Below are 115,343 nucleotides of genomic sequence, written 5' to 3'. Positions count from 1 at the left end.
TCTTACTTCGGCAGTAAGGATGGACTGTTCGACCAAGTCTTCAACGAGCTTGCCGCGACGCTCATGGGCACGGTGCCCTTCAACGCCGACGACCTACCGGGTTATGCGGCAAGGCTCTACGACACCTGTCTTGAGACACCCGAGATCGTGCGCCTTGCTACCTGGGCGCGCTTAGAGCGCGTACAAGTCGGTGAATTCTCGGAAGCGATGCGCGGTGACACGAAGCGGAAGGTCGACCAGATTGCAGAGGCCCAACGGAAGGGCGTTGTCAATCCAACATTCGACCCCTGCGACGTGCTCGCTATGGCGATGGCCATGGCGTTGGCGTGGTCTCCCGCCAGTCTGTTCTACACTGCAACTTCTAGCGATCCAGATGAGGACAACGCCCGGCGAAGACGCGCGCTTATCGACATGGTGCGAAATGCGTTGACTGACTCGCGGCACCACGAGGATCAATGACGGGGCCTTACGCACAAATCCCGGTTTTCGAGCGTCGCCGTCTCGCCCAGCACTGGCCTGAAACACCGCACCGCTCTGCTTTCGCCGGTTGGATGCCAAAGGCGCTGGCGACTCCTCGCCGACATCTCGAATTCGTCGACCAGCGCTGCTCGGACGTCGGCCACCGTAGGTGCCGTGGGATCGCTGATGGATCTTGGTGATCGTATCGGCCACAATGAGTCGGCGGATCTCGCGATCGGGCACCGTCCGCCGACGGTGATATTGCAGATTGGGTCGGGCCAATCCCCTTGTCCGGCAAGCTGATCGGGCTCAATGTCCTCGCGCGATCAGTCCTTCAACGATCGCGCGTCGGTGTTTTGGAAGCACCACCGCCTCAGCGTCGAACAACTCACACGCGTCGCGCGTCAGCGCCGGCTCCGCCTCAAGCTGGGCGATACGCTTGCGGGCTGCCGCAAGTTCATCAGCCTTCATACTAGGGATACCTTCGACCACTCACGCATCGATCAGCGCTTGGCGTTTCCATCGCAACAGAGTGGACAGCGGAATGCTCGCTTCAGCCGCGATGGCGACGACCGGCTCGTCCGATCGCAGACGCTGAGCGATTTGCCGGCGAACCGTCACCGGATACCTGAGGGGCATGTGACTTCCTGCTGATCACTGTCCCCCCAACTTTCATAACCATGGACCCAAGACACGGGTACAAAATGACCGTAACAGAACCCGGCCCGGCGCCAATAACCAACGCCCACACCACGCCGGCCACATACAACTCGCCCACCACACCGGGCGGCAGCGGCCGCAGGCACTCGTCGAGCACGAACAACGCCAAACCCGGCGCCGGCGAACCGATCGGTGCGGCAAGTGATTTCAAGGACGACACGGCCTGCAGGGGCGCGCTCAACGCCACATAGATCGCGGTCTTCGTCGGGCCGTGGCGTTGACCATGACCCGCCCGGGCGCCCACCGTTCCACCACCTCGGGCGGACAGGCCTCCCCACCCATCACCAACGACACCGACTCCAAGCCCTCACTGGGCAACAGGCCTATGGCAGAGGGGGTTTGGGTCAGGACATTGACGTGCTGATCGACCAGCGTCGTGGAATTCCGTCGATGAAGCGGCCACCGGCTCATCGACCCCTTCGTCGCGGTACGCACGGCAATCACGCGTTCCCCGGAGTTCGAGCGCTGGGTGCAGAGCTCCGCGGCGGGTTACGACATGCTGCTCAACGAGCCCGCCGTGGACTTCGTCGCGTCATTGGGCACGCCCACGCTCTTCGTCTGCGGGCTGGCCGACCAGACCTACGCCGGCGCGAAATACACTGCGCCGCAAGACCAAGCGGCCAAAGGGCACATCGCGGCACTGTCCCAGGCGTGCGCGGACCGGATGCCCAAGGCCCGCTTTGTGGGGGTGCCGAACACCGGCCACGTACCGCATCTGGAGTCACCGGACGCGTTTGTGTCTGCTGTGCTCGCGTTTCTGCGGTGACGCGGTTACTTGGCCAGGAATGCGGCCGTGTCGTAATAGGTGCGGAACGAGGTGATGGCGTCGTCGGTGCCTTCCAACACGCTGACTCCGTCGTAGTGAAACTCGTTACCGTTGCTCAGCGTGCCCTGTGAGGTCCACTCCAGGAAGGACGTCGAGTCGCTGGTGGTGACCTGACGAAATTCGGCGCCGATCGAGTCGAACCCGTCGCGATACTGTTCCCAGAAGGCACGCGCGCCGTCCTTGCCGCTTTTCGTTTGGGGTACGCCGACCTTGCTCAACGTCGCGTCGGCGGCGAACAGGTCGACGAGTGGACCCGCATCCCGGTTGCGATGCAATTCGTTGAGTGCGGTCACGAATTGTTCGGTGATCGTGTGCATGCTTTCGTCCTCCTCGCCGTTGTGCGGCCAGTGGGCGACCGCCTCGACCTTCTTGAATACGTTGCCTGAGGTGGCCGCCAGTGGCTCACGGGCGAAGCTTCCCACCCTCATCAGCGGACCCACCAGCACATCGAAAACCCTTGGCAGCGTGCGGTATGCGATCAGCATCGGCCAGTTCGCCGGCCCGACTTGGCGCTCTGCGGTACGTCCAGAGTCGGTTGCCTTCACGATGCGACGCGCCACTTTGGCCGGTGAATCGTTGACCGGCAGCACGTGGGCTCGTTGACCGAAGAAGTTGGCCGCACGGGCATAGATCGGGGTGTCCACCGCACTGGGATAGATGCCGTGCACCTTCACCCCGGGGAGCCGACGATGTTCCTGGCGCAACACCCGCACCAGGGCTGTGACCGCGAACTTGCCGATGACGTACACCCCCAGGTAGGGCACCGCCACTTGCCCCAGTGACGAACCGACGATGACCAATTGACCTTGGCCGCGCTCATTGAAGTGCTGTAACGCCGATCTGGCGACATTGGCAGCACCTAGGACGTTGACTCGGATGACAGCGTCGAAGACTTCGGCGGGCACGTCGACGAAGCGTCCGAACGCGGCCAACGCGGCGTTCTGAACCACGATGTCGACCTGACCGAACCGGCGTATCGCGACGTCGAACAACTGATGTACCTGGTCAGGATCACCGATGTCGGTGGGCTGCGTCAGCACCTCTGCGGCACCGGCTTCCCGGCATTGGCCGGCGACGTCCTCCAGGTCGACGGCGCCCCGCGCGGCCAGAACGAGCCGGCAGCCACGCCCGGCATAGGCCAATGCCGTTTCTAACCCGACACCGCTGGACGCGCCGGTGACGAGGACGGTAGTGGCGGCCTGTGTTTTCGACATCCGCCGCTGGTACCCGGCCGGTCCGGGGTCAAACGTTCCCGGAGGGTGCGGGTCAGATGTTCAGGCTGGAAAACATGATCCGGCTCGGGTCGTACTTCTGCCGCACTGCGCTCAGCCGAGCCATGTTGGAGCCGAAATACCGGGAAGCCGGTTGGTTGGCCTCGATGTAGTTCACATAGCCGCCGACGGAATACGGTTGCACCGCCTGGTGGGCCGTATTGAGCCAACCGGTGGCCGCCGCCGGGTCACCGGTTTCGACGTACCACTGCACCAACGCGCCCTGTCGGCGCCATGGGAAGGCAGTGGCCGTCGGCGCCACGGTGGCCAGCGCGCCGTCGAGCGCGTGCATGATGGCCAACATCCGGCCCGCGCCGCGCGGGAACGCGTCGACCGCCGCGGCGATGCCTTTGGCCGCGGCCGGAGTGACCGTGGCGAAAACGTCGGAACCGCCCACATAGCCGAGCGGTGCGGGGTTGAGGTTGCCGACGGCCAGATAGTTGACCAGGTCCAGGTAGTTGAAGCTGTGGTTTTCGACCCCGGCCGGTTGCATCCCCACCGCTGCGGTGATGGCGTTTGCCACGCTGCCCCCCTGCCCGGCCGGGCAGGTCGCCAGAATGCGGCAGTGGGTGCCGGTGGCTTCCGTGGTGCTGTCGGCCAGTGCCCAGCTGTTCTTGTCGGCGGTGCGCAGCCAGTTCTGCCAGCCGACCAGTACCTGCGCGAATGCTTGCTGCGGGTAGTTGAGGTTCACGACGTCGTACTGGGTGGTGGGGAACGTCGCGAAGGTCAGCGAGGTGGTGACGCCGAAGTTGCCCCCTCCGCCGCCGCGCAAGGCCCAGAACAGGTCGGGGTTGCTGGCGTTGGACGCGGTGACGGCCTGGCCGTTGGGCAGTACGACCGACGCCGACGTCAGTTGGTCACACAGCAGGCCCGCGTGCCGGGAGTGGGCGCCCAGCCCACCGCCCAGGGCGTGGCCTCCGGCACCCACGCTGGGACAGGTGCCGGTGGGGATCCCGCGGCCCGCCGCGGCCAGGGTTTGATGCATTGCATACAGGCTGGTGGCAGGTGTGACGGTGATCTGCCCGGAGCCCGCGTCGTATTTGGCGTCGCCCGGCAGCTGACGCAGGTCGAGCACCATCATGCCCTCGGCCGTGGATGCTCCCACGTAGGAATGGCCGCCGCTGCGGGGAGCGACCTTCAGGTTGTGGGCGGCGGCGAAAGACATCGCCTTCTGCACGTCTGCCACCGAGGTGGGAACGACGACCGCCGCCGGCGTCGAGCCATTGTAGTTGGTGTTGAAAACCTGCTTGGCCGAGGCGAATCCGCCCTCCCCCGGGGTCAGCACCTGCCCGCTGATGGCACCGGACAACCCGCTCCACCCCGAGGTGGCCGGGTCGGCGGTGGCGCGTGCCTTGCCCAGTAGTGCGCCGGCAGCCAATGCCCCGGCGGCAGCCCGCAGAAACGTCTGCCGCGACATCCCATGCGTCGGCTGCGGCGGTACCGTCATGACCGCAGTGTGGTCGACTCGGGCGTCGGGAACCGGCCCGGCGCCCCATGTGTCGCAAGACGTTAGGCGACCGTGACCAACTTGGTAGCAATCGGACTTCAGGAGTTGCTCAGTCCGACAATCAGATTGATTGTCACCGCCAGTATCACGGCCCCGAAGAAGTAGGACAGCAGCGCCTGGCACAGCGCGATGACGCGGAGTCGGCCGGTCTGCAGGTTGGTATCGGAGACTTGGTAGGTCATGCCGATGGTGAAAGCCAGGTAGAAGAAGTCGACGAACCGGGGATTCTCGGTTCCGTTGAAGCTGATGCCGCGGGCGGCGTTGGAGTAATAGACGTCGGCATAGCGCACGCCGAAGACGGTGTGCACCACGCACCACGCGGCGAGGATGCTCACCACGCCGATAGCGGCCGCGAGGTTCTTGTCCGCGCCGGTTCTCTGGCCCGCGATGAGCAGCTGCGCCACACCGGCCAGGCTCGCGATGCTGGCGGTGAGGATGATGACGTCGGTCAACCAACCCCGCGGCGGGTCTTCGGGCTGCACGTGATCGCGGGTTTGGTCGGCGTCCATCGGCAGGACGACCGACCACGTCCACCCCAAATAGACGCAGGCCGCAGCGATCCAGCCGGCGCTTGGTGCATACGTCCAGTCCTTGGTTACGCCGAGTGAGACCGCAGCTAGGAGACCGGCGAGCAGCGCCACGATGAGCCGGGGGACGACATGCCCCCGCCAGCGAGCTTGGTGGTCCATATCCGCAAGCTAAACACCTGGCGCCTACCCGCGCCGATGAGTTCGTGGGCGTGGCGCAGTCAGAACTTGTAGTGACTTTGAGGAGGATGGGCGTGCAAGTACAGCATCTCTTGGCGGTGATTCCCGTGTCGGACATCCACGCGGCGGCGCAGTGGTACGAGCGGTTTGTGGGTGCCGCGCCGACCAACAATCCGATGCCGTCGCTGTTTGAGTGGCGAGTGACGAGTACGGGGTGGATTCAAGTATTCGCCGATGCCGAGAAGGCTGGCAGCACCATGGTCAACTTCGCGGTCGAGGACTTGGAGGGTGCGATCGAGGAGCTTGGCGGTCGAGGGTTGACGCCGGGCGAGATTCAGGATGCTGACAAGGGGGTGCGGTTGTCGAGGCTCGTGGACCCGGACGGGAACACGATCAGGTTGATCGGGGGGTTTCGGGAGATGTACTAGTTGGCGCGAGGATTCGCAGCCCGACGTAGGGCGCTTAGGCTCGCCGCGGGCACGAGAAATCTGTCGGTGCTCCGGGTTACCTTGAGGCGATGCGCTGGTATGGCCGACCCGACAACACTGCCCATCAGCTCAGGCTTTCGCCCCGATTGGCGTCCTGGGAAAAGACCGGCCACCCGGATCAAGTGCGGCTGCGGGCATATCTCGACGACACCAAAGCGCTGCTCGCCGAGTCGAGGGTTGACGGACCATGGGCGCTTCGGCTCGATGTCGGCCTGCCGGTCGGCCGGAATCTGCTCGAGATGGCGGATCTCGACAACTACGCCTATCCGCTTGCATATCACTTGAGGGATTGCGGACTGGTTTCGGTGTGGTGCACAAAGCAGCACGATGAAAGATCATTCGTGCGGATCGAAGCCGCCCGGGAAGTTTCCTCACCGTCGACAGACGTGCTTATTGCGAAGACAACCGCTTCGGCGTCGTCTCTCGCCTATAAGGAGCAAGTTAACGCCGCCGTTGCGGAAGCCGCAGAACTTGCTTCTGGGCCCGTCCGGCTTGAGCTGTCCTTCGTCGTCGGTCCACGCCGAAATTGGCTGAATCTGTGGAAGCAGACCATCGACTCACTCGACCCAATCTTGGGACGTACCCAGCCGAACCGCCCTTGGCATCCGCGCGACGGCCGAATTACTGAACTGGGCATGCACGTCGGTATCGACCCAAGCGCCCGTGACGAGGTTGTGGTGGGCATCGCCGCCACATCGCTGCCCGAACGTCTTGTGGAGTGATGACAACGCCAAAGCGCAAGGTGGCCTAGCAGATACACGTCCCAATAAATCCGCAACGGCGCGCCTTATTGCTGTTGCAGGTCCCTCACTGCCCCGACGAGGTGACGAATTTCAGCGAGCGACGGCTGCAACTCGTAGGCGTGCCGATGTACCGCCAGACTCAACCCATGCCACACCCGCTTGGCCTGCTCTCCGAGATCAGTGCCGCGAAGTGCGCCCAGCGCAACGAGTTTCGACCTTGTCGTGGGAAAGCCATACGCCTGCTTTGTCCACGATGCGCTCTGTTCGTCGAGCCAGTCCTCGAGCGCCGAGCGCGCCAGCAGGGCCGCGATAAGCGGCCCGCGACCGCCCAACCCGTACTCTCCCTCGAGCAGTCGATCAGCGTGGTCGAGTGCGGCGGTGCGGTCATTCATGTGGCGAGCCGTCCGAGGTCCTCAACGGCCAAACGGGCCTGCTTGACGGCCTCACGGTAGTCCCGGATCCCGGCATGTATCCCCTTGGTCGCCACGGCCATCGTCGCGCGACGCGCCAAACCACCGTCCAACCATTTGTCGATTGCCGCTTTGTTGGTCGCGTCCACTGCCAGCGCGGCGCGCTGCCGCGTCGTCGTCGCGTCGCTCCACATGTCCTCGAGTTCGGCGCGCGAGTTGCCCGCGGTGAACTGGCGCGAGGAGAAGACGTCCCACGCCGTGACCTCCAACGCCTCGCGGCACAGCAGCGGCACGGCCTTCTTCTTTATGTCGTCGGGGACGGCCTCGTCGACCGCGATCGCGAACGCGTCTTCGAGCAGGCGGTCTGCGGGTCGAGTTGACTCCGTCACGGTGACAACGGAGTTCGCACCGCGAACAAGTTCCACGATCCGCGCCGGCGATCGTGACAGTCTGATGGCCGACGGGAGTCGGTCGTCGTGGGTGAAGACGATGACTTGGCGGTTCTCGGCGAGCCGGGTGAGCACTTGGAGGAAGCCGTCGATTTTCGACGGGTCCATCGCCTGAATGGGGTCGTCGAGCACGAGGAAGCGAAACGGGCTCGCCGGCGATGTGGCACGCGGGATGAAGATTGCCAGCGACAGGGCCTGCAGCTCGCCCTGGCTCATCACACCGAACGCGTCGGTGTCCGACCCATCGACGTCGGCCTTCAAAACCACTCGGCGCGTGGTCTTTTGGCCCTCAAGCCGGATCTCGCCCAGATCGACGTTGCTTTCTTGCCGCAATGCCGCCCAGATACCCTTCGCTTGGCCGGCCAGCGGAGCGATGCGTTCATTGCGCAGTACCCCGGCGTTCTTCTGCAGCCACTTGAGAGCCTCGTCGGCAATAGCGAGCCGCGGCTCGGCTTCGGCGACCTTCTCGGCCTTGCCGATCCATCCTGCAAGCTCCATAGCCACGGGTTGCCATGCGTCAGCGCGTGATTGGATCAACGTGGCGGCCTGCTGGCGCAGATTGGCATAGGCCTGGCGCAGTGGTTCGAGGGTCTCGGTCACATGGTCGGCGAGAGCGCTGTCGTCATCCACCGGCAGCTTCACGAAGGCGTCGTAGGTGGCGCGGGCAGCATCCAGCTGCGTGAGGTGGGGGTCGACCGTCGGCGGGGCGGGAATCTCACGGATGGCCGCCATCACTGCGGAGCGGGCTTGGGCAGTCGCCGCGCGCAGCGGTTAGCGCCTGGGCCGCCTGCTGTTCCTGTTCCAGGGCGGCGCGAGCAGCGACCGCCCAGTTCGCATCTAAAGTTCCGTTTCCGCACACCGGGCACTTCTGGTCACCGAAGTGCTCGTGGAAGTCCAGCCCCATCTCCAGCAGCTGGCCGCGGTCGGCGGCGAGCGCGTCAGAGCGCTCCGTCTCCTGGCGCTGGCTGTCGGCGGCAGAGCGTAGAGCCGCGCACTTGAGCGCTATGTCCGCGGGCTCGGGCGTGGTCAGCCGCTCGGCGCGCAGCCATGCTTGCGGGACGGCGGCATTGGTGCCGTCGGTGATCAACGGTCGCACCGCGACAAGGTTCGGCTTGGTCTTGCGGACCTGCGCCAGAGCGGTTGCCGCCCTGGGGTCTTCGTGTGACTCCAACGTCGGCTTTAGCGCATCGCGGGCCTTGCGCAGGTCGGCTGCGGGTTGGCGCAGTTGCTTGACCTCGGCGTCGAGGCGCGCCATCGCGTCGGTGAGCTGTTCGAGGCCGAGCAGCTTGTAGAGCTGGTCGTAGAAGGCGCTGGGACTGCCTTCTAGAATTCCGCTCAATTCGTCGTAGCTCATCAGTGGGCGATACATCTCGAGGGCACCGTCCCAGCCGAGCACCGAGATGTCTTCTTGCTTCTTGCCTTTGCGTTGCACCCATCGCTTGGAGTCGTCGACAGCGACGTCGTCACCGGGTGGCCAGTCGACTCCGATCGTCGTGGTGCCCGCGCCTTCCTCGGCGAGGCCGACCCGGATCTCTGACTTCTTGCCGGCATGGAGGTTGCGCCAGTCCTGCGACCAGATTACGGGTTTGTTCTTCCAGCGGGAGTTGGTGCCGGTGAGCGCGAGCTCCAAACCTTCGGCAAGGGTCGACTTGCCGGAGCCGTTGCGGCCGGCAACGACGGTCAGGCCGGGTCCGGGCTTCAGCGGCAGCGTCACTTTCGGGCCGATGCCGCGGAAGCCTTCGACGGTGACCTCGGTGAGGTAGGCACCGGTCGGTTCGCTGGGCTCCTCAATCGGTGCCGTGAGGGAGTCGACGAGTTCGCGGCGGGTAGTGCCCCCTCCGAGGACTTCGGACAGGTCGTCGGAGGATTCCAGTGCCGCGAGGACGACGAGGCGCGCCTGATCGCTGAGGCCGGCGTCTTCGTCGGCGCGGGCCAGTACGTCGTTCTTTAGCCGCTCGTCCGACACGCGTTCACCTCCCGGTCTGAGTCAAGGCTGCGGGTCAACGTCGTCTAGCCATAGCCGCAGATCGAAGCCTCCCCGCTCGTCGCGCTTGACTCGTGCGATCTGGACGATGGTAGCGAGAGCGGCCCCGTGCTCGAGGGCGATCGCGGTGAGCACTTCGAGGACATCGGCCGCTTCCTCGAGGAGTGACTCGGTCGTTTGGGCTGCGGCGAGCTCGTCCACCTCCTCCCGCAGCTTGTCGATCAGGGCGCGACGATAGGCAGGCGCGGAGAGGCTAGACACACGCGAGCTGCGTCCGGATTCGCGAATGAGGTCGGGGACTTTGTCCCGTACGAGTTTGCCCACGGCGGTGCTCCCCACGCGATAATGCTGTGGTGCTGTTGTACCGCGTGCCGGTGACATCGAGGGCCGACCGTGCCAGATGAAGTGGTTGATCCGCTGCTGCTCGGGCAGCGGGTGGTGGCAATTCTGGAAACGGGACTCCGCACAGCGACGTACAAATTGGCGACGCTGATGGCGCTGGTGGAGCACTGCATCGAGAATCTGCCCGACCACCCTGGCGACACATTAGTGGTGCGGCTGCCCGAGCTGGCCCGCCGCGTGCTGGACATCTACTGGCAGCAGGTTAGGCCCTTCGACGGGCACGAGTTACGGCAATCCACGCAGCCGCGAGCACGAATGCTGATCGCGACCAATGACTTACGCACAGCTGCGGGCCGGTTCACCTGGTCGGTCGATGTTGCGGCGATGCGCGCTCCAGCGGCGTATGAGCGGGCTATCAACGAAATCACGGTATGCCTGGCGCAGCAGCCCTTGCACCGGCTTCAGAAGCTACCCGGTTCATCGGCGAGCGACCCGTTCCTCTACGACGATTCGTTTTTGCACGACCAAGTGTCGCGGTCGACGCTGCGCGCTCACGGCGACGCGATCGCACTTAAACCCGGTGTTGGGTACGGGCTCGCTCGACTTGCAGGTCTACTCAAGCCCGCGCTGGAGACCATGTGGGTCGAAGACGTGCGTCGAATGAACAAATTTCTCGATGCCGAGGTCCCAGATGTGGCCGGCCATCTGTTCGGTCGGGAGCGGACGGCTCTGACGCCAATACGGGAGCCGTTCAAAGAGGCGTTCGGGCCGCATTGCTTCTACTGCCGCACTCATCTGCCGGCGAATAATCCGATTGACCATGTGCTGCCGTGGTCGCTGGTGGGTATCGACGGGCTTTCCAATCTTGTCCTAGCGTGTGCGCGATGCAATAGCGACAAGAGTGGCGCGTTGCCTGCGGTGGGCATCGTTGATCAAGTGCTGCAACGTGATCGAAGTATCTTGGAGCAGCTAGCCGACACCTTGCAGTGGCCGACGCAGCATGAACGCGTCGCCGCCGCGGCTCGCGGGATCTACCGCGGTCAGCCTTCGGGTGTGCCGACGTGGTCGGGCTATAAACGAACTGAAAGGCTCGACGTCAGCTTTCCGCCGTCCTGGTTTAGTTCGTGATCGCGCGTCGCAGCTCCTTGAGCCGCGCACGGACGGGTGTCGTAGCCATACCCTGCAAATTCAGTGGTGGGTCAAGGTGTGTCAATACATTGCGTTCGAGTCGGCCCAGCCGATCCCTGTCGTCGTAGGGAACGGCGATGAGTCGTAAGTGGGAATACATCCATAGCGTCAGCGCATTTTCGTCGATACGCGTCACCCCGTCCGCGTGAGCCAGCATCGCGCCGAGTGTGCGTCGGAACGTGGAGAATTCGTGATTACCGCCGAGGTGCATGGTCATGATTCGCAACCACAGTGTGTTGTTTGAGCGCATGCCACTCGGCCACCTAGTCGCGCCGGCCAGACCCGCATAGATGAGTCCCGGGTTAAATGCGATCCCGAGACCGCGGCTGAGAATCTCGGCACCATCCGCATCGACCCACCAGCTGTACCGTCGCGTCGCTGAGGACTCCCTAATACATCCGCCGCGATTGTTGAAGTATCTTTCCGACGCGCGATGAACAGCAGTGTGAGGTCGCGGTCGTGCACATCGCGCACACGACGCCGGTAATCCAGAGCTGCGATGACGGTCTCACCCGTTCCGGCAGGTCGCGGCGACGACGAGGTTTCGATGTCGATCGTGAATTGTGCGCTCGGCATCGAGCTGCAAGAGCACCTCCGCCCGCAGTGCGGGCATTATTGATTCAGAACTGAACCACCCAGCAAAGGCAGCCAAGCTCGGCGCTGGCGCCGAATTCACCGCAGCCTCCATGCATGCCTGTCGAACGGTTCTACCATGTCAGACGCTGGACGGAACCCATCTCTGAGTCAGCTGATCCGCACAGGCTGTGGGTGCCCAGCAGCGCATGCACAAATTACTGCGGCATGTCCGTTCCCGGATCTACACTCGCACGGTCACGGTGTCCTTCCCAGGAATTTAAGGGGATTTCAAGTGGTCGAAGAGCCGCCGAACGGACTAGTCGCTGACTTTCCGAGTCATCATGATGCGCACGAAATTGGCCAGGTCGTCGGCACGGAGGACGCGACGCCGTTGGTTTTCCATGTCGCTATCTACCCTGATGCATATCTGCAGCTCGACGACGTCGTTGCGACTTCTCGGAACGTTCCCGGCCGGGGCGAAGTATTGACATCGGGAATAGTGACAGACGTCCGGTCCCGTCATGAAGGCGCGTCGTTTGGCAGCGACGTCTTCCTCATATCTGATGGCGTCATGCCGGCTCGCGTACAAGAGGTCGCCGAAGTCACGACGACAAGAGTCGAGCCTGAGTGCTATGTCCCTCCTCGGCCCGGTTCGATTGCCCGTCGAGCAACCGGTGCGGAACGAGCTGAAGCGCTCTACTTCGACCAGATGGATCGCCGCCTGCCGGTCGGTGTCGGGCGCGACGGTGAAACGGTCTACGTGGACCTTGACTTCATCGACGGCACCCGAGGGGCCCACATTTCGATCAGCGGCATCTCCGGCGTAGCTACCAAAACCTCGTTCGCGCTATTCCTTCTTCACGCCCTCTTCAATGGCGGCGTATTGAGAAACGCGCACAACGCGAAAGCGCTGATCTTCTCAGTCAAAGGTGAAGACCTCCTCTTCCTAGATAAGCCGAACGCGCGACTGAGCGGTGAGAGCGGCGACGACTTGCGCCACGCTTACGCCGAGTTGGGCCTAGCGGCCTCCCCCTTCCAATCCGTAGGGTTCTTCGCGCCTCCCATCCCCGGCGATAACAATGCGCGGCCTCACGTCGCGGGCCGCACCGAAGGCGTTGAAGCGTTCTGGTGGACCATCACAGAGTTCTGCGACGGCGGCCTTCTCCCATACGTTTTCGCCGATGTCGAAGACGAACGCCAGCAATACACGCTCGTCGTACACCAAGTCACATCGAAGCTTCGGCGCGAAACCACCCCCGCAGGCTCCGACGGTGCCGCACTGATTGACGGCCAGCACTGCCGCACCTACTCGGACCTAGTCGATCTCATATGCGACCGGGTAACTGATCCCGGGACAATGCCCGATTGGGCTGGCCCAGCGATCACCGCAGGCACCGCAAACGCGTTCGTCCGCCGCCTGCGGTCAAGCCAGCGAGCGCTGTCCGATCTCATCCGCGGTGATATTCCGCATCGTCCGGGTCGACAAGTCACAACAGAGAACCGCCAAGTGACCGTCGTGGATCTCCACAACCTGATGGATCGGGCACAGCGCTTCGTCACCGGCGTTGTATTGGCACGCGAGACCGAGCGTAAGGAAGCATCTGGACCAGGAAGCTTGCTCTTCACCATGCTCGATGAACTCAACAAGTACGCCCCGCGTGCAGGCGCCAGCCCTATCAAAGACGTCCTCCTTGACATCGCGGAGCGCGGCCGATCGCTCGGGATCATTCTAATAGGCGCTCAACAAACGGCGAGTGAGGTCGAGCGCCGAATCATCAGCAACAGCGCGATCAAAGTAGTAGGCCGGCTCGACTCCGCCGAAGCCTCGCGCCCCGAATACGGATTCCTTCCATCTGGGCAGCGCAGCCGCGCGACCATCGCAAAACCCGGAACAATGTTCGTCAGTCAGCCTGCCATTCCTGTTCCTCTTGCGGTGGAGTTTCCGTTCCCTGCCTGGGCGACAAGGCTTTCCGAAGTCCAGCCGACCACGACGGTGCAAACTGGAGGCGCGCCTACTGTCGACCATGCCTTCCCGGTGCGAGTGCCCACGCCCGACGACGCACCCTTCTAACGCGTTCAGGACGACCGGTGAAGTTCCTCCACACATCCGACTGGCACATCGGCAAGACGCTGAAGGGCCGAAGCCGCCTCGAAGAACAAAAGGACGTCCTCAAGGAGATCGTCGACATTGCGTCCCGAGAGGCCGTCGACGCGGTCCTGATCGCCGGTGACCTGTACGAAACCTCTTCGCCCTCAGCGCCAGCGCAGCAGCTCGTCGTTCACGCGCTGATCGAGCTGCGCAAGACAGGCGCCGAAGTAATCGCGATGGCAGGAAATCATGATCACGCAATTACTTTCGACGCCTACCGACCGCTAATGGCGGCAGCAGGTATTCACCTCCTTGGTCAGGCGCGCCCCGCGAAGAGCGGCGGCGTCGTGTCCTTCGCTGCGAGGAGCACGGGTGAGACAGTCAACGTTGCAGTGCTGCCGTTCCTGACGACGCGGTATGCCGTACGTGCCGCCGAACTCCTGTTGAACACTCCCGCAGAACATGCCGCTGCATACGACCAACAGGTTCGCGAAATGATCGAGCACTTGAAGACGGGATTCTCCGACGGCGCGGTAAACATCATGATGGCGCACCTGACGATCATCGACGGAAAGATGGGCGGTGGCGAGCGTGCCGCTCAAACCATCTTCGACTACTACGTGCCGGCCACAGCTTTTGGTGCCGACCCCCACTATGTAGCGCTCGGCCACCTTCACCGCCGTCAGCAAATGCCCGCGCCGTGTCCCGTGCACTACAGCGGTTCTCCCATTGCCGTCGACTTCGGTGAGGAAGAAAACGACTCCGTAGTGCTACTCGTCGAGGCGTCGCCGAATACACCCGCGACGATCACCGAGATCCCGATCACCAAGGGCCGACGTCTTCGTACGATCCACGGCACCGTGGCAAGCTTGGCCGCCAATGCCGACTCGTACGGCGACGACTATCTGCGCGTAGTAGTCGAGGAGCCGACGCGGGCGGGTCTACGCGATGAGGTGGTTGACTTGCTGCCGAACGCTCTAGAGGTCCGCGTCGATCCAAGTTTCGCCGCGCAAACCGCCGCTCCCGTCATCCCCGACCGCTCGAACCAGTCACCGATTGAGTTGTTCAGCGAGTTCTGTAAGGAACGTCAGATCTCCGATCCACGCCTCGAAACGTTGTTCGCTCAACTGCTCGACGCGCTGACCTCGTCGGATTCAGGATCATCCTGACATGCGGCCGGTGATCCTCGAGCTTGACGGCTTCTGCTCCTACCGCACCAAAGCCCGGATTGACTTTCGCGACGCCGAGTTCTTCGTTCTCGTCGGCCCGACGGGATCGGGCAAGAGCACGGTGATCGACGCGATGGTGTTCGCCCTCTACGGCACAGTTCCGCGATGGGACGACAGAGCCGCCGTCGCTTCGGCGCTGGCGCCCACAGCCACCCGCGCGATTGTGCGACTGGTCTTCGACGTCGGAGGTAAACGCTACGTTGCACTGCGCGACGTGCGTCGCGGCGGAGGAAAGACTCAGGCCATCTCCGTCAGAGAGGCGCGACTTGAGCAGTTCGTTCAGGCATCCGCGCTAGGCGACGCCGAAGACGAAACGGTACCGATCGCGAGCGGTCGAGACGTCAGTCGTGCCGTCGAGAACCTTCTGGGTTTGAACTTCGACCAATTCACGCAGTCTGTCGCGCTGCCGCAAGGCGAGTTCGCGCGCTTCCTACACGCGAAAAATGCTGATCGCCAAGATATCTTGGAGAATCTTCTCGGATACAAGATCTATGGCGCGATCCAGAGCGCGGCATACGGCCGCTCGGCGGAAGCAAAGGCGAAGGCCGCCACACTCGATGACCAACTATCGGAATTCGCCGATGCTACAGACGAGCACGTTGTCGAAATGGCGACGGTCGTGTCCACGCTGCGTGAGTTCCAACAGCACGTCACGACGGTGGAGGTTCCGGCGGTAAAGCTGGCGTCCGAGGCAGTAGTTCTTGCCCAAAGCAATCTGGAGTCCCTCTCGGCGGAGCATTCGTTGCTTGCGGCGGTTGCCAAACCAGCCGGTGTGGACGAACTCGAAAACGAGCGTCAAAAGCGGGCTACCGAACTGCAATCTGCAGAGGAGGCTCAGTGTGCGGCCGAGCGCCGAGAACAAGAGTTTCGCGAGAGTCTCCAGACCGCTGCTCCTCGACATGAGTTGGAGCGAAGACTTGAATACTGGCTCGAAGCCGATCAGCTGAAAGAGCGGCTGCCAGAGTTAGAACTGGCAGCCACCGAAGCAGAACGCCTGCTTGGGGAGGCAAAGAATACCCGCATGATGGCGGAGGCAGACGCGGACGCTGCGCGCAATGCAGCGGCCAGCGCAGCTCAAGCCGCGACCGACGCCGACGCGGCGGTAGCGGCTACAGCGGCTGAATTGGCGAAGCTACGCGATATCAAGGAGCCCCAAGGTATTGAGGCACTGGGCGCGAAAACTGCTGAGGCCACAGCGGCTCTGAGCGAAGCTGAAGAAACCTTGGCAGTGAGGGAAGGCGAGCAGAAGAACATTGCTGCCGCGATTGCTACGTTACCGGCAGCAGAGATCCTCGCTGCGGCGAGATCGGCTGTCGACGACCTTATCTCGACCATTGCCGAAGAGCTCGAAGAGTATGCAACGCGGGATGCGATACGTGAATCGGTTCGAGAGGCTCAAACCGTAGCTGATGCGGCGTCGACCGCATTGGCAGGTGCCGAACGCTCTCTACGCGAAGCCGAGCATGCCAATCAGGCCGCGGCGCTTAGAACGGGCCTGAGTGTGGGTGACGAATGCCCGGTGTGTGGTCACGAGATAGTCGCGGTCTTGGCCGATGCGAATGATGTTGATTTGCAGCGCTTTCAGGAGGCGGTAACTACTGCGCGGGCAGATTATGATCGCGCCGCAGCCTCGTTGACTGAGTTGCGAGCCTCTCAACGGAGCGCTGAGGCAGCGCACGTTCGACGCATAGAGCGGTGCGAAGCGCTAAGGCTGGCTCTCAAAGAGAAGCTCCCTGCGCTTGACATGACAGCAAGTCCTGCAATAGCACAAGGTCTATCGACGTCTAAGAACGAACGACTAAGCGACGTACGTGATGCGGCGAACGAAGTTCGTGCTAGTGTCGCGGCCAAGATCGAGGAGCGCGCGTCAACTGAGCAGCGGCGCCAGAATGCGGATGTAGCAGTCGCCGACGCACGAGATGCCGTTCGGTCGGCCGCCGAAGACGTCAAGGGATGCAATGCCGCGTCACGCGAAGCGCTCACGGCTCTGAACTTGGTCCGCGACGGTGTTATCTCTCTCGCACCGCCGACGATTGATGACACGGCCGTCGCTGCATCCTGGAGGAAATTAACGAACTGGGCAGACGAAATGTCCCAGACTGTCGCCGAACAACTGGCGGCACTCCAGGCTACGGCGAAGGAAGCCAATGACCTTGCAGCACATACGAAAGCTGCAAAGGATGAAGCAGAGCAGGCCGCGAGGGCTTCCAACGAACAGCTTACTGCTGCTTCGCTCGACCTCCAGCGAACAAGTGGTGCGCTTAAAACCGCCTGCGAACGACTCGCCGAGCTCAATCAGATACTGACGGCCGGCTTGGCCAGGGACGAGACAAGTGCCGAATTAGCACGCGTGAAAGCACTCGAAGCGCAACTTGCCGGAGCCACCAAGGCGATCGGCACGGCCCGCGAATCGACCTCCACCGCGCGTGACGCCCTCGCAGTGGCCGAGAGCGCGATCGCGACGAGTCGACAGCAAATGCAACGCCTACGCGATCCGCTGTCCCAATACGGCGCACCCGAGATTGTTGGGACAGATCTTGCGACCGACTGGGACTTGTTCGTCAAATGGGCTGATGCAGAAGCGGCAGCAAGAACAACTCAAATCTCCGCACAGCAAGAGGTCATTGCTGAAGCAGAGAAACGATTGGGTGATGCGGCGACAAGATTGTCGCAGGACATGGTGCAACATGGCGTCGAGGTCGATGAGGACCTATCGCCCGTCGCACTCGCCGACCGCGCCACCGCCGCGGTAGCCGCCGCACTAGCAACCGCAGAGGCTGCGTTCAAACACGCCAAAGAGCGGCGCTCTCAAGCCATGAAGATGCGTGCTGAGATGCAAGCAGCCGAAGAGACTGCCAGCGTTGCGCAGATGTTGTCACAATTAATGCGTGCTAACGGCTTTCCACGATGGCTGATCGCGAGCGCCCTCGATGCGCTGTTGCGCGATGCTTCGGCAATTCTGCTCGAGCTGTCGAGTGGGCAATTCGAACTCACGCGCAACGAGCAAGATCTTCTCGTCATCGATCACAACGACGCGGACATGTGTCGTCTCGTGAAGACCCTTTCGGGTGGCGAAACGTTCCAAGCATCACTGGCGTTAGCGTTGGCGCTCTCCGAGCAGGTCACGTCTCTGTCCGCTGCCGGCGCGAACAAGCTCGAGTCGATCTTCTTGGACGAGGGATTCGGCACGCTTGACGAGGCGACACTTGACATTGTCGCCGGCACTTTGGAAAACCTAGCGTCGTCCGGCTCCCGGATGGTGGGAGTTATCACGCACGTGGGCGCACTGGCGGAGCGGATCCCGGTCCGATTTGAGGTAAGTCGCGACAACGCGGGTTCGCATATCGAGCGCCTGGCGGTCTAGTCGTGCGATTTAGCGTTGACGGGTGGGACCCGAGTTACGGTACGGCCATTGATATTCAGGAGCTTGCCGAGACTTCGTCGAAGGTTGATGCAACTCCGGAAGTCGGCGGCTCCGGGTGGGCACCGATCGCACCGGACACCGCGACTCCCGTACCTCAAAGCGTGCTCTTTGTAGATGGGGTACGCAGAATAGATGCACGCGCGTGGATCGACGATCTTGACGCCCCTAACGGTGAGGGCAACCGCGCTGTACCGGGTCTCTGCGCGAGTTACGCGGCAGGAGTCGTTCGAGCATCCGCGGCTGGCGCGGACGTCATCGCCTCCGAAGTTCGACGAGGTCTTTTCTCTGAAGCGGCGACAGCAGAAACTATCGACGCCGGCTTCGAACCCTACGTATTTCATCGAACGGTTTCCGACGAAGAAGCCCCACCCGGTGCCTCGCTGACGAACGCGTTGCAGCGCGTGCTGGCTGACTTAGAGCTGACGGTGGCGGTTGAGGCGCGAAATCGGCCCGGCCCGAATCCATCGGAGGAGAACGACCTGTTAGTCGTAGACGGCCCGCTACGCGGAAAGGCGCACCTGTCGCGAGCGCTCGGTTACGTCAAGACGCATGGCGTGCAATATCTTCCGCCTGGCCTCAACGCGGTTGTTAGCGAACTGCGGACGGCCGATCGCTCACCTATCTTCGTGATCGCTTCAGGATGGGACAGGTATTCGTGGTATTTGCGTCTACCGTGTCTGCCGGGAAGCCCGTGGGCTGGCATTGTGCGGCTCGAGGCTGCGGCCGACCGCAGCCTCAAAGATGTCATCGCAACGGCGAACATGACGCAAGTGTTGTTCCCCAGGTTCGCCTCTGTGGAATACAAAGAGCCACGCGCACCGCAGAATCTTGTACCGATCGCCGGACTCGAGAAGTGGCTTCGGCACCAGCTGGGCGATGCGACGTTGCTTTATCGGAGTCTTCGGATGGCCGCGCACAAGCTCGGGACCACTGAGTGAGCTATGCCTAGACGGTGGGTCAATGGCGCTTTGGCAGCGTGCCACTCACTAGCAGCGACGTCGTTTAGCTACATGCGAAGGGAGGATGACCGTGACTGGCCATCTCTTCATCATCAATGGTGATCTCACGAAGCTCGCATGCGACGCCATCCTGATACCGACCGATGCGGCTTTCCACATCACCGTGTCGTGGAAGAAGTTGCTTCGCGGCAAGACGATCCCCAGGTCGTGGAACAACGCCGACGTCGTTCAGCTTGACTCGTCGGCGAAGGAGCCGCATATCTGGCTGGGAAACGCGGGACAGGTGGGCGACGACTCCGACTTCACGGTCTTCGCGCCAATCATTAACGAGTTCGTCGAGCAGGCGACCGCCGCGCTACAAAGGCGACGGGACGACGACCGAATCTATGCATGGCCCAAGTACCGGCTCGCTGTAAATGTCATCGGGTCCGGACATGGAGGTGCACGTAATAGGAAGGGAGAACTCGTTCACGGCCTTCTCTTGGCGCTTGACCGCATTGCGCGGAATCACGATGTCGACATGATCCTTGTGGCATTCGGGGACAAACAATACGCAGCATGCCAGCGCGCTAGGCGCCAGGTCATCTCAACTAGACCGCTCGCCGAGACGTGGCTCTTCAACGAGCAGGCGAATCCTAATCTCCGGTCATGCGCGCGAAGACTCGCTGAAGCAGCGATTGACAGCCAGCTCGTTCTGTTTATCGGCGCGGGCGTGAGCGCCGGCGCGGGCTTACCTACATGGGCTGACCTACTTCGCAAAGTTGCGCTCAACAGTGGAGTAGAGCCGGGCATCGTAAACCTTCTGAGGGACAAGGACTATCGCGACCAAGCGACTCTCCTCGAGCGCTGGCTAGGCAAAGGTGTAAGTGGACTGAAGAAGAAGGTTGCCTCGGAGCTCGGAACAGCGCAAAAGTACTCACTCCTACACGGGCTACTCGCCTCCCTACCGAGTAGGGAAGCGGTAACGACGAACTTCGACCAACTCTTCGAGGCTGCCGCCACGACCGGCGATCGTGAACTAGCCGTGCTTCCGACCAATCCGTCGAATACCGAGGGCCGATGGCTTCTGAAGCTGCACGGATCAGTCAACGACCACGATCACCTCATCCTCACCCGCTCGGACTTCCTGAGCATGCCGCGGCAGTACGGGGCCCTGCTGGGGCTCGTTCAAGGGCTACTCCTGATGCGGCACATGCTTTTTGTCGGATATTCTTTACAGGACGAGGATTTCCACGAGCTCATGTACGAAGTGCGTGCCGCACGGGGAGACGTTGAGATCGGATCGTCGAATGCCACAGTGTTGACGCTCGCCGATGATCCGCTAGAGCGGCAGTTATGGGAGAACGACCTCGCCATCGTGCCGATGGTCGCCGGCCCAGCTGAAGACGTGGATAAGAGTGTCGCAGCTCGCCAGCTTGAGATCTTTCTCGACCTAGTCGGCTATCTGTCAACGACCTCTGCTTCATTCTTCCTCGACCCTACTTATAGCAGCCTCTCGGAAGATGAACGGCCACTTCGGAGTTCACTGATCGATTTGGCTGCAGCCACGAGGGAAGCACAACCAGGTACGGTTGGCTACATCATAAGGCGATTTCTACGCCAACTAGGCGATGCGTCGCCATAGGTGGGGTGCACGAAGTCTATCCTCGTCATTTGAACGCCGTTCCGGGACTTGAGTCCGATGGTTCTTCCTGAGCCGTCGCGTCACCATGCGCGATACCGAACGATGCGGGCCTGGGCAGTCTCCGCAGCACCGCGTAGATCAGCTAGCCGCTCGCCAACCGTCCTGGCCGCGAGATCCGGCGGCAGCGCTACTGAGAACTTGAGCCCTGAGACAGCTTCCTCGTCAACGCGCGGAACGGCATCGAGGTCCGCAGCCTTGACGTCGTCTGCGGAAATGCCTTCTGGGAGGAGGACACTTTCGTTCTCCACGCCGTTCGCATCAATGCCCACCCCAGCGAGAACTGTTGCGTTCGCCTTCAGCCCGGCCCAGGTCCACAGCCGCGTACCTCCCGTACCGGGCGGATGCAGCACGAGGCCGTTGTTGTCGACTTCCGTGGCGCGTTCTTCACGGAGTTGCTTCAGTGCTGCTGGAACACGTTTGGACAACTCGACGTTAGGTTCTTCCCCAAGCAGCACCTCTCTCTTGGCTTGGCACAACTCGAACGATTGCGTGACGGCACCGGACGGCCACTTCACGTCACCCTTGGTTGGAATTTCCTCGACCCATACAGTGAAGCGCTCCCAGTCGACGTGTTGCACTAACCAACCTCGACCCGCCAGAATGAGGGGGCGCTGCTCGCGATCCGGCCGGGCCGGGAGTGCGAGCGGCGAGACGAATCCGATCTCCTTGATGCCCGCCACAACGCGCAACTCCAGGTCGGCAACAAACGTCGAGAGAAGGTCCATGAAGTGTCGCTTGCCGAACTCCTTCTCCGCGCGCGGACCGATCATCAACGACCCTGAATCTTCAACGAGGAACTCTTGCTCGCGCAGGTAAGCCAGCACCTCCGCGCCATCCGCCATGAGCGGAAGGTCACCCCACCACCGCGACCAGTCCGAGGCGCCAAACGATCCCTCTTGGAGCGCCAGCGCAAGAAGTTGTTGAGCAGCGAGGTGGCGGGGATGCGGTGGAGCAACGACTTTCTCGACGAATCCGCGCTTCCACAGCAGTAGCACGGCGGCGGCGTCAAGTAGTCCGTCGAGGCTGGTCGCGAGAAACAGAGTGTTGCGGCTCGTGCCCAGTCGCCTGCCAGTACGGCCCAGTCTTTGCAGGAACGACGAAACCGTGCGCGGGGCGTCGATCTGAATGACCCGATCGAGGTCGCCAATGTCGATGCCAAGCTCAAGGGTCGACGTCGCGACGATGACCGTGTCTTTGGCTTCGGCGAAAGCAAGTTCGCTCTGCCGCCTCTCGTCGACGGAGAGCGACGAGTGAGACACAAACGTCTGGACGTCACGCTCGCGTAAGAGAAAGGCGAGTTCCTCTGCGGAACGGCGTGATTCGGCGAACACCAGCCGCTTGTCACCCCGGTGAAGCCGAGAAATGACGGTGGCGGCGTTGTCCATGCTCCCGACGTAATCGAGGGTGATCTCTGGGTTCACCGTCGGCGATGACCTCTCGCGCACCACGGTGACCGGGTTGCGCCCCTCGGTCGAACCCTGCATCCACGTGCCAACCGCTTCTGGGTTGCCAATGGTCGCGGAAAGCCCCACTCGCTGAATCTTGTGTCGAGCTATTCGTTCCACTCGCTCCAGCACGGCGAGTAGGTGCCAACCGCGGTCAGACCCAGCGAACGCATGCAGCTCGTCGACCACGACGGCTCGAACGGACCCCAAGAACCGCTCATGATCGACTCGTCGCGAGACGAGCATGGCCTCAATGGATTCCGGGGTCGTCAGCAAGATGTCTGGCCTGTCGGCAAGCATGCGTCGACGCTCCGACTGCCCAATGTCGCCGTGCCATAACCCCGCCGTCCTGCCGAGCCAGGAGCAGTAGGCGGTCACACGAGAGTGAATGTTGTTCAGAAGCGCACGAAGTGGCGTCACATAGAGGATGGTCGTACCCGTCCAGTTGCCTTCGACCATCTCGGAGAGCAGTGGAAAAAGAGCGGCCTCGGTCTTGCCACCAGCAGTGGGTGCAACGAGAACACAATCCGTACCTGACCGCACTGGCTCAACCGAGGCTGCCTGGAGAGGTCTTAGTGAAGGCCATCCCAGCGAGTTAACGATGTGATACTCGATAGCCGCGTCGAAGCCTGTTGAAGCCATCGGCTAGAGATCCAGCTCAATTTCGTCGACGCTGCCGGCCGGGGCACGATTGGTCCGCGCGTGCACCTCCCGCTCCGCCGGCGTCAGCTCGTCGGCGCTCACTGTGAGGTGGTAGTCGCGGCGCGGGTTGAAGTCCTCGAAGAGGTCCACCCGGTCGAGGACGTCGGAGACCAACTTCTTGAGGAAGAGTCGTGGCGCGATTCCGGTTCGCCCACCCAACTCGCCGCCGACCGCGGCTGCAAGGTCTCGCAAGTAAACGTCATCGACGACGGTCCTCACACGCTCCGGGTCTTTGGCTCCGGTCGCGTAGATGTCACGAACGCGGCTGCCCAGCTCCAAGAGCGACTCGGGCGTAAATCCGGTGAGGCGGACCTGTGTTGCGCGCGGGTTGTCGAAGCGTGCATCCGTGGTGAAGTCGGTCTGAAGTCGTTGGGCCAGTGGTGGAAGACGCTGCACGCCTTGCTGCCCATCGAAGAACGCGGGTGTCCCAGTGAGGAGCAGATACAACCCAGGAAACCGTCCACCGTCGATCTCGTCCATGAGCTGACGAAGAGCGTTCAGCGACTTCTCTCGGACGTCGCTTCGCATACGTTGCAAAGTCTCGACTTCATCGAAGACGACGACAAGGCCCGCGTAGTCGGAATCGCGAAGAACGGTGAGCAGCCCCTGGAGGAACCCAAGTGCGCCGTAGTGGTCGAGGTCGCCACGCACACCGGCGGCCCGCTTCACCGAGGTCGCTACATGAGGCTGACCACCAAGCCACGCCAACAGTCCATCGGCCTCGGCAGAGTTACCCGCCGTCTGCGCCAACCGGTACTGCCTCAGCACAGCGGCGAAGGCCGGCGCCTCCTTCGAGACATCCGACAGTCGACGTTGGAGTAAGTCGAGTGATGCTTCTGAACCTGCCGATTTTGCGGCTCCATCCTTGACGTCGTGGTCGAGGATGTAGAACCAGCCGTCGATGACGTCGCGCAGCGCACCCGACTGGGTGGTCGAAGTGGAAAGGTTCTCGGTGATGCGCCGGTACACGGTCTCCAGCTTGTGCAGAGGCGTCTCTGTCTCGCTGATCTGCACCTCGGTGGTCGCGAACCTTGCGCGCTTGGCCCGCTCGGTGAGCCAGCGGGAGAAAATAGTCTTACCGGAACCGTATTCACCACGGACAGCTTTGAATACGGCGCCTCCGCCGGAGACAGTCTGGAGTTCTTCGTCGATGGCATCCTCGAAGCGAGCCAAGCCGACGGCGAGGACGTCAAGGCCCTGATGTGGCACGGTGCCCCGCCGCAGCGCGTCGATGATGTCCTTGCGCCGACGGGGGCTGATGCTGCCCGAAACCTCGGTCATCGCGCGCTTCCGACGTTGAACTGCTCACGCAGGAGCTGCTCGTCGAGTCGCAGCGTGACGCCATCGGTGTCGAGTTCGATGACGCCGTATCCGTCTACGTTGAACAACCGACGCACTGCCGCAAAGACTTGTCCTACGTTGGCGATTGGGATTCCGACAGCAGCGGCCACCGTGTCTTGGTGCGCGCGGCCACCACGATCCACGAGTGCGCGCAACACCGCTTCTGCGGTCCTGTCGTCGAGAGCCCGCCGGCCAGCCATCCGTCTTTGTTCCGCGTACGTCGTCGATGCGAGCACCGCTTCGACCAGTCCGGCGGGAATTGCTGGCGGCTTCGGAAGCTCGTCGAGCTCAAATAACCCCTCGCCCTGACCCTGTGCTTCCGCCTTCTTCGGCTTCTTGAGGCCTTCGGGGAATGCCCTTGTCTTGGCTGACGAATCGCTACCGATCGGGTCGTTCCACCACAAGGGGATCTGCGGTGCGGCCTGCTCCCAGCCAGCTGCCCCCGTCGCGACGGTGGCGGCTTGAAACACGAGTACCGGGATTGTCAGCTCCGCGAGGCTGGCGCCACCGTGATAGCCCGCGTGTCGAGGCCCATAGTGCGCATCGTCGCGCCAGAGCAGCACCGCTTCGCCGCCCGGCACGACCACTCGCGGACCAGACACGAGCACTTCGCCATCGACGGAAGCACCGGTCGAGGTTGGCCGCCAACGAGACTCGGCACCGCTGACACTGAGGGCCTCGGTGTTGCGTTCGACAACGTGGCCGTGATCGGACGTCAAGATAATCGCCCGCCGAGCGGAGATTGCAGTCTCCAGGAGTGCTCGCAGCGGATCTAGCGAACGCAAATCCCAATCCCACGATGACATGTCGTTCTTGTGGGTCGCGTCGTCGATCGCGTTGATCACCACTCCGACCACAGGCACCGCGGCATCACGGATTGCGGCCAGTACAACGTCGGGTAGCGAAGCACCACCTGCTGATCGCAGATCTTTCTTATGAAAGAGCTTGGCGCCGGGGAATGCTGTTGCCAGCCCGCGCTTCTCGTCCTCACCCGTACCCGAGCAGACCTCACCGCAGAACAGTGAAGTACGAGAGATGTTGGTCAGCGACGGCAACGCCGCGACGACCGACTGCCGTGCGTGGGTTGACGCGGGAACCCACTCCACGAGACCCAACCGGGCGACCTCGGAAGCGAGTGCCGTGGCTATTGCACTACTCATTCCATCCAGCACAACGAGGAGCGCACCACCTTGGCGGCGCCACGGGTCGACGATCTGGGCCAGCAGTCGCTCTACGCCAACCGCTCCTTGGTCGCCTGCTGCGTTGACTTGGCCCAGTCTCAATGCCGCAGCGTGGTCACGCTGCTTCCGGCGAACGTGCACCTTGTCGAGCAGCTGTTGGTATGCCTCCGTGACAACCAGATCATTCGAGCCGTTCCACACGGCACCTACGGCGGCGTCGACCCAAGCACCGTCATTCATCTGCCGTTGCAGATCGCCGCCGAGGGATATCGAGGCATCCTCGGTGGTGGCGAGCCACCGGTGCAGACGGACTGCCATGATCGGCGCCTGCGAGGTATTTCCGTCGCGGTGCTCTAGCACACGAGCGAGGGCGTTCTCGACCTCCTCACCGGAGGTCAGTGCCTCTGCGAGGGAACGGACGCGAGCCAGGTATCCGGGACGTAGGACAGCCGACTGCTCGGCGCCCTCGGGCCAGCCAAGGTCGCCGAGGAGTGCTTCTGCTTGTTGTAAGGCCACACCGAGCTCCGGAGAGCTGTCGACTTCCAGTCGCAGCACTGCCGCTTTCGCCAGTCTCGCAACGTCTTTCGCGATGTCGACGGGTACCGCCTTTCCGTCGACGAAGGTCTCGACCCGCACCCGCGCGGAAACCTGTGTCTCCGTGGGCGGAGTGCCATCCTCGGGCCACAAGACGTCCAAGGCGAGGCCGACTGCAAGGGGGGTGACATGCTCATTGCGCTGAGCGATCTGCAAGGCGGAAGCAGCCGGATCGCCTAATTCGGCCCCAGCCCAGTCAATAAGATGCCGCCTCAACTGAGCATCAACTGCGACCCAAGCAGCACGCACATTGCGTCTTCCGAGAGCCGTTAAGAGCAGAACGCCGTCAAGCTGAGCGTCAGCACCAAGTCCGAGGACATGAGCGAGGAGAGAGCCGATGGCATGGCGAGCGGTCAACGCAGGTTCCACCGACCGCGGCCATCCACCGGGCGGCTGGTGATCAAGCAATGCTGTTGCCGCCCAGTCCAGACGCCGGAGATCGCGGCCGACTTCGATTGCCCCCGGGAACAGCCGAGGCACAGCCTGCCACTCGTCTGGAAGTTCGATCCCATACTTGTAGGCGCGCGAAAGTACTGCGTCCCCGAGGTCCTCCTCAGGCCGGTCGGTTAGGACAATGGCGCGCTCATCGGTTGACAGCGTGGCAAGGATGTCGAGGACGGCAAGCTGCGATACCGCGGGCAGGACCCGGACGACTTCGTCTCCGACCTTGATGTCTCCTCGGCTCCACTCAGGGCGAGCACGAAGCAGAAGAATCTGGGCGTCCGACTTGACCAGGTCTACCGCTCGCTGCTGCACCATCGCCGGAGAGACGCTGACGGTGCGGAGCTGCCGCTCGCTCAAAACCATCGCCAGTCGACCCTTAGCTTCTTGCCCTCGACCGGACGGCTGAGTTCTTTGGTCAGATCCTTGAGCAGGGCCTCGAGCTGCGACACACCCTCTACCTCGACCGTGTGCTCCTGGCTCGCGCGTGTTTCAGCGTCGCGTTGCGCCTCCTCTTGCCGACGGCGGAACTCTTCCTCCTGTTCGCGCAAACGACGCTCGCGGTCGGCGGCCTCCTGCTCGCGCCGCTTGAGTTCCTCTTCCTGCTCGCGTCGACGTCGGTCCTCTTGCTCACGACGCACCCGTTCCTGCTGGGCCACGGAATCGCCGCCGAATCCGTCTTCCTTGCCGCGTCGCTCGACGAGAATCCGAGTGACCTCCTGAGCTGCTGCGATAAGAGCAGGAGCCAGGTCGACATGCATCTGGTCAGCTTCGGCGGCGCTCCGCAACGCGGTAAGCGCGTTGGCTGCCCGCTCGCCCAAGGTCGGAAGTTGGTTCAGGAGCTGCCAATTCGCACCTTGAAGAGCCGCCGCAACGTCTGCCGCTGTGGCGAGTGACCGCGCGAGTGGTTGCAGCTCATTAGGAAGGTCGAAGTCGGCGAGCACCCGAATCCGGTCAACATGGTCAGCGGCATCGCGCAGTGCCACGATGAGATCCCGGGCGCGACGGCCAGTGCCAAGACGCGGACTGACGTCGCTCAGTCCGAGCACGTCACTGTGGGCTTCCAGCGCGCTGACAAGGTCGGTCGCACCACGATCAAGGTGGCGCATCGTCGTCGCCAACTCGTCCCCGACGCGCTGTACTGCACTGCTAGAGAGATGGTGCTCACCGGCTCCGATGCCGAACACCGCCTTGGCCCGATTAAGGGCGTTGGTCCAATCCTCTTGGCTCGGAAGGACTGGCTCGCGAAGAGTGATGTCATTGTATAACCCGCCGATTCCGGGCGACCCGACTGGCGACCCGTGGCGGAGGAGTTGCCTATCGGTGAGTGCCACCCACGCCAGAATCAATAGGTCCTGTGCATCGGCGGTCATGCCGGTGGGCGCAAGCGCCGCTCGAAGGGTGCCGACGATTGGGTCGCCGCTGGCGAGTGCCCTCGTAAAGTCGTCATGCCACGCGAAGTGCACCGTATCCAGAACGTACGTTACTTCGCGCAAGGTGCCGACCCCGTAAGCGTCGATCACCCTCCGCACCCTGCTAGCAGTATTCCGATCAACCGTATCGATGCGACCGCCCTTGGTCATCGCCTCGCGCGCCAGGTCGAGCACGGCGTTGAACTCAGCCCTGCGGACCTCGTCAGTACCCCGATCGACGTCGGGGTGCCTCGGGAATCGCGCATCAAGGCCGCCGCCCAGCACGGCTACGGCCGCATCGGAGAAAGAAGGGGACGACGGTTTCTGCGGGTCGTAGTCAGGCGCGAGGGTGACGAAAGTGTTGCCTTCGGGCACACGCTCGCCGAGATGGTCGTCAGTGGCTGCGTCAATGCCGTAGGCCTGACGCAAAGCCAGCACGATCTGATCGCTCAGGGACTCTCGTTGGTTGGCGAGTTGCCTACGCGCGGGCTCTCGGTCGTTGACCGGCAGCGATGTCGAATATTGGTCGAACCGCGCGCCCGTCAGCAGGTAGTCGAGCACGACGAGCTTGCCGATGTCATCCATGCGCGAGGCGGTTAGGAAGTGGGGCAGCCAAGCGATCGTGTCGCTCTCCCGGCCATCCTGCTTGAGCTGCACAAGCCGCCATACGTCATCCGACGGCGGGTGGCCCGCGTCATCAAACGGGAAGTCAATGACCAACTTCCAACGTCCGTCGGTCGCCATGAGAGCGGCATCAGGAAGCGTTCGGGTGTCGCGAACGTTGCCGAAGACGACGTCGACTTCTCGCTTCTGACCGCGCCACACGTGCGTCAGCGAATACTCGCTACCCAACGCACCAGTCAAAGAGGCGCCGATCTGCCCCGCGAGTAACTGCCGCAACAGGCGGCGCCGGTTCTCGTGGGTGTCCTCGTTCTGGACGTGGACGAGGACCGAGTCGTAGTCGACACCGGACAGTTGCAATGTGATCACTGGATCAGCCGTCTGCGTTCCGACGGTGACTTCACCGAACTCCTTCGCCCAGTCACGGGCAAGAGCGACGACCTGGACTGCTTCCTGGCCGGGGATCATCGATACCACGGTGCCGAAGTTAAGCGCCGCCAACTTCGATGCAGTCAGGTCCTTCAACGAGGCCGCACCCGGGGCGATGGCAGCAACCAAAAGAGTCTTGGCGAGACGGTCGTCTCGACGGAAAGCATGGTTGCGCGCCAGCCCTTTCGCTTCCTCCTCGGTGAGGCTGTGCCGGTTTAATAGGTAAGGCCGCATCTTGCGGGTGTAGAAAGCGCGCGCCGCTCGGAACAGGTTCTTCATGTCGTCGGTCAGCGGTTCAGCATCGCCCAGGACGACCACGTCGAAGAGGTCACCGACAGGGATGACGTCACCGACTGTCAATTCGTCACGACCCCGCGTCAGCAATTCGCTCATGATCTTTAGCGCCGTGCGCTCTCGCTGCATGATCGATGAAAGGGCGACCATAGCGTCAACCAACGCGGGCGAGAACGGATAAACCTGCTCGAAATCTACTGCGGCAGAACCGGCTTCGTCGATGAGTAGGTGTTTGAAGGCCACCGGGTTCGCGCGTACGCGAGCCACGGCGGCGGCCAGGGCATCCCGCCCAGCATCGGATGTCGGCTCAAGAAGTCGCTTGTTGACGATCTGAGGAAGGTTGGCCGCAGCTAGAGTGATCTTCTCGAACCGGCCCTCCCACCACTGGAAGGAGTCGTCCAGCGCGACCTGCTCGGCACCGACTGCACCACCGCCAAGGAAGTCCTTGAGGTTGCGCTGACGAGCGACGAAGGACGCCAACGGGATTGGGAGTGCGCCGATTCCCGTCTCGACAAGCTTGGCGACCTTTGATGTTTCGGACTGAATAAACGCGGTGTCGCGCAGATGATTTGCCAGCCACAGCACAAGTTCGTCGAGGAAGAGCACGACCCCCTCGTAACCGAGACCCTTCGCGTGCTCGGTCATCGCGTGGAGGCCGTCGGTCATGTCGAGCCAGGTGCCCGTGTTTTCGAAGGCCGGGAAGTAGGTACTTACAAGGTCACCAACAACTCTTTGACGGTCGGCGTCGCCTGCTGGTTTCGTCCGCGCAGCGTCGTACAACTCGGGAGTCAACGTGGTGGCGAACGTGCCCCAGCCAGAGGAGCCGGAGGCGCTTGCCTCGAACCGAGAGAAGAATTGCTCGTCTCCAAGCTGGGAGCGCAATTGGTCGGCGTTCTCGAACAGCGCGTCCGAACGGTGCAACACGGGCACGGGTTCGCCCGGATGCCGCTTCTTTATGGTCGCGAGGTAGCCACCAAAGAGTGCGGACTCGAATGACTCTGCTCCGATCAAGTGGTAGTCGATCGCAAGCAGTTTTCGGCTGAGCAGGCCCTCGTGCTTGGCGACTTGAGCCTGAAGTCCTTGGAGTGCTCTGGCCTGTGTGTTGCCGGCAAGCAGCAGATGCATGACGGCCATGTAGTGCGACTTACCGGAACCGAAGGAGCCGTGGATGAATGCGCCTTTTGACGATCCGCTCGACAGTGTCGCCTCGACCAGGGTCAGACCCTTCTCGAATGACTCCGCGATCGACTCAGTCACCACATAGTCGGAAAGTGTCTGACTGGCGGCCTCTTGCGCGCGATGGATCTGCAGGACGAAGTCGTCGTCGTGGACGGCGAGCGGGATGTCGATGGCGTCCCGCAACGGCAAAGACAGATCGGTCATCGCGATGCCCTCCGTCCTCGGGTTGGGGCCGGTGGCATCCACTCCGTCACTTGCACGCGCGTCTTCTCCATGCGGGCAAGGTACTGGTCAACAACGCCTGTGATGACCGAGGCCGGGCTTGCACCGAATTGGGGCTCGATCTCCGAATGCCACTGCGCGAGCCAGGGTTCCAATTCCACCAGCCCCGCCACCAGCGGCTCCAGGGCGGCGTCATCGGCACCCAGCGCCTGTTGGACAGGAATCTCGCGGGCAAGAGCAAGCGCCTGATCTCGGTGGGACCACCCGGCCCATCCGAGCACAGGCGTCGGGTCGCCTTCGCGCGTCACGCCGGGATACGCGATAAACCGCTCCTTGGGTACGTCGAGCTTGCCACGCGCTTTCCAATACGTCGTCTTTCGAAAGTCGACCTGGGCATACTTGGGCGGCACCGGGATCGTGACTTTTTCGCCGGCGTCCTCGCGACGCTGCAAAGCCCACACCTCCTGCCACGCCCGGTACTTCTCAACTCCAGCAGGTTTGTAACGGTAGGCGGCCAGGAATGGCACCGCCTCATCCGAGATCAGACCTCCAATCAAGGCAGCAAGATCTGGCTCAGCGGTGCCGGTGAGTGCACGAGCGAGTTCCTTCAGCACCGTGTCTGCACGGAGTAGATCCGCGAGCTCGGCCACCGACCTCGTGGTTGGGCCTTGCGCGTCCTGCCATAGCGTCGGGCCCTCAAGGCGGTCGAGGACTGCTTGTTGCAGCGCCCCCTTTCGCTGAGTCGACCAATCAGTGATGGCCCAGCGGCGCTTGAACTCTGGCTGCTCCAACAGACGGATGTTGCGGTCTGACTCGATCAGTTCGAGCCGACGCTGAACAAGGGATTTGTAGTCGTCGGGCCAGGATGCGGGCAGCTCCGTGACCGCAGTCGAATTGTGACGTTCGAACCACGCCGTCTCCTCGGCGCCTTCTTCGACACGTCGGGCAAGGTTAATCTCAAACGCCCGCTGCCCGAGGACAATTCCTTCGATAGCGGAGCCCCAGTACGTGAGGTCGGCGTCGATCAGGCCGTACAACCGGTAGACCTCCCAGTCCAGCTCCTCTTGTTCGAAGATCATTCGTCCCCGAACCCGTTGCCACTCGGCTTCTGCCATCGAGAGCGCGTCAGCAAGACCCCCCGTCGACTCGGCAAGCCGGGTCTCGACCACGGTTTCCGGTGTGACGGTGCCTAGACGGTATGGAGGCTGACTCGAGGCCGAAGGCCTCGGGCTGCAATCGGACGTGGGTTGCCGGTGTCGGGTGAACACTCGCACGGGTAGAGCCACAGTTGCAGATCAGGAGGCCTCAGGTGAGTTTCAACGGTACGAGTGTCGGGTTGGACGTGCACGCGCTTTCGGTGGTTGCTCATGCCGTCGATGAACAGACGGGTCGAGTCGAACGGGCGCGGTTGTGTCCTGATCACGGTGAGATCTTGGATTGGTTGCACCGGTTGCGAGGCCCGGTGCGAGTGGCCTATGAGGCCGGGCCAGGTCAAGTCCAGGGACGTGGTGTACGACGTCGTCGTGTGATTCTTCGAGGTAATAGTTCAGGCGGTCAGTGCCGCCGGGCTGCCCTCCTGTTCTGCTGATGGCGTGTGGTCGGCGCGGGATTTGCTGAGGAGCTCTAGGCCGAGGTAGCGGCGCGATTCGGCCCATTCGTCGTGTTGTTCGGCCAGGACAGCACCGACCAGGCGGATGAGGGCGTTGCGGTCGGGAAAGATGCCGACGACGTCGGTGCGGCGGCGGATCTCTTTGTTGAGTCTATCCGTTAACCGGCTCTCCGGGGACACGGTTCGGGCTGCAGCGTGAGGTTCACGCACAAGCGCTGAGCACGGATGGATGCTGTCTGCATCTCGGTGGGGGAAGGCGGAGCGGCGATGCGGGTACTCAAGAGCGACAGCGGATATGTCCTGGAGGGCGACTGGGACGGGCAGGACGCGGTGAACGCGTTTCTCAACCATTTGGCGGGACGGGGGTTCAGCGCGGCCACGGTGCGGGCCTACGCATTCGACGTCGCCAATTTGAGCCGGTTCCTCGTCCAGCAAGCGGTCGGGCTCGCCGCGGTCGATGCGCCGTTGGTGTTCGACTGGATCGACTGGCAAGGCGTCCGCCGAACGGACCAGCCCACCGGCGGTCACCGCTCGTCGACCCCGCCGGCAGCTTCGACGGTGAACCGCCGGGTCGCGGCAGTGCGCGCGTTATTCGAGTATCTGGTGATGACCGGTGTCTGCACCGACAATCCGGTGCCGTCGCCGCGGCGGGGACAGGGGCTGCGCCAGTCGCAGCGGGGGTTGCTCGGTCATCTGGGTCCCGGGCGTGCACGCAGTGGCGGTAGGTTGGTGCGTCAGCCGCAGCGTCTTCCGGAATCGTTGTCCACCAACGATGTCGACGCGTTCCTGGCGACACTGGCAACGCACCGGGACCGGGCGATGGTGCTGGTGATGCTACTCGGAGGGCTGCGTTCGGCCGAGGCGCGTGGCCTGCTGCTCGCCGACGTCGATATGGGCCGGCGCCGGCTTCGGGTGATCGGCAAGGGCGGCAAGGAACGTCATGTCCCGGTCGATGCGGCGTTCTTCACCGAGCTCGCCGCCTACCTGCGATGGGAGCGGCCGCCGGGGTTGGCGACGCCGCAGTGCTTCGTAGTGCTGCGCGGCCCGACGACCGGTGCACCGGTCAGCGAGGCCGGGCTGCGCAGCCTGTTCCGTCGGCACCGGGAGACCTCTGGCGCCACAAGAGTCCGCCCGCACCGTTTACGGCATACCTACGGCACCGAATTGTCGGCGGCCGGAATCGATCTGCTGGCGTTGCGGGCGTTGATGGGGCATGTCTCGCCGGAGACCACGGCCCGCTACGTGCATTTGTCGATCGAGCAGCTCGCCGCCGAATACGGTGCTGCTCGTGCGACGTTGGCCGGAGCCCGGCAGTGACCACGGTGTTGGTCGGCCAACCCGTAGGCGCCGACGAGGTGGTGGCGGATTATCTCGACCACGTCGCCACCCTGGGTTTGAGCGGGCGGGCGGTACGCGACCGGATTCGGATCGCTCGCGACTTCACCGCACGCCACCGCGACCTGCACGCCTGGATGACGCTGCCGGCAGCCGAGCGGATCGCCGAGATACGGGACACCGGGGCGTGGCCGCTGATCTGTCACACGATCGGCACCGGCCGGTTACGGCTGGACGTCGAGCTGGCCGCGGTCAAACAGTTGACCGGGCTGGGCCGCGCAGTGGAGGACCGGGATCCGAGCGGATTCGCCGCGTTGCGGAATGCGGGAATTCGGTTGGGCTGGAGGAGTTCCTGGGTCGAGACGGTCCTCGGCGAATGTCTGGCGGTAGTGCTGGCACACCACGGCGGAATGGTCGCCGACCTGACCGGCGACGCGCTCGACGACTTCGACGCCGCGCTGTCACGTACCGTGGTGCCGCCATCGTCGCGGCGGGCATACAGGGGGCGGCTGGCCAGCCTGCGGCAGCTGTTGTTCGAGACCGCGGTCATCGACACCGCGCCGAAACGCCGGCGGTGGGCCCGTAGCCTCGAGCAGCGCTTCACCGAGGTGGAGATGCCCGACCCGATCCGTCAGACGTTGCTGCGCTACATCGGCGTGCGCGCGGCGGTGCTGCGGCCCAAATCGGTCGAGTCGCTGATCAACGACCTGCTGCCCTTCGCCGAATACCTCACCGCTCACCATCCCGACGTCATCAGCCTGCGTGAACTCGACCGGAGCTGCATCGAGGGCTACCTGAAATGGAATCGCACCCGGGGCTGGCGTGGTCAGCGCGCCGCCGCGGGCGCCGGGCGCACCGTCTCGGCCGCGGTGGCCCAGTCGGCAGTGCTCAGTCTGCGCAACCTGCTCGACGACATCACCGCCTGGGGCTGGGCGCAGGCCCCACCACGGCGGTTGGTATTCGCCGCCGACGTCCCCAAACTCGACCAGCCGTTGCCACGCGCGCTAGCACCCGATGTGGACGCGGCAGTGATGAACGCCGTTGCCCACCTGCAGGATCCGTTCGCCCGCATCGGCCTGACCGTGCTGCGTGGTGCCGGCCTGCGGGCGGGGGAACTGCTCGACCTCGAACTGGGCAGCATCATCGACTACGGACCGGCCGGAACCTGGCTGAAGGTGCCACTGGGCAAGCTCGCCACCGAACGCATGGTCCCGCTCTCCGCCGCGACCCTCGCCGCGCTCGACGAGTGGGTCGCCCTCCGCGGCACGCACCGGCCGCTGCCGCACCCACGCACCGGCGTGCTCACCGACTTTCTGTTCACCCGGCACGGACGCCGCCTGGGCTACACCCGGCTGCGCAACGGGCTGCTCACCGCCGCTGAATCCGCCGGGTTGCACCGTCCCGACGGCGGCGTCCTGATGGTCACTCCACATCAGTTGCGCCACACCTGGGCCACCGAACTCGCCAACGCCGGGATGAGTCTGCAGGCCTTGATGTCCTTACTCGGGCACGTCACTCCACAAATGACGATCCGCTACGCCACCCTGGCCTCGCCCACCCTGCGCGCGGCCTACGACGAAGCGATGGGCAAGATGCGCCGCCAGTTCACCCTCACCCCGGTCGGCAAACCGATCCTGCCCGACAAGGTCGGCTGGCTGCACAGTGAAATGCTGAAAACCCGCGTTGCACACGGATACTGCGCTCGCCACGAATCCGCGGGCGCGTGCCCTTATGCCAACATCTGCGAAACCTGCGACAACTACGTCACCGCCCCCGAATTCCGCGACACGCTCACCGACCAACTCGCCGACGTCCAGGCCCTCAGAACCGACGCCGAGTGCCGCGGCTGGACCGACGAAGCCGCCCGCCACGACCGCGTCGCCCACGCCCTTACCGACCACCTCCAGCGCCTCGATCGATGAACATCCCACCCCGACGGGTTGACCCGCCCCCGAGGGCCGGATAAGTTCCTGGGGATTGTTCGACCAGATCTGGCGCCAGATCTGTTTGGGGAAGGCGGTGAACGCCAACAGGTCCGCGCGGGCGTCCTCCAAGTGCGCGGCAACCTTGGGCATCTTGTCGGCCAGTGCGTCAATAACCCGATCATATTGCGCGGCAACGGAATCAGCGTCAGGCTGATCGAACACCGAGTGCACCAGGGTGCGCACCCACGGCCAGGAGCTCTTCGGGGTGACGGCCATCAGATTGGTCGTGTAATGGGTGCGACACCGCTGCCACGACGCTCCTGGCAAAGTGGCGCCGATCGCATTGACGAGCCCGGCATGAGCATCCGAGGTGACCAGTGCGACCCCGCACAGACCGCGGGCGGTCAGCGAGCGCAGGAACGTCAACCAGCCGGCCCCGTCCTCAGCGGTGGTGACGTCTATACCCAGGATTTCGCGGTAGCCCTCGGCGTTGACCCCGGTAGCGATCAGCGCGTGCACGTTGACCACCCGGCCAGCCTCGCGCACTTTAAGGACCAGGGCGTCAGCAGCCATGAACGTGTACGGGCCGGCGTCCAGCGGTCGGGTCCGGAAGGCTTCCACCGCGGCGTCGAGTTCTTTGGCCATCACCGACACCTGAGACTTCGACAGCGACGTAATACCGAGGGTCTCGACGAGTTTGTCCATCCGTCGCGTCGACACGCCCAATAGATAGCAAGTGGCCACCACCGTGGTCAGTGCCCTCTCGGCGCGTTTGCGGCGTTCCAGCAGCCAGTCCGGGAAGTACGAGCCCTGACGCAGCTTGGGGATCGCCAGATCCAATGTGCCTGCCCGGGTGTCGAACTGGCGCTGCCGATAGCCGTTTCGCTGATTGGACCGCTCGGCGCTGCGCTCCCGGTATCCGGCACCGCACAGAGCATCGGCTTCAGCACCCATCAGGGTATGGATGAATGTGGCCAATAACTCGCGCAGCACGTCGGGGTGGCAGGTGGTGAGTCGTTCGGCCAACACGGTCGGTAGGTCGATATCGTGGGCAGTGGTCATCGCGTTGATTCCTTTGCTCGAGTGACTCTGGACGGTCTCTCGAAGAATCACGCGATGACCTTCATTCACTCGGCTACGACACGCCGGTACCGCTGATCAGCTCCGACTCGTACACCACTCTGCTGGACGCAACCCCGGGCCAACGGGGTTTGGTCTGGCACGAGCTCTAGCGGATGCCCAGATCGACTGCGTGGTCGCCGCGCCATCGAAGCTGATCCGCCCGGCCGGGGATCGGGTCAAGACCGATGCTCGTGATGCTGCGCATCTGACCAGGTTGCTGCGGTTGGATGAGATCACTGCGGTTACGGTGCCCGACGTTGAGGTCGAGGCGGTGCGAGATTTGGTTCGTGCTCGCGAGGACGCCCGTGCGGATCTGATGCGTGTTCGGCACCGGTTGTCGAAGCTGTTGCTGCGCCAAGGCCGGGTCTACTCAGGTGGTCAGGCCTGGACCGGAGTGCACGAAACGTGGCTTAGGCGCCAACGATTCGACGATGTCCACACCGCGGCGGCGTTTGATCATCACTTTGACGCGGTGCTCACCGCTACCGCGGCCAGGAACCGTCTCGACGAGCAGATCGTCATGGTCGCGGCCTCACCGCGCTGGGCCGATCCGGTCAACCGGCTGGGCTGCCTACGCGGGATCTCGGCGTTGACTGGTCTGGCCTTAGCCGTAGAAATCGGGGACTGGACCCGATTCACCGGTGCCTCGATCGGCGCCTACGTCGGTCTGGTGCCCACCGAGTACTCCTCGGGGACTTCACGGGTCCAGGGTTCGATCACCAAGGCTGGCAACGCCCACGTCCGCAGACTGCTGATCGAATCGGCCTGGCACCACCGCGCCGGCTACCGCACCCCCGGTCCGACGATGCGGGCCCGATGGGCCAAGGTCGACCCAGCGCTCAAGGACCGCGGGCACGCCGGAAACCGCCGTTTACATCAGCAGTGGTGCCGGTTCAATGAGCGCAAGAAGCCCCACGTCGTGGCCAACGTCGCGGTCGCTCGTCAACTGGCCGGTTGGTGTTGGTCGCTGGCCACGCTGACATAAGCGCAGCCGCCCGAAGCTTGATCGGAGTCAGCCGGTCGGCGGTGAGGTAGGCGAACTGGACCTGCGTTACAGCTATGAGCAACAACAGCATTCGACCAATGCTGATGTGACGCCCGCCCCTAGAAAGCAGCCACCGTTCGCGCCGAACCATCGTCTTGCGGTACCCAACCCGCGTATATCAGTCTGACACCACCGTCGTTGACCAACGACCGCCGCGACGCCCGACTGACCCCGATCAAACGAAAGCCGCCCCGGCCCATACCGGGGCGGCTTTCACCTGCCTATTGACAAACAGTGCCTACATATCAGTTGTCGAGCCAGCGTGTCGAGAGTGCGGGGGCGGCATAGCGGTAGCGTCGAGGGCTGCGGAACGCGTCCGACATTCGTACTGTTGAACGCGTAGGTCCGGAGCCAAGGGGTGTCGGCGTCACCGCCCTTTTTCTGAGCAACCTGCTTCAGCCAGAAGCATACTGTGGAGGAATTCAGCACCCCCAGTAGCTCCAAGTACTCGTCCTCGGTTGCCCCCTCAGCGAGCTTAATGACAGGAGCGGTTTGCTTGAACACCTCTCCCAGCCGATCCAGCACGAAATGGTTGTGCGTAGCAACTTCGGCGAATGCGATGGAGAGTGGCGTTTGGAGCTTATCTCGATACAGTTCCTGCCATTCCCACCACGTCAGACCTCGGTCGACCATCGGCGTCCCGAAGCGGCGACGGCGGTCGATCGCCGATCGGAATGCTCGGAACAGCTTGCGACTACCGAGATCGAGATCGGCGAGTTGGATCACTTCAAGCTGGTCGTCATACGGCCAGATCGCACTCTCGTTCGCCGCGATGCAAAAGTCTCGAATAGTGTCTCCCTCGATGAGCGGACGCCATCGAGTCACGCCCAATCTCTCGGGCGCACCGCTCGTCCCCAACAAATACAACCCGTCCTCACCGGTGACCGCGGTGATCCCCAGGTGTGCAGCCACCGTATCCACGGTCTTGTTGGCGGCGGCTTCGACCAATTCCTTTAGCTCCCCGGCACCGCCACCGCTCAGCGACCACGGGTGGCGCGTCAAAATTGAACGGTCAAGGTCGGCAACGCTTATGAAGTTTCCGTCGAATCCCGGTTCGTCAATGCGGCCGCTGAGCTCGGTCCATACCGGGCCCATTGCCGGGTCAGCGAGCTTCCCCGCATCGTCCCGTTTCCCAAGGACTGCTCGTACGAATTCAGAAACCGGCCTGCGACGACGGCCGAAGAGGATGACCGTCGGAGTGCCGTCAAAGTTGTGTCCCGGCATCCAGGCACCCGAACTATCGATGACGGCGGTGAGGTCAATCGGGTTTCCGATGTCATGGCCGGCGAAGAGGTACTCGATGAGCTTCTTACCGAACTCACGTTTCATGAATGAGTTTGAGGTGATTTGTCCGACGTACCCGGCACCTTGTCCTCGTTCACCTCGAATCGCGAGCCGGAACAGGAGTTCCATGAATGGTGCGGACAGCGCGTACTTACCGGTAGCGGATACGTACGCGATCCTGTAAAGCGCGCGAAGGGCTTTGTCCTTCGGCGTGATGTAGGGCGGGTTACCGACGACGACGTGATACTGGCCTGGCTGCAGGATGCCGAAATATTCGTTGAGGTCCTCGGTGTCGTAGTTGAACCCAGCGGCGCCTTCGTCGTCGAAGTCGAAGGTCTGGTCGAGGCCGCCCCGGACACCAAGAAGCGAATCGCCGATGGCGAGACGAAACCCCATCGCAGAAACCCCGACGAGCGAGCGCTCCCCGGTCGCCTTCAAACCGGCGACGGTAAGGCGAAATCGTGCGATCGCCACCGCGAACGGGTTGATGTCCACGCCGTGAATCGACGCCATCACGCGACGCACACGCTCCTTAGCGTCGAGCCCAGGAGCAGCTTCGAGCCACGCTCGATTGAGTCGCTCGAACGCGCCAAGCAGGAAATGGCCTGAGCCACAAGCAGGGTCGATCAGCTTTAGCCCGTCGAGGCCGAACTCCGCGACAGCCGGGGTCAGTGTCTGGTCAAGGATGAACTCCTCTACGAACACCGGCGTCTGCAACAGCGCATACGTCTTCTTGGCGTGTTCCGAGAGGTCTTGGTAGAGATCGCCCAGGAACCGGGTCTCGAGGTTCGGATCGGTGAAGTCGTGAATGAGGGTGCCGCCGGGATTCGTGCGGCGCCAGAATGCAATCAGCGTCGTCGCGGACTCCGGGCTGATCTCTGCCCTCCACACCGGATTGTGCTTGGGGTCGACCAATGCCTCTCCAGCGGGCTGCGCAGCGAGGACACCGAATCCCTGTTGAAGCCAATGACGGCGGTTGTGGGTCGGGTTGTCCCGAAAGTATGCGGTGAGGTTCTCCTCAGCACGCTGCACGCGATCGCCGGGGCCAGCGATCCAGCCAACAGCGGTCGGCAGTCCGTCGACCTTCGCGCCGGCGAGCAGGTCGTTGTCCTCACAGAAACGCAGGAACGTCGTCGACACGATCCACGCAACCGCAGCCTGGTCGACCTCGTTGTCACGCCAATCCACCCAGGACCAACCCGTCCGCTCGCGGCGGAACGCTTCGGCGTACTCGTCCTTCAACCGCGCGCCCCAAGAATTCGACGGGTCCCCTGCGCGCTGCTTCAAGTCAGCTTGGAGAAGCTTCAGCTGACCCCTGAGGTCGGCGAGCAAAGCGGACGAGTCGATCACTTTCGGGCTCCTGAAGTACTGCGGGTGGTTGTGGACTCCGTGAGGAGTGAGAGATCTGCGGGCAGCTCAACCCAGCCGCTTGGGCCAAGCGGTACCGGCTTGCCCTCCAACAACGGGACAGCCTGGCTGCCCTGCTTGGCGACAAGCAGCCAACGAGCGGCCGGACGCCGCGTGCCAACGTCAAGAAGAGTGGAGAGAAGCCCCGCCATGCCGTATCGCACCAACGGGCCGGCATTGACGATGAGCAATGGCTTGTTGTTTGCGAGCCGCTCCTCCCAGTTCGGTACCAGCGCCTGCTGCACAAGACCGACGAGTCTCGACCAGTCCTCGCTGCCCTTCGACTTGGCATCTGCGCCGAGAACGACCTCCCAGCTTGCCCCGCCCTGGTCGGCGAGTGCGCGCGCCGCATTCACAACAAGTGACGCGACATCGAGCACATCGACGCCGTACCGCTCTGGGAGTTCACGTGCCGCCTTCATGTATCGCTTCGGTGGTGTGGTCAGGGTGAGCGCACCATTCCGCGACAGCGACTCTTCGAGTTTCACCGCCGCCTCAGCGACTGCGACCGGCGCGAAGACAGTAAGGCCGCTGGCGGTATGCGTGGCCGAGCGTGCCTCCGACGCCAACTCGTAGACGCCGTCGTGGTTCACGATCCCAGGCAGGACAGCTGAGACGAGAGCATCGAGTCGATGCGACGCTGTCGGGAGTTCGACTTGTGGGAATCGGGCTGTGACGCTGCGCCGGACGGCGGCCTCGCTGATGCGCCGGCCAGGCTTGCCGCGCAGTGCGCGCTCCACCGCCTGCAGGGGGTCAAGGTCTACCGGATACAGCTCGTCGAACCCTGAGACAGCCGCCTTCGTCGAGACAGAAGCAGCCAAGGTCAGGAGTCCACGGCCAGTCAAGGCGACGACCGTTGAAGCACCGGCCTCGCTCGCAACTTCATGCAGGGCAACATTCGCTGTCGCGAACGGGACGACTCCGGCCGCGACGAGTTCATCGGCCCGCCGTCCCAATTCGAAAGCCGTCTCGGTCAGGATGTCGGCCGGCGGGAACTCCTGCCCTGACTCATCAGGATCCGCGGTTTCGCGCAGGGCGATGACATTGGCACGTTTCCCAATGCCTCGCCGCAATTCCAATGTTGGCTCCGGCATGCGCGCGTCGAACTCATAGGCCGCACGCAGCAGGGCGGCTCCTTGCCGGAGGCGCTCCTCCCCGTCGAGCAGAGATCCGCGCTGGGCGACCAACGCGTTCGCAAGAGACGAGACCTCCATCACTCGACCATTGCGAGCGAGGAGTGTGTCTACTTCAGTGAGCACGCCGTCGATCGCAGAACCGATCTTCTTGCCCCACAACGTGACTGCCTGATCCACGGCATGGGTGACCCGATCACGGGTCATGCCCAACGATTGGGCGGTGTCTCCCGTGGCCGGCCATTCACCTGCCGCCACATCACCAGACAAGCCAAGAAGGCGCTCGATTACTGTCTGCTCGGCGCCCTTGAGTTGGCCCAAGAGCAAGGAGACGAGGCGCTCCGTGCCCATGGGCTGATCCGTGGCGACCTCTCCCGCACCGCTGAGCCGCGATCGCCAGCCGCGAATCCTCGCCTGGATCTCTTTGCGGTAATTCTCGCCGAGGCCGCGTATCGAGTTGATTCGGGTGGGGTGCACACCTAGCAGTTGACCGACCGTCGCCACATCGAGGCGCGATACAGCGGACAACGCCCGAGCGGACAGGCCCGCACGCTCCAACGGAGTGTCCAGCGTGGCAGCATCGGCGAATTCGTCGCTTCCGCTCGCACCGTCCTCGTCCGTGTCGAGAGGGGCGAATACACCCTGCCACGCGACCGCCAACTCGTCGGCACTGCTGAACCTGGCTCCTGCATCTGGCGCGAGCGCGCGCTGGAACAGAGCAGTCAGTTGAGTCGCGACGGCTGGCTCGAAGCTCGTGGGCTCGATGACCGGTGGATCGCTGGGATCGGTCGGCCGTCCCGCGCCTTCTCCCCACCACGGAAGCTGGCCAGTCGCCATTTCGAAGAGCGTGGTCGACACAGCCCATAACTCGGCTGCGCGGTCGTACTTCTGGCGTCGGCCGCGGCCCAGGTAGGGGTCGAGATAGCTCGGTGTACCAGACGCGATGTTGTCGACACTCTCGCTTGCGAGCGAGAAGTCGAACAAAACCAGCGACGGCCTCCTCGTGCCGGGGTCGGGGGTTATACCCAGGTTCGACGGCTTGATGTCTCGGTGGAATACGCCTCGGGATTCCAGGTAGATCATCGCTTCGAGCAACTGGCTGCCGTACTGCTCAAGCTGGCCCACCGTTGCCCGCCCCTCTTTCGAGAGCCGCGTGGCGAGCGTTTCCTTGCCAGCATCGCTAAGCAGAAGCGCACGTCGGTCCCCGACGTCCAGCGGCCCTGCGATGAGTCGCACAACCCGGCGGTGGTCGAGTGCCCGCAGCACGTCGGCTTCGAGCGAGAGCCTGCGCCCTGCTGATTCGGTACGAGCGACCTTGAGGACGAGCTCGCGGTCGGGATCCTCCGAGTCGGTGTCGTGGACTGCGAGTGCGACACCGCTGGAACCCTCTCCGCGCCGACTGGTGACGAGGAAGCGATCGGCGACGATGTCGTCCTTCTGCGCGTCGACTGGGTCGTCGACCGGTGTCGGCTCCTCGACATGGTCGCCTCGCCGGAGGTCGTCGCTCGCGAGCCGAAGAAGTTCCAGCACTTCCTCGATGGTCGAGGGGCGCTCAGACTCGACAGCGCGGGTCGCCATCGCGATCACCTCGGCGACGCTGTCAGGCATGCCTGGGGACGCTGCGCGCGGGTCGAGTTCGCCGGCCTCGGACAGGCGCTGCTCCAACTCGACGAAAGTCTCGGCGGGAGGCTTCCCTGTAAGGATCAGATACGCCAGGACGCCGAAACCGTAGACGTCGAGCGGAATCGGCGGAAGTCCTTCGACCGAGTGGCGAGCCTCGGGCGCGAGCCAGATCCAGTCGTCCTGGTCGGCCAGTCCCATGAGGTCGTCGACTCCAGCACTGATGGCGGTCAGGCGCGAGACATTCCTGGTCGAGCTCTCGCGCTGAGCGAAGTACCAATCACGGATCGTGAGGTTCGGTAGGGCGTCCTTGACGGGGGTTGCCCACACACGACGTGGTGACAGCGCCCGGTGCCGTAGATGGACGTTGTGGGCGAACCGCAGAATTTCGCCCAGCCGGATGGCCAAAGCGATGCGCTGGTCGAGATCTAACTCGTTGCCCTCTGCCGCGATGTAGGCGTCGAGCGGGAGTTCCTTGGCGTCGTGCTCGAACACCAACGCCGGCCCGTCATCGGTTCGCTTGAAGTCGATCGGTACCGCGATGCCGCCGTGGCGCAACCCCTGGGTGAGCTGAAACTCGCGCTGGGCGAGCTGCTCGATGTGCTGGCGGTCGGCCGGCGACGCTGTCGCAGGCACGTCATACAGGCGGAGTCGACGCTTGACGTCGGGCAACGCAGGGAGGTTGACGAGCACGTCCTGCCAGTCTCGTCCCTGCGCTATCGGCTCGTCGTCGGCAACGACGAAATCACCAACCATCCGCACCTTGGGTGTCGGCGTGAATCCGACGGCGTCACAAAGCGAGCGGACCTGCCTTGCCCGCTGGTGGTCGATCGCCTGGCGGAAGTCGTGCGGAGGCTGAGTAAGGAAGTCCGAGAGCTTCATAAGGCGGGGCTTGGAGTTGATGTGGTAGCCGTCGAGAGTCAGCACTCCGATGTCACCCGGAGGCGCAATCTCGACACTGCTGCCTTCTCCGTGCATGACGACGACGGCATGGATGCGCGGTACCTGGCCTCTGGCTGCTTGGTTGGGAGCCCGGTCCTGGAGGAGGCCTTTGAGCCACTTCGCCTTGCGGTCGGCGAGGAGTCGTGGGTTGTCCACATTGCGCTGGTTTTTGTGCCAGCGCTGCGCGTTGCCTCGGATCGTCCCGTGCCAGCCCTTGAGCTCGACCAGGTACATCCCCTGAGTTGTGAGCAGCAATACGTCGACTTCGGCTGTTCGGCCTTGGTCGTTGATGAAGGTTAGGTTCGCCCAAGCAGTGGTGATGCCATCGTCTGGGAGAAGCTCGCGGAAGGCGTCGAGCGCGGCGGCCTCAGCAGGACTCGCCGGCTCACCCATCACCTTCCACAATGGAGAGTCATGCTTCATCGCACCCCTCTTTAGGTACGCGGGGGCGCGATCTAAGCACAGGTGGCAACCACAACCGCTTCACCTCTAAACTTTCGACGAGGCAATACTCACCTCAGGCCCAGCTGCGCCCATTCAGTAACCACCTGAATGTTCTCGCCGTATTCGGTGATGTCTGACCAATCAGCGTAGTCGCCGAAAGGCAGGTCGCCCTCCGCGTCGTCGCAAATGGTGGTGTACCACAAGCCGTCGTGGTCGCCGTCCTTGCTTATGTTGACAGCCGCTATGTACAGGCCGCCGACGGTAAACCGCACGACTGCGAGGTGCTGGCGAACTCGCAAATCACCGCGCGGATCAACCTGGGACCACGCTCTTGCGATGCCGAAATCACCCATGCGAGGAGCAAGTTCGTGCCATTTCATTCGCTCGTTGATCGATCCCCAGTAGCCGGTGGCGGTGGTTTCCCAGTACCGTCCGCGGCGCACCGCTGCATAGCAGTATCGGCCGCCGCCCTTCGTGAACCGCACGACCGATCCATCGGGTGGCTCGTCCGGCACCGCCGGCACCACCGGCTGTACCAGCGGGAGCGGCTCGAGGACCGCCGCCATCGCTGTCAAGTCATATTGCGACGGATCTGACAGCTCAGGTACCAACGGCGGGAGGGTCATTGGCGGCCCGTCCAACACCTCTTGTGTCGCTTCGTTGGCTTTGATACCACTGATGCGCACCTCGGCCGCAACCTTCGAGCCTGTGATCTCTCCTCGACAGGCAGTCAGCAACCCGCGGTCGCGCATGTGTCTGATCAGCGGCAGATACCGCTGGCTGGTCTGCGGTGTGAGTTGTCCGATCTGTTCGTCGTCGATTCGCACCTCTACATATGCCTTGCCTCGGCCCTGCGGTTGCTGCTCGTGGAGAGTGACGAACAGCACGCCATGGCCACCGGCGGGTACGTACCTAGCGAGGACATCGAAGTGCTCGTCCTCCTTGGTGACTTGGACGAGAGACGATTGGGGAAGGATGGTGTACGGCGACGACGGCGGATCGTTGATTGGAAGCGCTTCAGCGGGACTACCCAATGCGATTCGCACGTTGGGCCGGAACTCGACGTCGTCCCAGCCCTCAAACTCATAGCCATAGATCCGGCATGAGGTAGTGGGTATGAACCCGGAAGCGACGATGCGGCGAAGTACGCCCGCCCACTCCAGCGCAACGTCGGCGGCGAGGTAACCGATCGTTCGGCCTTCAGCGCGCACTGACACCGCCCACGCTCCACGGGGTCCGCCGGGTTCGGGAATGAGTTGGACTACCGGCAACACCTCTTGGCCGCCGTCTGGCCAGACTTCTGGGAACAAGCTGCGTATCGCCGGAACGAACTCCGTTTCGACCGCGAGTTCGTAGTCCCCCCAAGAACGCTGCGTCCATAATTGGTACGTTTGGGTGATATCGCCGTGACTGGAAGTGTCCGCTCGCGTTCGATCGCTAGTTGGCTGAGACATAACCCGCGCCCCTCCTAATCAACCTTCCCGTCCGTTCTGCCTTCGAGATGCACATCTCCAGCCGATCGCCAGATTGCTTCGTAAGCCTCGTCTGATCGAAGTACGCCAAGGTGTCCCGCATGAGTTGCTCTTGGTCGTAGACGCCATTGCGAGCCGCATGAACGAGGGCATTGACGATCTCCTCGGCTGCAATCTCATCAAGCGGACGGAAGAAGCCGGATGGTGTCGTTCTGAACCCGGTCCACTCGCTGCGATCCATGTCGCTCGGCCAGACGAAAGAGCCGAATTCGTCTTCGTGGATTAGATCGTCCGGAATAAGTTGGCGGACGACCTGCTGACGTTTCGCTGCGGCCCGATCGAACCCGAAGCGGTGAACGACATTGCGAATCAACCTGTTTAACGCAATCGGCCCCTCGATTTCGATCGACTCCCGAATTGCATCCTGGATCCGCGCTCTTACGCTGTGCCACTGCGGGTGATCCAGCTCATCCCGACTACCGACCAGCGAGGTCGGTGCTGCGACATACGGCACTCTTAGCCCACGACCGGCGCTTGGGGGTGCCGCTGTAACCAATGCCGCAACATGGGCCACGGGCGTGACGACGTCGGCCTGAGCGGAGTATTCCTGCTCCGTGGGCTTCTCTTCGGGCAGCAGCGGTTGATTGTCTCTTTCGAAGGCTTCGACAGCCCTCGTATCAATTAGATCGACCGTCGGTTCGACTGCCGGCGACCGAGCCTCTTCCTCAGCCCGTCTCGCGTCATCGGCTTTGGCCTTCTCGACAGCTACCATGATGCGTTGCACCACGGAGTCACGATTCTTGATCCACTCGGGCAACCAGACCCGTTCACATGAGGACCAACCCATCAGTGTGTCGAGAAGCGCGGGCGTCAACTCCCGGTCAGCAACTGTGGCCCGTGATGCCCATCGCGGACCGTCCAGCATGACCGCCACCTGCCAATGTTCTGACTCTGAATCGCGCACCGCGATGTCGACGACGAACTCGGAAAGGCCGTAATCGAGTGCAACTTCCAGCCCGTTGTCCTGAAGTGCAGAGGCGATTGCTTCTTGAATCTTCTCCGGTTGCCTGCGGACTGTTGTGGACGAGGTGGCCACATCATGGAATGACGCTGCAGCGGCAGCCTCGAGATACGCCTTCAAGTGCGCCATGCCAATGCTTCGCGTGCGTGAAAGGTCAATATCGGTGGGGTCGAACGAGGTGAAGACGATGACCTTCGATCGCGCCCGCGTCACTGCAACATTCAGTCGCTTCTCGCCACCGAACCGCGTCAACGGCCCGAAGTTCAACGGCATATTCTGTTCGCCGGGTCGCTTCGAGAACGCCGTGCTAAAGAGGATTACATCCCGCTCGTCGCCCTGAACATTCTCCAGGTTCTTGACGAAGATGCCGTTCTCAGTATCGGGCTTTAGCAGATGAAGGATTCTTGCGTCGCCTGTCGCCTCTAGCAAATCCAGTATCAGCTCTTGCTGCTGACGATTGAAGGTGACGACCCCAATACTTTGCTGTGAGTCGTTGTCCGAGTTAACCATTGATCGAATCTCAGCGACAATCGCGTCAGCTTCCACCCGGTTAGTTCGGAAGTCCTTCTTGCGGTCCTCGCGATTGAAATGACCGTTTACTCGACGAAGCACCAGACCCGTCGACGACTGCCCACCGGGTGCGGGGAGGCTTGCCAACCGTCCTTCGTAGTACTTCTCATTTGAGAATGCGATCAGCGACTCGTCGCGACTTCGATAGTGCCAACTGAGCCATAGACGCGGAACACTCGATTCAACGCACTCGGTGAGGATGCTGTCGAGATCCTCGGGTACGACGTCATCTTCGGCGTCGTCATCCTCATCGTCACGGTTAGTTGTGACTTGACCGAATGCGGTCGGCGGCATCTGCTGCGAGTCCCCGACGATGACCGCCGCCCGTCCTCGTCCCAGCGCTCCAATCGCCTGCGCGACGGTGATCTGTGATGCCTCGTCGAACACAACCAAATCGAAGGTCAATGAACCCGGCGGTACAAATTGGGCCAACGACGCTGGACTGACGAAGAAACATGGTGTCACACTGATGATTTCAGCGCCGTAATCCTCCATCAGCCGTCGTACGCTCTTGCCTTGGCGACGCAAGTCAAGTTGACGTCGCAGCTCACCGATCTTGCCCTTGAGCTCACCCAGGCGGAATGGCCGCCGCTGCATGATCCGAGCTGGCAAGGCCGAGTGCTGCTCGCGTCGCACCAACTCAGCAACTTCATTGAAATCGTTCGTCTCGCCGCAGCGGACTAACGGATCAAACCCGTCGAGCTGGTGAGCCTTCAATCGCTCCTGCAGCGAGGCTTGCGCAGCGCCGGCGAGGAACTCGAACTCAGCCTGCGGCGCAGAGATTGAGCCGTCGAGCAGCCGGCTGACGAACTTGTCTAAACCGCGCTGTCGCAGTGGCGCCAACGCCACTGTTGCGCGCGCAATGCGGCGAGGCAGATCCGGGCCGTGCTCATTCAGTTCGGCCATCCATGCCTCATGATCGCGCGCCCACGCTTCCAGCCACAGCATTTCAGCTCGCCATCGGGTCACCGACTCGTAAGTCCCGCCGAGCGCCCGAACCCAACCGTTCCATGCGCTAAGTGCGCGCTTAAGACTGTCGATAGTCGCTCGATCAAGGGTCGCTGCCGATCGAAGGATGCCCCATTGCAATGGATACCTGCGTGAGAATTCGATGGAGCCGCGGATGTAGTCGATCGTCTGCTGCAGGTCGGCGGCAGCATTGGGCGACAACGGGTCCCATACTTGTGGTGCAAGTGGCCCGAGGACACGCTGCATTTGGGCCGCCACATGTGCGCTGTGGTCACGTGCACTTGGCACTGAGCTCAGCAGCGGGATCGCGGCTTCAGGAGTCAGGGAGACTCCCGGGAGCACTACCGCAGCAAGGCTTTGGGCGAAAGCAGCTTCCTTTTTCTTACGGCCCAACAGTCCGCGGGTTGCATCTGTGGCCTGTTGAACAAGGGCGGCGTAGTCGCCCCGGGCGAGAAACACTGGATTGAACGTCGAGGTGAGGCCGGCCCAAGTGCTCTGTAGCTGCGCGATTTGCGTTAGGACACTGGCGATGTCGCGTTCCCAGTTTGCCGTCTCGAAGCGACGCCAGTCGTCGACGGTCAATGGCGCAGCACTCGATTCTTGCGAAACGCGGTCGACCAACGGTGGTATGTCGTGAGGCGACCCGAGACTGGTCAGCACGTCGAGTGCGGTTGCATTCGAGCGCAACGACTTAAATGCCGCGTCCAGGTCGAGGCCGGCATGTCGAATCGTTTCGTCATTTCCGGGTTCGTATGCCAGATTCCAAGGGTTGCCGGGTCGGCAATCTCCCGGGCGGACAGTACGACTGAAGAGCCGCACTGCATCTCGATCTGCGGTGAACTGCTCGGGTGTCGTCGTTGCCGCGTATGAGTCGGGGATTTGCGAGTCCGCTCCCCCACCGAGAGACAACACCGTTTCAAAAGCTGTCCACAGTGAGTCACCGAGGACATTCCTAGAATGCACACGCGCTGGATATTCCGCTAACGGAAGGTGCTTGGACCGAAATTCGGCGATGCGTGCGTCCCACACCCGTTCGTTGTAGTCAGCGCGGTACTCGATTGACTCGCGTAGTTGGTTGCGTACCTCCACGACGCTCTGATTGCGGCCGTGAAGGTCAAGGGTGAAGGGTTTGAGCCCTATCCTGTCGAGCCGCTTCTTCACGACTTCCAAGGCGGCCTGCTTCTCCGCAACGAACAACACTGACCGGCCGGCGGCAAGATTTCGTGCGATCAGGTTCGTGATCGTCTGAGACTTCCCTGTGCCGGGCGGTCCTTCGAGCACGAATGTCTGTCCCTGAGCGGCCAATTCGATGGCGCGTAGCTGTGAACCGTCGGCGTGTATCGGTGTGGGCTCAGCCGTTTCGTCGACCGACACCGCCTCGAGGTCAGCCGTCTGGGACGTCCCGTCGACGAAGCTTTCGCCTGGACGGTGGGTGAGGTGATCGACGAGCGGGCTCTGGCTCAGCACATGCCACGAGTCAGTGAGGTCCTTCCACATGCCAAAGGTGCCGAACTGGCAGATAGCGAGTACTGCGGTCTCATCGATGCGGAACTGCAGTCGATTCTCGATGAGCCCAGTCCGTATTGACACGAGCGCTGCCTCAATGTCGATCCCTGACTCGTCGACGGGAGGTGTACTGAGGGCGGGGATGCTGACGTTATGTTTGAGCCGCAACCATTCGACGAGGCAGTGATTCGGTGATGCGACGTTGGCGGAGTCGATGATGACTTGGAACGGGCTGTTGCCTGTGCCACCGACGAGTTGTACGGGCAGAAGGAACAATGGCGCGCGCGCCTCGGCGCCAGCCGACGTCGTGTGCACCAGTGACCCGAAGGTCATGTACAGATTCGAGGAACCTGTTTCCTCCAGCAGGGTTCTGGCGTCTCGCTGCAAGCGCTTGAACCGACGCGCGTAGGCCTCCTCGCCCACGGCGACGAAGGCCGTCTTCTCCTTACTGAGCATCTCGAGCAGGGTGGCGGCGTCGACATCTTGCGCTGTCCGCGCACCCTGAAGGCGGTAGATCGAGCTGAGGTCGTTGTGGGCGGAGAGCGATATCCGCTTGCCGTCGTGTATGAGGTCGTCGAGCACTGGGAGTCCCTGGGCCGGCACAACTAGGTCGACAACCTGCGCCGACTGCCGCAAATTCAGGAGGCGGTTCCGCGTGCTCAGATCAAGCAGAGCCCGCTTCCATTTCTTGACGCGGGCGGGCGCTTCGTCGTGCACGTCCAAAACTGCATCGTCAGGCGCTCGGTGCCGCAGTTCAGTGGGCAGATCGAGAACGCCGACTGGCGCCGCGCTCGACTTTGGCTCCTCGGTCTCTGCAGCTTCCTCGAACGCTGTCGGCAGCGGCCGAACTCCATCGCGGCGCGCGGTCGAGATGTCAATGACCGCTCGTAGTGACGCTGGGTTGGCGAAGTGCCGTCGAGCAGCTTCCACGGCGTTGCGAAACGAGCCGTCGGCGCCTTGCTCGTAGTAGATGGCTTCAAGAGCGATTGCTCGATGCGATTCAAAGAGGTTGACCATGGTGTTGGTCTCAGTCAACGAGGTATGCGCGAGCGACTCCTCGTTGAGCATGAAGCCGGTGAACGCGTGACCGTGGACAAGCCAGATCAAGGGATGCAGACCGGTCTGCTCAATACAAGCGGCGTAGGTGACGGCAAGGTCAATACAGGTGCCGAAGCGCTCCTCGAGGACCTGCGCTGTGGTTCGCACTTTCTGGCCGGTGTTCTCAAATGATGCCGGCGGAGAGATGTATCTGATCTCGTGAGCGCGAAGCGCTTCGTACACCGCGTTGGCGATGAGCGCCGCCCGCTCGGGGCCTTGTTGGTAGGCGTCTAGCGATGCGCTCGACGTCTGCTTCTGGAGCAGATCAGCCGCTTCACCCAGGACTTTTCGGACCGCACGAGTGTTTGGTTGAACGAAAGCCGCCAGCGAGTCGTAGAAGATTGGCGCGTTGAACCACTCATTGTGCGCCAGGAGCTGGATCGGGATTCGGTAGACGACGTCATCCTTGAACCGCTGCGACACTGTGACGACGATTGCCCCCGGATAGCTCTCGTTGAGGTGCTTGAGGTGCTCTGTGTCCGGGATGACTTCACCCAGGTCGTTCCAGGTACGTGTGCTGCCGGGGAGAAAATCCTCGGTGAGCGAGCGCACCCACTCTGGCGCTAATTCACCATCTCCGCCGAGCAAGCGGACGGAGATCTGAAGGCCCGACGCCGGCGAATCGGAATCATTCGCAACCGTGAGTTCCGTGGTCAGGGGCACGCGGTTATGAATTAAGGCCAGGTTGACGGCTGGCTGCGCCCGAACCTCAATACGTAGACCGTTGCGCTCGATGATGTGAGCAGGCCACACAGATGCCTCAGCCATTTTCCCTCGATACTAAAAGTTTTGCTCTGGCGAAAGCCAAAATTAGCTTGCGAGGACGGAGCTTAAATCAGTACACCGACACATGAGGTGAGTTCCGAAAAGCTAGGCTGACCGCCTTTCTGCTTCGACTGCGCGGTGCCCACATTTTTGTTTAAACTCGTCGATGATGGCGGGTGTTTGGGGCATGATGTATTGAGCGACCTCCCGGTGGCTATCACCGGTGAGGAGGTTGTCCTCTCCGTCCACGACGGGCATTTTGGTCCGTGGCGACCCGAACGCGGTTGAGGAGTACATCCAGCGTCTCGGGTCAGCCGCGGGAAGAGCCGTGCAGGTCGCAGGCATTGATGAGAATTTCTCGGAAATGGGACCGAGTTTGACCGTTCCGTCTCCCCCGGCAGAGCCGCGCACGAAGGCACGCCCACGGCACCTAGGCGGACTTCTCTCCAAGGATGGGGCACGACATGACGCCGGAAACCTCTGACCGTCGGTTGCGGAACCCATACACGCGTGGTCAATGCCCCAGGGTCAGCTACAGCAGTTCGGGTCCAGCGCAGCGCATAACGCCTGCAGCGAGTCGCGACGCACTCGATGAAACACATTCATCCCGCGCCGATCCGAGACCACGATTCCGGCCTTGCGCAACTGTGTTAAGTGGTGACTGACGGTTGACTCACTGAGGCCCAACACGGCTGCGAGGTCACCGGAGATCTCCTCCCCCGCAGCCGAACTGAAGAGATACGACACGATTTTCACCCGTACCGGGTCGGCCAGTGCCCGCAACCGCAACGCAATCTGCAGAGCGTCCTCGTCGTTCATCGGCCCGGAGGCCACCGGGGCGCAACACACTGGCGACGTCGTGTCGATGACCGGCAACGCTTTCGGCATGGCCCCCAGTCTGCCATGGACTTTGACATATATCAAAGAGGGTGGCAGCATGACGCCTGCCACCACTTCGATATATGTCAAAACCGGAGGCCTCATGTCCCGCGTGCAGTTGGCTCTCAACGTCGACGACCTCGACAGCGCAATCGCGTTCTACTCGAAGCTATTTCGGACCAAGCCGGCCAAAGTCAAGCCGGGCTACGCGAACTTCGCCGTGGCGAACCCACCGCTGAAGTTGGTGCTACTGCAGAACCCCGGCCAAGGCGGCACCCTCAATCACCTCGGCGTGGAAGTCGACTCCAGCGACGCCGTGCACGCCGAGATCGACCGACTTGACTCAGCCGGGATGTTCACTGAGGAAGACCTGGGCACCACTTGTTGCTTTGCCACCCAGGACAAGGTCTGGGTCACCGGGCCCGACGGGGAGCGCTGGGAGGTCTACACCGTGCTGGCCGACTCCGACACCTTCGGCGCCGCCGGTACCGAGCAGGCCGCACCGTCGTGCTGCTGACCCGCGTATCGCGATGACCGAGGTCCAGGACCAGCCGATCGCGAGGCTCCCCACGCTCGATCGGTTACTGCCAGTGTGGATCGCCGCGGCAATGGGCGCAGGCCTGTTGTTGGGTCGGTTCGACGTAGGCCCTTTGTTGGAAGCCGTTCAGATACAAAGCATCTCGCTACCCATCGCACTCGGGTTGCTGGTCATGATGTATCCGGTGCTGGCCAAGGTCCGTTACGACCGGCTGCAGACCGTGACCAGTGACCGGAAGCTGATGGTGTCTTCCTTGATCCTGAACTGGTTGCTGGGTCCGTTGGTGATGTTTTGCCTGGCCTGGTCGTTGCTGCCGGACTTGCCCGAATATCGCACCGGGCTGATCATCGTCGGATTGGCCCGCTGCATCGCCATGGTGATCATCTGGAACGACCTGGCCTGCGGCGACCGGGACGCCGCCGCAGTTTTGGTCGCGCTGAACTCGATCTTCCAAGTCGCCATGTTCGCCGTCCTGGGCTGGTTCTACCTTGCGGTGCTGCCGGGCTGGCTGGGCCTACCCCAAACCGGCATCAGCGTCTCCACGTGGCAGATCGCCAAGTCCGTCCTTGTCTTCCTCGGTGTACCGCTGCTGGCGGGATACCTGTCGCGGCGTTGGGCAGAAAAGGCCAACGGCCGCAGTTGGTATGAGAACCGCTACCTGCCGAAGGTCGGGCCCTGGGCGTTGTACGGGCTGCTGTTCACGATCGTCATCCTGTTCGCGCTGCAAGGTCAGCAGATCACCGCGCGGCCCTGGGATGTCGCGCGAATCGCGCTGCCACTGCTGGCGTACTTCGCCGTGATGTGGGGCGGCGGCTATGCCCTCGGCTCCGCCTTGCACCTGGGCTACGAACGCACCACTACCCTCGCTTTTACCGCCGCTGGCAACAACTTTGAGCTCGCCATTGCCGTCGCGATCGCCACATACGGTGCCACCTCCGGCCAGGCGTTAGCCGGCGTTGTCGGGCCACTCATCGAAGTGCCGGTACTCGTCGCATTGGTCTATGTATCACTGGGACTGCGGCGTCGCTCCCCGCACATGGCGGGCGCGTGAGCTGCGTACCCAGCGTGCGGCCGCAGCGCTGACCCGGACGAATTCGGGCCAGCCCATCGGGCGGCCGGTTCGTGGCGTATCTTCGTGCCGACGCTCCCAGATCGGCGTGCGACCACCACGGGATGTCGGAGGACCAGCGCATGTGCGGGATATTCGCCGCGATGACCCGGCGCGGGCTTTCGCGTGAGAAATGTGATGCGGCGCTCAAGCGCTTGGAGCATCGCGGACCGGACGGCACCGGCATCTGGACGTCGCGTGATGGGCAGTGGACCCTCGGACACACGCGGTTGTCGATCATCGGCTTACGCAACGGCAGTCAGCCCATGAGCAGTCCGGATGGCGCGGTGCATGTGGTGGTGAACGGCGAGTTCTACGGCTACCGCGAGATTCGCGAACGTCTGCGATCCAGTGGCTATCACTTCTCCACCGAGAGCGACAGTGAAATCGCGGTGCACCTCTATCACGAGCGCGGTATGCAGGCCACGACGCAACTGCGCGGTGAGTTCGCGATGGTCATTGCCGACCAACACCAACGGGCGATGATCGCGGTCCGTGATCGCTTCGGGGTAAAGCCGCTCTACTACGCGGTGGTGAACGGGGACGTGTTCTTCGCCTCGGAGATCAAAGCACTGTTGGCGTTAGGTGTGCCGGCCGCATGGGACCTCGAGGGCGCAACCGGAGGTTTCGGCAGATCCCATGAAAAGACCGAATTCGCCGGGATCAGTACGGTGCCGCCGGGTTGTTATGCGATAGCCCGAGATGGCGTTGTTCGCATCTACCCGTACTGGGATTGGGAGATCCCGACTGCCGATGAGATGCGCGCGGACACGCGCAGTGAGGCCGAGGTCGTCGACGAATTTCGCCAGGTTCTTCAGGAGGCCGTGCGGGAAAGGCTGGTGGCGGACGTCGAGGTCGCGTCGTACCTCAGTGGTGGCATCGACTCCTGCGCCGTGCTCGGACTCGCCCAGCAGGAGATGGACCGGCCGATTCGCGCATTCACACTGACGTTTGAGAATCCGCTCTATGACGAGGCCCGGGTCGCGGAAGAACAGGCCAAGCGCGTCGGCGCGACATATCACCCCATTCCGATCACCGGACGCGAGATCGCCGAATCATTCGCCGACGCGGTCTGGCACGCCGAAACGCAAATGTTCAACGGCCATGGCGTGGCCAAATACCTCCTCAGCCGTGCCGTCCGGGCTGCAGGCATCAAGGTGGTGTTCACCGGCGAAGGTGCCGACGAAATGCTGGGCGGGTATCCGTACTACCGCGTCGACGCACTGAACGACGACGTGACATTAACTGCCGACGACAGAGTCAAACTCCTCGATGAGATGCTCGGCGCCAACGCTGCGACGCGCGCGCTGATGATGCCGGATCGCGTCAGTAGTCCCGAAATGCAGGCGGTGGAGCGCAGGCTCGGCTGGCTGCCGGCAACGCTCAATGTCGGTGCAGCGCAGACCAATAGCGTGGCACCACTGCTACGTGACGACCTTCCGGTTTGGGTGCGGGAGTTCCAGCCCCTAGTGTCCGCGCTTGATCGGTTACCGATTGCACAGCGCGTCACCGGACGCGACCACCTGAATCAGATGCTGTACGTCAACGCCAAGACGGTGCTGCCGAATTTCATTCTGAATTATCTCGCCGACCGCATGGAGATGGCGCATTCCATCGAGGGGCGCGTGCCGTTCCTGGACCACCGCGTCGCCGAGGTCGCGGCCCGCGTTCCGGTGCGCCTGAAAGTGAAGGGCATCCGTGAAAAGCATGTTCTTCGCGAAGCGGCGAAGGACGTGTTGATACCGGAGGTGTATGACCGCCAGAAGCATCCGTTCACCACGCCGCCGACGCGCACCAGGAACGACCCGATGCTGGCCTTCTACCGCGATACGTTCGCGTCGGAGGCGGCAAAGGACCAGCCGATCTACGACATGACGAAGGTCAATACGGCGCTCGATCAGTTGCTCGACTGCCCGGACGATCAACGCATCGCGGTGGAAGGTGGATTGCAGCGCGCCGCGAGTGTGGTTGTGATGCAAGAGCTGTTCTCCATGGCGTGAGCCACTTCGTGTCGATGCACTCTTGCCACCGGCGCCTATCAGGCGCAATGGATAGCCAAGACCGTTGCTGAGGGCTAGTGTGGTGTCCCTGCGGAACGGTGCGATAGCCGCCTCTTTCCCCGGGGAAGGGCTCGGCGCACCCGATGAGCACTGAACGACCCAACGAGTACGACCGGTTGGCCTCGACGGCCGACGCGGTCGAGGCGCTCGGCGCCCTGATCGCGGCTGAAGAGCCACTCGACGAGGTGTTGCAACGCATAGCCTGGACGGCCTGTCGCGCCGTCCCGGACGCCGACGCGGTGACCATCACCGTGGTCGATGGCACCAAACCGCGAACCGCCGCACACACCGATGCCCAAGTGTTAGCGCTCGACCAAGCTCAGTACGAGTCGACGCGAGGACCGTGCTTGCAAGCCGCCGATGGGCGAAGGCCGCTGCGCGTCGTCACAGATCTGGACGACGATCGATGGCCGGAGTTCCTCGGAGCCGCGCGGCAGGTAGGCGTGCGAGCCAGCTTGTCGGTTCCGTTGATCGTCCTGCCGGTGGCATCGGACCGAGAGGCCGAACTCGTCGGATCGATCAACATCTACAGCCGCCGAGCCGCGGCGTTCGACCCATTCGACGAAGAGCTGATGCGGCTCTACACGGCGACGGCATGCCAGGCGATCGCCAATGCCCGTCGCTGGCAGGAGTCGCGGGAAACGGTCGCCCAACTCGAGCAGGCGTTGACCTCTCGCTCCACCATCGACCAGGCCAAGGGCCTGATCCGGGCGCTGAACGGCTGCTCCGCCGACGAAGCATTCGCCGTGCTGACCGAACTGTCCCAGCGCAGCAACATCAAATTACACACGGTCGCTGCCCAGCTCCTCGAACGCGTCACCGATCGTCCACTCGAGTAGGTGACGGGCGCTTGGCACGCAGCTCGTGCCCGAGTCTCAGCCCTGTTTGACGCCGAGGGAGAAGTTCAAGCTGCCCACGCCATGGTTGGCTAGGCCTACTGACAGCAGGCCCGCGCCCTCCAGCCAGTGCGCCATGCTCAGGTCGCCGGTGTCCTGTGGGCGCAGTCCAAGGCTTTCGATGAATGCCGACACGCTTGCTTTCGCCTGCGCGTCATCGCCGGCGACGAACACATCCAGTGGTCCACCTGCTGCCAGGACGTCGCGGAACAGAGTGTTGAACGCCTTGACGATGTGGGCGCTTGCGGGGGCGGCCTCGGCGACCTTTTGCGCGATGGAGGTGTCGTGAGGGATGGCCAGCCCGGTGGCGCTGGCGTTGAAGGGGTTGGTGATGTCGACGACGATCTTGTTGGCCAGCGCGTCCCCGTACTCGCTGACGATCGGCACGGCGCTGTCGAACAGTACGGCGAGGATGACGATGTCGCCGGCCGGGGCGGTGCCCCACGTTCCGACCGTGGCGCCATTGCCTAGCGCGCTGGCCAGGGCTTGGGCCTTGGCCCTATCGCGACCGGTGATTTCGACGGTGTTGCCGCCCTTGAGGGCTAGGGCGCCGATGGCGCTGGCCATGCTTCCCGAGCCGATGATGCTGACGCTGCTCATGATGCGCTCTCTTTCCGCTTGTTGTCTGGTCAATACGCAGGGGGCCGGTGATCTGGTGCTCACATGCCGGACATTGGATTTCGCCGCTACTGCGTGTGGGTGAGGAGCTCCCAGGGCTTCATGCCGAGGAGGCCAGCGAGGTGGCGCTGCATCTGGACGCCGGCCGGCAGTGGGCGCCACCAGATGGTCACCTCGGCGATCTTTCCGTCCGCGTCGAGCAGGATGTAATCCATCCCGTCGACCACGGTGTCTTCGATCTGTAGTCGGAAGTGCGCGGCGTGGTGGGTCTCGCCGCTGAGGACTTCTTTGTAGGTGAGGTCGGTCGCCACCGTGCCGACCCCTCGCATGGCTTCCAGGACCGCCTCGCGGCCGGTGATTGGTTCATCGCCGAGTGGGCCGTACATCACCACACTCGCGGCGAGGAGTGTGGAAAGAGCGTCTTTGTCTGCGCCGCGGTCCATGTGGTTGACGAAGGTCTCCACCGTGCCGCGGTGCGGGGTGAACGTAGTCATGGCTACTCCTTGGCTCATGTGGTGCTTGTGGTGTGTGAGACCTGATTGATGCGCGCAGACGTCACTCAGATCACTGTCGTGCCGCCGTCCACGACAAGCTCCATGCCGTTGACATAGCTCGAGTCATCGGAGGCGAGAAACAAGGCGGCCGAAGCGATCTCCTCGGGGCGGCCCGACTCTCGGCGCGGGATCACGGACTCGAACTGCACCTTCTGCTCCTCGGTCATCACCTGTTCCAGGGCCGGCGTGGCGACTTGGCCGGGGGTCAGCACATTCACCCGGATCTTCCGGTCCCTCAACTCCGATACCCACACCCGTGCGTAGGCGGGCAACACGGCCTTGCTTCCCGCGTACACACTCCAATTCGGGTAGCCCCGCAGCGAAGCATTCGACCCGGTCATGAAGATCGAGCCGCCATCGTTGAACAGTGGCAGAGCCTTTTGGACCGTGAACAGCGTGCCGCGCGCGTTCAACCAGAAGGCGTCATGGAAGTCCGCCTCGGTGATCTCACCGAGACGGGCCTGCTTGCCCACCCCGGCGTTCGCCCACAACACGTCGATCGCGCCCCTTTCCTCTTGACCGTGTCGAACAAACGGTCAAGATCATCGAGGTCGGCCGAATCACCCTGCACGCCAGTCACATTCCGCCCGATCTGTTCGACCGCCTGGTCCAGTGCGTCCTTCCGTCGGCCTGAGATGAAGACATGAGCGCCTTCGTCAACAAACAACTTGGCACCGGCCAGCGCCATCCCACTCGTCGCACCGGTGATCACGGCAACCTTGCCATCGAGCTTTCCCACGAACACTCCATTCGTTCGCTAGTGATGATCTTATGTACACCGACCAGCGTGCTTAACGTATCGGGTGGTGACGCGGAGCGCAAGCTAATGCACACCGATTCGTACCCGATTGGGCTAACCTGGTTGTGTGACGGAGTTGGGGAAGGGGCCGCGGGGCCTCCGCCGCGGCAGGGGTGCGCGAGAGCGGATCCTTGGCGCGTCGCGACAACTGTTCCGCGATCAAGGCATTAACAGCACCGGTCTGGACCAACTCTGCGCGGTGGCTCAGGTGTCCAAACGCACGTTTTACCAACACTTCACGGGCAAGGATGAGCTGATCGCCGAACACCTACGCCGTTTCGATCCCGACGTCTTGCCCGAGGTGTTCGACCGCACCGACCTCACACCCCGCGAGCGGCTCCTCGCTGCCTTCGACATTCACGCGCCGCTGTGCCCGTTCATCGCGGCGGCCGTCGAAATCCACGACCCGGAGCACCCGGCACGCGTACACGCCGCCGACTACAAGAAGGCTTTCGCCGCGCGGCTCGCCGAAACCGCACGCGAGGCCGGCGCCACCGACCCCGAAAAGCTCGGCGAACAACTGGCACTGCTCTTGGACGGCGCTTCGGCCCGCAACCGAGTCCTTAACTCCGACGCCTTCGCCACCGCCGCGGCCATCGCAGCCGTCCTTATCGACAACGCCATCCCCGCGGCAGCGGTACCGGCGAACTGCTCCGCGAGCTAACCCTCGACTCCAAGAAGAAAAGTCCCACACCTGACGCAGGTGCGGGACTATTCCGATGTCTTGAGACATCACATGGTAGCGGGGACAGTGTGTGATTTCTCGACATAGTTGGCAGCTGTCTCGCGACATAGTTGACACTTCTGCACATCGGGAGGTCAGCCATGTCGAAGGCGCAGCTCGTCATCACTGCCGTGGTCCTCGAAGGACGCAGCAAAAGCGCCGTGGCCCGCGACTACGGCGTCTCCCGACAATGGGTCCAGCAACTGTGCAAACGCTACGAGGCCGAAGGCGACGCCGCCTTCATCTCCCGGTCACGGCGACCCCACCACAGCCCGCAGGCTGTCACCACCGAGGTCGAGGAGCGCATCGTGCGGCTACGCAAGACCCTGACCAAACGCGGTCTCGACGCCGGCGCCGACACCATCGCCTCCCACCTGGCCACCGATCCCAGCCTCATAAATGTGCCTGCCATATCAACGATCTGGCGAATCCTCAAACGCCGAGGTTTCATCACACCCCAACCCCACAAACGCCCCCGCTCCTCGTGGAAACGCTTTGCCGCCGAACTACCCAACCAATGTTGGCAGGCCGACACCACCCACTGGCACCTCGCTCACGGCGGCGGCGCCGAAATCCTCAACATCATCGACGACCACTCCCGCCTCGACATCACCAGCCTGGCCCGCCACACCATCAACGGCCCTGACGTCACCGCTGCCTTCACCACCGCCTTCACCCGCTGGGGTCCACCAGCCTCGGTACTGACCGACAACGGCGCCATCTTCACCGCCGCGCCGCGCCGGGGCGGACGCACCTCCCTGCAAATCACCCTCGGCGAACTGGGCGTGCGCTACCTGAATTCACGGCCCTACCATCCCCAGACCTGCGGCAAGGTCGAACGCTTCCACCAAACCCAAAAGCGATGGCTCACAGCCCATCCCGCCACTACACTGACCCAGCTCCAACAACGGCTCGACGAATTCACCGAGTATTACAACACCGTGCGCCCCCACCGCGCGATCAACAGAACCACCCCCATCCAGGCATTCAACGCCCGCCCCAAAGCCACACCGTCTGGCTACCTCATCCCCGCCCACTGCCGCGTACGCACCGACATCATCGACGCCGCCGGCGTCATCACCGTCCGATACAACAGCCGCCTGCACCACATCGGCCTTGGCAAACGACGCACCGGCACCAAAGTCACCGTTCTCATCGACGACCTCAACATTCGCGTCCTCGACCGCAACACCGGCCAGCTCATCCGCAAACTCATCCTCGACCCGACCCGCGACTACCAACCACGCGGCGTCAAATGCGGAAACAGCCCAGAAAACCGGGACCAGGTGTAAACCATGTCTCGGGACACCCGTCAACGATGTCCCGAGACAGGACATGGTAGCGGGGACAGGATTCGAACCTGCGACCTCTGGGTTATGAGCCCAGCGAGCTACCGAGCTGCTCCACCCCGCGTCGGTAAACGCAAGGTTACCCAACCCATGTCGCGGCGACCAAATCGGTCGCTGACCAGTGCCGCATCACGAGCGCGGAGGCCTTCGCCCCCGGGCGGGCGTGGATTCACGAATCAGCCGTTCGGTCACCAGGCTCAGCAGGTCGGCAGCGTTGGTGATGCAGCGTCGTTGATCAGGCTCGACCTCGTTCAGGGCCCGCACCGCCACGAAGCCCGCCGCACGGGCCTGCGACCCGGTCAGCTTGGCGACACCGGCGACGGCGAATGTCGGTACGCCGTGGCGGCGGGCACGCCGCGACACACCGACCGGCGCCTTACCGCGCAGGGACTGCACATCCAGGCATCCCTCACCGGTCAGGACCATCTTGGCGTTCAACAATGCTCGGTCCAGCCCGACGATATCGAGGATCATCTCGATGCCGGGCCGCACGCGTGCGCCCAGGACGGCCGACGCGGCGAACCCGACCCCACCTGCGGCACCGGCACCGGGTGCGCCGCGGCAATCGGTGTCGGTCACCCGGTCGACGAGATCCGCCCATTTGGCAAGTGCCCCTTCGAGTTCCGCCACCTGCCCGCCGTGGGCGCCTTTCTGGGGTCCGTAGAGGATTGCCGCGCCGTGCGGTCCGCACAGCGGGTTATCGACGTCGGCGGCCAGCGTGAAGACCGATTCGGTGATGGCGGGGTGCATCTTGGTGAGATCGAGCCGAGCGGCCTCGGCCAGTCCGCGACCACCGGGGCCGACGGATTCACCTTGATGGTCGAGCACCTCGGCGCCCAACGCGATCAACATGCCGGCGCCTCCGTCGGTGCTAGCGCTGCCGCCCAGGGTGATGACGATGTCGCGGCAACCATCGTCGAGTGCTTGCGCCACAACGCATCCCAAGCCGTAACTGGTGGCGGTCATCGGTGCTGGTTTTCCCGAGGGCAGCCGTTGCAGCCCACACGCGTCGGCCATTTCGATGATCGCACGCGAGCCCAATCGGGCGTAGCCGGTATTCACCGGCGCGCCGGTGGGTCCCGTAGCCTGTGCCGGGATCCGGTCGAATCCAGCGGCCACGACCGCGTCGAGGGTTCCCTCCCCGCCGTCCGCGACAGGACAGGTGATCGCGCGCACGGTCGGGTCCGCGCGCCGCACACCGTGTTTCATCGCCCGGGCGGCCTGCCGGGCCGTCAAGGAACCCTTGAACTTGTCGGGCGCCAAGACGATGTGGTCACCCATCAACGACCATCCACCCCAGCCACGACGTGCTCTGCAGGTACACCAGAGCACACATCAAGGCCAGCAGGAGCATGCTCCACTTGAATACCGCCCGGAACAAGTCGCCCTCTTTGCCCTTCATCTGAACTGCGGCGGTCGCGATGACCAGGCTTTGCGGGGACAGCATCTTCCCGATCACCCCGCCCGAGGAATTGGCCGCCGCCAATAGAATTGGGTTCAAGTGTGCCGCATTGGCCGCGCTGACCTGCAGGGGTCCGAACAGTGAGTTGGAGGAGGTGTCAGACCCGGTGACGGTGACTCCCAGCCAGCCGATGATCGGTGAGAAGACGCCCAGCAGGCCGCCCGCACCGGCGATCCACAACCCCAATGTGGTGGTTTCGCCGGACAGGTTCAACAGGTAGGCCAGCGCCAAGACAAAGCCAACGGTTAGCGCGGCGGCACGCAGTTGCATGGCCGCACGCACGTACGCGCGCACCGCCTGTCGCGGCGAGGCCCGCAACACCAGCATGCTCAGCAACCCGGTGATCAGCAGCAAAGTGCCTGCGCTGGTGAGGAAGTCGAGCTTGAATACGGTGAGCGGAGATGCCTTGTGGGCGGCGTTGGCGACGTGCAGGCCGGGCCAGGGGAAGCTGGTGCCGCCGTGCTTGAGCAACGTGGTCACCGGCTTCCACATCGACAGCGTGAAAATCACCGTGACGATCACGTATGGCGCGTAGGCCACGATTTTGTCCCGGCGTGAGTCGCTCACCTGCTGCCGCATGTCGCTGGCGCGATCGGCGGTCAGTACGGAGGCGTTCGAGCCGTCGACGGGCGAAGGGCCAGACGGCGTCGCGACGCGCGACAGCTCCTGGTCTGGAGTGGCTTCCTCGCCCACCACCGGCGCTTTCGGGCGCCACACGCGTAGCAGCGCCACGATGGAACCGGCGGCGATGATGGAGCCGAAGATGTCCGTCAGCTCGACCGAGACGAAGTTCGAGCACAGGAACTGCACGACCGCATACACGCCCCCACCCATCGCGGCCACCGGCCAGGCGCGCTTGAGCCCGGTGCGGCCGTCGACCATGAAGATGAGGATGAAGGGGACGAGGCAGGCCAGCAGGGGTGTCTGCCGGCCCACCATGGCCCCGAGGTCATCGAGGGGCAGGCCGGTAACTCCTGCCAGCGCCACGATCGGAATGCCCAATGACGCGAACGCCACTGGCGCGGTGTTGGCGACCAATGCCACCGATGCTGCCTTCATCGGTTTGAATCCAAGGGCCACCAGCATCAACGACGTGATGGCTACCGGCGTGCCGAATCCGGCCAAGCCCTCGATGAGTGCGCCGAAGCAGAACGCGACGATCACGGCCTGTACCCGGTGGTCCGGTGAGATCGAGGCCATGGATCGGCGGAGCACGTCGAGATAGTTGGTCTCGTCGGTCAGGTTGTAGATCCAGATGGCGTTGAGCACCAGCCACATGATGGGGAACATCCCGTAGGTGAACCCGATCAGCGCCGAGTCAGCGACCTGCCCCACGGGCATGTGGTAGACGAGCCAGGCGATGATCGCGGCGCTGAGGACCCCGACAGCAGCAGCAATCGGGGCGCGCACTTTCAGCCCGCCCAGAAGCACGAACATGACGAGCAACGGCAGCGCGGCGACGGCGGCGCTCCAGGCCAGGGAATGGGCGACGGGTGTGTAGTCGGGCTGGAACATCACAGCACCGCCCCGGGGTTGAGGATGTTCTGCGGATCGAGTGCCCGTTTGATGCGCTGGGTCAGTTCCATCACGTCGGGGCCGACCTGGTCGGGTAGCCACGCCTTCTTGAGTCGGCCCACGCCGTGCTCGCCGGTGATGGTGCCGCCGAGTCCGATTGCCAGGTGCATGATTTCGCCGAATGCCAGATGTGCTCGCTGCGACTGGTCGCGGTCGGTGGGGTCGTGCACGATCAGCGGGTGGGTGTTGCCGTCGCCCGCGTGGGCGATGACCGCGCACATGATGTCGCGTTGGTCGGCGATGGCCTCGATACCTTCGATGAGCGCGGGCAGCGCGGGCAGTGGCACGCCGACGTCTTCCAGCAGCAGGTGGCCGAGACGCTCGACAGCCGGAATCGCGAATCTTCTTGCCGCGGCGAAGGCTTCACCTTCCTGTGGGTCGTCGGTGGCGAACACGTCGGTGGCGTGATTGCGTTCGAAGATCTCCACCATGAAGGCGATCTCCTTGTCGCGGTCACCGGCAGAGTCGGACTGGGCGATGAGCATCGCCCGCGCCTCGAGGTCCAGTCCCATCCTGAGGTGACGTTCCACCGCCGAGATCGCGTTGTGGTCCATGAACTCCAGCATCGCGGGCCGCATCACCCGCGTGATGTCACAGATCGCCGCCGTCGCGTCGGTCACCGACGAGAATGACGCCACGACGGTGCTGGCGGGCGGTTGCGGCGGCAACAAGCGCAGGGTCAGTTCCGTGATGACGCCGAGCGTTCCCTCGCTGCCGACGAACAGCTTGGTGAGCGACAGGCCAGCCGAGTCCTTCAGCCGCGGTCCCCCGAGTCGCACCGCCGTCCCGTCAGCCAGGACGACTTCTAGGCCCAGGACGTAGTCGGTTGTCACACCGTACTTGACACAGCAGAGCCCGCCTGCGTTGGTCGCGGCATTGCCTCCGATGGAACAGAATTCGAAGGACGACGGATCCGGCGGGTACCACAGCCCGTGCTCGGCGACCACACGCTTCACCTCGGCGTTGATCAGTCCGGGCTGGACCACCGCGGTCCGCGTGACCGGGTCGACGTCGATGTGGCGCATCAACTCTGTCGTCAACACGATGCCGCCCTCGACCGCCGTGGCACCGCCCGACAGACCCGAACCCGCGCCGCGCGGCACCACCGGAACCGCTGCAGCGATGGCCCAGCGCAGGACCGCCTGAACGTCGGCTGTGGATCTCGCGCGCACCACCGCCATCGGCCGTCCCGCATCCGGGTCCGCCGCCCGGTCCTGTCGATACGTTTCAAGCACGTCAGGGTCGGTGAGAACGGGCACATCCGGGATGGTGGCGAGGAGATCAGCGCTGCGTTCGTCGAGTGCCGTCATTGGCAGATTCCTTCTCTCAGACCTGAATTCGTCGCTGTTCCGCATAACGGAACGACTATTTCGGTTTTGACACCGTGACACGGCTCACGATCGGTTGTCAAAGGACAACTTGAGTTGTCAGTAGAACAGCCGGAAAACATCCGGTAACGAAAGGTTCCCGCCGGATACGAGCGCCCGTGAACCCTTGACAACACCATGGGCCGTCGCCTTCAGTTGTTTCATTATCTGATGCTTCCATTCCGCACTACGGAATAAAGCCTACGTCCCACCCCCGAGAGGACTGCCGTGGCACCTGCGACGTACACGGTGAACTGCTCCATCCTGTTCACCGACCTACCTCCCCTCAGCCGCCCGGCTGCGGCCAAGGAGGCCGGCTTCGAGGCGGTGGAGTTTTGGTGGCCGTTCACCTCACCGGTCCCGCCCGACGCGGACGTCGATGCCTTCATCCGCGCCGTCCGCGACGCCGGAGTCCAGCTCAGTGGACTGAACTTCGCGGCAGGTGACATGGCCGCCGGTGATCGCGGATTGGCGTCGATTCCAGCCGCCAACAATGCTTTTCGCGACAACGTCCACATTGCCGTCGGTATCGGCGAGGCGCTGGGCACCCGCGCCTTCAACGCGCTCTACGGCAACCGCCTCCCCGGGGTGACGACAACCATGCAGGACGACGTGGCGGTCGAGAACCTGGCCTTCGCAGCGCAGGCCGCGCAGCGCATCGGCGCCACCGTCCTCGTCGAGCCGGTCAGCGGTGTGCCGCAATACCCAATCAAGACATTTGCGGACGCTGTCGCGGTGATCGATCGGGTCCGTGACGCGGCGGGACGAGTGAACCTACGTGTGCTTGCCGACCTTTATCACCTTTACGTCAACGGCGACGACGTTGCCGGCGCGCTGCGATCCCATACCCATCGGGTCGGGCACGTACAGATCGCCGATGCGCCCGGCCGCGGCGAGCCCGGCTCGGGTGACATTTCACTCGGCGACTACCTCGCGACACTGCTCGACCACGGGTACAGCGGTTACATCGGACTGGAGTACAAGCCAAGCCGGGCAAACACATTCGACTGGTTGTCGCCGGCCGAACGGGGTCACGGCGGCGTCAACATCACATCGCTGCCGACGCCGGCAGGAACGAGGAACCAATGACCAACATCGCATTCATCGGACTGGGCATCATGGGCAGCCCCATGGCCTGCCACCTGGCACGGGCCGGCCACGCCGTCGTCGGCTTCAACCGTTCGCCCGCCCGCACCTCGGCACTGGTCGAAGCGGGCGGAGTCGCAGCCGAATCGATCGAGGAGGCGGTGAAAGGCGTCGACGTGGTGGCCGTGATGGTGCCCGACTCCCCCGATGTCCAGGACGTAATGCTCGGTGAGGGAGGCGTTTTCACGCACGCGCAACCTGGAACACTGATCATCGACTTCTCCTCCATCCGTCCCGACGTCACGCGGCATCTGGCCGAGGAGGCGTCGCGCAGGGGCTTACGCCTCATCGACGCCCCGGTCTCGGGCGGTGAGGCCGGCGCCAAGAATGCGTCGCTGTCGATCATGGTTGGTGCGGCCGATGACGACTTTGTCACGGCCAAGCCGATTTTGGAGGTCGTCGGTGAAACGATCGTCCACGTCGGCCCCAATGGGGCGGGTCAAACCGTCAAGGCCGCGAACCAGCTGATCGTGGCGGGAAACATCCAACTGCTCGCCGAGGCCCTCACCTTCCTGCGCGCGTACGGTGTAGACCTCGACGCCGCGGTCAAGGTGCTCGGCGGCGGCTTGGCCGGTTCCGCGGTGTTGGATCAGAAAGGGGAAAAGATGATTGCCCGCAATTTCGACCCCGGGTTTCGCATCGAGTTGCACCACAAGGACATGGGCATCGTCACCAGCGCGGCCCGCGAGGCCGACGTCGTCATCCCGTTGGGCGCGGTCGTGGCGCAATTGATGGCGTCGGCTCTGGCTAATGGTGACGGCGCGCTTGATCACTGCGGATTGCTGCTGGGTGTCGAACGGTTGTCGGGACGCGCGGAAGGTTAGCCTCAATGACACGGATGCGCACGGTCGACGCGGCCGTCGAAATCCTCGAGAAAGAGGGCGCTACACAGGCTTTCGGCCTGCCGGGGGCTGCGATCAACCCGTTCTACTCGGCGATGCGCACCCACGGTGGCATCAAGCACGTCCTAGCCCGCCATGTCGAGGCCGCCAGCCACATGGCCGAGGGTTACACCCGTGCCGCCCCGGGAAACATCGGCGTATGCATCGGAACGTCGGGCCCGGCGGGCACCGACATGATCACCGGGTTGTATTCGGCCAGCGCGGATTCCATTCCGATCCTGGCCATCACCGGCCAAGCGCCGGTGAACAAGCTGCACAAGGAGGACTTTCAGGCGGTCGACATCGCCGCCATTGCGGCGCCGGTGACGAAAATGGCGATGACCGTGCTGGAGCCGGGACAGGTTCCCGGCGCATTCGCACAGGCCTTCCACCTGATGCGCTCAGGCCGGCCTGGGCCGGTATTGATCGACTTGCCCATCGACGTGCAGATGACCGAAATCGATTTCGATCCAGCGACATACACTCCCCTGCCGATCTACAAACCGGTGGCGAGTCCCGCTCAGATCGACCGGGCGCTCGACATGCTCGTCAGCGCCAAACGCCCCCTCAACGTCGCCGGCGGAGGCGTGATCAACGCCGATGCCTGCGGCCTGCTCATCGAACTCGCCGAAGTGCTCAATGTCCCGGTGGTGCCCACGCTGATGGGCTGGGGTGCGATCCCCGACGACCACTGGTTGGCAGCCGGGATGGTGGGACTGCAGACCGCACACCGCTACGGCAACGCCACCATGCTCGAATCCGACTTCGTCCTCGGCATCGGCAACCGATGGGCCAACCGCCATACCGGTGGCCTGGACACCTACCGGCGCGGGCGCCGCTTCGTGCACATCGACATCGAGCCCACGCAGATCGGGCGCGTGTTCGCCCCCGACCTGGGCATCGTCTCCGACGCCAAGGCGGCACTGGAACTGCTGGTGGTGCAAGCCACCGGGCGCGCGGTGGCCGGGTCGCTGCCCGACTGGAGCGGTTGGGTGCGCGACTGCCGCGAGCGAAAGAAGCAGATGCACCGCAAGACTCACTTCGATGACGTCCCGATCAAGCCGCAGCGCGTCTATGAGGAAATGAACCGCACTTTCGGCCGTAATGTCCGCTATGTCAGCGCGATTGGGCTTTCACAGATTGCCGGCGGCCAGTTTCTGCAGGTGTACCGGCCGCGGCACTGGATCAACTGCGGCCAGGCCGGACCGCTCGGGTGGACGGTGCCGGCCGCCCTGGGTGTGGTCACGGCCGACCCGAGCGCCACGGTGGTCGGGCTGTCCGGAGACTACGACTTTCAGTTCCTGATCGAAGAACTCGCCGTGGGAGCGCAGTTCAACCTGCCCTACGTACACGTCGTGGTCAACAACTCCTACCTCGGGCTGATTCGCCAGGCCCAACTCACTTTCGATATGAATTACTGCGTCTCCCTGGCGTTCGACAACATCAACACCCAGGAGTCCGGTGACAGCGCCATCCCCAAGGGATATGGCGTCGACCACCGCGGTGTCGTCGAGGGTTTGGGGTGCAAGGCTATTCAGGTCACCGAGCCGTCGCAGATCGGACCGGCACTGGCGCGGGCGCAGCAGCTTGCCCGCGAACACAAGGTGCCCGTCGTCGTGGAGATCTTCTTGGAGAGGATCACCAATATCGCGATGGGCACCGACATCGACAAGATCACCGAATACAACGAACTGGCGACCTCCGCGGAGGACTCACCGACCGCCGCACTGCTCTACGACTGACCCGCAGGGGTCCTTGCTGCCAACATTCATTTCGTGATACGAAAAAGCCCAGGCAGCGTCGGGGCCCAGCCGGGGCCGGATCGGAAGCGGTGATGGCAGGCGGCACTCCACGTGCGGGCGGTGTTCAGTCGGTCGAGCGAGCGTTCGAGTTGCTGGAGATCCTGGCGACCATGGGCGGGACGGGCGCGCTGGGAGATCTGGCCACCCACGCCGACCTGCCGGCCCCGACGATTCACCGGCTGGCGCGCACTCTTTTGCGCATGGGGTACTTGCGGCAGCTGCCCAACCGGCATTACTCCCTGGGGCCCAGGCTGATTCGCCTGGGCGAGAGCGCGGGCCAACTGGTCGGCATGTGGTCGCGGTCGCATCTGGTCGAGCTGGTGGAACGGACCGGTGAGACGGCGAACATGGCGCTGATGGACAACGACATGGCCGTGTACGTGGCTCAGGTTCCATCCCCGCACTCGATGCGGATGTTCACCGAGGTCGGCCGCCGCGTGTACCCGCATTGCACGGGCGTGGGCAAGGCGCTGTTGATGCAACTGCCCAACGAGGCGGTGCGCGCCTTGGTGGCGCGCACCGGGATGCCCCCGTCGACGGAGAAGTCCCACACCACCGCCGAGGAATTGCTCCAGGACATCGAGCTGTGCCGCGCGCGTGGCTACGCCGTCGATGAAGGCGAACAGGAGGTCGGCGTGCGGTGCTTCGCCGTGCCGGTGCCCGACGCGCCGTCGCTGACGGCGATCTCCATCTCTGGGCCCGCGGCGCGGGTCACGCTCAAATCCGCCACGGCGGTCACACCGTTGCTCAAGCGGGTGGCGCGGGATATCGCTTCGGAATTCGACAAGGACGCCGTCGGCTAGCTCGAGCGGGGCTCATACGTCTGGCAGCCGCTTGCGTAGTTGTTCCATGGTCAGCAGTTCCCGACGCGCGTCGCTGAGGTAGGGAATGCCGATCCCGTATTCCTCCCAGCGAGCGGCGACGCGGGCCTCAAGTTCCGGGGAGATCTTGTTGATCGCGGGATAGTGTCGTCCGCCCCACTCCGGGCGAGGCTCGAACTCCCAGCTGCGGGTCGCGTCCACGAGCACCCGGGTCCATTCGCCCGAGCCGTACTTGGCCATGTTCGCTTTTTCGGGGGGCGTGGAGGGGTCCAGCGGCGAGCCGAGGGTCGGTCCGTAGAACGCGATATCGCCGAGGCCGGCGTTGACCCGGTATGCCACGGCCCAGTCGAGCGCCTCGGGGTCGTGGACGTCGATGTCCTCCTCGACAACCAGGACGTGTTTGTAGAACCACCCCGATCCACTGGTCCCCCACAGCGCCGCGGCGACCTGCTGCGCGTGGCCGCGGTAGGCCTTGCGGATCTGCACCACGATGTTGGTGCCATTGGACACCTGTGACATCCACACGTCGGTGACGCCACCGACACCGAAACTCTCCAGCGTGTTCCAGGCGATCGCCGAGCGCGCGTAATTGACCATCGCGTCCTCGACGAGGAATCCCGGCCGGATGCCCTCGAGGGTGCCGCGCAGCACGGGATCGTTGCGGTGGGTGATCCTGGTGACCCGCAGTACTGGTGTGGGCGCGGGGTGGCCGTCGAGGTATCCCGGATACTCCGCGAACGGCCCTTCCTCCATGAACGTGGCGGGGTCGGGATCCAGATAACCCTCGACAACGATCTCCGCACTGGCCGGGACGTGCAATGGCACGGTTTCGCACGCCACCAGATCGACCGGCCGGCCCAGCAAGGCGCCCATCATGTCCCATTCACACACGTCCTTGGGGAATGGACTGCCGGCGCAGAAGGGCAACACGTCGTGCCACCCGTAGACGACGGCGACTGGCATGGGCTCGGGTTTGTACTCCTGGAAATGCCCGCCCCAGCCTTGCGTGGGCACCATCAGCTTGGCGATCTTGTCGCGGTCCACGATCATGCCGCGGTACACGCCGATGTTGTCCCGCCCGGTCACCTTGTCTTGGGTGACCACGCCACAGAACGTGTCGATGTAGCGGCCACCGTCGGTGGCATGCCACTTGGGTGCCGGGAACTGCCACAGGTCGATGTCGTCAGCTTCGACGACGTTCTCTTTGACCGGACCGGTGTCGACGACGCGCGGCGGTATGGGCTTGTTGAAGGTGTCTTTCAGGTGTCGGACAATGTCGGAATCACTCGTCGATTCCGGCAGATTCAGCATTAATTGGATTTGACGCCGGTTGCCGATCCCCGACGTCAAGAACTTTGTGCACCTGGTGTTTTCGTGGCCGACGATGTTCTCGAACAGCAGCGCGGGCCCCCCGAGCGAGAGATTGGCGCGGGTGATCGCACCGATCTCCTCATCCCAGTCGACGGGCGCGGTCACGCGGCGCAACTGATCGGCCGCTTCCAGCGTCGCCAGCCAGCTACGCAGATCGGGACCCGCCGATTGGTCAGTTGACGTAGTTGCCAGTGAGCTTGTCGCTGTGCTCATTTCGTTCTCCTCACCGGAGCGGGACTACTGACCCGTTGACCGGTTCCTCGGGTTGGTCGGCTGGTTGATTGTCTTTCCAGCGCTCGATAAGGGAATGCTCGATCCCTAGTTGATCGATGACCCGGCCGACGACGTAGTCGGTCACCTCAGCGACCGAGACCGGCCGCGCGTAATAGGCCACCGTCGGCGGAAAGATCACTGCACCCATCCGAGCCAGGTGATGCATGTTCTCCAAGTGGATCTCGCTCAGCGGAGCCTCCCGTGCAACGAGGACCAGCCTGCGGCGTTCCTTCAACGTCACGTCGGCGGCGCGGGTGATCAGGTTGTCGCTGAACCCGATTCGGATCGCACTCAGCGTCTTCATACTGCACGGGCAGACGACCATTCCGTCGGTGCGGAAGGACCCACTGGAAATGCCTGCCGCAAGGTCGCGGGCACTGTAGGCGTGGGAGGCCAGCGCCCGGACCTCCGCGACGCTGCGGTCGGTCTCGAGTTTGATGGTCGCCCGCGCCCAGTCACTGAGTACCAGATGGGTTTCGACGTCCAGATCGCGCAGGACTTCGAGGAGACGAATGCCGAGAGCGGCGCCGGTCGCTCCGGTCATGGCAACCACTAGTCGCATGATGATCACTCCCTAAACCACTTGTAGCGTGGGCGAATCCGGACTTTGCGAGCCCGCCTGCTGTTGCTGTGACTCGGCCGGTGCGGCGTTGCGGCGGGCAAGGCCTACTAGGATCAGCGCCACCGCGGCCAGGAACGCGTACCGCATGCTGCGGAACCCGAGCAATACGACGCGCTCTTGCCAGGGCTTGCCGTGATGCCCCTGCGACAAAGTCGGATTGGCCGCGGCCGTGCCCATCGCGGCACCGAGCGTGGTGAACAGCCAATTGCCGTATGTCCCATAGAGTGCCGCCCATCGCGTGGCTTGCCCCACCTGAGGCGGAAGTTTTACCAAGCCCCATATCGCGCCCAACGCCATCAGGAAGGTGCCATTCATGACGCCTTCCAGATGGGCGGACAGCGCCATGCGCATATTGGTGAAGCGCCGCTGCTGCGTGCCTGTCACCAGTCCGAGCAGAAACAGCACCATGCCGTGCCACACCAACCGGCGATCACTTGTCTGCAATTGGGCCATCTGAAACACCTCCTTCAAGTGGCTGCGTCCGGCCTGTTGGGTCAGGTCGAGCAGTCACCTCTTGGGCCGTGAATTATCTGCGTCAAGCATGCGCCCGTAGATGGTTTGCTAACTAGGGTCAGACAGACGTCTTTCCCACAGATGGGGCCACCAGCGGGCTCTGCAACACTGTTGCGGCGAGTCGCGGCCGTGGTCGACGCCGCCGAGCGCCTTGGCCGCTCCGCGCCGCCATCTCATCCAACCGCAGTCAGACCGGTTGTCATGTCGTCGTGCGGCGGCCACAGCGGTTGCGGCACTTCCACACCGAAGGGCGAATTCCAGCGATTCCTGGACGAAACTTCATGCACAGGACGACGATTGGCTGCGACGCCCCACCTGCCCAGCGGATATCCGAGGGTGAGCATGGCAGACATCTTCCAGCCCTCCTCAACGGGCACGCCGAGGATCTCGTTCACCCTGTCCTCGAGGTTGCGGAGCACCATCGTCATGACCCCGCCGATGCCCTCAGCCCGCGCTGCGAGCAACACACTCCAGATCGCCGGGTAGATGTTGGCACCGCCGAGATCGTCGATGGCGTACACGAATAGCAGTAGGGGGACTTCTTCGAAATGGTCAGCCAGATAATCCCCCGAGCCCTTGATTCGGCGCATCGTTTCCGCGTGCGCGGCCGGGTCAGCACCGGGCGCCGGCGCTGCCATCGGCCCCGTCCCGGGACTGAATTTCTCGTATTCGATGGCGCGGGCCTGCCGGAACAATGCGGCGAGCTCGCGGATGAGTTCCCGATCGTCAACCGCAAGGAAGTGCCAGCGCTGGGTGTTACCCCCGTTGGGGGCACGGACGGCCGCATCGAGAATGCGGGCCTGCGTGTCCAGCGGAATTGGATCGGACCGCAACCGCCGCATCATCCTGGTGGTGTACAGCGCTTCATGGATTTCCATTGTTCTGCTCCTTTCTGCTATTCAGGCCAGCTGCTACCGAGAATGCTGTCGACCAAGTTGCCTCGCTTGAATCCGGGATCGAAGTGCGCCAGCACGTCGTCGTTCATCGTGCCGAAGGTGGTGTCCGGACGATGCTTCATGCCGTCGTTGAAGGCGGCCAAGATGCGGTTTTTGAAGTCAGGACGCGGATGTGCCGCAGTCACCGCCTCAATGGCTTCCGGGTCTAGGTCCTCGCGACCGACGCCGACCACGTCGGTCTTGACACCGGCTGCGAGCAAGGCAGTTTCGGGGTCGAGTCGCCCGGTGACTTCGGGCGTCGTGTGCAGGGCGATGCCAAGCCATACCTTGTCGGCGCCGGATTGCTCGATACCGTGTTCGAGCAGGAAGTCGCGCGCCGCGTCCGCACCGTCCATCTCGAAGCGCTGCGTCGAAGCGCGGTAACGCATGGTGAGGCCCAGGTCGTGGAACATCGCCCCCACATAGAGCAGTTCGGGGTCTGGTTGCATCCCGAGCCGGCGGCCATGCAGCGCGCCGAACAGGAAGACCCGTCGGGAATGGTGGAAAAGGACGTCGTCTTCGGCGCTGCGAATGAAGTCGGTTGCCTCGCGCACGAGGGCGGTGTCGGGTATGACGATGCCGGCGATGGTTTCGATGGGCTTAACGGCCATGATCATTTCTCCTTGCGGTCAACCCAATTTTTCGCCGCTACGCCCTCCTTGCGTGGGTGTCGTTCCAGCCGTCTTTCGCACAGAATCCGACACCGGTCCGCGGGTGGTGCCGAGGCGAGTTCATGTGGTTTCGGTCTCGGCCCTCAGCAGCCAGGCCTGCTTCTCCAAAGCGTCAATGATCGCGTGGAGCACATCAGCGGTCGTGGGATCGACGTCGTCGACGTCGTCGTGCACCATGCGCAGCGTGTCAACGACGGCATAGATCCGGAGAGTGATCATGTCGACCGTCTCGGTGACGCTGAACAGACCCGACGGCACGGCGGGAACGGTGGTGCCGGCAACGACCGTGTCAGATCGCCCGTCCGGGACCGCGTTCAGGGCACGCATGCGTTCGGCGACGGTGTCGCTGGCTTCCCGTGCGGTGTCGACGAGGCTGTCAAGCTGCAGATGCAGGTCCCGAAAGTTCGTCCCGATGACGTTCCAATGCGCCTGCTTGCCCTGCAGGTGAAGTTCGATGAGGTCGACCAGCACCTTCTGCAGGTTCTCGAACAGGCTGGCGGGCGCATGAAAGCACGTGACTTCGTTGACATTACGACGGTTGGTTGAGATTGAAGTCGTCATTGCGGGTCCTCACTTTCGTCATTGCGGTCGATTCGGGTAGCGGTCAGATAGTGGATGGCTCCCTGGTGATCAGGACCGGTATCCATCTCACCCACGGGAACACCGGCAGCACCGAGCAGATCATCGAGGCGGTAGGCGGTGATGCGCCAACCCAGTGCCCGTAGATGCGCCTCGGCGTCGTTGCGCTTGTGGGAGTAGGTGAGATTCCCGAAGTCGACGTCGTAACCCTGCTGCCGCCAGCTCTCTGCGGTCTCCGAGATCAGTGATCCGATGGATTTCGAGGTCAGCGGCAGATGGTCGGCGCTGAGCCGGCTGCCGGGTGCGCTGAGTTGGGTGATGAGATCCAACATGCGGTTCTGTGCATCGCCGGGCAGGTACCCGATCATCAGACCCTCAACCAGCCATGCGGTGGGCTGCTTGGCATCAAACCCGGCCTCTCGCAATGCAGTTGGCCAATCGTGCCGCAAATCGACGCCCACTGTGCGTAGCTGGACAGCTGGTGCGGCGCCGACACCGGCCAGCGTCCTCTTCTTGAATTCGATCACCTGGGGTTGGTCGATCTCGTAGGCAATGGCATCCGCAGGCCAGTGCAGCCGGTACGCACGCGAGTCCAGGCCGGACCCCACAATCACGGCCTGCCGGATACCGGCGGACAGTGCGCTGGGAAAGAACCCGTCGAAGAACCAGCCGCGAACACCGAAGTAGTCAGGAATCCAACCCGACCCGATGTCGGCGAAATCCAGGTCCCCCTTGGCCAACAAGGTGAAAAGTTCGACGCCTGCTGCGAGCACGAGGGGTTCGGCGTACGGGTCATTGATGATCGGATCTGGTTGCCGGCTCGCCGCCGCCCTGGCCGTTGCGACCATGGTGGCCGTGGCGCCGACACTGGATGCCAGGTCCCAAGTGTCGTTGTCGGTTCGCTTCATCCCACTTCCTTTCATTGCGGGCGAGGTCTTGGTTTCACAGTTTGCGCAGTCGCCGAAGGATTTTGGCCATCGGAAGGTTGGCGGCCAATCCGCGGCGCAGGCTTGGCTGCACGGCGCTGAGGTTTCCGATCACCGGGTATCGCAGACCATGGTCACGCCATTCGGCGAGTTGATCGATGACGTCGTCGGGTGTGCCGGCCAGTAGGAGCTCTTTGGGCAGTGAGGGCGGCACGTGAGCCGTATGGGAGACGATGGTCTGCTCGTCGAGCGTCCGCAGCATGATGTCCTGTGCACCGGTGGAGTCGTCACCCAAAGGATGACTCGCTCCATGACGGGCCCACATCTGCGCCGGTGCGTTCAGCGCGAACGCCCTCATGACCTGCGACTCCAAGGCTTCATCGACCTCGTCGCGGCTGCTGCCGGTCATCACGAAGAACAGACCCGCGGCGGTAAGGGACATGGGGTCACGCCCGGCGTTGGATGCGGCGGCACGGATCGTTTGCAGCCCGGCGGCATAGTCCTCGGGACGAAGAAACATCGCGGCCGGAAACCACCCATCGGCATAGCGCCCGGTGATCCGCAGCATCCGTGGCCTGTGGGCGGCGATCCATAGCGGTGGCCATTGTCCGCGGTACGGAGGCAGATCGAAGGTGGCGTTGCGCAACGGGAAGAACGGTGAGTCGCGGGAGACGAGTTCACCGGCGGAGTTCCACAACGCGCGGATGGTGGCGACAGCCTCCTCGAAACGCCCCACCGGTTTCGCCCAGTCCACGCCGTAGGGTTCGTTGCTGTCGCGTGCGCCTGTTCCGATTCCGAGGATGGCGCGTCCCCGGGTGAGATGATGCAAGGTGGCCGCCGCTTGAGCAGTGGCAGCGGGATTGCGACGGCCGGTGTCAGTGACACCGATTCCAAGTCGGAGCCGTCCCAAGTTACGGCCGGCCAGCCGCCCCAAAACAGTCCACGATTCGTGGTGCGCGTCGGCATTGGGTACCAGTCGTGCCGTCCCGACGTACTTCTCCGTCATCACAGATTGTGGAAATACCGAGTTGAGATGGTCGGGCAACCAGAACGAATCCATCCGGGTGGCTAGCGCGGTGAGATAACCGGCGCTCACCAACGCGGTCGGTGAGTAACGAGTGTGTAGTGGCTGCTCGATTAGACCGACCTTAAGCATGGTTCACCTTCGTTGTCCTTCCAGCTGCTATGCGCTTTCGCGATCTGTTCAGCACGCGAAGCAACGTCGGCGGATGTAACAAACGCGAGGGCGGATCCAGCATGTTGATCAGCCGCAAGAATTGTTGAACCACTGCCGCATCGGACTCGCCAGCGGCTAAGACGTGTTCCAAGTAGGCGTTGGCCACCCGGATGGAGATCGGACGCCGTCCCGGTATCTGGGGCAACGCCAGATCCGAACCCACCGCAGCTTGCCAGGCGATACGAATTTCCTTGGCGGACTGACGGTAAAACCGGCGCGGCAGGTTGGGAGGGCCCTCTTGCAGGCAGTCACGCAGGACCAGCGCCTCGATGGCGGCCATCGACATGCCGTGTCCGTACAGCGGATTGAAGTTGCACAGCGCGTCGCCGACCACCACCAAACCGTCGGGGATGCGTCCCAATTTGTCATAGCGTCGCCACCGGTTGGAGGGGAACCGGTATTGGACGACCTCGTCCAGCGGCTCGGCGCAGCGAGCGGCGGCCAACACATGCGGGGGCGCGATGTCGGCTAGACAGGTAAGTAGCGAGGCGTGATCCGTGGGTGGCTGTCGTCCTGCGATTGTTTGGACGGCGAGCTTGTAGATGTCGTTCTCACCGGCGAACATCGCGTAGCCCACCGGGTAACTGGGTTTCGGCGCGCTGAAGGCGATGTTTTCGCGCAGAGTGCCGGGCGGCACATAGACGGGCAGGCCAGCATAGGCGACGTGCACCGGCAGTTCGTCCTCCCGCGGGCGTTCGTAGCCGAGCTCGTGGAGAAACCGCGGTGTTCGTGAACCGCGTCCAGTCGCGTCCACGACAAGATCGGCCATCAGGGTCGTCTGGGCGCCGGAGTCACGCAGCGCCACAATCACTCCGGTCACGCGGTCCCCGCGGGAAGGCGAGGTCAGCCGTACCAGGTCGTGCGCCGGGAGGGTCTGCACATGTGGAATGGCGTCCACCCGGCGACGTAGGTTCCACTCGATGAATGGTCGATGCGCGAAGTGGATGACAATCGATTCAGGGTCGGGAATTGTGCCCGACCGCAGCAGCTGATGTCCGGCGAAGCACACACAAAGCCGGGACAAGTCACCGTCGTTCCATACTCGCGCGCCGCCGGCGACCAGCTCGTCGGATAGCCCCGGGAAAAGCTCGCCGACGATCCGCATGCCGCGGGCCGCCAGGATGTGGGGCAGCCCGCTCTGCGGCACGCCGCGGCGAGTCACCGGCAGGTCGGGCGGTACGTCGCGTTCGACGAGGATCACCCGACCGTAGTGGTCGGCGAGTACCCGAGCCGCCAGCAGACCACTGATGCTGGCGCCGAGGACCACTGCCGTTTCGCGGCCTTCCGACTTGGTCCCTTTGGTCATAGTCCGTGCTCTGCCTTGAGTACGTCGCTGGCTCGCTCACCGATCACGACGCAGGGAGCCATGGTGTTGCCGGTGGTGATGCGCGGCATGATCGACGCGTCAGCGATCCGAAGTCCCTTCACTCCATAGACTTTGAGGTGGCCGTCGACTACTGACATGTCATCTCTTCCCATCTTGGCGGTGCAGCTCTGGTGGAAATAGCATTCGGCTGCATCACGAACGAAGCGCTCGAGCTCCGTACGGCTGAGCTCACCCGGGACGACCTCGGACTTGGTGAAGGGCCGAAGCGGTGCGGAATTACCGATCTCGCGACTCAGCTCGACGCTGGCCATTGCAGCTGCGACGTCGTCCTCGTGTGAGAGCATGTTGTCCTCGATCACCAGGCGATCATTCGGATCGGAGCCGGTTAGCCGAATCTGCCCGCGGCTCTTGGGTCGTAGCACACCGGTGCAGGCGGTCCATCCGTGTTCGGGTACGTCGTATCTGGTGGCGATTGCGGAATTCGCCAGCGGAAGTTCTGTGACGCAGATCTGCAGGTCAGGTGCTTGCAGGTCGGGATCGCTCTTCCACAACACCATCGCCTCGGCGCCGTTGTTGTGCAGTTCGAGGGGCTCGCGGTACTGCCATACACAATCGACACGCGAATGGCTCTGATAGTTCCGGCCGACGCCCGCAAGGTGTGCCACAACAGGAATCCCGAAGTGCCGCAGCTGATCGGCATCACCGATGCCCGACTGCATGAGCACTTTCGGTGTGTTTATTGCTCCCAGCGAAACGACTACTTCGCGGGTCGCCGTCACACTGTGTGTGACCCCGCCGTGGCAGAACTCCACCGCCGCGATCCGGTTTCCGTCACCTGTCAACCGCGTCACCGTCGCACCGGTGCATACCGTCAGGTTCGGCCGGTGCAGGTACGGGTACACATACGAACGAAAAACTGACTGACGGCGACTGTCGCGGAGGATGAGATCGGCGATCGATGCCCCACCGTCGCCGTCCATCATGGCGCCGTTGTTGCTGTGATAGCTGGGGATTCCCAGAGAGCGTGCGCCCGCAACGACAGCCTCGGCTACCGGATGGGGGTCGGGCGCGGGCGTCACGAACATCGGCCCACCGATACCTCGAGCAGGATCGCACGGCCCGTGCCAGTCTTCTATTCGCCGGTAGATGTCGAGCACCGCCCGGTAGCCCCAGGCATCGTCGCCCGCCTGGGCGGCGAAATAATCCCAGTCGCTACGATGCCCTCGGGCCCAAGCCATCACGTTGATGCTCGACCCTCCGCCGAGCACCTTGCCCATGCACAGAAACACCGACCTGCCGTTGAGATGGGCAGTAGGTTCTGAGACGAATGCCCAGTCGCGCTCGCTGCCCAAGTTGAGTGGCCACTGCGCGGGGTCCTGCACGGCCGGCACGTCGTCTTCACCACCCGCTTCCAGCAAAAGCACCGTGGCGTCGGGGTTTTCGGTGAGCCGCCCCGCCACCACAGAGCCGGACGAGCCGGCCCCGCAAACCACAAACTCGTACCGTGACTCAACACCAGGGGGCAGCACTCTTCTTCTTTCTCTTCAAGCTCGACTCGCGCGCCTCGCGGCCGCTGCGCCGGGGACACACCAGTTCGGCGCTGAAGCAAGGGGTTTCGTCGAGAAAGCAAAGGTTCATTACTTTGTGAAGCTGCCCTCAGTCTGCGGTGATCGCGGCGATTCAGCCGGTGGTCTTCAAGCCGTTCTTCCCACAAAATGCGACACGTCCCCTGGTTACCGATACGGCCTGGAAGCGACACAATGGGTAAATGGTCGACGGGAACGCAACCCGTATCGTGGTGATCGTCGTCTTCGACGGCGTGAAGCTCTTGGACGCTGCGGGACCGGCAGAGGTCTTCATCGAAGCGAACCGGTTCGGTGCGCACTATTCGCTGCAAGTCGCCTCAGTCGACGGGCGTGACGTAATAACCTCATTGGGAACGCCTTTCGCCGTGACGGCCAGCATCGCTTCGATCGATGCCGCGGATACCGTGGTGGTCGCCGGGGGGGATCAAATCGTCGGTCGGCCGATCGATCCCGCGCTGGTCGAAGCGCTCAAGACGATGCCGGACCGGACCCGGCGGCTGGCATCGGTGTGCACGGGTTCGTTCATCCTGGCCCAGGCGGGATTACTCGATGGGCGGCGGGCCACCACACACTGGCGACATACCCGACGGCTGGCCCGCGCCTTTCCTAACGTGGGCGTCGAACCAGACGCAATATTCGTTCGCGACGGTGACTTGTTCACATCGGCGGGGGTCTCCTCCGGCATCGATCTGGCGCTGGCGTTGGTCGAGCTCGACTACGGCGCCGAATTGGTCCGAAATGTGGCGCGGTCGCTGGTGGTGTATCTCAAACGCGCTGGCGGCCAATCGCAATTCTCTACCCTCGTCGAGGCTGACCCGCCGCCTACGTCGGCATTGCGGGTGGTCACCGACGCCGTCTCCGCCGACCCTGGCGCCGACCACAGTGTCAAAAAGCTGGCCGCCCGGGCGTCACTGAGCACCCGTCAGCTGACCCGGTTATTTCGAACTGAAATGGGCACCACCCCAGCGCGCTATGTCGAAATGGTGCGCATCGACATGGCGCGGGCAGCTCTGGATGCGGGCCGTGGCGTCACAGAAACCGCTCACCTCACCGGTTTTGGCACACCCGAAACGTTACGACGGGTATTCCTCAACCGCCTCGGCATCAGTCCAAAGGCCTATCGGGACAGATTTCGCACGGCAACTGGCGGGTGAGGTCAGCCTTCACGCCGCGAGTATCGCCTGGGCGATTTCTTGTGGATGCGTGAGCATTCCGTTGTGGGTACCCGGGACCACGATGGGTTTGACCCCGAGTCGAGCGGCGGTTTCGGCGGGCGGGCGGGGCATCGCACGATCGCTGTCGCCGGCAAGATAGACCACGGGCATACCGAGTTCGCGCGCATTGATGTCGAGGGAATCGGTGAAGTAGCCGCCGGGTTGGAGCGTGAGCAAGTCGGCCACCAGTCGCTGCAGCTCTGGAGCGACGCCTTGCATCAACTCCTGTTCGACGTACTTCAGTGACGCCGGGATGGCGCCGACCGGAGATTCATCGATCGAGCGCAGCGCGAATTCCCGTTTATCAGGCGGGTTTTCGTCATTCAAGGACTTGCCAGGCAGCGGCACGTGCCCGTTGTAGTAGATCACCTTGCTGAGCCGACCGCCAAGCAAGTGAGCAGCACCCGACGTGGGAATACCGCCCCAGCTGTGCGCCACTAGCACGACGTCCTCGTCGAGTTGGACCCCCTGCACCGCCTTGACGATGTAGTCCACCGCGTCCTGCAGCTTGAAACCTGACGGATCTTCGCCGTCGCCCATCCCGGGCAGCGTCAAGGTGATGGCCCGATAGCCCGCCCCGCGAAGCCGTTCGGCGACCGGTCGCCAACTCCAACCTGCATGCCAGGCGCCTGGAACGAGCACATACGTCACTGATCCCTCCACAGCGGGATAATCCCATGATCAGCGGTCCTCCAGCACGGCGGAACCGGACGCCTTTCCCACTTTTCGCGACATCGAGCGGCCGCATCCCGGGCCAAGCACATATTAGGTGTCGTTGTCACTTCGACCCATGGTGTCCTTCCATCGAATACCGGCTCGGAAAGGCATCGCTAAGCTGCAGCTCGTCTTTTCGCGGCCATCCGCAGCAGCGTGGACGGCCGGAACAACTCCGAGCGGGGACCGACCATGTTCATCAACTGCAAGAAGCGCTGGACCATCGCTGGATCGGTCCGCGCCGCGAACACCATGCGGTCCACCAGAGCGTTCCTGAGCCGCACCGACAGGGTTCGTTTTCCGGCGATCTGCGGCAACGCCAGATCGGAACTGACCGCTGTCTGCCAAGCAACGCCAATCTCTTTGGCAGCGAGGCCGAAAAATCGACGCGGTAGGTTTTCGGTGTTGTGTCGCAGACAGTCCCCCAGGATCGTCGCTTCGATGGCCGCGATCGACATTCCCTGGCCGTAAAGGGGATTGAAACTGCACATGGCATCGCCCATCACGATCAGGCCGTCGGGTGTGCGTAGCAGCTTGTCGTAGCGTCGCCAGCGATTAGACGGGAACTTGTACTGTGTGACATCGGCAAGTGGTTCTGCCGAGCGCGCTGCGGCGAGCACATGCGCGGGCGCGATGTCGATCAGGCAACTCAACAACGCCGCACGATCGCTGGGCGCCGGTTGGCCGGCAAGCGTTTGCACCGCCAGCATGTAGTTGTCCTTCTCGCCCGCGAACATCGCGAACGCCACGGGGCGGCTGGGTTCGGCTGCGGTGAGAGTGATGTTCTCGCGCAACGTACCCGGCGCTACGTGGACCGGCAGACCCGAGTAGGTGACGTGTACTTTCAGTTCGTCTTCGCGCGGACGACCGTAGCCGAGTTGCTCGAGGAATATCGGGGTCCGCGAACCGCGCCCGGTGGCGTCCACGACCAAATCCGCGGCCAAGGTTTGTTCGGCTCCCGAGTCGCGCTGCGCCACCACAACACCGGTCACGCGACCGGGGTGGTGAGCCGTCAACCGCACGGCGTCGCAGCCTTGCATGAACTCGACGTTCGGTATCGCGTGCACCCGGTGACGTAGCCGCCACTCGAGAAACGGGCGGTGTGCATAGTGGACGACAAGGGATTCCGGTTCGGGGATCGTGCCGGTACGCAGCAGTTGGTGTCCGCCGAAGGTCAGGCACAGCCGCGACAGATCACCGTCGTTCCAGACCCGGGCGCCCCCGGCGACCAGCTCGTCGAGGAATTCGGGAAACAGCTGGTGCAAAATCCGGGTTACCCGGGCCGCCGGAATGTGCGGCAAGCCGCCTTGCGGCACTCCACGACGCGTCAGCGGACCGTCCGGGAGAATGTCGCGTTCGACCACGGTCACATTGCTGTAGAAGTCGGCAAGCACCCGCGCCGCCAGCAGCCCGCTGATGCTGGCTCCGAGAACTACTGCGCTACCACCGATTTCCGGCAAACTCGTCTCCAAACTGTGGTGTGATGTCGCCGCTGACGGCGCGTGCAGCCAGCCGGTGACCGGTCGCGATGATTACGTCTCGGCTCGCGCTCAAGCGCGGCGCTGGCGGCGCATACCGCAAAGCGCAGGGCAGAGGCCCTGCGCGAATGATCAAAAGAGCAAGTCGTCCGCTGTGTCGCGAAGGAACTCGCGTACCAAAACGGTGCCGGGCGACTGGAAGGCCATGGTGCCCCTTTCGTTTGGCTCTCATAGCCAGTCTGAAGAACCGTCGGCCATGGGACCGTTACGATTTCGGTCGTCGTTCCCACAAAAAGCGACACGATCCGCCGGTGCCACATACCCCGGAAAGTGCTTGCGCGAACTATCCTCTGCTCAGGCGTCCTTCGACGGCGTGACGTCGAGGAGGGACCATGGCAGCGTCATCAGAGGGCACGTCGACGAGGCGTCCTCGCCCCTATCAATCGACGCTGCGGGCACAGGCCGCGTTGGCCACGCGCCGAAAGATTCTCGACAGCGCCATGCGGCTGTTCCTCGACCACGGTTACGGGAAAGTGACCGTCGGCGACATCGCAGCGGCGGCGTCTTTGGCGTTACCGACGGTGTATGCCAGTACCGGTGGCAAGGCGGCGATCTTGGGCACCCTCATCGACGAGGCCGTCAAGGACCCCATCGTCGACCAGACCCTGTCGGCGGTCCGCAAGAGCAAGTCCGGCAACGAGATTCTCGGGATCGCCGCGCACGGCACCCGCGTGGACAACGAGCGTTACCATGACATCATCGAGGTGCTGAAACACGCTGCGGCGGTTGATGCTAACGCCGCTTCGATTCTTCAGCAATCCAACGACGAGTACCGTCGGGCGCTGAGTCACGTCGCGCGGCGGCTGCGCACGCTCAAGGCGACGCCCGCTGGAATGACCGAAAGCCGAGCCACCGACGTCCTGTGGTTCTACTTCGGCCACGACGCGTGGCATCTGCTGGTCGCCGACCGTGGCTGGGCATGGGACGATGCCGAGCAGTGGTTGCTCGCGCAAGCCACCGTGGCGCTACTGGCGCGGCGCTAACCGAAGAACGGCGGCAGGTCGATGCCGACGGCGGCGTTTTCTTCCGGCGTCCCCAGCACGTAGCCGTACCGGATGGATGTTTCGACGAAGTGCGCGACTTCTTCCGGCGTCCGCGGTGGTAGGTCGCCGGTCACCGGGCGGCCGATGTCGTAGAAGAAGCGGCCCAGCTTCGGGGTGGTGACGACCAGATCAACCGCCGGCTCGTCGGTGATGTTGCGGTGGGCGTGCAGGACGTCGCCGGGGATGCGCACATAGTCACCCGCGCATGCCTCGCGCCACACCAGCCGATCCCCTTCGGACACCAGGACTTCGTGACGTCCGGAGAGGATGAAGAAATCTTCGGGGTCCGGATGCCGGTGCAGCGCGACGACGCCGCCGGGCGGTATGACCGCGCGCATCACACAGAATTCCTTTGACGAGCTGAGGAATTCGACGGTTCCACCGAAGACGTCGAGTGTTTGGCCGGGTGGCGTGTGTTCGACCCTGGGGAGGACCGCGCTGAAGTTGAACTCGGATAGCAGCACAATATTGATTATTGGGTTCTTCTAACGAATTGGCGCCACTAGGCCGACGTCGGGGTCCGGCATAGTGTTGCGCCGTGCACATCGATGTGATGACGATCCCCCAGCCGCTGGGCCAGACAGGTGAGCTGGCCCGCCGGACGCAGGCCGCGGGGTTTTCCGGACTGCTGTTCACCGAGACCGGCCGCACGGCCTATCTCAACGCCGCCGTCGCGTCACAGGCAGCGCCGGGCCTGGAGCTGTCTACCGGTGTTGCGGTGGCTTTTCCCCGCAGTCCGTTCGTCACGGCGGCCGCGGCGTGGGAGCTGCAGGAGGCAACCGGTGGGCGGTTTCGACTCGGCTTGGGCACCCAGGTGCGGACCCACGTCGTGCGGCGCTACGGGGTGCCGTTCGAACGCCCCGGTCCGCGGATGCGCGATTACGTGCGCGCGGTCAAGGCGTGTTTCGACGCGTTCCGCACCGGCAAGCTCGACCATCACGGCGACTTCTACGATCTGGACTTCATCACTGCGCAGTGGAGCGCGGGTCCGATCGACGCACCCGATCCCAAAGTCGATGTGGCCGCGGTCAATCCGTGGATGTTGCGGATGGCCGGTGAGGTCGCCGACGGGGTGCACGTGCACCCGATCGGCGAACCGGGATACCTGACCCGCCACGTCATGCCCAACGTTGCGGCGGGGGCGGCGAAAGCGGGGCGTGCACCGTCGGACATCGCGGTGATCGTGCCGGTGCTGACGATCGTCGGCGACACCGACGAGGAGCGCGAGCGGAACCGGGAGTCGGTGCGCGCCAGCATGGCCTTCTACGGGAGCACGCCGAACTACGCGTTCATCTGGGACGAGGCGGGCTTCGAGGGCACGACGGCGCGGATCCGGGAGAAGCAGAAGGCCGGTGACTTCGCAGGGATGGCGGCTGCGGTGACGGATGAACACATCGCCGTCTTCGCCACCGAGGCGACCTGGGACGGCCTGGCCGATGCGCTGGCCGCGAAGTACGCCGGGGTGGCAACGCGACTGGTGTTCTACAACGCGGTGGGCGATATGGAGCGTTTCGAACGGTACGGAGAGGTCGCGCGGCGGCTGGGCGGCTGAGGTTCGTCTTGGGCTGACGTCGGCGAGCGTGCGCAGAATGTCAGCTGTGACGGCGTGTCGCTGTGCAGACACGCACGCTCGCGGCAGGCCGGGGAGCCGGCCGGCCGGGGATTACTTGGTGTTGTTGAACTTGGTGATCGCGTCGTCGAGGCGCTGCAGCGCCGAGCCGTAGGCGGCGAAATCACCCTTCTTCTGCGCGTCCCGCGCAGCACCGATTGCCGCCTGAACCTCTTGCAGCGCAGCGGCTTTGGCGGCCGAGAGCGTGGCCGACCCGTCCGGCGGAGGAGGCACGGCCGCCGTCGGGGGCGGAGTTCCCGGTCCAGCCGCCGGTGGCGGTGGACTGGCCGGCGGCTTGGGCCCTGCCCCGCCATCGGTCGGCTGTATCTGCGTCGCGGCGGCGCTCGCGCCCGGCCCGAACAGCCCGTTGAGCGCGTCGCCCACGGTGGGCCCGTACCCGATCTTGTCGTTGTACATCATCGCCACCCGGATCAACCGCGGGTAGGACGACGCGGCGTCACTGGCGCCCGGCGACGCATACACCGGTTCCACATACAGCAGCCCGCCCTGGGCCACCGGCAGCGTCAGCAGATTGCCCCAGCGGATGCGGTTCTGGTTGTCCCGCCCGATCACACCGAGGTCTTGAGACACCGCGGGATCGGTGGTGATCGCGTTGTTGGCCAGCTTGGGACCGTTGACCTGACCCGGGATGGTCAGCACCGTGATCTTGCCGTACGTCCCGGGATCGGAACTGGCGCTGATATAGGCGGCCAGGTAGTCACGCTTGAACCGGTTCATCGCGCTGGTCAGCTGATACGACGCCGAATTGTCTTCCTTGGCAATGTTATTGGCGACGATGTAGTACGGCGGCTGATAGCTGCTGGCGGTCGGGTTCGGGTCCAGCGGCACGTCCCAGAAATCCGAGGTGGAGAAGAACGTCACCGGATCGTTGACGTGGTACTTGGCCAGCAGCATCCGCTGCACCTTGAACAGGTCCTCGGGGTAGCGCAGGTGCTCGGCGAGTTCGGGCGTGATGTCGCTCTTGGGTTTGACGGTGCCGGGGAACACCTGCATCCAGGCCCGCAACACGGGGTCCTTCTCGTCCTGCTGGTAGAGCGTCACGGTGCCGTCGTAGGCGTCGACCGTGGCCTTCACCGAGTTGCGGATGTAGGACACCTTCTTGTCCGGCGCCAACCGGTTGAACGCCACCTCGGTGGAGTCCGCGGTCGCTGACGACAACGACGTCAGCTCCGAGTATGGGTAGTTGTCCAAGGTGGTGTAGCCGTCGATGATCCACACCAGACGCTTGTTGACGATCGCCGGGTAGACCGCGCTGTCGGTGGTCAGCCACGGCGCCACCGCCTCCACCCGTTGCGCGGGGTCCCGGTTGAACAAGATCCTGCTGTTGTTGCCGATCACGTTGGAGAACAGGAAGTTTCGCTCGGCGAACTTCGCGGCGAAGACGCTGCGCGACAGCCAGCTGCCGATCGCGACGCCGCCGGTGCCGGTGTAGGTGTAGTTCTTGGTCTCCGCGCTGGTTTCGTAGTCGTACTCGCGGTCGGCGCCGTTCTTGCCCACAATCGCGTAGTCGGCGGCGGTGTTGGAGATGACCGGACCGAAATAGATCCGGGGCTGATCCAGCGGCGCGGGCCCGTCGGACACGACGGTGCCGTTGGCGCCGACGACGTTGGCGAGGAACTCGGGGTAGCCGCCGTTTTGGTTGGGGTCGTTGGCGATGCCGCGCACGGTGTTGGCCGGTGATGCGATGAACCCGTTGCCGTGGGTGTACACCGTGTGCCGGTTGATCCAGTCGCGTTGGTTGTCGATCAGCCGGTCGGGGTTGAGTTCTCGGGCGGCGACGACGTAGTCGCGCAGGCTGCCGGTGCGGTCGACGTAGCGGTCGATGGACAGCTGGTCGGGGAAGTAGTAGAAGTTCTTGCCCTGCTGGAACTGCGTGAACGCCGGGCTGACGATGGTGGGGTCGAGCAAGCGGATGTTGGAGGTGGTCGCGCGGTCGGCGGCGACCTGCTGGGCGGTCGCTGCGCTGTCACCGGTGTAGTTGCGGTATGTCACCACGTCTGACGTCAGGCCATAGGCCTGTCGTGTCGCGCTGATACTTCGGCTGATGTATTCGCTTTCCTTTTGCGCCGCATTGGGTTTGACGCTGATTTGCTCGACGATCAGCGGCCATGCGGCGCCGACTATCAGTGACGACAGCAGCAGCAACACCAAGCCGATGGCAGGTATGCGCAAGTCGCGCAGAGTGATCGCGGAGAACACCGCCGCCGCGCAGATCACCGCGATCGCCATCAGGATCAGCTTGGCGGGCAAAACCGCGTTGATGTCGGTGTAGCCGGCCCCGGTGAACGGCTTGCCGCCGCGGGTGTGGGACAGCAGCTCGTAGCGGTCCAGCCAGTAGGCGACGGCCTTGAGCAGTACCAGCACACCGACCAGGGTGACCAGCTGGATACGCGCCGAGCGGCTCAGCGCGCCCGTGCGACCGGACAGCCGGATGCCGCCGAAGATGTAGTGCGCCACCAGATTCGCCACGAAGGCGAGGAACACGGCGACGAACACAAAGCTGAGCACCAGCCGGTAGAACGGCAATTCGAAGGCGTAGAACCCGAGATCCTTGCCGAATTGGGGATCGGTGATGCCGAAGTCGCCGCCGTGCAGGAACAGCTGGATGCGAACCCAGTAGCTCTGGGCCACCACGCCGGCCAGCACACCGATCGACGCCGGAACGCCGATGCCGACCAGGCGCAGCCGGCCCATCACGACGGCGCGATATCGGGCCACCGGATCGTTGTCGTTGCTCGGCACGAAGACCGGGCGGCTGCGGTAGGCCAGCGCGAGCCCGCCGAACACGATGCCGCCCACGAGCAGACCCGCCAGGAGGAAAACCACGATGCGGGTGACGAGCACGGTGGTGAACACCGAGCGATAGCCGAGTTCCCCGAACCACAGCCAGTCGACATAGGCGTCGATCAAGCGGGGCCCGGCAAGCAGCAACACGATCACACCCAGTGCGATCAGGATCAGAATCCGACTACGCCGGGTCAGCTTCGGCATCCTTGCGGTCGGCCGCATCCCCACTGGCCACGCTCCTGCTCGGTTTGGCTGGCGGTTGCTAGAGATTTTCTAGACGGTCACAACTGTACGCATCGGGCAGGCTGGACCGGATTGCGCAACTAGCAACTGGGCGTCGGCGCCCCGGTCGTCATGGCGTGCAGAGCGTCCACCGCCTGACCGAGCGTCTCGACCTTCACCAACCGCAGCCCGGGCGGATCGTCGGAGGCGGCCTCGTAGCAGTTCTTGGCCGGCACCAAGAACACCGTGGCACCGGCCGCGCGGGCGGCCGCCATCTTGTGGGTGATTCCGCCGATGGGGCCCACCTTGCCGTCGACGGAGATGGTGCCGGTGCCCGCGACGAAGTTGGTGCCGGCCAGGTCTCCGGTGGTCAGCTTGTCGACGACGGCCAGGCTGAACATCAGCCCGGCCGAGGGACCGCCGATGTTGGCGAGGTTGAAGCTGACCGAGAACGGCGCCCAGGGCGCATCGAGCACCGCGACGCCCAGGAACCCGTAGGCGCGGTCCTTGTTGGTGCCCAGCGTGATCTGCGTGACGCCGGCGGGTGAGTTCTTGCGCCGGAAGTCGATGGTCACGACCTGTCCCGGCTTGGTCGCCTTCAGCAGCGAGGTGAACTGGTCGACGTTGGCCACCGGGGTGCCGTTGACCATGTCGATGGCGTCGCCGGGTTTGAGCTTGCCGACCGACGGCCCGGGATCGCTGACGGTGGCGACGGTGACCGCCTCCGGATACTTCAGGTAGCCCAGGGCGGCGTATTCGGCGCTGTCTTCGGAGTTCTTGAAGTCGGCGTTGTTGGCTTTGTCGACCTCGTCGCGGGATTTGCCCGGCGGGTAGACCAAGTCGCGCGGCACCAGCTGCTCCTGTCCGGAAAGCCACAGCGTCAACGCTTCACCCAGGGTCAGGTCGTCACGCTGGGACACCGTCGTCATGTTGAGATGACCCGACGTCGGATGTGTTTGCGTGCCTTCGATCTGGACGACCTGCTTGCCCTCGACCTCGCCGAGCGTGTCGAACGTGGGCCCCGGGCCCAGTGAGACAAACGGCACCGTCACCACCGCCAGCAACACCCCGAACACCAGGATCGGCACCAGCGCGACCATGAGGGTCAAAATCCGCCTGTTCACGCCCATACACTAGACGGACCTACCGAGCGGCGATTCAGCTGCGAGCGTGACGGCGACGCGCGCTTTCCGGTCTTGCGATGGGTACCGTTGACATCATGGCTGACCTGCCTTTCGGCTTCTCCGCAGGAGACGACCCCGAGCGCGACAAGGGCAAGAACGATCCCAATTCCGGGTCGGGGGCAAACCCGTTCGGCGCCTTCGGCATGGGCGGGAACTTCGACATGGCCGACTTGGGGCAGATCTTCACCCGGCTGGGCGAGATGTTCGGCGGGGTGGGCAGCGCGATGGCCTCCGGCAAAGACTCCGGTCCGGTCAACTACGACTTGGCCCGACAGGTCGCCTCGAGCTCCATCGGGTTCGTCGCGCCGATTCCGGCCACCACCAGTTCCGCGATCGCCGATGCGGTGCACCTGGCCGAAACGTGGTTGAACGGCGCGACGGCGCTGCCGGCCGGCACGTCGAAGTCCGTCGCCTGGAGTCCCAGCGATTGGGTGGACAACACGCTGCAGACCTGGAAGCGGCTGTGCGACCCGATGGCGCAACAGATTTCGTCGGTGTGGGTGTCCTCGCTGCCCGAAGAAGCCAAGTCCATGGCCGGCCCACTGCTGTCGATGATGTCGTCGATGGGCGGCATGGCGTTCGGTTCCCAGCTGGGTCAGGCGCTGGGCCGGCTCTCGCGTGAGGTGCTGACGTCCACCGACATCGGCCTGCCGCTGGGCCCCAAAGGCGTGGCCGCCATCATGCCGGACGCGGTGGAGTCCTTCGCCGTAGGTCTGGAGCAACCGCGCAGCGAGATCCTGACGTTCCTCGCCGCCCGCGAGGCCGCTCATCACCGCTTGTTCAGCCACGTGCCCTGGCTGTCCAGCCAATTGCTGGGGGCGGTCGAGGCCTACGCGATGGGCATGAAGATCGACATGAGCGGCATCGAGGAGTTGGCCCGCGACTTCAACCCGGCGTCGCTGACCGATCCCGCCGCCATGGAGGAGTTGCTGAGCCAGGGTGTCTTCGAGCCCAAGGCGACCCCCGCGCAGACCCAGGCACTGGAGCGGCTGGAAACGTTGCTGGCGTTGATCGAGGGCTGGGTGCAGACCGTCGTGACCGCCGCGCTGGGTGAGCGGCTCCCCGGGGAGGCGGCGCTCAGCGAAACGCTGCGACGGCGCCGGGCCAGCGGCGGGCCCGCCGAACAGACCTTCGCGACCCTGGTGGGGCTGGAACTGCGGCCCCGCAAGCTGCGCGAAGCCGGTGCGCTGTGGGATCGGCTGACCCAGGCCGCCGGAATGGACGCCCGCGATGCCGTCTGGCAACATCCCGACCTGCTGCCCGCGTCGGAGGATCTCGACGACCCGGCCGGCTTCATCGACCGGGTGATCGGCGGCGACACCAGCGGTATCGACGAGGCCCTGTCCCACTTGGAAGCCGACCTCGAACGCGGCGACGAGGAGCCCGGCCCCGGGTCTGTGGACAACTGAGTTCGCCGACCGGCCGCGCGTGGCACAGTGTCACGTCATGCCGCGGGCCACGCCGTCGTCGTATTCGCTGGACCCGGCCATGCCGGTGCTACTGCGGCCCGACGGCGCGGTGCAGGTCGGTTGGGACCCACGCCGCGCCGTGCTCATCCGCCCGCCCAGCGGCATGACCGCCACGGACTTGGCGGCGCTGCTGCGCGCCATGCGATCGCCCGTCCCGATCGCCGAACTGCACCGTCACGCCCGCTCCCGCGGGCTGGACCTGCAGGAAATGACCGACCTGGTCGGCCAACTCGTCAGCGCCGGGGTGGTGCGGGGTGGGCAGCGCCGCGGCCGCGGCCGGGCGGCGTCGATCCGGATTCACGGCCGTGGGCCGCTGTCGGACCTGTTGGTCCAGGCGCTGCGCTGCTCGGGGACCAAGGTCGGGCACAGCAGCCAGCCGCACGCCGGGGTCGCGCACCCCGCCGTCGACCTGGTGGTGCTGTCCGACTACCTGGTGACCGACCCGCGCCTGGTGCGCGATCTGCACAACGGCCGGGTGCCCCACCTGCCGGTCCGGGTGCGGGACGGGACCGGTCTGGTCGGCCCGCTGGTCATCCCAGGAGTGACCAGCTGCCTGGCATGCGCTGATCTGCACCGCAGCGACCGCGACGCCGCGTGGCCGGCCATCGCCGCCCAGCTGCGCGATGCGGTCGGGGTGGCCGACCGCGCCACCTTGCTTGCCACCGCGGCATTGGCGCTCAGCCAGATCAATCAGGTGATCGCGGCCGTGCGTGGACAGCTGGCATCAACCGATCCGCCGCCGGCGCTGAACGCCACGTTGGAATTCGACCTGGCCACCACCTCGATCGTGGCCCGGCGGTGGACCAAGCATCCACTGTGTCCGTGTTGACGCGGCGCTAGCCCAACCGGCCCTGTTCGGGCACACAGGTTGAGATCGACGCGTACGCCCTGCCCAGGTCATCGAGCACAGCCTCGGTCAGAGTGCCCTTGTGCCGGTGCTTGTCCAGCGTTTCGATGATGGCCCGGTACAAGGCTTCGGCGGCGTCGTGCTGCGCTGTTTTCGCTGACATGATTCCTGCGGTTCACCCTCCGGACGTGGCGTTGGCGACAGACCTGCAAGACAGTACATATAGATACGTCTTTGCGCGGGTGACTTGACCGACCTCCGGGACGCCGCTGAGCTTTGTCGCTGGCAGCGCGGGCGCGAGGTGTGCGGCGAGACGGTATTGCAAACAGGTGTTGCCAAGATCAATACCGAAAACGACCAGTGGTCATGGATGATGGATGTTGTGGCAGACATCAAGCGTGGCCGTGCGGCGCGCAATGCGAAGCTAGCCAGCCTCCCGGTGGGCATGGCCGGGCGCGCAGCCCTGGGCTTCGGCAAGAGGCTGACCGGCAAGTCCAAAGACGAAGTCAACGCCGAATTGATGGAGAAGGCGGCCAACCAACTCTTCACCGTCCTGGGCGAACTCAAGGGCGGGGCGATGAAGGTGGGTCAAGCCCTGTCGGTGATGGAAGCCGCCATTCCCGAGCAATTCGGCGAGCCGTATCGCGAGGCGCTGACCAAGCTGCAAAAAGACGCCCCGCCGCTGCCCGCCAACAAGGTGCACCGCGTCCTCGACGCCCAGCTCGGAACCAAGTGGCGGGAGCGGTTCGCGAAGTTCGACGACACCCCGATCGCTTCGGCGAGCATCGGCCAGGTGCACAAGGCGGTGTGGTCCGACGGTCGCGAAGTCGCCGTCAAAATCCAATACCCGGGCGCCGACGAGGCCCTTCGCGCCGACCTCAAGACCATGCAGCGGATGGTCGGTGTGCTCAAACAGCTCTCCCCCGGCGCTGACGTGCAAGGGGTCGTCGACGAATTGGTCGAGCGCACCGAAATGGAACTCGACTACCGCCTCGAGGCGGACAACCAACGAGCCTTCGCCAAGGCCTACCAGGGGCACCCGCACTTCCTGGTGCCCCACATCGTGGCCAGCGCGCCCAAGGTGGTCATCCAGGAGTGGATCGAAGGGATACCGATGGCGGAGATCATCCGCAACGGCACCCCTGAGCAGCGCGACCGGGTCGGCACGCTGCTCATCGAGTTGACCTTCGACGCGCCCCGCCGGCTGGGCATGATGCACGGCGATGCCCACCCGGGCAACTTCATGCTCATGCCCGACGGGCGGCTGGGCGTCATCGACTTCGGCGCGGTGGCACCCCTGCCCGGAGGCTTTCCGATCGAGCTGGGCCGGATCATGCGCCTGGCCAAGGAAAAGAATTACGACTTGCTGTTGCCGACAATGGAGAAGGCTGGGTTCATCCAGAAGGGCCAGCAGGTTTCGGTCCTCGACATCGACGAGATGCTGCGCCAGTACGTCGAGCCGATTCAGGTCGACGTGTTCCACTACACCCGCCGCTGGCTGCAGAAGATGACCGTCAGCCAGTTCGACCGCTCGGTGTCGCAACTGAAGACGGCACGGCAGATGGACCTACCGGTCAAGCTCGCCATTCCGATGCGGGTGATCTCGTCCGTCGCCGCCATCCTGTGCCAGTTGGATGCGCACGTGCCGATCAAGGAGCTTTCCGAGGAGCTGATCCCCGGCTTCACCGAGCCCGATACCGCCGTCGTCTAGCCCGGCCGCGACCTAAGCCGCGGCCGGACTCTCCCCTTTACGCGGACGACCGCGCGGACGCTTGCGGCCCACGACGGTGCCGCGGTCGAAGATTTCGCCACCCCATACGCCCCACGGTTCGGCGCGATCCAGCGCCTCGGCGAGACATTGCTGCCGGATCGGGCAGCCGACGCAGAGCGTCTTGGCGCGCTCGAGGTCGGCGGGAGTGTCGGCGAACCACAGGTCAGGATCGCCGCGGTGACACGGCAGGGCGGGCAGCGTTCGTCTGGGGACCGTCAGTGCTGACATGTCCTGTGCACCTGCTTCCTGGTCGGTTGGCTGTCCTTGGGATGGGATCCGAGCCAGGAAGGTTGTTCACCAGAGAACTGTGGCCACGGATCCTTGCGACTTCGGGTCCGTGGCCATTCGGCGAAACTGGGCTTACATACCTAGGTACTGCCCCAATTCACGGACACTGCAGTCGCGGCGGCGATACGGCGCTTGGCCGCTGCCGCCGGTGCGGCGGCATGGGCGGCATGGAGGCTCGCCGCGGCACGTACCGCGGCAGCCACGCCTGCACCGAACGTGTTGCTGATCATCGTGGCCGCCCCCTTCCGAACTGTGATTGGCGTAATGCGTTATCGAGGCTAGACGGTCCTCGCGGTCACTGACAACCGATTTTCTGACCTGCGAGTTCGCGCCCAGCAGCCGCTCAGGCGCGGGCGCGGACCAGCTCCAGCACCTCGGCGCCGTATTGCTCGAGCTTGCGCGCGCCGATACCCGGGATGGCGATCAGGGCGGCATCATCGGCCGGCAGCAGTTCGGCGATGGCGATCAGGGTGTTGTCGGTGAAGACGATGTACGGCGGGATCTTCTGTTCCTTGGCGATGTCCAACCGCCACGCCTTGAGCGCCAACAGCAACTCTTCGTCGACGTCACCGGCGCAGGTTTCGCAGCGTCGCAGCATGATGGCCGCCGGTGTGGTCAACATGTTGTTGCAGATGCGGCAGCGCGCGGCGCTCCGATTGCGCTTCGACTTGTTGGGCGCCGACTCGGCGCGGGTCTGCGGGGCGATGCCGTTGAGGAACCGCGACGGCTTGCGGCTCTGCCGTCCACCCGCGGCGCGGGCCAGCGCCCAACTCAGCGCCAGATGCACCCGGGCCCGGGTCACTCCGACGTAGAGCAGTCGACGCTCTTCCTCCACGGCCTCGCTTTCCGGTCCGTGCGCCAACGCGTGCGAGATGGGCAGCGTGCCGTCGGCCAGACCCACCAGGAACACCGCGTCCCATTCCAGTCCCTTGGCGGCGTGCAGGGACGCCAGCGTGACACCCTGAACCACGGGCGGGTGCCGGGCGTCGGCGCGCATCCGCAACTCGTTCAGCAACCCGGCGAGCTGCAGCTCCGGGCGTTGCGCCACCTCGTCGTCGACCAGTTGCGCCAGCGCGGTGAGCCCCTCCCACCGCTCCCGGGCGCGGGTGCCGACGGGTTCCTCGGCGGTCAGTCCCAGCGGTTCCAGCACCTGACGAACCACCTCCGGCAGCGCGCCGTCGGCGCCTCGCTCTGTCGCGCGCTGCAGCGCCAACAGGGCCTGCTTGATCTCCTGGCGGTTGAAGAACCCTTCACCACCGCGGACCTGGTAGGCGATGCCGGCTTCGGTGAGCGCTTCTTCGTAGGCCTCCGACTGCGCGTTGACGCGGTAGAGGATGGCGATTTCCGACGGCGCGACACCGGACTCGATGAGCCGGCCGATGGAGGTGGCGACCGCTTTGGCCTCGGCGGCCTCGTCGGGGTGCTCCTGGAAGGACGGCGCCGGACCCGCTTCCCGCTGGCCTACCAGCTGCAGTTTGCTGCCGGCGACACGACCGCGAGCGGCGGCGATCACCTGGTTGGCCAGCGACACCACCTGAGGGGTGGAGCGGTAGTCGCGTTCCAGGCGCACGACGGTGGCGTCCGGGAAGCGCCGGGAGAAGTCGAGCAGGAAGCGGGGCGAGGCACCGGTGAACGAGTAGATGGTCTGGTTGGCGTCGCCGACGACGGTCAGGTCGTCACGATCGCCGAGCCAGGCCGAGAGCACCCGCTGCTGCAGGGGTGTGACGTCCTGATACTCGTCGACGACGAAGCAGCGGTAGCGGTCGCGGAATTCCTCGGCTACCGCGGGATCGTTTTCGATGGCGGCTGCGGTGTGCAGCAGCAGGTCGTCGAAGTCGAGCATGGCGACCGACTCGTCGCGGACCTTGAGCGCCTCGTAGGCGGCGTAGACCGCCGCGACTTTCTCGGCGTCCAGGGGGGTGTCGCGGCCCTCGGCCGCCACCGCGCCGGCGTATTGCTCCGGGCCGATCAGCGAAGCCTTCGCCCACTCGATCTCGCCGGCCAGGTCACGCACGTCGTCAGTGCTGGTATTGATGCGGCAGCGACTGGCCGCGCGGGCGACTACGGCGAACTTGGTGTCCAGCAGTTCCCAGCGGGTGTCGCCCACCACCCGCGGCCAGAAGTAGCGCAGTTGGCGGTGCGCGGCGGCGTGGAAGGTCAGCGCTTGCACGGCGCTGACGCTGGCACCGCTTTGGGCCGCGGCGTCCAAGGCCCGCAGCCGGGCGCGCATCTCCCCTGCCGCCCGCTGGGTGAAGGTGACCGCCAAGACCTGGCCGGCGGCGACGTGCCCGCTGGCCACCAGTTGGGCGATGCGATGGGTGATGGTGCGGGTTTTGCCGGTTCCGGCACCGGCGAGCACACAAACGGGCCCGCGCGGGGCCAAGACGGCTTCGCGCTGCTCGTCGTCCAGCCCGGCGGTCAGTGCGTCGGCGACCATCGGCATGGCGTCCATCTTGGCAGCGGTCGCTGACAAACCGGGCATGTCGCCACGCCGAGTTCGATTCGCGCTGGCCACCGCCGGTACCCGCGACACGGAATGCTTCGCGGCCCCGCTACGTTAACCAGTCATGACCAACGCGGCGCTCACGATCTACACGACGTCCTGGTGTGGCTACTGCTTCCGGTTAAAGAAAGCACTCAAGGCCCAAGGCATCTCCTATGACGAGGTGGACATCGAACAGGACCCGAAGGCCGCGGAATTCGTGGGTTCGGTCAACGGCGGTAACCGGACAGTGCCGACGGTGAAATTCGCCGACGGCTCGACGATGACCAACCCCAGCGCCAACGAGGTCAAGGCCAAGCTCGCCAGCTAGGCGCCTCGGCGTTTTTGCTGAGTCGGGGGGCCTGCTGGCCCTTACGATGAGCACCATGGCATCGGCCGCGCGCAGGTTGGCTGCCATGGCGTGCACCGCGGTCGTGGCGACTTCGGCGTGTTCGCACAGCAACTCGGCGGCCAAGACCAATAGCGGACCCTCGGGAGTCGATGCCTTGATCGTCAGCGTCGAAGAGGTGCGTCGCATCGCGAATTATGAAGAGCTGACGTCGCATTCGCACGCGGACCTGCGTCATCCGCCGCCCGGGGACTTGAACGCTCCGGGTCCGTGCCGGGCCGCGGGCACCAGCGATCTAACGTTCGCAAGCGGCTGGACGGAGTTCCGCAGCGCGGGTTACAGCGGCGTCACCGACGACATAGACCCCGGCGGCAACGCGCTGGTCGACTCGGTGAGCCAGGCCGTCGCGATCTACCCGGATGCGCTGGCGGCCCGCAACGCGCTCAATCAATTGGAGTCGTCGCTGACCGCGTGCACCGCGTTGCACGACCCAAAATACGACTTCACCCTCGACAAGTCCGATCCCACCACGCTGAAGATCATCGATCAGGGCTGGAGCCACCTGTACAAGGCGAAGAATTCGGTGCTGATTTCGGTCGGCGTGGTGGGCATCGAACCCGCCGAGCGGATCGCGGCCACGGTCATGCAGACGATAACCGAGCGGATCAAGTAAGCGCTTGCGGGGCGCTCAGTCCTGCGCGGCCCAGGATTCGATGATCACCCGCGCGATCGAAATGGAGCCAGGCAGAAGGAGTTTGGAGTTCGAAGCACTGCTCCAGTCGCCGGCGGCCAGCGCTTCTCGGACCTCATCGCGGGTGAACCAGGCGGCCTCGACGATCTCTCCGTCGTTGAAGGAGAATTCCTGGTCGGGGTCGGCTACGGCGTGGAACCCGACCATGAGCGAGCGCGGGAACGGCCAAGGCTGACTGCCCAGGTACCGCACGTCGCTGATGGTCAGGCCGATCTCCTCGCGGATTTCGCGGGCGACGCAGACTTCGAACGACTCCCCGGCCTCGACGAATCCGGCCAGTAGCGAGAAGAACCGCTCCGGCCACACCGCCTGACGTGCCAACACGGCACGGTCACCGCCGTCGTGCACCAGGCAGATCACCGCCGGGTCGATGCGCGGGAACTCCTCGTGGCCGGTGATCGGGTTGACCCGCGCCCAGCCGGCCCGGGCCGGTTTGGTCGGGGTGCCGTCGATGGGGCTGAAGCGGGCGGCGTCATGCCAGTTGAGTAGCGCGGTCGCCGACGACACCAACTGGCTGCTGGTGTCGTCCAGGACGCGCCCGAGTCGGCGCAGGTCCACCACTTCGGCGTGCACGTTCGGGTCGTCCGGCGGCTCCAATGGGCTGCGGATGGCCCAGACATGGCGTTGCCCTTCGATGCGGCCGAGAAAGACTGCGTCGGGCGGCGGCTTGTCACCCAGGGCGGCGGCCGCGCCCAGCAGCACTTTGCCGTCGACGGCCATCACCTGGTTACGCGAATCGACCCGTAGGAGTGCCGCGTCGGGCCAGCCGGCGGCGGCCGCCTCGATGTCGGTGCGCAGTTGGTCGGCGCGGTCCGCGCCCACGCGCGACAGCAGCGGTATTTCCCGCAGCTGAAAATCCATGGTCATGCTCCCTGGTGGCGACCCGCTGCACGCGGCTGCGCCGCGCTTGCGATCGCCACGGCCGCGCTTGCGGTCGCCACTAGTGCGCCGCGCTTCGGATGTAGAGCAGCCGGTCGCTGGCTTCGATGGCATCCACCTCAGGGGCGCCGATGCGCAGCAGCTGCCCGTCGCGCACCACGCCGAGCACAATGTCGCGTAGATGACGGGGGGAGCCGCCGACTTCGGACTGCTCCACCTCCCGCTCGGCGATGGCCAGGCCGGCATCCGGCGTGAGCAGGTCCTCGATCATCTGGACCACGCTCGGGGTGGTGGTCGCCAGGCCCAGCAGCCGGCCGGCGGTCTCCGAGGACACCACCACGGAGTTCGCTCCGGATTGCTGCAACAGGTGCTGGTTTTCGGCTTCCCGGATGGACGCGACGATCTTGGCCTTGGGCGACAGCTCCCGTGCGGTCAACGTCACCAGCACAGCGGTGTCGTCCCGGCTGGCGGCGACGATGATCGAGGCGGCGTGCTGAGCCCCCGCCAGCCGCAGCACATCGGACTTGGTGGCATCGCCGTGCACGGTGACCAGGCCGGCCGCCGCCGCACGGTCCAGGGCCGCGCGGTCGGTGTCGACAACGACGATGTCACCGGGCACCACCTCGTCGCTGAGCATCGCGGCGATGGCCGTCTTGCCCTTCGTGCCGTAGCCGATGACGACCGTGTGGTTACGCACTCTGCTCCTCCAACGCTGGATCTTGAATGCTTGGCGGGACGTCTCGGTGACCACCTCGAGCGTCGTTCCGACCAACAAGATCAGGAACGCGATCCGCAGCGGCGTGATGATGAGGATGTTGATCGCCCGCGCGAACTCCGATATCGGGGTGATGTCGCCGTATCCGGTGGTGGAAAGCGTGACAGCGGCGTAGTACAAGCAGTCGACGAACGTGAGCCGGTCGCCTTGGGCGTCGCGGTACCCGTCGCGGTCCAGGTAGACGATCACCGCTGCCGCCAGCAACGCGACGACCGCGATGGCCACGCGGCGCGAGATGATGCCCGCGGGACTGACCCGCCCCTGCGGAATGCGCAGTACGCCCACAAGCGCGTAACTGGGCTGCGCCGTCAACGTCTCGTCGAGCCGCCTCAGCCTGCGCCAGCTACCTTTCGCCACGGAACCCCGTCACCGGCTTGATCGCCGCGCACCACACACGCACGAGACAAATGTAACCACGCTCAGGGGATATTCGGGTGGTCGGAGTCGGCTAACAGCGCGACCAACTCGTCGGCCTCCGGCAACTCGTCGGGCCTGACCGTTATTGCGCTGCGCACGTAATGGAACGCGGTGCGCACCGATGATTCGGCGCAGCCGGTCAACGCAGCCCACGCCATCCGGTAGACGGCGAGCTGGATTGCGGCCTGCCGCAGCGCTTCGGCCCCGCGCGGCGGTTCACCGGTTTTCCAGTCCACGACCGTGACGCCGCCGTCGGGGTCAGCGAACACCGCATCGATGCGCCCGCGTACGACGGTGTCACCGATCGGCATTTCGAATGGCACCTCGACCGCGATCGGTGTGCGAGCCGCCCACCGGGACCGGGTGAAGGCTGCCTGTAGTGCGGCCAGGTCCTCGCTGTCGCCCACCTCGGAATCCGCGGCGCCGGGCAGGTCACCCAGGTCGAACAGCAACTCGGCGCCGTAGAACCGCTGTACCCAGGAGTGAAAGGCGTTGCCCAACAACGCATCCGGGTCCGGTCTGGTGGGCAGCCGGTACTTCAGCCGCTGCGCTGCGCCGGCGGGGTCTCGGGCGAGTTCGACCAGCCCGCTCACCGACAGTTGACTGGGCAGGCTGTGACTGGGTTCCGCGGTGGCCCGGGCGCGCTCGGCCAGCAGCGCATCGACGTCGGCGACCAAGCCGTCGAGGTCTATCCGGTCGGCTGACCCGTCACCGGTCGACATGGCTTGCGTCACCAGGGCCGCCCCGCGCTCCACATCGCCGCGCCGGCTCAACGGTTCAGCGGGCCATACCGCTTCAATGGTGTTGTCCTGCAGTGGGTTCCGCTCGCCGTCGGCCGGTGTTGGCGCCCAGTGCTCGACGATCCCGCAGGGTTCGCCGGCTTCGGCGGAACGCTCGACGATTTCCTTCAGTTCACATAAGAACTCCGAGGGCCCCCGCGGTTTCAACCCGGTGGCACCCCATTGGTGTCCCGATACCAGCAGCGCCTCCTCCGCTCGGGTGACGCCGACATACAGCAGTCGGCGCTCTTCGTCGACGCGCCGCTGATCGAGCTGGCGTCGATGTTCAGAGATGGTGTCGGACAGCTGCTTCCGGTTGCTGACCGACGAGGTGTCCATGACCGGGACGCCAAGCGCTCCTGCCGATGCCCGGTCCCCGCGCAAGAGCGGCGGCAATTCCGAGGGGTCGGTAAGCCAGGTACTGCGCGACGCCGATGACGGGAACACCCCGCCGGACAGGTGTGCCACCGCGACCACCTGCCACTCCAGTCCCTTGGCGGCATGGACGGTCAGGACCTGGACCCGGTCGCGCGCGACCGCTAGCTGGGCCGGCGCCAGGCCGTTTTCCACGACCGCGGCCACGTCGAGATAGGCGAGCAATCCCGCTACTGACGGGCTCCGGCCACTAATCTGCTCCGCGTAACCGGCGACCACGTCGGCGAAGGCGTCGAGATGCTCCGCCCCCGCCCAGGCCCCGGCGCCCGGGTCGCGGCAGGCGGCAGCGGCGCGGACTTCGCAGTCGATGCCCATGACGCGGCGTACCTCGGCGACCAGGTCGGGCAGCGACTGGCCGAGGTGGCCGCGCAGCGCGGTCAGTTCCGCGGCCAGCGCCTCAATGCGCTGGTACCCGGCGGGCGAATAGTCCTGTGCCGGGCCGGGATCGCAGATCGCGTCGGCCAGGCACGCGGTGTCGGCATCGGGGCCGGCCAGCCGCGCGATCGATTCCGGCGATGCGGGTTCGGCCGATGCCGGTGCGTCGACGAGTGTCCGGGCTCGGCGCCACAGCGCGGCCAGGTCCCGGCCACCGAGCCGCCAGCGCGGACCGGTGAGCACGCGCATCGCCGCGGCGCCCGCGGTCGGGTCCGCGACCAGGCGCAGCGTCGCGACGAGGTCAGCGACTTCGGGGACGGCGAGCAACCCACCGAGACCGACCACTTCGACCGGGATACCGCGGGCGCGCAGGGCGTCGGCGATGGGTGCGGCGTCGGCGTTGCGCCGCACCAGCACCGCCGCGGTGGGCGGATTGACGCCTTCGTCGTGGGCCCGCGTGTAGTGCTCCTGGATGTGCTCGGCGATCCATTCGCGTTCGGCTTGGACATCGGGGAGCAACGCGCAGCGGACGGTTCCGGGCGTGGCGTCGGGGCGCGGACGTAGCGGTCGCACGGCCACCGAGCGCCGACGGGCCTCGGCGGAGATGGCGTTGGCGACGTGCAGCGCTTCGGGCGGATTGCGCCAGCTGGTCCGCAGTTCCAGCACCGGCGCCGGCGTTCCGTCGGATAACGGGAAGTCGGTGGTGAATCGCGGCAGATTCGTCGCCGAGGCGCCGCGCCACCCGTAGATGGATTGAATGGGGTCTCCGACCGCGGTCAAAGCCAGCCCGTCGTCGGCGCCGGCACCGAACAACGACGACAGCGCTACCCGCTGCGCATGACCGGTGTCTTGGTATTCGTCGAGGAGCACCACTCGATAGCGGTCCCGCATGTCCTGGCCGACATGCGGGAAGGTCGCGGCCAGCCGGGCGGCCGAGGCCATCTGCATACCGAAGTCCATCACCTTGTCGGCACGCATGCGCTCGTGCAGCGCGTCGAGCAACGGCACCAACTCCGCGCGCTGAGTCTGGGTGCCCAGCATCCGCAGCAACCACTGGCTGGGGCCCCGGTCGCGTTGAGAGGGCCCGGCCGGTAGGGCGTGCACCAGCCTCTCCAGCTCGACATGGGTATCCCGCAGCTGCTCGGTGTCCACCAGATGCTCAGCGAGCTGACTCCACAAGCGCAGCACCATCGACGTCACCGCTGCCGGAGTTTTCTCCGTGTGCAGTTCGCCGCGGTATTCGTTGACCACGTCAAAGGCCAGCTGCCACAGTTCGGTTTCGCTCAGCAGTCGAGTGTCGGGCTCGACGGGAAGCAGCAGGCCGAAGTCACGCAGCAGCGTGCCGGCGAACGCGTGATAGGTGCTCACCATGGGAGAGCTCGCCGGTTCGTCGGCTACGGCACCCGTCGCCCCTACAGACGCCAAACCGACGCCCGCCAACCGGGCCAGGCGGGACCGGACGCGGCGCAACAGCTGACCGGCAGCCTTGCGCGTGAAGGTCAAGCCGAGTACCTGTCCCGGGTCGGCGTAGCCGTTGGCGACCAGCCACACCACCCGCGCCGCCATCGTCTCGGTCTTGCCGGCACCGGCACCAGCGATGACCACCAGCGGGCCGGGCGGCGCGGAGATCACAGCGGCTTGCTCGTCGGTCGGCGGGAAAACGCCCAGCGCATCAGCCAATTCGGCGGGGCTGTACCGCGCGGCGTGGGCGGTCACAGCCCCGGCCCATCGGTATGCGCCGGGCAGAACGACCTGATCGGACAATGCGAGCACCCCGCGTTGCGCCGCGCCACGAACTGTGGACCGGCCGTCGCGGACGCGGCCTGACGAACGAGATTGCGCCACTGCTCCCGGGTTTCCGGTGTCAGCGGATCCTGTTCACGCTCGGTGACACCACCGGCACCGGTCTTGCCGATGTAGACCAGCCGAGCGCCACCCGGTTCCACCTCCTCGCCGCCGGATAGCAGGCCGTCGGCCACGGCCAGCTGATACAGCGCCAGTTGGGCGTGCTGTTGCGCGTCATCCTTGCTGACCGGCGATTTGCCCGTCTTGATGTCGACAATCACCAGTCGACCGGCGCCGTCGCGCTCCAGCCGATCCACCCGCCCGCGCAACCGTACGGCAGCGTTGTCGTCGCGCTGCGTTGGCAGCACACCGTCGACATCGACCTCCACGCCGACCTCGGTGAGCTCGCCGCGTGTCTGCGCTCGCCATGCCAGGAACGCCTGAATCATGGCGCGATGCCGGTCCAACTCGTTGACCGAATGCCATTGGGCGTCGAAAGGTAAGTGCTGCCAGGCCCGCTCCAGCTGGCCCAGCAATTCTGATTCGGTCTTGCCGGGCTGGGCGATCAGCGCATGAAGTACCGAGCCGATGGTGGAGCGCAATTCGCGTGCATCGGTTCCGCCGTGCCGTTCGGCCAGCCAGCGCAACGGGCAGTCGGTGAGGGTTTGCAACGTCGACGGCGTCAAGGTGACCAGATCGTTGCTCTCAGATAGTGGACCGTCGGAGCTGACCGGCAGCAGGCCATGCCAGCCCGCCGGATTGGCCCCCGCGACACCGGCTTTCGCGAGCCGGGCCAACTGCTGTGCGGCGCACCGGCGCGCGGCATCGTCCACGGCGCCGTCGGGTGCGCACACCAGACCACGCAACCGGCCCACCACCGACGCATTCGCCAGCACCCGCGGAGTCGAAACTGCCTGCAGCTCAACGGGTTCATGGCCAGCCAGCGCAGCAACCTCATAGAACAACGCCGACGGCAGCGCGGCGTCCTGACCGCTTGCCGCGGTATCACCGTCTACCGCCGTCACCATCAACCGGGACCGTGCCCGCCCCATCGCGGCCAGCAAGAGCCGACGTTCCTCGGCGAGCAAGGGTGCCCGCACCGAGGCTTCGCTGGTGACGCCATCGAGTTCGTCGAGCAACCGCTGCGTCGCGAGTACACCGCCACGAGGAACCGTGTTGGGCCATAGACCTTCTTGCAGTCCGGCGATCACCACGAAGTCCCATTCGTGGCCCAATGCCGCATGCGCGCTGAGCACCTGCACGTGTTCGGTCGGCGACGCCGCATCAGTCTTGACATTGGGCACGTGCAGCGCAGTCACGTGGTCGATCAGCCCGCGCAGCGAGGCACCCGATGTGCGGGACACGTATTGATCGGTGATGTCGAACAGCGCGGTCACCGCTTCGAGGTCACGTGCCGCCTGAGCTCCAGCGGATCCGCCGCGCTCGACGGCGGCCAGCCAACGACGTTGCAGCCCGGATCGGTGCCATGCCGCCCACAGCGTGTAGCGGGGATCCTGGCCCAGGCCATGGCTGCGCGCTGCGGCTGCAAGCACGGCCCCGACCGCACGCAGTGGCCGGGCCTGCGGGCCCGACACCGACGAACCGTCGGTGAGCGCCTCGACCAGCAGGCGGTCGAATCCGGTTGCGGCACAATCAGAGCGGCCGCGTTGCAACGTGCGTCGCAGTTGGCGCAGGGAGATGGGGTCGAGGCGACCGATCGGTCCGGTAAGCAACTCCAACGCCTGCTCACCGGTGAGTCCGTCGGCGGTCGCGTCGAGCACCGTGAGCAGGGCCCGCACCGCCGGCTCGTCGGCCAGCGGGCCGCTCGAGGCCGGTCGGGCGACGGGGACACCGGCAGCCGCCAGGGCTCGCGGCAGTCGGGCCGCCGCGCGCGGCACCGACCGCACGATCACCGCCATCTGCGACCACGGCACGCCCTCGACGAGGTGTGCGCGCCGCAGGGCTTCGGCGATCAAGGCCGCCTCCGCGTGCGTCGTCGCCGCCAATTGCGCTGTGACCGATGCGCCGTCGTCCTCGGCGCTTTGCAGATGGCTGCCGGTGCCGCCGTCGGGTAACCGGCGAGCGACGGCGTTGACCGCGCGCGCCACCGCCGCAGCGCAACGGTGCGACTCTGCCAACGTGACTGACGGGCCGTCGTCGCCTAACAAGCCGGCAGGTTCACCCCCTCGAAATCCGAACACCGCCTGATTGGGATCCCCCGCCACCAATGCCAGTTCACTGCCCGCGGCAAGCACGCGGATCAACTGTGCCGCTTGCGGATCGAGTTGTTGAGCGTCGTCAACCAGCAAGAGGCGCACCCGCGCCCGTTCTGCCGCCAGCAGCTCGGGGTCGAGCGCGAACGCCTCCAAGGCCGCCCCGACCAGTTCGGCAGCGGCCAGCGCCGGCGCCGTAGCCTCCGGCGCGGCCATGCCCACCGCCGAACGCAGCAACATCACCTGCTCGTACTCGCGGGCGAATTGGCCGGCAGCGGTCCATTCCGGTCGACCGCACCGGCGGCCCAGTCGCTCCAGCGCAACCGGATCGACCCCGCGTTCGGCGCAGCGGGCCAACAGGTCTCGCAATTCGGTGGCAAAACCGGCAGTGGCCAGCGCAGGTCGAAGATGCGCAGGCCAGGCCGTCGCCCCGGCGGATCCGTCTTCGAGGTGGCCGGCCAGCAATTCGCGGATGATGGCATCTTGTTCGGCGCTGGTGAGCAGTCGCGGAGGGGCGTCGCCCGCGCGCTCGGCAGCGCGCCGCAACACCGCATACGCGTAGCTGTGCGGTGTACGTACCAAGGGCTCGCGGACCGCCGCCCGCCCCTGCCCGACCGGCGCTGACCGCAGCAGCGCCATGGTCAAGGCGCTGCGTGCCCGCAGGTCAAGCTTGCCCGAGCCGGTAAGCAGCAGAACCGATTCCGGCTCGACACCGGCAGCGATGTGTGCCACCGCGGCGTCGACCAACAGGCTGCTTTTGCCTGTCCCCGGACCGCCGAGGATCCGCACCACGCCGCGAACGCCTGGCGTCAGAACCCGCTGCGCCGGCTCGCCCCACGTGAATGACATAGCGGCATGCAACCACGAGGGTCCGACAACTCGGCCGCACGGCCGGAACCGTCACCCCGACCTGGCATCATCGACGCGTGCCCGCCCACCTTCACGTGCACCGGTACGGCCCGCCCGGACCCATACAGGTGCTGATGATGCACGGTGTGACCGAACACGGCCGGGCTTGGCAATCGTTAGCCGATCACTTGCCCGAGACCACCATCGCCGCTCCCGATCTGTTAGGGCACGGGAGCTCCTCGTGGGACGCGCCATGGAGCATCGATGCCAATGTCTCGGCGCTGGCGGCGCTGCTCGACCGCGAGGCCGACGGTCCGGTGGTGGTCGTCGGTCACTCCTTCGGCGGTGCTATCGCGTTGCACTTCGCCGCGGCTCGTCCGGACCTGGTGTCGAGTCTGGTCCTGCTCGATCCGGCGATGGCGCTCGACGGTGCGCTGGTGCGCGAGGTTGCCGAGGCGATGGTGGCGTTCCCGGACTACACCGATCCTGCGGAAGCGCGGGCCGAGAAGGCGTTCGGCGCCTGGTCGGATGTGGATGGCGCCCTACTCGACGCGGAGTTGGCCGAACACCTCATCGCGTTGCCGAATGGACGCTACGGCTGGCGGATCAGTCAGCCCGCGATGGTCTGCTATTGGAGCGAACTGGCTCGCGACATCGTCTTGCCGCCGGCCGGAATACCGACCACCGTGGTGCGGGCGATTCGTTCCGAAACGCAGTATGTCAGTGACCGATTGATCGCCGAGTTACGCGAACGGTTGGGACCGGATCTCGAGCTACTGGATTTCGAATGCAACCATATGGTGCCGCTGGCCAAGCCCGCTGAGGTTGCCGCTTTGATTCGCGAGCACTTGGGGCGGGGTGATCGATGGCGCCGATAACCGATGAGCAGGTCGAGCGGGTGCGCTCGCTGGTGGCGGCCATACCGCCGGGACGGGTCGCCACTTATGGCGATATCGCTGCTGTCGCAGGGCTTTCCAGCCCGCGAATCGTCGGCTGGATTATGCGGACCGACTCCTCGGACCTGCCGTGGCACCGGGTGATCACCGCTTCCGGACGCCCGGCACGGCATCTGACCAGTCGGCAGCTGGAATTGTTGCGCGCCGAAGGGGTGCTAGCGGTCGACGGCAGGGTGGCGCTGGACGAGGTCCGCCACGAATTTCCCCACAACAGTTAGAGTTCCAGCCGGACCAGTGCAGCGGTGCGCGCCAGCCCAGGGAACGCCTCGGCGGTCGAGCGCGGGTGCAGAGCATGCACCGCCAACCGAAACATCAACGCCCGCAACAACATCTGCGGCCATTCGGGTAGGGCATTCCACCGCTCGATGAGTCCGTCGTCGGCCTCGCCCCAGGACAGTGCGTCGACGACGACGACACCCGCCGCCCACGAGGCCGGCCGCCAATACGGCGTGATGTCGGTGATGCCCGGAGGCGCGGTGCCGGCGAAAAGGACTGTGCCATAGAGGTCTCCGTGCACCACCTGGTTGGGGCTGCGGGTGGGTTTACGCAAGGTGGCCAGCTGATTGATCAGCTCCACCGATCGTTCCGCGTCGGCGCTGGGAGGTGCCGTGCGCGCTCCCGGCGGAATCGACTGCAGCGGCCGCTCCTCCCAGGCGGCACGGTCGGCGGCGATGAACACGTCGACGTCGGCCCACGGCGTGGTCGGCCCCTGGGTCAGGAACCGGGGACGCTCCAGCTTGCCGGTGGCCTCGTGCAGGCGCACCGCCGCCGACACCACTTCGTCATGGCGTGCCTCCGGTGTTCCCGCGACGAAGGTGTCGGCTCGCCATCCGGATACGACGTAGCGGCCGTCTGTCGAGCGCACCGGCCGCGCCAGCCTGATGCCGTCGACGAACAGGGTTTCGCGGACCTTGGCCGACCAGGCCGCGCGGGCATGATCGGCGACCAGCGACAACACGACTTCGCCGCACCGCCAGCCGCCCTCCCAGCTGGCACCCAACGGGATGGGCTGCACGCCGTTGAGTCCGAACGCCACCAGCACATGTTCTGGCGGTGGCTCGACTGTCACGTGGGTCAGCCTAGTCGGGCGACAATGCGCGTCGGCACGACGCGCTGAGGAGCCCGACAATCAGGGCTAGTCGGGCGACAATGCGCGTCGGCACGACGCGCTGAGGAGCCCGACAATCCGGGTCAGTCGGGCGACAATGCGCGTCGATACGACGCGCTGAGGAGCCCGACAATCCGGGCGAGTCGGCGCCAGTCGGGCTAGTACATGACCATGTCGGGCTGCATCTGCTGGGCCCAGGCCACGATGCCGCCCTGAAGATGCACCGCGTCAGCGAAACCGGCCTTCTTCACCGCGGCCAAGGCCTCGGCCGAGCGGACCCCCGTCTTGCAGTAGAGCACCGGCGTGCGGTCCTGCGGAAACTGAGCCAAGCCCTCCCCGGAGTTGATCAGCGACTGCGGGATCAGTTGCGCCCCTTCAATGTGGTTGATGTCCCACTCCACCGGCTCGCGAACGTCGATCAAGGCCAGCTTCTTGCCCGAATCCATCAGCTCCCGCAATTCGCGCGGCGTGACGGTCGAATCGGCGGCGGCATGAGCGGCGTCGTCGGACACCACCCCGCAGAACGCTTCGTAGTCGACGAGTTCGGTGATCGCCGGCGTCGAGGGGTCCTTGCGAATCTTGATCGTGCGGTAGCTCATTTCCAGCGCGTCGTAGACCATCAGGCGGCCCAGCAGCGTCTCACCGATGCCGGTGATCAGTTTGATCGCCTCGGTGCCCATCACCGACGCGATGGAGGCGCAGATGATGCCCAGCACACCGCCTTCGGCGCACGACGGCACCATGCCCGGCGGTGGCGGCTCGGGGTATAGGTCGCGATAGTTCAGCCCCAGGCCGTCGGGGGCGTCTTCCCAGAACACCGACACCTGGCCTTCGAACCGGTAGATCGATCCCCACACGTAGGGCTTACCGGCCAACACCGCCGCGTCGTTGACCAGATACCGAGTGGCGAAGTTGTCGGCGCCGTCCAAGATCAGGTCGTACTGCTTGAACAGGTTGACGGCGTTGCGCGGCTCCAGCCGGAACTCGTGCAGCCGCACCTCAACCAGAGGATTGATCGCGGCAATCGAATCGCGCGCCGACTGGGCCTTGGACCGTCCGACGTCGGCCACGCCGTGGATGATCTGACGTTGCAAGTTGGACTCGTCGACAACGTCGAAGTCGACGATGCCGATGGTGCCGACGCCGGCAGCCGCCAGATACAGCAGCGTCGGCGCCCCCAATCCCCCAGCGCCGATCACCAGCACCCGCGCGTTCTTCAGGCGCTTCTGCCCGTCCACGCCGAGGTCGGGAATGATGAGATGCCGGCTGTAGCGGGCCACCTCTTCGCGGCTCAGCTCACGCGCGGGCTCCACCAGTGGCGGCAACGATGTCGACACCGAACTTCTCCTGGGGTCTTGGCGATCGATTCCTTACCAACACCGTAGGCCGAGCCGCCGACTCGGATGCGGAGAAAGTCAGGGAATCGGGTACGGCCACGGATTGAAGCGGCACGTCTTGCCATCGGCCTTGACGTATTCCGGGTCGAATTTGGCGGCCTCGTCATCAGAAGTGGAGAACGTCTGCTGCATCATCACCGGCGCCAGGGCGCCCTGCGTGTCGCACGCCTCGTGGCGCTGATAGCCGATGGCATGGCCGACCTCGTGACTGACCACGTACTGCCGGTACGAACCCACATCGCCCTCGAACGGAACGGCTCCGCGCACCCACCGTGCCTCGTTGATGAACACGCGCGACTGCCGGTCAGTGCCGAATGACGGGTTATAGCACGACGTTTCGAGCGGAAATTCGTATCCGCAGCCCACCCGCACCGTCATCGGCGAAACCAGCGACACGCGGAAGTCCGGCTTCCCGTTGTCCACTCGGATGAAAGCGAACTGCGGGTTATGCGTCCAACCTTTCGGATTGGCCAGCGTCTGCTCGACCATCTGGGCGAAGGCTTCGTCGCCGCCGTACATTGTCGGATCCAACCCGTTCTCGATCTCCACGGTGTAGCGGAACACCTTGGCGGTGCCCTGACCGATCTGCGGCGTCGCGCCCGGCACGACGTGATACGACTTGTCGCCCGCCTCGGTGAACGGCCCGCCATCCGGCAGGATTCCCGTCGGCAGGTTGGCGTCGAAGGCCGTCAGACCCCGCGGCGGCGTGTCGACGATCGCGGTGCCCACCGATCCGATACTCGGCGGACTCTGGATGGTGCGGGCCGCCGCTGTCTTTGGTGTGCTGTTTCCGGTCAGGCTCTGATAGGCCACCAAGACGGTGATGACGGCCAGCACCGGCAGCGCGTAGGCCCGCCACCCATAAGTGGACACGAACCGTCCCAGCCAGGTCTGTTTGCGCCATTGACGCGGGCGTTCACGGTCGGCACGAGCCCGTCCTGCGCTCTCGCCCAGCGGATCACGCTGCGCCCGCAGCGGTTCGCGGCGCTCGTCGCGCAGCATGGGGACTCGGCCGGTGCCGCGCACAGGCCGGGGGGACGTCATTTCCCCAGAATGGCACAGCCGCCGTTGGCTGCGACTCCTGGCGCGCCCGAAGATGGCCTCCGACCTGCGCGCCGACCGCATAGATAACGCCAGTTCCGATCGGTTTGACGCCTCGGGTAGTAAGGTCGGTGCGAAATACTGTGCGGCCACGGGGATGGCAGTGGGTCGCATGATCACCTGAGATCAGATTGAGGACCGATGAGCGATCTGGCCAAGACGGCGCGACGTGCCGTCAGATCGGCCGGGAACCTTCGGCCGGTCGAAGACGCAACGCCCTCGAACCGCCGGGGTAACCGGTTACCCCGCGACGAGCGTCGCGGCCAACTGCTCGTCGTCGCGAGCGACGTGTTCGTCGACCGCGGCTATCACGCGGCCGGGATGGACGAGATCGCCGACCGGGCCGGTGTCAGCAAACCCGTTCTCTACCAACACTTCTCCAGCAAGCTGGAGCTGTATCTGGCGGTGCTCAATCGGCACGTCGAGAATTTGGTGTCGGGGGTGCAACGGGCCCTGCGCACCACCACGGACAACCGGCAGCGGTTGCACGCCGCCGTTCAGGCGTTCTTCGACTTCATCGAGCACGACAGCCAGGGGTACCGGCTGATCTTCGAGAACGACAACGTCACCGAACCAGAAGTCGCCGCTCAGGTGCGTCAGGCCACCGAGTCGTGCATCGACGCGGTGTTCGCGCTGATCGCCGAGGATTCCGGGCTAGAACCGCATCGCGCCCGGATGATCGCGGTTGGTCTGGTCGGCATGAGCGTCGACGCCGCGCGTTACTGGCTGGACGCTGACCGTCCCATCTCGAAGTCCGACGCTGTCGAAGGCGCGGTGGCGTTTGCCTGGGGCGGGCTGTCGCACGTGCCCCTTACTCGCTCGTAGCGGCCCGCGCCGCGGCGATCTCGGCCCCGATCCCGAAGCCGACCCGTCGGGCGTCGGCAGGGCCGATCTCGACATAGGCGATCTTGGCGGTGTTGACCAGGAAGCGACGCCCCCGCTCGTCGTTAAGGCTCAGCACACCCGAACCCTCGCTCAGCGCGCCGCGGACCAGTTCCTCGACCTCAGCGGGCGTTTGCGTACTGGCGAATACCAGCTCGCGCGGACTGTCCGTGATCCCGATCTTGACCTCCACGGTCGCCCCTTTCGTTGGTATCCGTCTCAGCAGCAGGCTAGTGGAAGGACCCGGCATGCTTCGCGCCGTGGCCCCTCGGACGCGGTTCGCGCTAAGTGAACGGGGCCGGTGACCGGAGGATCACGATTTGATCTAACCCTGGCTAAGTCGGCCGCTGACACCCCGATCCCCGTCGGCAGCGTGCATACCATCGGTCACATCAGCAACACACGCCACGACCTCTACGGCGACGTCCAGGATTACCCGGACGACGAGGACTACCAGCCCGACGAAGCCGATCGCCGCAACGGCTTCGGTGCCGACTGGCGCCACTCGGAAGGCGAGTGGGTGTGGCCGGCCGATCGACGCTGGCGCCCGGCCGCCGCCGTCATCGGCGCGATCGTGGCCGTCGGCGCCATCGCGACCGCCGTCATCATCAACAGCGGCGACAGCGCGTCGACCAAGGCCACCGTCGCGCCTCATCCGGTGATCACCACCCGCTCGACATCCCAGCCCAGCCCGTCTGCGACGCTCTCGCCCAGCGCCCCGCCTACCACCTCGCGGGTCGCGCAGCCGCCCCCGGAGACGATCACCACGCTCACCCCGCCGCCCAGTACTGCGCGCACCCCCACGGCGGTGCCGCCGCGTACCGTCCCGCCACCGTCGGCCGGGCTCAACCCGCAGACCGTCGTCTACAGCGTGACCGGCGACAAGCAGCTGTTCGACCTGATCAACGTGGTCTACACCGATGCGCGCGGCTTCCCGGTGACCGAGTTCAACGTGGCGTTGCCGTGGACCAAAGTGGTGGTTCTCAACCCGGGCGTCAAGACCGAGTCCGTCGTGGCGACCAGCCTCTACGGGCGGCTGAACTGCGCCATCGCCAACGCCCAGGGTCAGCTGGTGAAGGCGTCAACCAACAACGCGATCATCGCCACCTGCACGCGTTGACTAGCCGAGGCCTAGTTCGCGCATCCGCTGGTCGTGTGTCTGCTGCAGACGCTCGAAGAAAGCACTGATCTGGCCCAGTCCCCCGGTTCCCGACAGCACCAGGTCCACCAGCTCGTCGTGATCGGCCAGCAGATATTGGGCCTGGGTGATCGCTTCGCCCAACAACCGGCGCGACCACAGCGCCAGGCGGCTGCGCTGTTTGCCGCTCGAGGTCACCGCGGCGCGGACCTCGGCGACGACGAACTGGGAATGGCCGGTCTCCGATAACGCCGCGCGCACCACATCGGCCACCTCGTCGGGCAGCCCGTCGGCGATCTCCAAGTACAAGTCGGCCGCCAGCGCATCGGCGACGTAGGTCTTGACCAGGGCTTCCAGCCAGGTGCTGGGCATGGTCAACCGGTGGTAGTTCTCCAGGGGAGACACGTACTTCGCCATGGCCGACACCACGTCGACGCCACGGCTTTCCAGCGCGTCGCGCAGCAGCTCGTAGTGGCCCATCTCGGCCGCGGCCATGCTGGCCATCGAGATCCGGCCCTGCAGGTTGGGCGCCATGCGCGCCTCGTCGGTCAGCCGGTAGAACGCCGCCACCTCGCCATAGGCCAGCAGCGCGAACAATTCGTTGACGCCGGGGTGATCCGCCGACAGTCGCTTCCCGGAGGAACTGGCCACCTGGTCGGCAGACGAGGGCGAAGTCATGGCAACACTCTAGTTGGGAACAGGTGGAAGCTGATGGGAGCCCGCTTAGGACCAGCTATCATGTGTATAGGTAGTGGCGATCTCTGTGCTGCCACTCCTGACGAAATGTGCGTGCACGTAGCAGGCCCCGCCACACGTGGAGCAGCGGGCCGGCGCCTCGGCGCCTCGGCGACGTAATCGGAGTCGGAACTCGTGCGCGCGTGAACCGCGAAACATAAACGCACGGACCCGACTGGTTATCGTCACCGAAAGGCTTCTTCCTACCGTATGACCGAACTCAACAGCACAACCGAATCTGTACTGACATTTGCCCAACTCGGCGTCCGCGACGAAATCGTGCGGGCTCTGGCCGAAAAGGGCATCGAGACTCCGTTTGCTATCCAAGAGCTGACCCTGCCCCTTGCGCTGGCCGGCGACGATCTGATCGGCCAGGCCCGCACCGGCATGGGCAAGACCTTCGCGTTCGGCGTGCCGCTGCTGCACCG

Annotated in this window: 85 protein-coding genes, 1 tRNA gene and 8 pseudogenes (2 of these 94 running past the window's edge); 36 read left to right on the top strand and 58 right to left on the bottom strand. The window is 64.3% G+C overall.

Annotated features, from left to right (window positions below; all coding sequences use genetic code 11):
• On the top strand, positions 1-459 hold the 3' portion of the coding sequence (locus tag I2456_RS07310; protein WP_163703807.1) for a TetR/AcrR family transcriptional regulator. Its footprint begins 132 nt before the window's first position; 459 of the gene's 591 nt are visible here — the last part of the coding sequence; its start codon lies beyond the left edge, outside the window; its stop codon occupies positions 457-459.
• Positions 460-768: 309 nt separating this feature from the next.
• Here I2456_RS07310 and I2456_RS28370 read toward each other — a convergent pair whose 3' ends face one another.
• The 3 genes and pseudogenes from I2456_RS28370 to I2456_RS29090 form a co-directional block, all read right to left on the bottom strand.
• Complete coding sequence (locus I2456_RS28370; RefSeq protein ID WP_241007886.1) at positions 769-930, bottom strand: hypothetical protein; 162 nt, start codon at positions 928-930, stop codon at positions 769-771.
• A 21-nt stretch (positions 931-951) separates the two neighbouring features.
• Positions 952-1,098 (bottom strand): hypothetical protein, encoded by a 147-nt coding sequence (locus I2456_RS28365; RefSeq protein WP_241007885.1) that lies wholly within the window; start codon positions 1,096-1,098, stop codon positions 952-954.
• 59 nt (positions 1,099-1,157) lie between these two features.
• A pseudogene (locus I2456_RS29090) lies at positions 1,158-1,594 on the bottom strand (AMP-binding protein); the annotation flags it as partial.
• Positions 1,595-1,648: 54 nt separating this feature from the next.
• Here I2456_RS29090 and I2456_RS07295 point away from each other — a divergent pair.
• Positions 1,649-1,945 carry an alpha/beta fold hydrolase gene (locus tag I2456_RS07295; RefSeq protein WP_085072937.1) on the top strand — a complete coding sequence of 99 codons (297 nt, stop codon included), beginning with the start codon at positions 1,649-1,651 and terminating at the stop codon, positions 1,943-1,945.
• A gap of 5 nt (positions 1,946-1,950) precedes the next feature.
• Here I2456_RS07295 and I2456_RS07290 read toward each other — a convergent pair whose 3' ends face one another.
• The 3 genes from I2456_RS07290 to I2456_RS07280 all read right to left on the bottom strand — a co-directional run bounded on the left by I2456_RS07290 (position 1,951) and on the right by I2456_RS07280 (position 5,472).
• Complete coding sequence (locus tag I2456_RS07290; protein ID WP_085072936.1) at positions 1,951-3,219, bottom strand: SDR family NAD(P)-dependent oxidoreductase; 1,269 nt, start codon at positions 3,217-3,219, stop codon at positions 1,951-1,953.
• 52 nt (positions 3,220-3,271) lie between these two features.
• A complete protein-coding gene (locus I2456_RS07285; protein WP_085072944.1) occupies positions 3,272-4,693 on the bottom strand; it encodes an FAD-dependent oxidoreductase in 1,422 nt (473 codons plus the stop codon).
• A gap of 128 nt (positions 4,694-4,821) precedes the next feature.
• A complete protein-coding gene (locus I2456_RS07280; protein ID WP_085072935.1) occupies positions 4,822-5,472 on the bottom strand; it encodes a DUF1345 domain-containing protein in 651 nt (216 codons plus the stop codon).
• 86 nt (positions 5,473-5,558) lie between these two features.
• On the opposite strand from I2456_RS07280, the gene I2456_RS07275 reads away from it, so the two are divergent.
• Positions 5,559-5,918 (top strand): VOC family protein, encoded by a 360-nt coding sequence (locus I2456_RS07275; protein ID WP_276052643.1) that lies wholly within the window; start codon positions 5,559-5,561, stop codon positions 5,916-5,918.
• Positions 5,919-6,007: 89 nt separating this feature from the next.
• Positions 6,008-6,700, top strand: coding sequence for a hypothetical protein (locus I2456_RS07270; RefSeq protein WP_068155808.1), 693 nt, complete (start codon positions 6,008-6,010; stop codon positions 6,698-6,700).
• Between the two features lie 65 nt (positions 6,701-6,765).
• On the opposite strand, the gene I2456_RS07265 is transcribed toward I2456_RS07270, so the two are convergent.
• The 4 genes from I2456_RS07265 to I2456_RS07255 are packed head-to-tail and all read right to left on the bottom strand — an operon-like array spanning position 6,766 to position 9,825.
• Entirely contained in the window at positions 6,766-7,113 is a 348-nt protein-coding gene (locus I2456_RS07265; RefSeq protein ID WP_085072934.1) for a hypothetical protein, read from the bottom strand.
• Positions 7,110-8,312, bottom strand: coding sequence for an ATP-binding cassette domain-containing protein (locus tag I2456_RS28360; RefSeq protein ID WP_241007884.1), 1,203 nt, complete (start codon positions 8,310-8,312; stop codon positions 7,110-7,112). Before I2456_RS28360 ends, I2456_RS07265 begins: the two co-directional genes overlap by 4 nt.
• Entirely contained in the window at positions 8,296-9,546 is a 1,251-nt protein-coding gene (locus tag I2456_RS28355; protein WP_241007883.1) for an AAA family ATPase, read from the bottom strand. The genes I2456_RS28360 and I2456_RS28355 overlap by 17 nt, the downstream gene beginning before the upstream one ends.
• 21 nt (positions 9,547-9,567) lie before the next feature.
• Positions 9,568-9,825: a pyrophosphohydrolase domain-containing protein gene (locus tag I2456_RS07255; RefSeq protein WP_308203677.1), complete on the bottom strand. Its 258-nt coding sequence runs from the start codon at positions 9,823-9,825 to the stop codon at positions 9,568-9,570.
• A gap of 132 nt (positions 9,826-9,957) precedes the next feature.
• Here I2456_RS07255 and I2456_RS07250 point away from each other — a divergent pair, with 132 nt between their 5' ends.
• The gene (locus I2456_RS07250) at positions 9,958-11,034 is read left to right on the top strand and encodes an HNH endonuclease (RefSeq protein ID WP_085072933.1); all 1,077 of its coding nucleotides are present in this window, start codon (positions 9,958-9,960) and stop codon (positions 11,032-11,034) included.
• On the opposite strand, the gene I2456_RS07245 is transcribed toward I2456_RS07250, so the two are convergent.
• Positions 11,024-11,344: a GIY-YIG nuclease family protein gene (locus I2456_RS07245; protein WP_241007882.1), complete on the bottom strand. Its 321-nt coding sequence runs from the start codon at positions 11,342-11,344 to the stop codon at positions 11,024-11,026. The two genes, I2456_RS07250 and I2456_RS07245, sit on opposite strands and share 11 nt — an antisense overlap.
• 142 nt (positions 11,345-11,486) lie before the next feature.
• Positions 11,487-11,695: pseudogene (locus I2456_RS28350) on the bottom strand (DEAD/DEAH box helicase family protein); the annotation flags it as partial.
• Between the two features lie 267 nt (positions 11,696-11,962).
• Here I2456_RS28350 and I2456_RS07240 point away from each other — a divergent pair.
• From I2456_RS07240 to I2456_RS07220, 5 genes are all read left to right on the top strand, one after another.
• Positions 11,963-13,741, top strand: a complete 1,779-nt coding sequence (locus I2456_RS07240) for an ATP-binding protein (RefSeq protein WP_241007881.1) — start codon at positions 11,963-11,965, stop codon at positions 13,739-13,741.
• A 17-nt stretch (positions 13,742-13,758) separates the two neighbouring features.
• A complete protein-coding gene (locus I2456_RS07235; RefSeq protein WP_085072932.1) occupies positions 13,759-14,928 on the top strand; it encodes an exonuclease SbcCD subunit D in 1,170 nt (389 codons plus the stop codon).
• 1 nt (position 14,929) lies between these two features.
• Positions 14,930-18,352: an AAA family ATPase gene (locus I2456_RS07230; protein WP_085072931.1), complete on the top strand. Its 3,423-nt coding sequence runs from the start codon at positions 14,930-14,932 to the stop codon at positions 18,350-18,352.
• Positions 18,353-18,354: 2 nt separating this feature from the next.
• Positions 18,355-19,350 (top strand): hypothetical protein, encoded by a 996-nt coding sequence (locus tag I2456_RS07225; RefSeq protein WP_085072930.1) that lies wholly within the window; start codon positions 18,355-18,357, stop codon positions 19,348-19,350.
• A 91-nt stretch (positions 19,351-19,441) separates the two neighbouring features.
• Complete coding sequence (locus I2456_RS07220) at positions 19,442-20,995, top strand: SIR2 family protein (protein WP_085072940.1); 1,554 nt, start codon at positions 19,442-19,444, stop codon at positions 20,993-20,995.
• A gap of 80 nt (positions 20,996-21,075) precedes the next feature.
• Here I2456_RS07220 and I2456_RS07215 read toward each other — a convergent pair whose 3' ends face one another.
• From I2456_RS07215 to I2456_RS07190, 6 genes and pseudogenes are all read right to left on the bottom strand, one after another.
• Positions 21,076-23,142: a DEAD/DEAH box helicase gene (locus I2456_RS07215; protein WP_085072929.1), complete on the bottom strand. Its 2,067-nt coding sequence runs from the start codon at positions 23,140-23,142 to the stop codon at positions 21,076-21,078.
• Between the two features lie 3 nt (positions 23,143-23,145).
• Positions 23,146-24,483 (bottom strand): BREX system ATP-binding protein BrxD, encoded by a 1,338-nt coding sequence (gene brxD / locus I2456_RS07210; protein WP_085072928.1) that lies wholly within the window; start codon positions 24,481-24,483, stop codon positions 23,146-23,148.
• Entirely contained in the window at positions 24,480-27,077 is a 2,598-nt protein-coding gene (gene pglZ / locus I2456_RS07205) for a BREX-2 system phosphatase PglZ (protein WP_241007955.1), read from the bottom strand. Before pglZ ends, brxD begins: the two co-directional genes overlap by 4 nt.
• Positions 27,078-27,115: 38 nt before the next feature.
• Positions 27,116-30,898, bottom strand: a complete 3,783-nt coding sequence (locus I2456_RS07200) for a DUF6079 family protein (RefSeq protein ID WP_139823017.1) — start codon at positions 30,896-30,898, stop codon at positions 27,116-27,118.
• Positions 30,895-32,085, bottom strand: a complete 1,191-nt coding sequence (pglX, locus tag I2456_RS07195) for a BREX-2 system adenine-specific DNA-methyltransferase PglX (RefSeq protein WP_139823016.1) — start codon at positions 32,083-32,085, stop codon at positions 30,895-30,897. Before pglX (I2456_RS07195) ends, I2456_RS07200 begins: the two co-directional genes overlap by 4 nt.
• Before the next feature lie 377 nt (positions 32,086-32,462).
• Positions 32,463-32,681 (bottom strand): annotated as a pseudogene (locus I2456_RS07190) (transposase); the annotation flags it as partial.
• Between the two features lie 111 nt (positions 32,682-32,792).
• Between I2456_RS07190 and I2456_RS07185 the strand changes: the two are divergent.
• Both I2456_RS07185 and I2456_RS07180 read left to right on the top strand, forming a co-directional pair.
• Positions 32,793-33,842, top strand: coding sequence for a tyrosine-type recombinase/integrase (locus I2456_RS07185; RefSeq protein ID WP_007172498.1), 1,050 nt, complete (start codon positions 32,793-32,795; stop codon positions 33,840-33,842).
• Positions 33,839-35,782, top strand: a complete 1,944-nt coding sequence (locus I2456_RS07180; RefSeq protein ID WP_007172497.1) for a tyrosine-type recombinase/integrase — start codon at positions 33,839-33,841, stop codon at positions 35,780-35,782. Before I2456_RS07185 ends, I2456_RS07180 begins: the two co-directional genes overlap by 4 nt.
• A 45-nt stretch (positions 35,783-35,827) precedes the next feature.
• Here I2456_RS07180 and I2456_RS07175 read toward each other — a convergent pair.
• Positions 35,828-36,847 (bottom strand): annotated as a pseudogene (locus I2456_RS07175) (IS256 family transposase); the annotation flags it as partial.
• A gap of 136 nt (positions 36,848-36,983) precedes the next feature.
• On the opposite strand from I2456_RS07175, the pseudogene I2456_RS07170 reads away from it, so the two are divergent.
• Positions 36,984-37,892, top strand: a pseudogene (locus I2456_RS07170) (IS110 family RNA-guided transposase); the annotation flags it as partial.
• Positions 37,893-38,165: 273 nt separating this feature from the next.
• On the opposite strand, the gene pglX (I2456_RS07165) reads toward I2456_RS07170, so the two are convergent.
• From pglX (I2456_RS07165) to I2456_RS07145, 5 genes are all read right to left on the bottom strand, one after another.
• Positions 38,166-40,586 carry a BREX-2 system adenine-specific DNA-methyltransferase PglX gene (gene pglX, locus I2456_RS07165; RefSeq protein WP_085072978.1) on the bottom strand — a complete coding sequence of 807 codons (2,421 nt, stop codon included), beginning with the start codon at positions 40,584-40,586 and terminating at the stop codon, positions 38,166-38,168.
• Positions 40,583-44,731 (bottom strand): BREX system serine/threonine kinase PglW, encoded by a 4,149-nt coding sequence (gene pglW / locus I2456_RS07160; RefSeq protein WP_163703806.1) that lies wholly within the window; start codon positions 44,729-44,731, stop codon positions 40,583-40,585. Before pglW ends, pglX (I2456_RS07165) begins: the two co-directional genes overlap by 4 nt.
• Positions 44,732-44,850: 119 nt before the next feature.
• Entirely contained in the window at positions 44,851-45,609 is a 759-nt protein-coding gene (locus tag I2456_RS07155) for a hypothetical protein (protein WP_139823024.1), read from the bottom strand.
• Positions 45,610-46,219: 610 nt separating this feature from the next.
• Positions 46,220-52,186 (bottom strand): DUF4011 domain-containing protein, encoded by a 5,967-nt coding sequence (locus I2456_RS07150; protein WP_085072975.1) that lies wholly within the window; start codon positions 52,184-52,186, stop codon positions 46,220-46,222.
• Between the two features lie 525 nt (positions 52,187-52,711).
• Positions 52,712-53,071, bottom strand: a complete 360-nt coding sequence (locus I2456_RS07145) for an Rv2640c family ArsR-like transcriptional regulator (RefSeq protein ID WP_085072974.1) — start codon at positions 53,069-53,071, stop codon at positions 52,712-52,714.
• Positions 53,072-53,165: 94 nt separating this feature from the next.
• On the opposite strand from I2456_RS07145, the gene I2456_RS07140 reads away from it, so the two are divergent.
• The 4 genes and pseudogenes from I2456_RS07140 to I2456_RS07125 all read left to right on the top strand — a co-directional run bounded on the left by I2456_RS07140 (position 53,166) and on the right by I2456_RS07125 (position 57,607).
• Positions 53,166-53,579 carry an ArsI/CadI family heavy metal resistance metalloenzyme gene (locus I2456_RS07140; protein WP_085072973.1) on the top strand — a complete coding sequence of 138 codons (414 nt, stop codon included), beginning with the start codon at positions 53,166-53,168 and terminating at the stop codon, positions 53,577-53,579.
• Positions 53,580-53,592: 13 nt separating this feature from the next.
• A pseudogene (gene arsB / locus I2456_RS07135) lies at positions 53,593-54,627 on the top strand (ACR3 family arsenite efflux transporter); the annotation flags it as partial.
• A gap of 146 nt (positions 54,628-54,773) precedes the next feature.
• Entirely contained in the window at positions 54,774-56,708 is a 1,935-nt protein-coding gene (gene asnB, locus I2456_RS07130; protein WP_241007880.1) for an asparagine synthase (glutamine-hydrolyzing), read from the top strand.
• Positions 56,709-56,851: 143 nt separating this feature from the next.
• Positions 56,852-57,607 (top strand): GAF and ANTAR domain-containing protein, encoded by a 756-nt coding sequence (locus I2456_RS07125; protein ID WP_085072971.1) that lies wholly within the window; start codon positions 56,852-56,854, stop codon positions 57,605-57,607.
• Between the two features lie 36 nt (positions 57,608-57,643).
• Here the strand turns inward: I2456_RS07125 and I2456_RS07120 are convergent, their stop codons facing one another.
• The 3 genes and pseudogenes from I2456_RS07120 to I2456_RS07110 form a co-directional block, all read right to left on the bottom strand.
• Complete coding sequence (locus tag I2456_RS07120) at positions 57,644-58,264, bottom strand: NADPH-dependent F420 reductase (protein WP_068165213.1); 621 nt, start codon at positions 58,262-58,264, stop codon at positions 57,644-57,646.
• An 86-nt stretch (positions 58,265-58,350) separates the two neighbouring features.
• Positions 58,351-58,776: a nuclear transport factor 2 family protein gene (locus I2456_RS07115; RefSeq protein WP_085072979.1), complete on the bottom strand. Its 426-nt coding sequence runs from the start codon at positions 58,774-58,776 to the stop codon at positions 58,351-58,353.
• A gap of 65 nt (positions 58,777-58,841) precedes the next feature.
• Positions 58,842-59,575, bottom strand: a pseudogene (locus I2456_RS07110) (SDR family NAD(P)-dependent oxidoreductase).
• Between the two features lie 127 nt (positions 59,576-59,702).
• Between I2456_RS07110 and I2456_RS07105 the strand changes: the two are divergent.
• Both I2456_RS07105 and I2456_RS07100 read left to right on the top strand, forming a co-directional pair.
• Positions 59,703-60,299, top strand: a complete 597-nt coding sequence (locus I2456_RS07105) for a TetR/AcrR family transcriptional regulator (protein WP_085072970.1) — start codon at positions 59,703-59,705, stop codon at positions 60,297-60,299.
• Positions 60,300-60,460: 161 nt separating this feature from the next.
• On the top strand, positions 60,461-61,651 hold the full coding sequence (locus tag I2456_RS07100; protein ID WP_085072847.1) for an IS481 family transposase: 1,191 nt from the start codon (positions 60,461-60,463) through the stop codon (positions 61,649-61,651).
• Positions 61,652-61,695: 44 nt separating this feature from the next.
• Here the strand turns inward: I2456_RS07100 and I2456_RS07095 are convergent.
• From I2456_RS07095 to I2456_RS07080, 4 genes are all read right to left on the bottom strand, one after another.
• A tRNA-Met gene (locus I2456_RS07095) sits at positions 61,696-61,772 on the bottom strand.
• 65 nt (positions 61,773-61,837) lie between these two features.
• Positions 61,838-62,989 carry a glycerate kinase gene (locus I2456_RS07090; RefSeq protein WP_085075259.1) on the bottom strand — a complete coding sequence of 384 codons (1,152 nt, stop codon included), beginning with the start codon at positions 62,987-62,989 and terminating at the stop codon, positions 61,838-61,840.
• Positions 62,982-64,685 carry an L-lactate permease gene (locus I2456_RS07085; RefSeq protein ID WP_085075289.1) on the bottom strand — a complete coding sequence of 568 codons (1,704 nt, stop codon included), beginning with the start codon at positions 64,683-64,685 and terminating at the stop codon, positions 62,982-62,984. Before I2456_RS07085 ends, I2456_RS07090 begins: the two co-directional genes overlap by 8 nt.
• Positions 64,685-66,055, bottom strand: coding sequence for an FAD-binding oxidoreductase (locus tag I2456_RS07080; protein WP_085075260.1), 1,371 nt, complete (start codon positions 66,053-66,055; stop codon positions 64,685-64,687). The genes I2456_RS07085 and I2456_RS07080 overlap by 1 nt, the downstream gene beginning before the upstream one ends.
• A gap of 285 nt (positions 66,056-66,340) precedes the next feature.
• Here I2456_RS07080 and I2456_RS07075 point away from each other — a divergent pair, with 285 nt between their 5' ends.
• The 4 genes from I2456_RS07075 (at position 66,341) to I2456_RS07060 (ending at position 70,744) form a co-directional block, all read left to right on the top strand.
• Positions 66,341-67,201 (top strand): hydroxypyruvate isomerase family protein, encoded by an 861-nt coding sequence (locus I2456_RS07075; RefSeq protein WP_085075261.1) that lies wholly within the window; start codon positions 66,341-66,343, stop codon positions 67,199-67,201.
• A complete protein-coding gene (locus tag I2456_RS07070; RefSeq protein WP_085075262.1) occupies positions 67,198-68,082 on the top strand; it encodes a 2-hydroxy-3-oxopropionate reductase in 885 nt (294 codons plus the stop codon). Before I2456_RS07075 ends, I2456_RS07070 begins: the two co-directional genes overlap by 4 nt.
• A 5-nt stretch (positions 68,083-68,087) precedes the next feature.
• Complete coding sequence (gcl, locus tag I2456_RS07065; protein ID WP_085075263.1) at positions 68,088-69,881, top strand: glyoxylate carboligase; 1,794 nt, start codon at positions 68,088-68,090, stop codon at positions 69,879-69,881.
• 92 nt (positions 69,882-69,973) lie between these two features.
• On the top strand, positions 69,974-70,744 hold the full coding sequence (locus tag I2456_RS07060) for an IclR family transcriptional regulator (protein WP_085075264.1): 771 nt from the start codon (positions 69,974-69,976) through the stop codon (positions 70,742-70,744).
• A gap of 12 nt (positions 70,745-70,756) precedes the next feature.
• On the opposite strand, the gene I2456_RS07055 is transcribed toward I2456_RS07060, so the two are convergent.
• The 10 genes from I2456_RS07055 to I2456_RS07010 form a co-directional block, all read right to left on the bottom strand.
• Positions 70,757-72,346: a UbiD family decarboxylase gene (locus I2456_RS07055; protein WP_085075265.1), complete on the bottom strand. Its 1,590-nt coding sequence runs from the start codon at positions 72,344-72,346 to the stop codon at positions 70,757-70,759.
• A 10-nt stretch (positions 72,347-72,356) separates the two neighbouring features.
• Complete coding sequence (locus I2456_RS07050) at positions 72,357-72,968, bottom strand: UbiX family flavin prenyltransferase (protein WP_085075290.1); 612 nt, start codon at positions 72,966-72,968, stop codon at positions 72,357-72,359.
• A gap of 12 nt (positions 72,969-72,980) precedes the next feature.
• Positions 72,981-73,481 (bottom strand): styrene oxide isomerase, encoded by a 501-nt coding sequence (locus I2456_RS07045; RefSeq protein WP_241007879.1) that lies wholly within the window; start codon positions 73,479-73,481, stop codon positions 72,981-72,983.
• Between the two features lie 233 nt (positions 73,482-73,714).
• Positions 73,715-74,419: a nitroreductase family protein gene (locus I2456_RS07040; protein WP_085075266.1), complete on the bottom strand. Its 705-nt coding sequence runs from the start codon at positions 74,417-74,419 to the stop codon at positions 73,715-73,717.
• Between the two features lie 17 nt (positions 74,420-74,436).
• Complete coding sequence (locus I2456_RS07035) at positions 74,437-75,087, bottom strand: HD domain-containing protein (RefSeq protein WP_085075291.1); 651 nt, start codon at positions 75,085-75,087, stop codon at positions 74,437-74,439.
• A gap of 120 nt (positions 75,088-75,207) precedes the next feature.
• Positions 75,208-75,708: a Dps family protein gene (locus tag I2456_RS07030; protein WP_139823300.1), complete on the bottom strand. Its 501-nt coding sequence runs from the start codon at positions 75,706-75,708 to the stop codon at positions 75,208-75,210.
• On the bottom strand, positions 75,705-76,634 hold the full coding sequence (locus I2456_RS07025) for an SAM-dependent methyltransferase (RefSeq protein WP_085075267.1): 930 nt from the start codon (positions 76,632-76,634) through the stop codon (positions 75,705-75,707). The genes I2456_RS07030 and I2456_RS07025 overlap by 4 nt, the downstream gene beginning before the upstream one ends.
• Before the next feature lie 34 nt (positions 76,635-76,668).
• Positions 76,669-77,808: an LLM class flavin-dependent oxidoreductase gene (locus I2456_RS07020; protein ID WP_085075268.1), complete on the bottom strand. Its 1,140-nt coding sequence runs from the start codon at positions 77,806-77,808 to the stop codon at positions 76,669-76,671.
• The gene (locus I2456_RS07015; protein ID WP_085075269.1) at positions 77,801-79,195 is read right to left on the bottom strand and encodes an FAD-dependent oxidoreductase; all 1,395 of its coding nucleotides are present in this window, start codon (positions 79,193-79,195) and stop codon (positions 77,801-77,803) included. The genes I2456_RS07020 and I2456_RS07015 overlap by 8 nt, the downstream gene beginning before the upstream one ends.
• Positions 79,192-80,745, bottom strand: coding sequence for a GMC family oxidoreductase (locus tag I2456_RS07010; protein WP_371869916.1), 1,554 nt, complete (start codon positions 80,743-80,745; stop codon positions 79,192-79,194). Before I2456_RS07010 ends, I2456_RS07015 begins: the two co-directional genes overlap by 4 nt.
• Before the next feature lie 239 nt (positions 80,746-80,984).
• Here I2456_RS07010 and I2456_RS07005 point away from each other — a divergent pair, with 239 nt between their 5' ends.
• Positions 80,985-81,956 carry a GlxA family transcriptional regulator gene (locus tag I2456_RS07005; RefSeq protein ID WP_085075270.1) on the top strand — a complete coding sequence of 324 codons (972 nt, stop codon included), beginning with the start codon at positions 80,985-80,987 and terminating at the stop codon, positions 81,954-81,956.
• Positions 81,957-81,965: 9 nt separating this feature from the next.
• On the opposite strand, the gene I2456_RS07000 is transcribed toward I2456_RS07005, so the two are convergent.
• Complete coding sequence (locus tag I2456_RS07000) at positions 81,966-82,667, bottom strand: alpha/beta fold hydrolase (RefSeq protein WP_241007878.1); 702 nt, start codon at positions 82,665-82,667, stop codon at positions 81,966-81,968.
• Between the two features lie 179 nt (positions 82,668-82,846).
• Positions 82,847-84,190: an FAD-dependent oxidoreductase gene (locus tag I2456_RS06995; RefSeq protein ID WP_085075271.1), complete on the bottom strand. Its 1,344-nt coding sequence runs from the start codon at positions 84,188-84,190 to the stop codon at positions 82,847-82,849.
• 410 nt (positions 84,191-84,600) lie between these two features.
• Between I2456_RS06995 and I2456_RS06990 the strand changes: the two genes are divergently transcribed.
• Positions 84,601-85,251, top strand: coding sequence for a TetR/AcrR family transcriptional regulator (locus I2456_RS06990; protein ID WP_085075272.1), 651 nt, complete (start codon positions 84,601-84,603; stop codon positions 85,249-85,251).
• Here the strand turns inward: I2456_RS06990 and I2456_RS06985 are convergent.
• Positions 85,248-85,775, bottom strand: coding sequence for a cupin domain-containing protein (locus tag I2456_RS06985; RefSeq protein ID WP_241007877.1), 528 nt, complete (start codon positions 85,773-85,775; stop codon positions 85,248-85,250). The genes I2456_RS06990 and I2456_RS06985 overlap by 4 nt on opposite strands.
• Positions 85,776-85,849: 74 nt before the next feature.
• Between I2456_RS06985 and I2456_RS06980 the strand changes: the two genes are divergently transcribed.
• The gene (locus I2456_RS06980; RefSeq protein WP_085075273.1) at positions 85,850-86,863 is read left to right on the top strand and encodes a TIGR03617 family F420-dependent LLM class oxidoreductase; all 1,014 of its coding nucleotides are present in this window, start codon (positions 85,850-85,852) and stop codon (positions 86,861-86,863) included.
• 111 nt (positions 86,864-86,974) lie between these two features.
• On the opposite strand, the gene I2456_RS06975 is transcribed toward I2456_RS06980, so the two are convergent.
• Positions 86,975-89,956, bottom strand: a complete 2,982-nt coding sequence (locus I2456_RS06975) for a UPF0182 family protein (protein WP_068165247.1) — start codon at positions 89,954-89,956, stop codon at positions 86,975-86,977.
• 95 nt (positions 89,957-90,051) lie between these two features.
• Positions 90,052-91,074, bottom strand: coding sequence for a YlbL family protein (locus tag I2456_RS06970; protein WP_068029390.1), 1,023 nt, complete (start codon positions 91,072-91,074; stop codon positions 90,052-90,054).
• 77 nt (positions 91,075-91,151) lie between these two features.
• Here I2456_RS06970 and I2456_RS06965 point away from each other — a divergent pair, with 77 nt between their 5' ends.
• Together I2456_RS06965 and I2456_RS06960 are read left to right on the top strand one after the other, a co-directional pair.
• On the top strand, positions 91,152-92,543 hold the full coding sequence (locus I2456_RS06965; RefSeq protein ID WP_116645897.1) for a zinc-dependent metalloprotease: 1,392 nt from the start codon (positions 91,152-91,154) through the stop codon (positions 92,541-92,543).
• A 37-nt stretch (positions 92,544-92,580) separates the two neighbouring features.
• Positions 92,581-93,432 (top strand): TOMM precursor leader peptide-binding protein, encoded by an 852-nt coding sequence (locus I2456_RS06960; protein ID WP_085075274.1) that lies wholly within the window; start codon positions 92,581-92,583, stop codon positions 93,430-93,432.
• Positions 93,433-93,439: 7 nt separating this feature from the next.
• Here the strand turns inward: I2456_RS06960 and I2456_RS06955 are convergent, their stop codons facing one another.
• Positions 93,440-93,613, bottom strand: a complete 174-nt coding sequence (locus I2456_RS06955) for a hypothetical protein (RefSeq protein WP_116645898.1) — start codon at positions 93,611-93,613, stop codon at positions 93,440-93,442.
• 203 nt (positions 93,614-93,816) lie between these two features.
• Here I2456_RS06955 and I2456_RS06950 point away from each other — a divergent pair.
• A pseudogene (locus I2456_RS06950) lies at positions 93,817-95,161 on the top strand (macrolide-binding ATPase MABP-1).
• 12 nt (positions 95,162-95,173) lie between these two features.
• Here I2456_RS06950 and I2456_RS06945 read toward each other — a convergent pair.
• Together I2456_RS06945 and I2456_RS06940 are read right to left on the bottom strand one after the other, a co-directional pair.
• Entirely contained in the window at positions 95,174-95,449 is a 276-nt protein-coding gene (locus I2456_RS06945) for a WhiB family transcriptional regulator (protein WP_068029260.1), read from the bottom strand.
• 403 nt (positions 95,450-95,852) lie between these two features.
• Positions 95,853-97,952, bottom strand: coding sequence for an ATP-dependent DNA helicase UvrD2 (locus I2456_RS06940; protein ID WP_163703847.1), 2,100 nt, complete (start codon positions 97,950-97,952; stop codon positions 95,853-95,855).
• A gap of 124 nt (positions 97,953-98,076) precedes the next feature.
• Here I2456_RS06940 and mrx1 point away from each other — a divergent pair, with 124 nt between their 5' ends.
• The gene (gene mrx1 / locus I2456_RS06935; RefSeq protein WP_085075275.1) at positions 98,077-98,322 is read left to right on the top strand and encodes a mycoredoxin Mrx1; all 246 of its coding nucleotides are present in this window, start codon (positions 98,077-98,079) and stop codon (positions 98,320-98,322) included.
• Positions 98,323-98,377: 55 nt separating this feature from the next.
• Complete coding sequence (locus I2456_RS06930; RefSeq protein WP_068029382.1) at positions 98,378-99,013, top strand: sensor domain-containing protein; 636 nt, start codon at positions 98,378-98,380, stop codon at positions 99,011-99,013.
• Positions 99,014-99,028: 15 nt separating this feature from the next.
• Here the strand turns inward: I2456_RS06930 and nudC are convergent, their stop codons facing one another.
• The 4 genes from nudC to I2456_RS06910 all read right to left on the bottom strand — a co-directional run bounded on the left by nudC (position 99,029) and on the right by I2456_RS06910 (position 107,598).
• On the bottom strand, positions 99,029-99,952 hold the full coding sequence (gene nudC, locus I2456_RS06925) for an NAD(+) diphosphatase (RefSeq protein ID WP_371869915.1): 924 nt from the start codon (positions 99,950-99,952) through the stop codon (positions 99,029-99,031).
• Positions 99,953-100,031: 79 nt separating this feature from the next.
• Positions 100,032-101,102 (bottom strand): potassium channel family protein, encoded by a 1,071-nt coding sequence (locus I2456_RS06920; protein ID WP_068165251.1) that lies wholly within the window; start codon positions 101,100-101,102, stop codon positions 100,032-100,034.
• 62 nt (positions 101,103-101,164) lie between these two features.
• A complete protein-coding gene (locus I2456_RS06915) occupies positions 101,165-104,467 on the bottom strand; it encodes an ATP-dependent helicase (RefSeq protein WP_139823304.1) in 3,303 nt (1,100 codons plus the stop codon).
• On the bottom strand, positions 104,464-107,598 hold the full coding sequence (locus tag I2456_RS06910) for an ATP-dependent DNA helicase (RefSeq protein WP_085075278.1): 3,135 nt from the start codon (positions 107,596-107,598) through the stop codon (positions 104,464-104,466). Before I2456_RS06910 ends, I2456_RS06915 begins: the two co-directional genes overlap by 4 nt.
• A 77-nt stretch (positions 107,599-107,675) precedes the next feature.
• Here I2456_RS06910 and I2456_RS06905 point away from each other — a divergent pair, with 77 nt between their 5' ends.
• Together I2456_RS06905 and I2456_RS06900 are read left to right on the top strand one after the other, a co-directional pair.
• Positions 107,676-108,476, top strand: a complete 801-nt coding sequence (locus I2456_RS06905) for an alpha/beta fold hydrolase (protein WP_139823301.1) — start codon at positions 107,676-107,678, stop codon at positions 108,474-108,476.
• Complete coding sequence (locus I2456_RS06900) at positions 108,464-108,772, top strand: MGMT family protein (protein WP_085075279.1); 309 nt, start codon at positions 108,464-108,466, stop codon at positions 108,770-108,772. The genes I2456_RS06905 and I2456_RS06900 overlap by 13 nt, the downstream gene beginning before the upstream one ends.
• On the opposite strand, the gene I2456_RS06895 is transcribed toward I2456_RS06900, so the two are convergent.
• From I2456_RS06895 to I2456_RS06885, 3 genes are all read right to left on the bottom strand, one after another.
• Positions 108,769-109,623: a TIGR02569 family protein gene (locus I2456_RS06895; RefSeq protein WP_085075280.1), complete on the bottom strand. Its 855-nt coding sequence runs from the start codon at positions 109,621-109,623 to the stop codon at positions 108,769-108,771. The two genes, I2456_RS06900 and I2456_RS06895, sit on opposite strands and share 4 nt — an antisense overlap.
• Positions 109,624-109,820: 197 nt before the next feature.
• On the bottom strand, positions 109,821-110,999 hold the full coding sequence (gene moeZ / locus I2456_RS06890; protein ID WP_085075281.1) for an adenylyltransferase/sulfurtransferase MoeZ: 1,179 nt from the start codon (positions 110,997-110,999) through the stop codon (positions 109,821-109,823).
• Between the two features lie 78 nt (positions 111,000-111,077).
• Positions 111,078-112,103: a DUF3152 domain-containing protein gene (locus I2456_RS06885; RefSeq protein WP_116645901.1), complete on the bottom strand. Its 1,026-nt coding sequence runs from the start codon at positions 112,101-112,103 to the stop codon at positions 111,078-111,080.
• Positions 112,104-112,301: 198 nt separating this feature from the next.
• Here I2456_RS06885 and I2456_RS06880 point away from each other — a divergent pair, with 198 nt between their 5' ends.
• Positions 112,302-112,985 (top strand): HTH-type transcriptional activator FasR, encoded by a 684-nt coding sequence (locus I2456_RS06880; protein WP_068029232.1) that lies wholly within the window; start codon positions 112,302-112,304, stop codon positions 112,983-112,985.
• On the opposite strand, the gene I2456_RS06875 is transcribed toward I2456_RS06880, so the two are convergent.
• A complete protein-coding gene (locus I2456_RS06875) occupies positions 112,972-113,292 on the bottom strand; it encodes a DUF3107 domain-containing protein (protein ID WP_068029228.1) in 321 nt (106 codons plus the stop codon). The two genes, I2456_RS06880 and I2456_RS06875, sit on opposite strands and share 14 nt — an antisense overlap.
• A 141-nt stretch (positions 113,293-113,433) precedes the next feature.
• On the opposite strand from I2456_RS06875, the gene I2456_RS06870 reads away from it, so the two are divergent.
• Positions 113,434-114,162, top strand: a complete 729-nt coding sequence (locus I2456_RS06870) for a superantigen-like protein SSL4 (protein WP_085075298.1) — start codon at positions 113,434-113,436, stop codon at positions 114,160-114,162.
• On the opposite strand, the gene I2456_RS06865 is transcribed toward I2456_RS06870, so the two are convergent.
• Entirely contained in the window at positions 114,163-114,858 is a 696-nt protein-coding gene (locus I2456_RS06865) for a ferritin-like fold-containing protein (RefSeq protein ID WP_068029225.1), read from the bottom strand. It lies immediately after the preceding gene.
• Positions 114,859-115,125: 267 nt separating this feature from the next.
• Here I2456_RS06865 and I2456_RS06860 point away from each other — a divergent pair, with 267 nt between their 5' ends.
• A protein-coding gene (locus I2456_RS06860; protein WP_085075282.1) for a DEAD/DEAH box helicase crosses the window boundary here: on the top strand, positions 115,126-115,343 show its 5' end (the start). Its footprint extends 1,294 nt past the window's final position; the window shows 218 of its 1,512 coding nt (coding positions 1-218); the start codon lies at positions 115,126-115,128; the stop codon falls past the right edge of the window.

Origin of the sequence: Mycobacterium kubicae (assembly GCF_015689175.1) — a bacterium.
Classification (GTDB): domain Bacteria; phylum Actinomycetota; class Actinomycetes; order Mycobacteriales; family Mycobacteriaceae; genus Mycobacterium; species Mycobacterium kubicae.
This window is presented reverse-complemented; position numbering and strand designations above follow the sequence as displayed.

Excerpts from the sequence above, each read along its gene's own strand:
- I2456_RS28370 (WP_241007886.1), bottom strand. The coding sequence starts at position 930 with ATGAAGGCTGATGAACTTGCGGCAGCCCGCAAGCGTATCGCCCAGCTT.
- I2456_RS28365 (WP_241007885.1), bottom strand. The coding sequence starts at position 1,098 with ATGCCCCTCAGGTATCCGGTGACGGTTCGCCGGCAAATCGCTCAGCGT.
- I2456_RS07290 (WP_085072936.1), bottom strand. The coding sequence starts at position 3,219 with ATGTCGAAAACACAGGCCGCCACTACCGTCCTCGTCACCGGCGCGTCC.
- I2456_RS07285 (WP_085072944.1), bottom strand. The coding sequence starts at position 4,693 with ATGTCGCGGCAGACGTTTCTGCGGGCTGCCGCCGGGGCATTGGCTGCC.
- I2456_RS07280 (WP_085072935.1), bottom strand. The coding sequence starts at position 5,472 with ATGGACCACCAAGCTCGCTGGCGGGGGCATGTCGTCCCCCGGCTCATC.
- I2456_RS07275 (WP_276052643.1), top strand. The coding sequence starts at position 5,559 with ATGGGCGTGCAAGTACAGCATCTCTTGGCGGTGATTCCCGTGTCGGAC.
- I2456_RS07270 (WP_068155808.1), top strand. The coding sequence starts at position 6,008 with ATGCGCTGGTATGGCCGACCCGACAACACTGCCCATCAGCTCAGGCTT.
- I2456_RS07265 (WP_085072934.1), bottom strand. The coding sequence starts at position 7,113 with ATGAATGACCGCACCGCCGCACTCGACCACGCTGATCGACTGCTCGAG.
- I2456_RS28360 (WP_241007884.1), bottom strand. The coding sequence starts at position 8,312 with ATGGCGGCCATCCGTGAGATTCCCGCCCCGCCGACGGTCGACCCCCAC.
- I2456_RS07245 (WP_241007882.1), bottom strand. The coding sequence starts at position 11,344 with ATGCGCTCAAACAACACACTGTGGTTGCGAATCATGACCATGCACCTC.
- I2456_RS07230 (WP_085072931.1), top strand. The coding sequence starts at position 14,930 with ATGCGGCCGGTGATCCTCGAGCTTGACGGCTTCTGCTCCTACCGCACC.
- I2456_RS07215 (WP_085072929.1), bottom strand. The coding sequence starts at position 23,142 with ATGGCTTCAACAGGCTTCGACGCGGCTATCGAGTATCACATCGTTAAC.
- brxD (WP_085072928.1), bottom strand. The coding sequence starts at position 24,483 with ATGACCGAGGTTTCGGGCAGCATCAGCCCCCGTCGGCGCAAGGACATC.
- pglZ (WP_241007955.1), bottom strand. The coding sequence starts at position 27,077 with ATGGTGCAGCAGCGAGCGGTAGACCTGGTCAAGTCGGACGCCCAGATT.
- I2456_RS07200 (WP_139823017.1), bottom strand. The coding sequence starts at position 30,898 with ATGACCGATCTGTCTTTGCCGTTGCGGGACGCCATCGACATCCCGCTC.
- I2456_RS07185 (WP_007172498.1), top strand. The coding sequence starts at position 32,793 with ATGCGGGTACTCAAGAGCGACAGCGGATATGTCCTGGAGGGCGACTGG.
- pglW (WP_163703806.1), bottom strand. The coding sequence starts at position 44,731 with ATGGGTGAGCCGGCGAGTCCTGCTGAGGCCGCCGCGCTCGACGCCTTC.
- I2456_RS07150 (WP_085072975.1), bottom strand. The coding sequence starts at position 52,186 with ATGGCTGAGGCATCTGTGTGGCCTGCTCACATCATCGAGCGCAACGGT.
- I2456_RS07145 (WP_085072974.1), bottom strand. The coding sequence starts at position 53,071 with ATGCCGAAAGCGTTGCCGGTCATCGACACGACGTCGCCAGTGTGTTGC.
- I2456_RS07140 (WP_085072973.1), top strand. The coding sequence starts at position 53,166 with ATGTCCCGCGTGCAGTTGGCTCTCAACGTCGACGACCTCGACAGCGCA.
- asnB (WP_241007880.1), top strand. The coding sequence starts at position 54,774 with ATGTCGGAGGACCAGCGCATGTGCGGGATATTCGCCGCGATGACCCGG.
- I2456_RS07125 (WP_085072971.1), top strand. The coding sequence starts at position 56,852 with ATGAGCACTGAACGACCCAACGAGTACGACCGGTTGGCCTCGACGGCC.
- I2456_RS07120 (WP_068165213.1), bottom strand. The coding sequence starts at position 58,264 with ATGAGCAGCGTCAGCATCATCGGCTCGGGAAGCATGGCCAGCGCCATC.
- I2456_RS07115 (WP_085072979.1), bottom strand. The coding sequence starts at position 58,776 with ATGACTACGTTCACCCCGCACCGCGGCACGGTGGAGACCTTCGTCAAC.
- I2456_RS07100 (WP_085072847.1), top strand. The coding sequence starts at position 60,461 with ATGTCGAAGGCGCAGCTCGTCATCACTGCCGTGGTCCTCGAAGGACGC.
- I2456_RS07090 (WP_085075259.1), bottom strand. The coding sequence starts at position 62,989 with ATGGGTGACCACATCGTCTTGGCGCCCGACAAGTTCAAGGGTTCCTTG.
- I2456_RS07085 (WP_085075289.1), bottom strand. The coding sequence starts at position 64,685 with ATGTTCCAGCCCGACTACACACCCGTCGCCCATTCCCTGGCCTGGAGC.
- I2456_RS07080 (WP_085075260.1), bottom strand. The coding sequence starts at position 66,055 with ATGACGGCACTCGACGAACGCAGCGCTGATCTCCTCGCCACCATCCCG.
- I2456_RS07070 (WP_085075262.1), top strand. The coding sequence starts at position 67,198 with ATGACCAACATCGCATTCATCGGACTGGGCATCATGGGCAGCCCCATG.
- gcl (WP_085075263.1), top strand. The coding sequence starts at position 68,088 with ATGACACGGATGCGCACGGTCGACGCGGCCGTCGAAATCCTCGAGAAA.
- I2456_RS07060 (WP_085075264.1), top strand. The coding sequence starts at position 69,974 with ATGGCAGGCGGCACTCCACGTGCGGGCGGTGTTCAGTCGGTCGAGCGA.
- I2456_RS07055 (WP_085075265.1), bottom strand. The coding sequence starts at position 72,346 with ATGAGCACAGCGACAAGCTCACTGGCAACTACGTCAACTGACCAATCG.
- I2456_RS07050 (WP_085075290.1), bottom strand. The coding sequence starts at position 72,968 with ATGCGACTAGTGGTTGCCATGACCGGAGCGACCGGCGCCGCTCTCGGC.
- I2456_RS07045 (WP_241007879.1), bottom strand. The coding sequence starts at position 73,481 with ATGGCCCAATTGCAGACAAGTGATCGCCGGTTGGTGTGGCACGGCATG.
- I2456_RS07040 (WP_085075266.1), bottom strand. The coding sequence starts at position 74,419 with ATGGAAATCCATGAAGCGCTGTACACCACCAGGATGATGCGGCGGTTG.
- I2456_RS07035 (WP_085075291.1), bottom strand. The coding sequence starts at position 75,087 with ATGGCCGTTAAGCCCATCGAAACCATCGCCGGCATCGTCATACCCGAC.
- I2456_RS07030 (WP_139823300.1), bottom strand. The coding sequence starts at position 75,708 with ATGACGACTTCAATCTCAACCAACCGTCGTAATGTCAACGAAGTCACG.
- I2456_RS07025 (WP_085075267.1), bottom strand. The coding sequence starts at position 76,634 with ATGAAGCGAACCGACAACGACACTTGGGACCTGGCATCCAGTGTCGGC.
- I2456_RS07020 (WP_085075268.1), bottom strand. The coding sequence starts at position 77,808 with ATGCTTAAGGTCGGTCTAATCGAGCAGCCACTACACACTCGTTACTCA.
- I2456_RS07015 (WP_085075269.1), bottom strand. The coding sequence starts at position 79,195 with ATGACCAAAGGGACCAAGTCGGAAGGCCGCGAAACGGCAGTGGTCCTC.
- I2456_RS07005 (WP_085075270.1), top strand. The coding sequence starts at position 80,985 with ATGGTCGACGGGAACGCAACCCGTATCGTGGTGATCGTCGTCTTCGAC.
- I2456_RS06990 (WP_085075272.1), top strand. The coding sequence starts at position 84,601 with ATGGCAGCGTCATCAGAGGGCACGTCGACGAGGCGTCCTCGCCCCTAT.
- I2456_RS06965 (WP_116645897.1), top strand. The coding sequence starts at position 91,152 with ATGGGTACCGTTGACATCATGGCTGACCTGCCTTTCGGCTTCTCCGCA.
- I2456_RS06960 (WP_085075274.1), top strand. The coding sequence starts at position 92,581 with ATGCCGCGGGCCACGCCGTCGTCGTATTCGCTGGACCCGGCCATGCCG.
- I2456_RS06955 (WP_116645898.1), bottom strand. The coding sequence starts at position 93,613 with ATGTCAGCGAAAACAGCGCAGCACGACGCCGCCGAAGCCTTGTACCGG.
- I2456_RS06945 (WP_068029260.1), bottom strand. The coding sequence starts at position 95,449 with ATGTCAGCACTGACGGTCCCCAGACGAACGCTGCCCGCCCTGCCGTGT.
- I2456_RS06940 (WP_163703847.1), bottom strand. The coding sequence starts at position 97,952 with ATGCCGATGGTCGCCGACGCACTGACCGCCGGGCTGGACGACGAGCAG.
- mrx1 (WP_085075275.1), top strand. The coding sequence starts at position 98,077 with ATGACCAACGCGGCGCTCACGATCTACACGACGTCCTGGTGTGGCTAC.
- I2456_RS06930 (WP_068029382.1), top strand. The coding sequence starts at position 98,378 with ATGGCATCGGCCGCGCGCAGGTTGGCTGCCATGGCGTGCACCGCGGTC.
- nudC (WP_371869915.1), bottom strand. The coding sequence starts at position 99,952 with ATGGATTTTCAGCTGCGGGAAATACCGCTGCTGTCGCGCGTGGGCGCG.
- I2456_RS06910 (WP_085075278.1), bottom strand. The coding sequence starts at position 107,598 with ATGTCATTCACGTGGGGCGAGCCGGCGCAGCGGGTTCTGACGCCAGGC.
- I2456_RS06900 (WP_085075279.1), top strand. The coding sequence starts at position 108,464 with ATGGCGCCGATAACCGATGAGCAGGTCGAGCGGGTGCGCTCGCTGGTG.
- I2456_RS06885 (WP_116645901.1), bottom strand. The coding sequence starts at position 112,103 with ATGACGTCCCCCCGGCCTGTGCGCGGCACCGGCCGAGTCCCCATGCTG.
- I2456_RS06880 (WP_068029232.1), top strand. The coding sequence starts at position 112,302 with ATGAGCGATCTGGCCAAGACGGCGCGACGTGCCGTCAGATCGGCCGGG.
- I2456_RS06875 (WP_068029228.1), bottom strand. The coding sequence starts at position 113,292 with ATGCCGGGTCCTTCCACTAGCCTGCTGCTGAGACGGATACCAACGAAA.
- I2456_RS06865 (WP_068029225.1), bottom strand. The coding sequence starts at position 114,858 with ATGACTTCGCCCTCGTCTGCCGACCAGGTGGCCAGTTCCTCCGGGAAG.